General features: G+C 68.5%; 78 protein-coding genes. 37 read left to right on the top strand and 41 right to left on the bottom strand.

The window, feature by feature from the left end; all coding sequences use genetic code 11:
• Window positions 1–159: 159 nt before the first annotated feature.
• The 5 genes from ACI3KS_RS10495 to ACI3KS_RS10475 form a co-directional block, all read right to left on the bottom strand.
• The gene (locus tag ACI3KS_RS10495; RefSeq protein ID WP_404917971.1) at window positions 160–1,674 is read right to left on the bottom strand and encodes a sensor histidine kinase; all 1,515 of its coding nucleotides are present in this window, start codon (window positions 1,672–1,674) and stop codon (window positions 160–162) included.
• Entirely contained in the window at window positions 1,671–2,399 is a 729-nt protein-coding gene (locus ACI3KS_RS10490) for a response regulator transcription factor (protein ID WP_404917969.1), read from the bottom strand. The genes ACI3KS_RS10495 and ACI3KS_RS10490 overlap by 4 nt, the downstream gene beginning before the upstream one ends.
• Before the next feature lie 44 nt (window positions 2,400–2,443).
• Window positions 2,444–3,430 carry an acetylxylan esterase gene (locus ACI3KS_RS10485; RefSeq protein WP_404917967.1) on the bottom strand — a complete coding sequence of 329 codons (987 nt, stop codon included), beginning with the start codon at window positions 3,428–3,430 and terminating at the stop codon, window positions 2,444–2,446.
• Window positions 3,431–3,460: 30 nt separating this feature from the next.
• On the bottom strand, window positions 3,461–4,606 hold the full coding sequence (locus tag ACI3KS_RS10480) for a mandelate racemase/muconate lactonizing enzyme family protein (protein ID WP_404917965.1): 1,146 nt from the start codon (window positions 4,604–4,606) through the stop codon (window positions 3,461–3,463).
• Between the two features lie 106 nt (window positions 4,607–4,712).
• The gene (locus tag ACI3KS_RS10475; protein WP_404917963.1) at window positions 4,713–5,516 is read right to left on the bottom strand and encodes an IclR family transcriptional regulator; all 804 of its coding nucleotides are present in this window, start codon (window positions 5,514–5,516) and stop codon (window positions 4,713–4,715) included.
• A 215-nt stretch (window positions 5,517–5,731) separates the two neighbouring features.
• On the opposite strand from ACI3KS_RS10475, the gene ACI3KS_RS10470 reads away from it, so the two are divergent.
• Genes ACI3KS_RS10470 through ACI3KS_RS10460 form a run of 3 tightly spaced genes read left to right on the top strand, consistent with a single transcriptional unit; the run spans window position 5,732 to window position 8,877 of the window.
• A complete protein-coding gene (locus ACI3KS_RS10470; protein WP_404917961.1) occupies window positions 5,732–6,664 on the top strand; it encodes a carbohydrate ABC transporter permease in 933 nt (310 codons plus the stop codon).
• On the top strand, window positions 6,664–7,521 hold the full coding sequence (locus ACI3KS_RS10465; protein ID WP_404917959.1) for a carbohydrate ABC transporter permease: 858 nt from the start codon (window positions 6,664–6,666) through the stop codon (window positions 7,519–7,521). The genes ACI3KS_RS10470 and ACI3KS_RS10465 overlap by 1 nt, the downstream gene beginning before the upstream one ends.
• 48 nt (window positions 7,522–7,569) lie before the next feature.
• Window positions 7,570–8,877 carry an ABC transporter substrate-binding protein gene (locus tag ACI3KS_RS10460; protein WP_404917957.1) on the top strand — a complete coding sequence of 436 codons (1,308 nt, stop codon included), beginning with the start codon at window positions 7,570–7,572 and terminating at the stop codon, window positions 8,875–8,877.
• A 73-nt stretch (window positions 8,878–8,950) separates the two neighbouring features.
• Here the strand turns inward: ACI3KS_RS10460 and ACI3KS_RS10455 are convergent, their stop codons facing one another.
• Both ACI3KS_RS10455 and ACI3KS_RS10450 read right to left on the bottom strand, forming a co-directional pair.
• Complete coding sequence (locus ACI3KS_RS10455) at window positions 8,951–9,670, bottom strand: SDR family NAD(P)-dependent oxidoreductase (protein WP_404917955.1); 720 nt, start codon at window positions 9,668–9,670, stop codon at window positions 8,951–8,953.
• Entirely contained in the window at window positions 9,667–10,584 is a 918-nt protein-coding gene (locus ACI3KS_RS10450) for a dihydrodipicolinate synthase family protein (RefSeq protein ID WP_404917953.1), read from the bottom strand. The genes ACI3KS_RS10455 and ACI3KS_RS10450 overlap by 4 nt, the downstream gene beginning before the upstream one ends.
• 112 nt (window positions 10,585–10,696) lie before the next feature.
• Here ACI3KS_RS10450 and ACI3KS_RS10445 point away from each other — a divergent pair, with 112 nt between their 5' ends.
• Window positions 10,697–11,584: an SMP-30/gluconolactonase/LRE family protein gene (locus ACI3KS_RS10445; RefSeq protein WP_404917951.1), complete on the top strand. Its 888-nt coding sequence runs from the start codon at window positions 10,697–10,699 to the stop codon at window positions 11,582–11,584.
• 60 nt (window positions 11,585–11,644) lie between these two features.
• Here the strand turns inward: ACI3KS_RS10445 and gndA are convergent, their stop codons facing one another.
• Window positions 11,645–13,093, bottom strand: a complete 1,449-nt coding sequence (gndA, locus tag ACI3KS_RS10440; protein ID WP_404917949.1) for an NADP-dependent phosphogluconate dehydrogenase — start codon at window positions 13,091–13,093, stop codon at window positions 11,645–11,647.
• Window positions 13,094–13,166: 73 nt separating this feature from the next.
• Window positions 13,167–14,057, bottom strand: coding sequence for an NAD(P)-dependent oxidoreductase (locus ACI3KS_RS10435; RefSeq protein ID WP_404917947.1), 891 nt, complete (start codon window positions 14,055–14,057; stop codon window positions 13,167–13,169).
• 102 nt (window positions 14,058–14,159) lie between these two features.
• Between ACI3KS_RS10435 and ACI3KS_RS10430 the strand changes: the two genes are divergently transcribed.
• From ACI3KS_RS10430 to ACI3KS_RS10415, 4 genes are all read left to right on the top strand, one after another.
• Window positions 14,160–15,218 (top strand): D-2-hydroxyacid dehydrogenase, encoded by a 1,059-nt coding sequence (locus tag ACI3KS_RS10430; RefSeq protein ID WP_404917945.1) that lies wholly within the window; start codon window positions 14,160–14,162, stop codon window positions 15,216–15,218.
• Between the two features lie 18 nt (window positions 15,219–15,236).
• On the top strand, window positions 15,237–16,022 hold the full coding sequence (locus ACI3KS_RS10425) for an IclR family transcriptional regulator (protein ID WP_404917943.1): 786 nt from the start codon (window positions 15,237–15,239) through the stop codon (window positions 16,020–16,022).
• 163 nt (window positions 16,023–16,185) lie between these two features.
• The gene (locus ACI3KS_RS10420; RefSeq protein ID WP_404917941.1) at window positions 16,186–17,604 is read left to right on the top strand and encodes an MFS transporter; all 1,419 of its coding nucleotides are present in this window, start codon (window positions 16,186–16,188) and stop codon (window positions 17,602–17,604) included.
• A 37-nt stretch (window positions 17,605–17,641) separates the two neighbouring features.
• On the top strand, window positions 17,642–18,364 hold the full coding sequence (locus ACI3KS_RS10415; protein WP_404917939.1) for a fumarylacetoacetate hydrolase family protein: 723 nt from the start codon (window positions 17,642–17,644) through the stop codon (window positions 18,362–18,364).
• Between the two features lie 50 nt (window positions 18,365–18,414).
• Here ACI3KS_RS10415 and ACI3KS_RS10410 read toward each other — a convergent pair whose 3' ends face one another.
• Window positions 18,415–18,540 carry a hypothetical protein gene (locus ACI3KS_RS10410; protein ID WP_404917937.1) on the bottom strand — a complete coding sequence of 42 codons (126 nt, stop codon included), beginning with the start codon at window positions 18,538–18,540 and terminating at the stop codon, window positions 18,415–18,417.
• Window positions 18,541–18,768: 228 nt separating this feature from the next.
• On the opposite strand from ACI3KS_RS10410, the gene ACI3KS_RS10405 reads away from it, so the two are divergent.
• Both ACI3KS_RS10405 and pth read left to right on the top strand, forming a co-directional pair.
• Window positions 18,769–19,362: a 50S ribosomal protein L25/general stress protein Ctc gene (locus tag ACI3KS_RS10405; RefSeq protein WP_404917935.1), complete on the top strand. Its 594-nt coding sequence runs from the start codon at window positions 18,769–18,771 to the stop codon at window positions 19,360–19,362.
• Between the two features lie 99 nt (window positions 19,363–19,461).
• Window positions 19,462–20,043 carry an aminoacyl-tRNA hydrolase gene (gene pth / locus ACI3KS_RS10400; RefSeq protein ID WP_404917933.1) on the top strand — a complete coding sequence of 194 codons (582 nt, stop codon included), beginning with the start codon at window positions 19,462–19,464 and terminating at the stop codon, window positions 20,041–20,043.
• An 18-nt stretch (window positions 20,044–20,061) separates the two neighbouring features.
• Here pth and ACI3KS_RS10395 read toward each other — a convergent pair whose 3' ends face one another.
• Together ACI3KS_RS10395 and trpS are read right to left on the bottom strand one after the other, a co-directional pair.
• The gene (locus tag ACI3KS_RS10395) at window positions 20,062–20,685 is read right to left on the bottom strand and encodes a hypothetical protein (RefSeq protein WP_404917931.1); all 624 of its coding nucleotides are present in this window, start codon (window positions 20,683–20,685) and stop codon (window positions 20,062–20,064) included.
• Between the two features lie 25 nt (window positions 20,686–20,710).
• Complete coding sequence (gene trpS, locus ACI3KS_RS10390; protein ID WP_404917929.1) at window positions 20,711–21,715, bottom strand: tryptophan--tRNA ligase; 1,005 nt, start codon at window positions 21,713–21,715, stop codon at window positions 20,711–20,713.
• 58 nt (window positions 21,716–21,773) lie between these two features.
• Here trpS and ACI3KS_RS10385 point away from each other — a divergent pair, with 58 nt between their 5' ends.
• Genes ACI3KS_RS10385 through ACI3KS_RS10375 form a run of 3 tightly spaced genes read left to right on the top strand, consistent with a single transcriptional unit; the run spans window position 21,774 to window position 23,727 of the window.
• Window positions 21,774–22,412, top strand: coding sequence for an SRPBCC family protein (locus tag ACI3KS_RS10385; RefSeq protein ID WP_404917926.1), 639 nt, complete (start codon window positions 21,774–21,776; stop codon window positions 22,410–22,412).
• Window positions 22,409–23,092, top strand: coding sequence for a DUF4166 domain-containing protein (locus ACI3KS_RS10380; protein WP_404917925.1), 684 nt, complete (start codon window positions 22,409–22,411; stop codon window positions 23,090–23,092). Before ACI3KS_RS10385 ends, ACI3KS_RS10380 begins: the two co-directional genes overlap by 4 nt.
• Complete coding sequence (locus ACI3KS_RS10375; RefSeq protein ID WP_404917923.1) at window positions 23,089–23,727, top strand: DUF4166 domain-containing protein; 639 nt, start codon at window positions 23,089–23,091, stop codon at window positions 23,725–23,727. The genes ACI3KS_RS10380 and ACI3KS_RS10375 overlap by 4 nt, the downstream gene beginning before the upstream one ends.
• Here ACI3KS_RS10375 and ACI3KS_RS10370 read toward each other — a convergent pair.
• The 6 genes from ACI3KS_RS10370 to sdhC form a co-directional block, all read right to left on the bottom strand.
• A complete protein-coding gene (locus ACI3KS_RS10370) occupies window positions 23,721–24,560 on the bottom strand; it encodes an exodeoxyribonuclease III (protein ID WP_404917921.1) in 840 nt (279 codons plus the stop codon). The two genes, ACI3KS_RS10375 and ACI3KS_RS10370, sit on opposite strands and share 7 nt — an antisense overlap.
• 9 nt (window positions 24,561–24,569) lie before the next feature.
• Window positions 24,570–25,724 carry a YihY/virulence factor BrkB family protein gene (locus tag ACI3KS_RS10365; RefSeq protein WP_404917919.1) on the bottom strand — a complete coding sequence of 385 codons (1,155 nt, stop codon included), beginning with the start codon at window positions 25,722–25,724 and terminating at the stop codon, window positions 24,570–24,572.
• 89 nt (window positions 25,725–25,813) lie between these two features.
• Window positions 25,814–26,581 carry a succinate dehydrogenase iron-sulfur subunit gene (locus ACI3KS_RS10360; protein WP_404917917.1) on the bottom strand — a complete coding sequence of 256 codons (768 nt, stop codon included), beginning with the start codon at window positions 26,579–26,581 and terminating at the stop codon, window positions 25,814–25,816.
• Between the two features lie 2 nt (window positions 26,582–26,583).
• A complete protein-coding gene (sdhA, locus tag ACI3KS_RS10355; protein WP_404917915.1) occupies window positions 26,584–28,410 on the bottom strand; it encodes a succinate dehydrogenase flavoprotein subunit in 1,827 nt (608 codons plus the stop codon).
• A 19-nt stretch (window positions 28,411–28,429) separates the two neighbouring features.
• Entirely contained in the window at window positions 28,430–28,873 is a 444-nt protein-coding gene (locus ACI3KS_RS10350) for a succinate dehydrogenase hydrophobic membrane anchor subunit (RefSeq protein WP_404917913.1), read from the bottom strand.
• Complete coding sequence (gene sdhC / locus ACI3KS_RS10345) at window positions 28,873–29,307, bottom strand: succinate dehydrogenase, cytochrome b556 subunit (RefSeq protein ID WP_404917911.1); 435 nt, start codon at window positions 29,305–29,307, stop codon at window positions 28,873–28,875. The genes ACI3KS_RS10350 and sdhC overlap by 1 nt, the downstream gene beginning before the upstream one ends.
• A gap of 180 nt (window positions 29,308–29,487) precedes the next feature.
• Between sdhC and ACI3KS_RS10340 the strand changes: the two genes are divergently transcribed.
• The 9 genes from ACI3KS_RS10340 to ACI3KS_RS10300 all read left to right on the top strand — a co-directional run bounded on the left by ACI3KS_RS10340 (window position 29,488) and on the right by ACI3KS_RS10300 (window position 40,116).
• Window positions 29,488–30,603 carry a mannose-1-phosphate guanylyltransferase gene (locus tag ACI3KS_RS10340; RefSeq protein ID WP_404917909.1) on the top strand — a complete coding sequence of 372 codons (1,116 nt, stop codon included), beginning with the start codon at window positions 29,488–29,490 and terminating at the stop codon, window positions 30,601–30,603.
• A gap of 149 nt (window positions 30,604–30,752) precedes the next feature.
• Window positions 30,753–31,868 carry a BMP family protein gene (locus tag ACI3KS_RS10335; protein WP_404917907.1) on the top strand — a complete coding sequence of 372 codons (1,116 nt, stop codon included), beginning with the start codon at window positions 30,753–30,755 and terminating at the stop codon, window positions 31,866–31,868.
• 157 nt (window positions 31,869–32,025) lie between these two features.
• Complete coding sequence (locus ACI3KS_RS10330; RefSeq protein ID WP_404917905.1) at window positions 32,026–33,540, top strand: ABC transporter ATP-binding protein; 1,515 nt, start codon at window positions 32,026–32,028, stop codon at window positions 33,538–33,540.
• Window positions 33,537–34,847 carry an ABC transporter permease gene (locus ACI3KS_RS10325; RefSeq protein ID WP_404917903.1) on the top strand — a complete coding sequence of 437 codons (1,311 nt, stop codon included), beginning with the start codon at window positions 33,537–33,539 and terminating at the stop codon, window positions 34,845–34,847. Before ACI3KS_RS10330 ends, ACI3KS_RS10325 begins: the two co-directional genes overlap by 4 nt.
• Window positions 34,847–36,130, top strand: coding sequence for an ABC transporter permease (locus ACI3KS_RS10320; RefSeq protein ID WP_404917973.1), 1,284 nt, complete (start codon window positions 34,847–34,849; stop codon window positions 36,128–36,130). Before ACI3KS_RS10325 ends, ACI3KS_RS10320 begins: the two co-directional genes overlap by 1 nt.
• 10 nt (window positions 36,131–36,140) lie before the next feature.
• Window positions 36,141–36,539: a cytidine deaminase gene (locus ACI3KS_RS10315; protein WP_217183312.1), complete on the top strand. Its 399-nt coding sequence runs from the start codon at window positions 36,141–36,143 to the stop codon at window positions 36,537–36,539.
• Complete coding sequence (locus ACI3KS_RS10310) at window positions 36,536–37,834, top strand: thymidine phosphorylase (protein WP_404917901.1); 1,299 nt, start codon at window positions 36,536–36,538, stop codon at window positions 37,832–37,834. Before ACI3KS_RS10315 ends, ACI3KS_RS10310 begins: the two co-directional genes overlap by 4 nt.
• 53 nt (window positions 37,835–37,887) lie before the next feature.
• Window positions 37,888–39,003: an adenosine deaminase gene (locus ACI3KS_RS10305; protein WP_404917899.1), complete on the top strand. Its 1,116-nt coding sequence runs from the start codon at window positions 37,888–37,890 to the stop codon at window positions 39,001–39,003.
• Between the two features lie 3 nt (window positions 39,004–39,006).
• A complete protein-coding gene (locus ACI3KS_RS10300) occupies window positions 39,007–40,116 on the top strand; it encodes a polysaccharide deacetylase family protein (RefSeq protein WP_404917897.1) in 1,110 nt (369 codons plus the stop codon).
• A 16-nt stretch (window positions 40,117–40,132) separates the two neighbouring features.
• Here the strand turns inward: ACI3KS_RS10300 and ACI3KS_RS10295 are convergent, their stop codons facing one another.
• From ACI3KS_RS10295 to ACI3KS_RS10250, 10 genes are all read right to left on the bottom strand, one after another.
• Window positions 40,133–40,876, bottom strand: a complete 744-nt coding sequence (locus ACI3KS_RS10295; protein ID WP_404917895.1) for an alpha/beta hydrolase — start codon at window positions 40,874–40,876, stop codon at window positions 40,133–40,135.
• 9 nt (window positions 40,877–40,885) lie between these two features.
• A complete protein-coding gene (locus tag ACI3KS_RS10290) occupies window positions 40,886–41,845 on the bottom strand; it encodes an SDR family oxidoreductase (RefSeq protein WP_404917893.1) in 960 nt (319 codons plus the stop codon).
• Window positions 41,842–42,783, bottom strand: coding sequence for a bile acid:sodium symporter family protein (locus tag ACI3KS_RS10285; protein WP_404917891.1), 942 nt, complete (start codon window positions 42,781–42,783; stop codon window positions 41,842–41,844). Before ACI3KS_RS10285 ends, ACI3KS_RS10290 begins: the two co-directional genes overlap by 4 nt.
• Window positions 42,780–44,051 carry a flavin-containing monooxygenase gene (locus ACI3KS_RS10280; protein WP_404917889.1) on the bottom strand — a complete coding sequence of 424 codons (1,272 nt, stop codon included), beginning with the start codon at window positions 44,049–44,051 and terminating at the stop codon, window positions 42,780–42,782. Before ACI3KS_RS10280 ends, ACI3KS_RS10285 begins: the two co-directional genes overlap by 4 nt.
• A 118-nt stretch (window positions 44,052–44,169) precedes the next feature.
• Complete coding sequence (locus ACI3KS_RS10275; RefSeq protein WP_404917887.1) at window positions 44,170–45,327, bottom strand: mannitol-1-phosphate 5-dehydrogenase; 1,158 nt, start codon at window positions 45,325–45,327, stop codon at window positions 44,170–44,172.
• Window positions 45,327–45,758, bottom strand: coding sequence for a PTS sugar transporter subunit IIA (locus ACI3KS_RS10270; RefSeq protein ID WP_404917885.1), 432 nt, complete (start codon window positions 45,756–45,758; stop codon window positions 45,327–45,329). Before ACI3KS_RS10270 ends, ACI3KS_RS10275 begins: the two co-directional genes overlap by 1 nt.
• Window positions 45,759–45,834: 76 nt before the next feature.
• Window positions 45,835–47,352 (bottom strand): PTS mannitol transporter subunit IICB, encoded by a 1,518-nt coding sequence (locus ACI3KS_RS10265; RefSeq protein ID WP_404917883.1) that lies wholly within the window; start codon window positions 47,350–47,352, stop codon window positions 45,835–45,837.
• Between the two features lie 14 nt (window positions 47,353–47,366).
• Window positions 47,367–49,034, bottom strand: coding sequence for a phosphoenolpyruvate--protein phosphotransferase (gene ptsP, locus ACI3KS_RS10260; RefSeq protein ID WP_404917882.1), 1,668 nt, complete (start codon window positions 49,032–49,034; stop codon window positions 47,367–47,369).
• A complete protein-coding gene (locus ACI3KS_RS10255; protein WP_404917880.1) occupies window positions 49,031–49,312 on the bottom strand; it encodes an HPr family phosphocarrier protein in 282 nt (93 codons plus the stop codon). Before ACI3KS_RS10255 ends, ptsP begins: the two co-directional genes overlap by 4 nt.
• Complete coding sequence (locus tag ACI3KS_RS10250) at window positions 49,309–49,626, bottom strand: PTS sugar transporter subunit IIB (protein ID WP_404917878.1); 318 nt, start codon at window positions 49,624–49,626, stop codon at window positions 49,309–49,311. Before ACI3KS_RS10250 ends, ACI3KS_RS10255 begins: the two co-directional genes overlap by 4 nt.
• Before the next feature lie 165 nt (window positions 49,627–49,791).
• Between ACI3KS_RS10250 and ACI3KS_RS10245 the strand changes: the two genes are divergently transcribed.
• Window positions 49,792–51,714 (top strand): BglG family transcription antiterminator, encoded by a 1,923-nt coding sequence (locus ACI3KS_RS10245; RefSeq protein ID WP_404917876.1) that lies wholly within the window; start codon window positions 49,792–49,794, stop codon window positions 51,712–51,714.
• 54 nt (window positions 51,715–51,768) lie between these two features.
• On the opposite strand, the gene ACI3KS_RS10240 is transcribed toward ACI3KS_RS10245, so the two are convergent.
• From ACI3KS_RS10240 to ACI3KS_RS10230, 3 genes are read right to left on the bottom strand one after another with little or no spacing between them, the layout of a single operon-like run.
• Window positions 51,769–52,035 carry an HPr family phosphocarrier protein gene (locus ACI3KS_RS10240; RefSeq protein WP_404917874.1) on the bottom strand — a complete coding sequence of 89 codons (267 nt, stop codon included), beginning with the start codon at window positions 52,033–52,035 and terminating at the stop codon, window positions 51,769–51,771.
• A gap of 11 nt (window positions 52,036–52,046) precedes the next feature.
• Complete coding sequence (locus tag ACI3KS_RS10235) at window positions 52,047–53,717, bottom strand: phospho-sugar mutase (RefSeq protein WP_404917872.1); 1,671 nt, start codon at window positions 53,715–53,717, stop codon at window positions 52,047–52,049.
• Window positions 53,714–54,547, bottom strand: a complete 834-nt coding sequence (locus tag ACI3KS_RS10230; protein WP_404917870.1) for a purine-nucleoside phosphorylase — start codon at window positions 54,545–54,547, stop codon at window positions 53,714–53,716. The genes ACI3KS_RS10235 and ACI3KS_RS10230 overlap by 4 nt, the downstream gene beginning before the upstream one ends.
• 48 nt (window positions 54,548–54,595) lie before the next feature.
• On the opposite strand from ACI3KS_RS10230, the gene ACI3KS_RS10225 reads away from it, so the two are divergent.
• Together ACI3KS_RS10225 and ACI3KS_RS10220 are read left to right on the top strand one after the other, a co-directional pair.
• Window positions 54,596–56,044, top strand: a complete 1,449-nt coding sequence (locus tag ACI3KS_RS10225; RefSeq protein ID WP_404917868.1) for an NAD(P)H-quinone dehydrogenase — start codon at window positions 54,596–54,598, stop codon at window positions 56,042–56,044.
• A gap of 83 nt (window positions 56,045–56,127) precedes the next feature.
• Window positions 56,128–56,928, top strand: coding sequence for a hypothetical protein (locus ACI3KS_RS10220; RefSeq protein ID WP_404917866.1), 801 nt, complete (start codon window positions 56,128–56,130; stop codon window positions 56,926–56,928).
• 62 nt (window positions 56,929–56,990) lie between these two features.
• Here the strand turns inward: ACI3KS_RS10220 and ACI3KS_RS10215 are convergent, their stop codons facing one another.
• Window positions 56,991–58,757: an acetyl/propionyl/methylcrotonyl-CoA carboxylase subunit alpha gene (locus ACI3KS_RS10215; RefSeq protein ID WP_404917864.1), complete on the bottom strand. Its 1,767-nt coding sequence runs from the start codon at window positions 58,755–58,757 to the stop codon at window positions 56,991–56,993.
• A 77-nt stretch (window positions 58,758–58,834) separates the two neighbouring features.
• Window positions 58,835–59,473 carry a Maf family protein gene (locus ACI3KS_RS10210; RefSeq protein ID WP_404917862.1) on the bottom strand — a complete coding sequence of 213 codons (639 nt, stop codon included), beginning with the start codon at window positions 59,471–59,473 and terminating at the stop codon, window positions 58,835–58,837.
• Between the two features lie 23 nt (window positions 59,474–59,496).
• Here ACI3KS_RS10210 and ACI3KS_RS10205 point away from each other — a divergent pair, with 23 nt between their 5' ends.
• From ACI3KS_RS10205 to ACI3KS_RS10190, 4 genes are read left to right on the top strand one after another with little or no spacing between them, the layout of a single operon-like run.
• Complete coding sequence (locus ACI3KS_RS10205) at window positions 59,497–60,726, top strand: class I SAM-dependent RNA methyltransferase (protein WP_404917860.1); 1,230 nt, start codon at window positions 59,497–59,499, stop codon at window positions 60,724–60,726.
• Between the two features lie 42 nt (window positions 60,727–60,768).
• Complete coding sequence (locus ACI3KS_RS10200) at window positions 60,769–61,431, top strand: response regulator transcription factor (protein ID WP_404917858.1); 663 nt, start codon at window positions 60,769–60,771, stop codon at window positions 61,429–61,431.
• A complete protein-coding gene (locus ACI3KS_RS10195) occupies window positions 61,421–62,656 on the top strand; it encodes a sensor histidine kinase (protein ID WP_404917856.1) in 1,236 nt (411 codons plus the stop codon). The genes ACI3KS_RS10200 and ACI3KS_RS10195 overlap by 11 nt, the downstream gene beginning before the upstream one ends.
• The gene (locus tag ACI3KS_RS10190) at window positions 62,653–63,660 is read left to right on the top strand and encodes a hypothetical protein (RefSeq protein ID WP_404917854.1); all 1,008 of its coding nucleotides are present in this window, start codon (window positions 62,653–62,655) and stop codon (window positions 63,658–63,660) included. The genes ACI3KS_RS10195 and ACI3KS_RS10190 overlap by 4 nt, the downstream gene beginning before the upstream one ends.
• Window positions 63,661–63,955: 295 nt before the next feature.
• Here the strand turns inward: ACI3KS_RS10190 and ACI3KS_RS10185 are convergent, their stop codons facing one another.
• The 5 genes from ACI3KS_RS10185 to ACI3KS_RS10165 form a co-directional block, all read right to left on the bottom strand.
• A complete protein-coding gene (locus tag ACI3KS_RS10185) occupies window positions 63,956–64,183 on the bottom strand; it encodes an acyl-CoA carboxylase subunit epsilon (protein WP_404917852.1) in 228 nt (75 codons plus the stop codon).
• On the bottom strand, window positions 64,180–65,769 hold the full coding sequence (locus ACI3KS_RS10180) for an acyl-CoA carboxylase subunit beta (RefSeq protein ID WP_404917850.1): 1,590 nt from the start codon (window positions 65,767–65,769) through the stop codon (window positions 64,180–64,182). The genes ACI3KS_RS10185 and ACI3KS_RS10180 overlap by 4 nt, the downstream gene beginning before the upstream one ends.
• Window positions 65,770–65,879: 110 nt before the next feature.
• Window positions 65,880–66,185: a hypothetical protein gene (locus tag ACI3KS_RS10175; protein WP_404917848.1), complete on the bottom strand. Its 306-nt coding sequence runs from the start codon at window positions 66,183–66,185 to the stop codon at window positions 65,880–65,882.
• 76 nt (window positions 66,186–66,261) lie between these two features.
• Window positions 66,262–67,209, bottom strand: a complete 948-nt coding sequence (locus ACI3KS_RS10170) for a hypothetical protein (protein WP_404917846.1) — start codon at window positions 67,207–67,209, stop codon at window positions 66,262–66,264.
• 84 nt (window positions 67,210–67,293) lie between these two features.
• Window positions 67,294–67,986, bottom strand: coding sequence for an NTP transferase domain-containing protein (locus tag ACI3KS_RS10165; protein ID WP_404917844.1), 693 nt, complete (start codon window positions 67,984–67,986; stop codon window positions 67,294–67,296).
• Between the two features lie 251 nt (window positions 67,987–68,237).
• On the opposite strand from ACI3KS_RS10165, the gene ACI3KS_RS10160 reads away from it, so the two are divergent.
• From ACI3KS_RS10160 to ACI3KS_RS10150, 3 genes are read left to right on the top strand one after another with little or no spacing between them, the layout of a single operon-like run.
• Entirely contained in the window at window positions 68,238–70,115 is a 1,878-nt protein-coding gene (locus tag ACI3KS_RS10160) for an ATP-binding cassette domain-containing protein (protein ID WP_404917842.1), read from the top strand.
• Entirely contained in the window at window positions 70,091–71,656 is a 1,566-nt protein-coding gene (locus ACI3KS_RS10155) for a hypothetical protein (RefSeq protein ID WP_404917840.1), read from the top strand. Before ACI3KS_RS10160 ends, ACI3KS_RS10155 begins: the two co-directional genes overlap by 25 nt.
• Before the next feature lie 39 nt (window positions 71,657–71,695).
• Window positions 71,696–71,962, top strand: a complete 267-nt coding sequence (locus ACI3KS_RS10150) for a DUF3039 domain-containing protein (protein WP_028503536.1) — start codon at window positions 71,696–71,698, stop codon at window positions 71,960–71,962.
• A 30-nt stretch (window positions 71,963–71,992) separates the two neighbouring features.
• On the opposite strand, the gene ACI3KS_RS10145 is transcribed toward ACI3KS_RS10150, so the two are convergent.
• Window positions 71,993–73,318 (bottom strand): nicotinate phosphoribosyltransferase, encoded by a 1,326-nt coding sequence (locus ACI3KS_RS10145; RefSeq protein ID WP_404917837.1) that lies wholly within the window; start codon window positions 73,316–73,318, stop codon window positions 71,993–71,995.
• A 197-nt stretch (window positions 73,319–73,515) separates the two neighbouring features.
• Here ACI3KS_RS10145 and murI point away from each other — a divergent pair, with 197 nt between their 5' ends.
• The 4 genes from murI to ACI3KS_RS10125 all read left to right on the top strand — a co-directional run bounded on the left by murI (window position 73,516) and on the right by ACI3KS_RS10125 (window position 76,770).
• Complete coding sequence (murI, locus tag ACI3KS_RS10140) at window positions 73,516–74,352, top strand: glutamate racemase (protein ID WP_404917835.1); 837 nt, start codon at window positions 73,516–73,518, stop codon at window positions 74,350–74,352.
• A gap of 47 nt (window positions 74,353–74,399) precedes the next feature.
• Entirely contained in the window at window positions 74,400–75,158 is a 759-nt protein-coding gene (gene rph / locus ACI3KS_RS10135) for a ribonuclease PH (RefSeq protein WP_404917833.1), read from the top strand.
• Window positions 75,155–75,748 carry an RdgB/HAM1 family non-canonical purine NTP pyrophosphatase gene (rdgB, locus tag ACI3KS_RS10130; RefSeq protein ID WP_404917831.1) on the top strand — a complete coding sequence of 198 codons (594 nt, stop codon included), beginning with the start codon at window positions 75,155–75,157 and terminating at the stop codon, window positions 75,746–75,748. The genes rph and rdgB overlap by 4 nt, the downstream gene beginning before the upstream one ends.
• 101 nt (window positions 75,749–75,849) lie before the next feature.
• A complete protein-coding gene (locus tag ACI3KS_RS10125; RefSeq protein WP_404917829.1) occupies window positions 75,850–76,770 on the top strand; it encodes a cation diffusion facilitator family transporter in 921 nt (306 codons plus the stop codon).
• Window positions 76,771–76,779: 9 nt separating this feature from the next.
• Here ACI3KS_RS10125 and ACI3KS_RS10120 read toward each other — a convergent pair whose 3' ends face one another.
• Window positions 76,780–79,191, bottom strand: coding sequence for an ATP-dependent DNA ligase (locus ACI3KS_RS10120; RefSeq protein ID WP_404917827.1), 2,412 nt, complete (start codon window positions 79,189–79,191; stop codon window positions 76,780–76,782).
• A 58-nt stretch (window positions 79,192–79,249) separates the two neighbouring features.
• Between ACI3KS_RS10120 and ACI3KS_RS10115 the strand changes: the two genes are divergently transcribed.
• Window positions 79,250–80,059 carry a Ku protein gene (locus ACI3KS_RS10115; protein WP_404917825.1) on the top strand — a complete coding sequence of 270 codons (810 nt, stop codon included), beginning with the start codon at window positions 79,250–79,252 and terminating at the stop codon, window positions 80,057–80,059.
• A gap of 26 nt (window positions 80,060–80,085) precedes the next feature.
• Here the strand turns inward: ACI3KS_RS10115 and ACI3KS_RS10110 are convergent.
• Window positions 80,086–81,158: hypothetical protein (locus tag ACI3KS_RS10110; RefSeq protein WP_404917823.1), on the bottom strand; the 1,073-nt coding region annotated here is incomplete at its 5' end.

Genomic DNA, 81,158 nt, shown 5'->3' with positions numbered 1-81,158 from the left:
TTAGCGTGGGACACGAAGGCCTCCTGTTGTGAGAAGCGGTTCCTAGACAGCTCCACTCCATAACGGGAGGCCTTCACTCATCGACAGATCAACCGCGATTCACGCAACAACGTCCCTGGACATCACACCTAGTCCGGCACCGGTCAGTCCGGCCGTGTGTCAGTCCTGGGCAGGTGCCGCCGGATTCACCGGGATGCGGACGGTGAAGGTCGTGTCTCCGGGCGTGCTCGCGACCTCGATGCGGCCGTGATGGCCCTCCACGATCGCCTTGGCGATCGCGAGGCCGAGCCCGGTGCCTCCGGTCTGACGAGCGCGCGAGCTGTCGCCGCGTGCGAAGCGGGCGAAGAGCTCATCCCGCACGGCGGGATCGATGCCTGGCCCGTCGTCGTGCACCCGAAGTACGGCATCCGACCCTTCCTTGGCGACGCTCAGCGTGATCTGCGTGCCGGCCGGCGTGTGCGTTCGGGCGTTCGCGAGCAGGTTCGTCACGACCTGGTGCATGCGTCCCGCGTCTCCGACGATCACGACGGGCTCATCGGGAACCTCGATGTCCCAGCCGTGTTCCGGCGCCGTGGGACGAGCATCCGACACGCTCTCCAGAGCGAGCTGCGCGAGGTCGATCGTGCCGTACACGAGTTCGCGTCCCTCGTCGAGACGGGCGAGCAGGAGGAGATCCTCGACGAGTCGCGTCATGCGGAGGGATTGGGCCTGGATTCGCTCGAGAGAGGTGGTCGTGCCCTCGATGGCCGCCGGTCCCTGCTGCTGGCTCAACGCGCGCAGTGACAGCTCGGAGTACCCGCGGATCGACGCGAGGGGGGTGCGGAGCTCGTGGCTCGCGTCCGCGACGAACTGCCGCATCCGCTCCTCGTTCTTCTGCCGCGCAGAGAGCGACGTGTTCACGTGGTCGAGCAGCTTGTTCAGCGAGGCGCCGACGAGACCGGTCTCGGTGCGAGGATCCGCCTGCGCATCGGGGATGCGCTCGGTGATCTCCACTTCACCCCGATCGAGGGGCTGGTTCGCGACTCGCATCGCGGTTCCTGCGATCGCCCTGAGCGGTCGCAGACTCACCCTGATCGTGATCGCAGTGGTGAGGGCGAGCAGGATCAGCCCGCCGATGGTGGCGAGCACGATCACCGTGAGGAGCTGGGTGAGCTGATTCTGGATCTCGGTACGGGGGAACCCGGTGATGACATCGACCCCGTTCGGCGTCGTGATCGAGACGAGGCGATACGAGCCGAGGCCGTCGATCGTCACCGTCGCCTGGCCGGCGTCGACCAGGGACTCATCGATCTGGGCGAGTTGTGTCGAGTTCAAACTCAGCTTCGATCCTCCATCGTCGATGCTGGTCTGCGACGTATCGAAGACGACCCCGCTGACGCCTGCTTCGGGACTCGACAGTGCCACGAGAAGCCCGGGGATGCCGATTCCCTTCTGGTTCATGAGAAGGTTCTCCGCCGTTGCCAGATCCGGTCGGGTGAAGCCGACCCACTGCACAGCGATCGGCTTGGCATACTCCATCAACCGCTGCTGGAGCTGGTCCTCGAGAGTGCGGCCCAGCGTCGCAGAGGTGATCACCGCGACGATCACGAGGATGAGCGACACGAACCCGATGACCGCGCCCATCAAACGGGTCTGCAGCGTGACCGGACGTCGCGCCATCCTCGTGGTGCTCACTGAGGCGCCTTGATCATGTAGCCGACACCGCGGACGGTGTGGAGCAGGGGAGTGCGACCGGCATCGATCTTCTTGCGCAGATACGAGATGTACAGCTCGACGACGGAGGACTTGCCGCCGAAGTCGTAACTCCAGACGCGGTCGAGGATCTGCGCCTTCGACAGCACGCGTCGCTCGTTGCGCATCAGGTAGCGCAGCAGTTCGAACTCGGTGGCGGTGAGCTCGATCTCGGTGCCGTCGCGCACGACCTCGTGGCTGTCCTCATTGAGAGACAGGTCCGCGACGCGCAGGATCGACTGCCCGTCGTCGGCCGTCGCGTGTCCGGTGCGGCGGATGATCGCACGCAGACGGGCGATCACCTCCTCGAGGCTGAACGGCTTGGTGACGTAGTCGTCGCCGCCGGCGGTGAGGCCGGCGACGCGGTCGCCGACTGCATCCTTCGCGGTGAGGAACAGCACAGGGACCAGGCTGCCCGATTCGCGGAGTCGCTTGAGCACTGACATTCCATCGAGATCCGGCATCATGATGTCCAGTACGAGGGCGTCGGGCTCGAACTCGCGGGCGACCTGCAGCGCTTCGAGGCCGGATCCGGCGGTGCGGACCTCCCAGCCCTCCATGCGCAGCGCCATCGCGAGCAGGTCGGTGAGCATCTGCTCGTCGTCGACGGCGAGGATGCGGAGGGGCGAGCCGTCTGGACGGCGCAGTTCGGGATGCACGGTGCTCATGACTTCATTCTGCGGAGTCTTCTATGTGATTCCTATGGAAGCACCTATGTGTTCTCTGTGACCTCGCTCTCCAGTCGGTCGTCCGGCAGGGCGAGAAAGTCCATCGCCGCGCGCAGGGCCATGCGATCGGATGCCGCGCCCGTCGCGCCGCCCAGGTGCCCGTTCGCTCGGACGTGAAGGCGGCGCGGGCCGGTGAGGGCGTGGTAGACGGCGAACTGTCCGCGCGGATCGACCGCGGGATCCAGCAGTGCGGCTCCGATGTGTACCGGAAGGGCAAGGCATCGGGCGGCGGTGGCGGCGTCGAACCAGTCGAGCACCGGTCGCACGTCGGGATGCGCCTTGACATGCTGACGGACCGCCTCACCGCTTCCTGTGCACCGTCTGGTCAGGCGGATGGCGTGATGGCCGAAGCTCGGCACGTCCAGGCTCGCCCTGCGGAACCGGGGATCCCAGGGGATCGCCAATGCGCCGATACCCGCGCCGAAGCTGCTCCCACTGAAATCGAGAGCACCTTCCGACTCGGGGGCGATGTCCAGCAGTACCGTCACCGCCCGCCAGATGTCCGCGGCCGCGAAGCGATGCGAGTAGGTCTCCCGATGCGCGATGCCCGCCAGCACATGGTCCGAGGGCTCCGAAGGGAATCTGCTGGATGCGCCCCGGTGCGTGCCCGGCGCGCAGGGAAAGATCGCGGCGGTGTCCGACGGGACGCGATCGTGGTCGGGCCCGGTGCGGCCCCCGTAGCCGTGACCGAGGACGAGTCCTCGGCGAATGGCCGCCCTCGAATGCGGAATCATGACGTAGGCCGCGGCGTCCTCCCCTGCCGAGGAGGAGAACCGGATCTCGAGCGCCCGGTGGGCAGGCGTCGACGGAAGCTCTGCCTGCGTGCGCCAGGGGACGGAACCGGTGCCGAACTCGTCGAACGTCGACTGCCAGAATGCATCGAAGTCCGGTGGCTGGACGGGAGGGTCCAACGGGGTGAGGAGCGAGGAGAGAGGATACTCCGTCAGTTCCTCAGGGTGCTCGGCGCTCACTGCCCGGCTTCGCGCTGTGCGGACACGACGTCAGTGCCGCACATACCGTGCGATGGCGTCTTCGTCCACGCTCACGCCGAGACCCGGACCCGTCGGAACCACGAACCCTCCGTCCGGGCGGACCTCCAGCGGCGCGGCCAGGAGGCGGTTCGCCACGGGAAGGGTGAAGGGCTGGTACTCGAAGGCGAGCAACGACGTCGAGGCAGCCGCGACGTGCACGCCGGCAGCCATGGCGATGCCGAATGCTGCGGAGTGGTGCGGTGCGACCTGGGCGTGGAAGGCATCGGAGATGCCCGCGATCGCGAGTCCCTCTGTGATGCCCGTGCGGCCGATGTCGGGCTGCGTCAGGCCGACCGCGCGTCGGGTGAGCCAGTCGGTGAACTCGAATCGGCTGCGCATGGCCTCGCCGACCGCGATGGGTGTGGCGAGTGCAGCGGCGAGATCTCGGTGTCCCTCCACGTCCTCCGGGGCGAGCGGAGCCTCGAAGAACCAGGCCCGGCGGTCGTCCAGTTCTCGGCCGAGCGCCTTCGCCTCGCCTAGACGATAGGTCCAGTGGGCGTCGAGCGCGACCTCCAGGTCGGGGTGCACGTCGCGGATCGCGTCATAGGTCGCGAGGTCGGTGCGGATGTCGGTGCCGAGATGCAACTTGATGCGCCGCACTCCGGCATCGACCAGAGCAGAGGCCTTGTCGGCTTTGTCGGCATCATCCGATCCGCGGATGCCGGAGACATAGGTGGGAAGCACCTCTGAGAAGCGCCCACCGGCGAGCTCCGAGACGGAGAGACCGGTCGCGTGTCCCCAGAGGTCCCATAGGGCGATGTCGACGGCAGCCATGGCATCGGCCTGGTGGCCGGTGAGGTGGCCGCGCTCGCGCATCGACTCTGTCATGCGATGCCACAGTGTGTGCACCGAACGAGGATCCTCACCGATGATGAGCGGCGTGAGCAGACGGTCGACGATCGCCGCGGCGACCTCGGGGGCGACGGGTGCGAGTGCCTCCCCCCAGCCGACCAGGCCGTCGTCGGTCTCGATCTTCACCAGGAGGGTCTCGTAGCCGGGGGAGTACAGGCTCCGCCACGGCCGACGGACGACATAGCCGCGATGCGCAACGCCCGTGTCGCCCGCGTAGGAGTCATCGGCATCCTCCCTCGAGAGGAAGAGAGGGAAGGTCTGCACGCGCGAGATTTTCACAGGGGTCTCCGAAGACGATCGTGAGGGAGGACGCCGGAGGCGGGCGCCTCGGCGAGAGAATCGGGCGTCGCGGTCGATACCGCGCCGCGGGTCAGAGTGCGGCGAACGCCGTCGCGGAGTGCGACGGGCTGTAACCCAGAGCGACGGAGATCTCGTCGGCGGCTTCGATGAGCTGCAGAGAGAGCTCCTGAGGTGGAGCGTGCAGGTCGAGCACCGACAGCGGCCCGCTCGCCGAGATCGCCGCGACGATCTCGCCCGCGCGGTCCCGGATCGGTGCGGCGATGCAGGCACGGCCGAAAGCGAGCTCTTCGATCTCGGTCGCATAGCCGCGGCTGCGGGTCTCGTCGAGTGCGATCCTCATCGCGTCGCGGTCGACGATCGTGTGCGGGGTGAAACGCTGGGGGGAGCGCTCGAAGTACTCGTCCACGGCGTGGTCCGGCATCCCGGAGAGCAGTGCTTTTCCGAGACCCGTCGCATGCAGTGGGCCCGTGCGCCCGGCCATCGCGAAGGACTTGGGTGCCAGTGCGCCCTCGAAGTTGCAGAGATATGTGAAGGTGAAGCCGCTGAGCTCGGCGACGTTCACGCCGATCTCGATGCGGCGCGCGAGGTTCTGTGCGATCTGGCGGGAGGCGCGGAAGATCGGGGAGCCGTTCAGGGCGATGGTGCCGAGCGACACCGCGGCGGGGCCGAGCCGGTACAGGCCGGTGCGACCATCCTGGACCACGAATCCCAGGCGATCGAGAGCCGACATCATCCGCGACACCGTGGATTGCCCGAGGCCGGTGATCGTGCAGAGTTCCGAGACGCGGAGCTCGCCGGACTCCTCGGTGAAGCAGGCGAGCAGGGACATCGCTCGTTCGACCGTCTGGGTGCCGCCCACCGATTCCGATGCCATCTCGAGTCCTCCTCCATGTCGGCGCCGCATCTGCGACTCCGTTGCCAGTCATCCTAATGAGAGTCCCGACGCCAGGCAAGCAAATGTGGGTGTCTTATGCATTTTATGGATTTCGAATGCGCATTGTGGTTGACTAGCCGAACGTCACCGGTGACGATGGTCACAACGGCGTGCCGGCCCCGAACGGGGTCGCACCTACTCGGAAAGTGAACGCAATGCCACAAGCCACTCTCGAGCGACTTGCGAGTCGTGAGAAGGTCGAGCCGCGCTCCGGGCGCAGGTCGACGCTGGGCGCGAAGGATCGCACGTTCGGCTTCATGATCGCACTTCCCGCGGTCCTGTTGTTCCTCGTGATCGCGATCTTCCCGCTCGTGTCGAGCATCGGGACGAGCCTCTACGACCAGTCGCTGCTGCGACCCGACCGCACCTTCGTCGGGCTCGGCAACTATGCGGCGGTCTGGGATGAGTTCGTGGCCCGACTCGGAACCACGCTCACCTTCGCGTCCCTGGCGACGGTGTTCCCGCTCGTGCTCGGAGTCGCCCTTGCCATGCTGCTCAATTCGCGAATGCGTGGGCGCAACATCCTGCGCGGCGCACTGATGCTGCCCTGGTTGCTTCCCGGCGTCGTCGTGTCGTTCCTCTGGGCGTGGATCTTCAACGACAGCTACGGCGTCGTCAACCACGTGCTCTCCGTGTTCGGGATGCCGGAGATCAGCATGCTCGGCAATCCGATCGGTGCCATGGCCGCCGTCATCATCGCGAAGACCTGGCACTCCTTCCCCTGGATCATGGTCGTCGCGCTCGCCGTGCTGCAGACCTTGCCGAGCGAGCAGATCGAGGCGGCGACGATCGATGGAGCGACGAGGGCTCAGCGGTTCCGCTACATCTCGCTCCCGCACATCACCGGCCCCGTCGCCCTCGTCGCGGTGCTCGAGTTCATCTACAACTTCGGCAACTTCGACACGATCTTCGTCATGACCGGCGGTGGTCCCGGCGACTCGACCACGACCCTCGCCGTCAGCCTCTACCACCTGGCCTTCGGCAGCTACGAGCTCGGCAAGGCCTCTGCGATGGGCGCGCTATGGCTCGTCCTCCTCGCGATCATCTCGAGCGGCTACCTGCTCCTCAATCGACGTCTGGAGAAGTGATGCGTACGAGTCGCGACATCGGAGAGTCGATCATCCGCCCCCGTCTGTCCATTCCCGGGCGCATCGGCCTGCTGCTGCTCGCCCTCTTCGGTCTCCTGCCCGTTTACTGGCTCACGGCGACGGCTTTCACGAGGAAGGAGGACGTCTTCGCACAGGACAGGCCGTTCTTCCCCGTGAATCCGACGATCGAGAACTTCGTCGGGTTCTTCCAGAACGACATGCTCCTGAAGAACCTCGGCAACAGCATCATCGTGTCCAGCGGGACGGCGCTGCTCGCCGTCCTCGTCGGCGGCCTCATGGCCTACTCGCTCTCCAAGTTCCGCTACCGCGGACGCAACGCGATCATGTTCATGTTCCTCATCGGGCAGCTCATCCCCGGCGCGCTCCTGCTGATCTCGCTGTACCTGATGCTGAGCTCCGCCGGTCTGCTCTACACCTACGCGGCACTCATCATCTCGTTCACCACGTTCACGCTGCCGCTCACGGTGTTCCTGCTCAAAGGGATCATGGACAGTCTTCCTGACGACATTCTCGAGGCGGCGAAGGTCGATGGCCTCTCCCGGATGGGCACGATGTTCCGAATCGTGTTTCCCCTCGTCGTGCCCGGCCTCATCACGGCGGCGATGTTCGCCTTCATGCGGGGGTGGAGCGATCTCCTGTTCGCTCTCACGCTCGCCGGCCCGGACAAGCAGACGCTCCCCGCCGGGCTCACGCAGGCCTTCATCCGGGAGGGCACGGCCGACTGGCCTGCTCTCATGGCGGCGTCCCTCATCACGTCCTTGCCGCTCGTCATCATCTTCGTCGTGCTCCAGCGCTACTTCGTCTCCGGCCTCGCCGCCGGCGCCGTCAAGGGGTAGCGACGTGATCCCGAAAGACCCGAACCCTCCAACGAAGGAGCAGTGCACATGAACATCTCCCAGACTCAGCTGAGTCGTCGCGCCTTCCTCGGCGGCAGCACAGCGCTGGCCGCTTTCGGCCTTCTCTCGCTCGCCGGCTGTGCGACGCCGGTCGCCGCCCCGCCGGGTGCGGCGGAGAATGCCGCGACCAAGGCGAAGACCATCAACTTCTACGGCAACTCGCTCGGCGAGGAAGCTCTGAAGCCCGCGTGGCAGGGCATTCTCGACGGCTTCTCGAAGAAGGCCGGAGTGACGGTCGCTCCCGTGGTCTACCCGTACGACCAGGCGGCGACGCAGCTCGCCCTCACCGGGCGCTCAGGCAAGCTCCTCGGTGTCGGCCAGTCCGGCGGCTGGCAGGTGCTGACGCCGATGAACGTGCTCGCCGACCTGACGGAGCTGGCGGAGGGGCTCGGCATCCCTCAGGGCGTGCTGGATTCCTACACGATGGACGGCAGGCTCCTCGTGCTTCCCCTCACCGCGGCCGGGATCGGTCTCATCACCAACGGCGAGATCGCCAAGAGCGTCGGCATCACCTCCGGCATGACGGTCGAGAAGTTCGCGACAGCGCTGGAGAAGATCAAGTCGCAGGACTCGTCGCTCATCCCTTACGCCGCCGTCACGAAGAACCCCGATCTGAAGGATGCCGTGCACTGGATGTGGGGCTTCGGCAGCGACGTCGTGACCGAGGACTTCACCTGCACCATCGGCGACGCCGAGAGCGTCGAGGCGATCACCTGGTACAAGGCCCTGCAGGACGATGGCCTCACCCAGACGAACGTCGCGCGCAGCGATGCGCGTATCCTCTTCGCCAGCGGGCGCGCCGCTCTCTACGATGACGCGCCGCTCGCCTCGACGTTCGTGAAGACGAACGGCGCCGCGCAGAACATCATCGACAACATCGGTGCCATCTCCCGGCCGACCTCGGGAGGGAAGGCATCGTTCAACCGGGCGTGGGGCAGCGGCCTGTTCGCGAGCGCCGGAGAGGGCGAGCTCACGAGCCGCGACTTCATCAGCTACGCGGCGACGAACGTCGAAGCGGCGACGGCCCTGTACGAGCGCTCCGCCGTGGCACCCGCGGCCAAGACCGTGGCCGACCAGATCCCCGCTCTGGCCGCGGACAAGTTCCAGGTCGCCTTCCGCACCGAGGTGTCGGAGCACGCGCGAGGGGCCGCCTGGGACCGCGTCGCGGTGACCGCTCAGATCGACGCTGCGATCGGCGGCGGGGTCGCGACCATCCTCGCGGGTCAAGTGGATGTGCAGTCCGGCCTCAACGCGCTCAAGAAGGAGGTGCAGGGGCTGCTCGACTCGAACGCCTGAGCAGGGTCCGCACAGGAATGCCGCACCGGAGAGATCCGGCGCGGCATTCCTGCGTTCTTTCAGACGGAGGGCGTCAGAGCCAGCGCTCCCGCAGCGAAGGCTTCAACCATGCAGCGGGAGACGACATCGACAGGCCTCCGTCGACGGGGATCGTCGTCCCCGTCACGAAGGATGCGGCATCGGACGCGAGGAAGGCCACGACCGATGCGACCTCGTCGGGACGCCCGATCCGGCCGAGGGGGTAGCCCTCCGTCTCGCCCGTGTCCGTGGCCGAGATGCTCCCCGGCTGCACCGAGTTGACGCGAATCCCCTGGGGACCGTAGTCGAGCGCGAGTTGCCGCATCAGCGACTCGACGCCCGCCTTGGCGGCGGCGTACGCCGGCAGGGCGGGGGCGGCCAGGGTCGCGTTGACCGAGGTCACGGCGACGATGGAGGAGCCCCGCGTGAGGAGCGGCAGCGCGGACCTGGTGACGAAGAACGCGGAGTCGAGGGTCGCCCCCATGGCCGCGCGCCAGTCCTCATCGCTCGTCGCATCCGCGCGTCCCACTGGCATGCGCGCAGCGGCGAGGACCACGACGTCGATCGAGCCGAGCACCGCTGCGGCGTCGGCGACTGCCGCCTCCGCGGCATCCGGGCGGCCGCAGTCCGCCACCAGGAACCTCTCGAACGCCGGGTGGTCGGACGGCTCCAGCCCGACGCCGACGACCCGGTCGCCCTGCGTTGCGAAGGCACCTGCGATCGCGAGTCCGATGTCGGAGCCGCCGCCGATGAGAAGTACTCCGCGGCCGGTCACACGCGCACCGTCTGCGGCAGGGTCGGAAGGCCGAGCTCGTGGACGACGAGGTCCACAGCCGCCCGGCTTCCCGCGTCGAGGCGCGCGGCGGGGTAGCGCACGGTCGCGTGTTCGATGATGCCGCGCGCGACGAGGATCTCTTTGTGCACCGCCCAGGCGATGCCGCCCTGCAGGCCGATCAGCACGAGGGGGAGCATACGACGGAAGCCGGCCCGTGCTTCGTCGACGCGCCCGGCGACGAAATCCGCCAGCACGGGACCGAGCAGGTCGGGGAACTCGCAGGCGGGCATGGTTCCGACGGCGCCACGCGCGTACTCCTCCAGGCAGAACTGCGCGTTCTGTCCGCCGAGCACCGTGAATCCGGCGTCGCCGATCGCGTCGACCACGGCGCCGACCTTGGGGGCGGTCGGTGGAGCCTCGACCTTGACGGAGTCCACGTTCTCGAGGTGTGCCAGCTCCGCGATGAGGGCCGGAGACATGGCCACGCCGGTGACGCCGGGAGCGTCCTGGACCATGACCGACAGAGAGGTGGACGCGGCGACATCACCGTAGAAGTCGATGAGGGTGGCTGCGGGAGGCTTCACCATGAACGGCGGCAGGACCATGAGTGCGTCTGCGCCTCCGGCCTCCGCGAGGCGCGCCTGTTCGATCGAGGTCGCCGTCGACGTGCCGTTGACGCCGGCGATGACCGGTACCTGTCCGCCCACGATCCCGACGACGTCGTCGAGGATCGTTCGGCGCTCGTCGGTCGTGAGGGCGAATCCCTCGCTGGCCATGCCGAACACCGCGACGCCGTCGACACCGGAGGCGAGCTGGAACTCGACGAGGCGGCGGAGGCCGGCCCGATCGAGGGCGCCCGCCTCGTCGAACGGCGTGGCCAGGATGGGCATCAGCCCGTGGAGTGTCGGAGTCATCGGCTTGTTCCCTGTTTCCTCATCGAAGTGTCACATCTTTCGCAAGCGGTATGCATATTGTGAGTTAGTCTGCCACATAACGGTTAATGTCTACCACTGAAGGAAGCTCTCGATGACGACGTCCTCTCGCTCACGAACTGTCGAGGTGCTCTCCGGCACCCGATACGTCCAGGCCGAATCACCGCGCTGGGACGGTCGCGACGGGTGCCTGGCATGGATCGACATGTCGACAGGGCGGTTCCACCGAGGCCGGCTCGACGGCGGCAGCATCGTGCCGGGTCCTTCCGTCGTGGTGGGCGCGCGGATCGGCGCACCCGCACCACTCGCCGAGGCCGGGGCCGGGTGGGCGGTCGCGGTCGATCGCGGCATCGTGCACGTCGGCGACGACGACACCGTCTCACCGATCGTGACCGGCCTCGCAGCACCGGGGGACTACATGAACGACGGCGGTTGCGACCCTGCGGGTCGGTTCTGGGTGGGCAGCCAGGCCATGCCGAGGGATTCGCACTGCTCCTTGTGGAGCATCAGTGCGGGCGGTGCGCCGACGGAGAGGCTCAGCGGGGTCACGGTCTCCAACGGCCTCGCCTTCGATGCCACCGGAGCGACGCTGTACTACATCGACACGCTTCCGCACCGGAGCATCGAGGCGTTCGATGTCGCACCCGACGGACGCCTCTCGGGCCGTCGGACGGTGTGCAGGGTGGACGGCGGAAACCCTGACGGCATGACGATCGACCTGGAGGGCATGCTGTGGGTCGCGGTCTGGGATGCCGGCGAAGTGCGCCGCTACTCGCCGGAGGGTGAGCTCGTCGAGGCGATCCGACTCCCCGCGACGCGGCCGACGGCCGTCGCCCTCGTCGACAGGCTCCTCGTGATCACGACTGCCAGTATCGGTCTGGCGCGGCCGACTGACGCGGACGGCGCTCTGCTGGGGGTCCAGGTGGACGTCGGTGGTGCACCGGCGCTGCCATGGAGAGGGATGCCCGCCTTCCTCAGTTGACCAGGCGACGGGAAAGGGCCCCGGTGCGAACACCGGAGCCCCTTCGTGCGGACGTCGCGATCAGTGCGTGTCCTCGGCCTCGATCTCGGTGCGGTCGCCCGACCACAGCGTGTGGAAGGTGCCCGGCTTGTCGATGCGCTTGTAGGTGTGCGCGCCGAAGAAGTCGCGCTGGCCCTGTACGAGTGCGGCCGGCAGACGGTCGGCACGGATGCCGTCGTAGTAGGACAGCGACGACGAGAACGCGGGCGCGGGGATGCCGGCCTGCGCAGCCGAGACGACGACGCGGCGCCAGGATGCCTGCGCGCGGGTGATGGCCTCCGCGAAGTACGGAGCGGCGAGCAGCACCGGCAGGCCGGGCTCGGCCTGGTAGGCGTCGGCGATGCGGTTGAGGAACTGGGCGCGGATGATGCAGCCGCCGCGCCAGATCTTCGAGATCGCGCCGAGGTCGATCTTCCAGTCGTACTCGGCCGCGCCGGCGCGGATCTCGTCGAAGCCCTGCGAGTAGGCGACGATCTTCGAGGCGTAGAGCGCGAGGCGGACGTCCTCGATGAACGCCTCGGGGTCTTCAACCGTGAAGGCCTCTCCGGGGCCGGGGAGGGATGCCGCGACCTCGCGCTGCTCGGGGTGCGAGGAGAGCGAACGGGCGAAGGTGGCCTCGGCGATGCCGGAGACCGGGACGCCCAGCGAGAGCGCGGTCTGCACGGTCCATGCCCCGGTGCCCTTGGCGCCGGCCTGGTCGACGATGACGTCGACGAGCGGCTTGCCGGTCGTCGCATCGATCTGACGCAGCACCTCTGCGGTGATCTCGATGAGGTAGCTCTCGAGCTCGCCCTTGTTCCACTCGGCGAAGATCTCCGCGATCTCGGCCGGCGACTTGTCGGTGCCGCGGCGGATGAGGTCGTAGGCCTCTGCGATCAGCTGCATGTCGGCGTACTCGATGCCGTTGTGCACCATCTTCACGAAGTGGCCGGCGCCGTCGTGTCCGACGTGCGTGACGCAGGGCTCGCCCTCGGCGACCGCGGCGATGGACTTCAGGATCGGGCCCAGGGTGACCCAGGACTCGTCCGAGCCGCCGGGCATGATCGACGGGCCGAGCAGTGCGCCCTCCTCGCCACCGGAGATGCCGGCGCCGACGAAGTTGATGCCGGTCTCGCGGACGGCCTTCTCGCGGCGGATCGTGTCGGGGAAGTACGCGTTTCCGCCATCGACGATGATGTCGCCGGGCTCGAAGACCTCGACCAGTGCGTCGATCACGGCGTCCGTCGGGCGACCGGCCTTGACCATGATGATCGCGGTGCGCGGCTTCTGCAGCGAGTCGGCGAACTCCTGGTAGGTCGATGCCGGGATGAAGCCGGCCTCGGGGTGAGCGTCGAGGACCGACTGGGTCTTCTCGTAGCTGCGGTTGAAGATCGCCACCGTGTTGCCCTCGCGGCTGGCGAGGTTGCGGGCGAGGTTCGACCCCATGACGGCGAGTCCGACGACTCCGATGTTCGCTGATGCTTCGGGCACAGAAGGCTCCTCGATCGTGAAGGAAGGGATGGATTCAGGGTATCGCGACGCCAGGTGCCGCCGGGCGTCTGTGTCACCGGGCGTCGGCGTCGCGCGAGGCCACGAAGCGGCGGGACACGGAGATGTCACGGTCGCCGAGCCCGGCGTCGACGATCTCGTCGAACGCCGCCCGCAGGGTGGGCAGCAGCACCGGCGCGGTGCCGGTGGCGTCGGCGATGTCCGCGGCGAAGCGCAGGTCCTTGATCATGTAACGGGCCATCCCGCTGGGCTCGTCGTCGCCGGTGACGAGTTTCTCGCGACGGCTCTCGAGCAGGTTGGAGCCTGCGTAACCGCCGCCGAGCAGGCTCCAGAGGGCCTCGAGATCGAGGCCGCTGCGGTCGGCGAGCACGGTCGCCTCTCCGAGGGCGAGGATCGTCGCCGAGACGACCAGCTGATTGCACGCCTTGGCGACCTCCCCGGCGCCGAGCGGGCCGAGCAGGACGGGGGTGCCGCAGGGCGCGAGGACGGATGCCGCGCGGGCGGCGTCCTCAGGGGCGCCGCCGAGCATGATCGACAGGCGGCCGGCCCTCGCGCCGTCCACGCCTCCCGAGACGGGGGAGTCGACCACCCGCACCCGTCCGCCCGAGCGGATGTGCAGGCGCTCTGCGAGTTCACGCACCGCGGGGGCGGACGATGTGGAACCGATGAGGAGGAGCAGGTCGCCCGCTCCTGCCAGCACGCCGTCGTCTCCTTCGAGGATCTCCTCGAGCTGGGGGAGGTCCGGCAGGAAGGTGACGAGCACGTCGACCGCCTCCGCCAGCGCCCGAGGGGAGTCGGCCCAGGTCGCTCCCGCGGCGACGAGATCGGGCTGCGGGCGCCGAGCGTGGATGTGCAGTGTTCCATGGGCTGCGAGCAGCCGTTCGGCAACGGGGTAGCCCATTGCGCCGAGTCCGATGATGCCGACGGTGGCAGAGGGAGCGCTCATCCCGTCACGATAGCAAGAATCCAACAGAGTGAATAGTGTTCATCAAGCTGGAAGTGAATTAGGCTGAGGGCATCGAACGAGACTCCCGAGGAGGGGAACGACATGGCCGAGGTCGTCGAGAGGGTCCGCGCCGTGGTCGCGGTTCCCCTGAAGGAGGAGCACTGCCGGCTCATCGAGGAGCTGGAGCCCCGACTCGAGGTCGTCCGCGATCACACGCTGGAGCGCCCGATGCGGGGTCCCGCCGACTGGTCGGGAGATCCCGACTTCGTGCGCACCCCCGAGCAGCAGGCCGCGTTCGACGAGCTCGTGGACTCCGCCGACGTCCTGTTCGGCATCCCCGACGTCGATCCCGCCGCGCTGGCACGCACGGTCGACGCCAACCCGAAGCTGCGCTGGGTCATGACGACTGCGGCGGGCGGAGGCGCCCAGATCAAGGCGGCCGGACTCGATCGCGAGGCTCTCGATCGCATCCTCTTCACGACGAGCGCGGGAGTGCACGGCGGACCGCTCGCGGAGTTCGCGGTCTTCGGCGTCATCGCCGGTGCCAAAGACCTCACCCGACTGCAGCGCGATCAGCGCGAAAGGGCGTGGCCCGAGCGCTGGGAGATGCGTCAGGTGGACGAGCTCACGGTGCTCGTCGTCGGCCTGGGCGGCATCGGTGCGGAAGTGGCCAGGAGATTCCACGCGCTCGGAGCGCAGGTCTGGGGCACGACCCGTTCGGGGCGGTCCGTCGAGGGCATCGACCGCCTGATCCCCCTCGAGGACCTCGTTCAGGCCGTGGCGCAGGTGGACGCGATCGTCGTGACGCTCCCGGGCACCGAGCAGACGCACCACCTGATCGGCGACGACGTCTTCCGGGCGGTCAGGCCCGGTGTCATCCTCGCCAGTGTCGGACGCGGCACCGTCATCGATGAGGAGGCGCTCCTGCCAGCCCTCGACGACGGCCGCGTCGCGTTCGCCGCTCTCGATGTCTTCGAGGTCGAGCCTCTCGACACCTCGTCGCCGCTGTGGTCGCATCCGCGAGTCCTCGTCAGCCCCCACACCGCCGCACTCAACTCGAAGGAGGAGGAGCGCATCGCTCGCAGGTTCGCCGAGAACGCGGCGCGCCTGCTCGATGGCAGGCCATTGCGAGCGGTGGTCGATACGGTCGAGTTCTACTGACCGGTGAACAGGAGGGGCATGGACGACGTCAAGGAAGCCCGTGATCCCGCCCCCGCGGTGACGCGCAGCATCCGTCTGCTCGGGCTCCTCGCCGACGCCGGCGGTCCTCGAACGCTCACCGAGCTGGCCGGCGGCCTCGGTCTCGCCAAGTCGTCCACTGCGAACCTGTGCCTGGCGCTGGAAGCGGCGGGGATGATCGAGCGCTCGGCCAACGGATACCGGCTCGGGCTCCGCACGGCGGAACTGGGCGGCGCATTCGCCGCGCAGTTCAACCAGGTGCGGGAGTTCTATTCCGTGTGCGACTCGTCCGACGTGCTGCGCCAGGAGCTGGTGCAGGTCGCAATGCTCGACGGCGCCGACGCGCTGTACCTGGCGCGCCACGAGGGTTCCCTGTCCCTGCGGCTCGGCACGCCGCTGGGATCCCGTCTTCCCGCGGCGCTGTCGGCCGCAGGGCGCGCTCTGTTCGCTGCGATGAGCGACGACGACGTCGTCGCAAGACTCGGAGAGGACGCGGTGTTCCCTGCGCTCACCGAGCGCAGCACGACCACGCTCGCCGGGCTTCTCGAGATACTGGCCGCTACCCGCAAGCGGGGATGGGCCCTGGATGCCGAGGAGTCGTTCCGCGGCATCGTGGGCGTCGCGGTTCCGCTTCCGGGGTGGGCGCCAGCGGATCCGCCCCTCTCCCTCGGGGTGGCGATCCGCGCCATCGAGGCGGACTTCGAGCGCATCGAGCGGGTCGCGGCAGCCCTTCAGGAGGCTGCCCGCGCCCTGACGAACCCGTTCAGCGCGGCCGCCCGCCGCTGACCTCCGCTTCCATCCAGCCGCCTCCGGAGCGGCCATTCGGCGTGCCGTCGGCGAGCGCGGGTGTCGGATCCGTCATCCCTCACGCGAATTCACACAGTTGTACTCAATTCAACCCGCTGGTACAGTCGTCCCCATCGCACCGTTGTGAAGCCGATCGAAGGAGATGGCAGTGTCCGATACCCCCCTCACCACCCCTGCGGTGAACGACGATCCGGAGTACGCCGCGAATCTGCGACGTGCGACTCTCGCCTCCAGCTTGGGCAGTGCCCTCGAGTACTTCGACTTCGCGCTGTACGGCCTGTCGACCGCGTTGATCTTCAACGTCCTGTTCTTCCCGCAGGGCGACCCCGGGATGGCGACCGTCCTCGCCTTCGCGACCTTCGGCGTCGGTTTCCTCGCCCGCCCGTTCGGTGGACTCTTCTTCGGTGTCCTCGGTGACAAGCTGGGCCGGAAGTGGGTGCTCGTGGTCACGATCCTCCTCATGGGAGGTGCGTCCACCGCCATCGGTCTGCTGCCGACCTACGAGGCCATCGGGATCTGGGCGCCGGTCCTGCTGGTGCTCATGCGCCTGCTGCAGGGCTTCGGAGCAGGTGCCGAGCAGGCCGGAGCCACGGTTCTCATGGCCGAGTACGCGCCCGTCAAGCGCCGAGGCTTCTTCTCGTCGCTGCCGTTCATCGGCATCCAGGCGGGCACACTGCTCGCCGCAGTGGTGTTCAGCATCATCGCGCTGCTGCCCTCCGACCAGTTGCTCTCCTGGGGATGGCGCGTGCCGTTCCTCGCCTCGTTCGTGCTGATCCTGCTCGCGCTGTTCATCCGCATGCGTCTACGTGAGACCCCCACCTTCGTCGAGCTCGAGAAGCACGACCAGATCGCCGAGCGTCCGATCCGCGACATCTTCACGCACGGCCTGCCCGGCGTCATCGTCGGCGTCGGCCTCCGCATGGCCGAGAACGGCGGCTCGTACATGTTCCAGACGCTGAGCCTCGCCTTCTTCGTCTCGGTCCTGGGCGATGCCGCAGACAAGAGCCTCCTGACGTGGGGTGTCACGATCGGATCCCTGATCGGCGTGTTCTCGGTGCCCTTCAGCGGCTACCTGTCCGATCGGTTCGGGCGTCGCACGATCTACCGGGTCGGATCCGTCTTCATGCTCGTCTACACCTTCCCTGCCTGGTGGCTGCTCTCCCTCGGGAACCACGTCATCGCGATCGCCGTCATCGCGATCGGCATCGGCGTCGCGGTCAACACCATGCTCGGTCCGCAGTGCGCCATGCTCCCCGAGCTCTTCGGCAACCGTCACCGATACCTCGGCGTCGCGATGGCGCGCGAGATCTCGGCCGTCCTGGCCGGCGGCCTCGCCGGTGTCCTCGGCGCGTACATCATCGCCGTCAGCGGTGGCAACTGGATCCTGCTCGCGGTCTACATGGCCACTCTCGCGCTGATCACGACCGCGTGCACGTTCCTCGCTCCCGAGACGCTGCGGCGCGACCTCACGCGCGTCGACGACGCGATCAAGGTCTCGCGCTCGGAGGGCGGAGACGACGTCTTCGCCACCACCGTCTCGATCACGGCGGTGGGGCGATGACGGGCGCCGTCGTCCCGACGAGCCCGAGGGTGCACGGATGCTGATCGGACGCCTCCGCACGAACGACGGCGTGCGCTGGGTGAACGAGGCATTCGAGGTCATCGAGGATCCGTACGCGGCGCTGGCAGAGGGGAGGGTACCCGCGGTGAGAGGGCCGCGGGTCGCGGGCGAGCTGCTCGCCGCATCCGACCCGATCGTGATCCTCGGCATCGCGCAGAACGGTCCCGATTCCCCCTCGCCCGTTCAGGCGTGGCTGAAGAGTCCGCGCACCGTCGTCGCCGGCGGCACCGAGGTCGTGCTCAAGCGTGACGCGGGCCAGACCGTGGCCGAGGGTGAGATCTGCGTCGTCATCGGCAAGGACACCGCGGGTCTCACCGTCGACAACGCGCACGAGTACGTGCTCGGCGTCACCGCCGTGAACGATCTGTCCAGTCCCGATCGCGCGGAACACGACCCTCGCAACTTCGAATCGAAGTCGGGTATCGGATACACCCCGCTCGCGTCGTGGATCGACACGGATGCCGGGATCGATGATGTGGCTCTCACCGTGGACGTCGACGGCGAGACGGTGGTGCGCACGAGCAGCCATGAGCTGCCGATGACGATCAGGCAGTGTCTCGCGTACGTGGCCTCATGGGGGCCGCTCGGGCCCGGAGACCTGATCATGACCGGTGCGCCGCACTCTCAGGCACCCACCGGCCCTGGTCACACGGTGACCATCCGCGTCGCAGGGGTGGAGCTCGTCACGCCGCTGCTCTGAGCCCACGCGGCTGGTGTGAACAGGCGCGTCTCCTCGCGGAGTGCGCGGGATCAGTCCTTGCGGTAGCCCGAGCGACCGAGCGAGAACAGCGCGCCGAGCGTGAAGACAGCAGCGCAGAGCGTCATGCCGCCGATGAGCCAGGCGATCGCGTGAGAGAGGAAGACACCGTCGATCATGGGTTTTTCTCCGTGGGCTGCGAGGGCGGAAGAGGTCGGGTTCAGCCTATCGGGTCGATCGGGTACGATAGTCCGAGTACCTCGGCGAGGGATGTTTCTGCGCGTGCGCAGGCATCCGTTATCGACGCGGCGGAGCAAGCCGGTGGCTTCTTTCACGCGTCTGTGTCCGAATCTCGAAAACCAGACCACCGCGCAGCGCATCCGCTGCGTGTCCCGAAGGAGAACCTCATGTCTGAAGACAACAAGGTCCAGGCCGAGCTGCGCAGCAACTTCGGCAAGGGCTTCGCCCGCCGCCTCCGCGCCGCCGGCAAGATCCCCGCCGTCATCTACGGTCACGGCACCGACCCCGTGCACGTCGCGCTGCCTGGTCACCAGGTCTCGCTGATCATCCGTCGCGCGAACGCTCTGCTCGAGCTCGACGTCGAGGGCACCGAGCACCTCACGCTGGTCAAGGACGTCCAGAAGGACCCCGTGCACCAGATCATCGAGCACATCGACCTGCTCGTCGTGAAGAAGGGCGAGAAGGTCTCGATCGACGTTCCCGTCGTCGTCACCGGCGAGTCCGCAGCCGGCACCATCGCGAACCTCGACGCCACCACGCTGTCGCTCGAGGTCGAGGCGACCCACATCCCCGAGCACGTCGAGGTCTCCGTCGAGGGACTCGAGGACGGCACGCACATCACGGCCGCCGACGTCACGCTGCCCAAGGGCGCGACTCTCGTGACCGAGGGCGACGTCCTCGTCGTCGCGATCTCGATCCCGGCCGTCGAGTCGACGGACGAGGATGCTGCGGGCGAGGCCGAGGAGGCCGCCGCGGAGTGATCTCCGACTGAACCATCGACGGAGGGGGCGCGAGCGTATCGCGTCCCCTCCGTCGTATCCTGACCGGGCGTCGCGCCCGGTACGTGAGAGGACGAGGACATGGCATCGACCTGGCTGGTGATCGGGCTCGGCAACCCCGGACCGCGCTATGAGGCGACCAGGCACAACATCGGTCAGATGGTGGTCGATGAGCTCGCCGCCCGTCGCGGCGAGAGCTTCCGCGAGCACAAGGGAGGCGCACGGGTCGTGGAGACCTGGCTGCGCCCAGGTGCGGACAAGCTCGTGCTGGCGAAGCCGAACACGTTCATGAACGTCTCGGGCACGCCGGCCGCCGCTCTCGCGCGTTTCTACTCGGTGCCGCCGGAGCAGGTCATCGTCGTTCACGACGAGCTCGACATCCCGTTCGACACGATCAAGCTCAAGATCGGCGGAGGGCACGGGGGGCACAACGGCGTTCGCGACATCGCTCGGGCGTTGACGACGCCGGACTTCCCCCGGGTGCGGGTCGGGATCGGTCGTCCGGTCGGTCGGCAGGACCCCGCGGACTGGGTGCTCTCACCCTTCGGCAAGGACGAGAGGCCGAACCTGCCGATCCTCGTCTCAGATGCTGCGGATGCCGTCGAGCAGCTGGTCGGAGAGGGCCTGACCGCCGCGCAGCAGAAGCACCACGCTCCGCGCTGACGGCGGGCCGGCGAGGCGTCAGGCGCCGAGACCGTTCGCGGTTCCCAGGGACAGGGAGATCGTCAGAACGATCCAGTAGACGCCCGCGCCGAGCACCGACAGGATCAACGCGACGACGCCGAGGGCGCGGCGCTGCTTCTTCACGATCGCCATGATGCCGACGACGATGCCGGCGAGCCCCAGAACCGTGCCCGCCCAGAACGCGATCTCCGCCCACAGCACCTGATCACGCGCAGGCGAGAGGACCGAGAGGAAGTTCGGATCGGTCGTGTCGAAGCCGCTCGGGATGCGGGTCCCGATCTCGAATCCGGCGATCCCGGCGACGACCGGGCTCGCGACAGCGGCGAGAAGGGCGAAGACCAGCGCGAGGATGCCGAGCAGCCCCGACTTCTGCGGCGCCGCCGCCGGCGGAAGCGCGTAACCGCCTTCCGGCGCGGCATAGCCGCCGACGGGCACCTGATAGGCCCCGGGGGGAGCCTGCGGGGCTGGCGGGAATGGGGCACCAGCGCCGACAGGCGCGGGGAACGGACTCGCCTGCGCACCGGACGGAGCACCGTACGACGGCGGCTGCGGCGCACCGGGGTATGCGGGCGGCACGGCGGGCGCGGAGCCGTAGGGCGGGGGCAGCTGCGGATCGGTCACGCCCCCATCCTAGGCCCGTGGGGCCTCAGACCCGCCGGAGGAGTCCGACGCGGTCGTACACGTCCGCGAGGGTCGCATCCGCGACGGCATCCGCCCGCTCCGCGTTCGCGGCGAGGATGCGATCGAGCTCCGCGGGGTCGTCGAGCAGGGCGAGCGCGCGTTCGCGCACCGGACCGAACTCGGCGACGACCACCTCGGCGAGACCCTTCTTGAAGTCGCCGTAGCCGCGGCCCGCGTACTCGTCCTCGATCGACCCCACCTGGCGCCCCGTGAGCGCCGCGTAGATCGTGAGCAGGTTCGACACGCCGGGCTTGGACTCGCGATCGAAGCGGACAGAGCCCTCGTTGTCGGTCACGGCGCGCATGATCTTCTTGGCGGACTTCGCCGGGTCGTCGAGCATCCAGAGCACACCGGCATCCGACTCGGACGACTTCGACATCTTCGACGTCGGGTTCTGCAGGTCGTAGATGCGCGCCGTGTCCTTCTGGATCACCGGGCGCGGCACGACGAACGTCTCGCCGAACCGTGAGTTGAACCGCTCGGCGAGGTCGCGCGTGAGTTCGACGTGCTGCTTCTGGTCGTCGCCGACCGGGACGACATCGGTCTGGTACAGCAGGATGTCCGCGGCCATGAGCACCGGGTAGGTGAAGAGCCCGACATTGGTCGCGTCCTGGCCGTAGCGCGCCGACTTGTCCTTGAACTGGGTCATCCGACCCGCTTCTCCGAACCCGGTGATCGTGTTGAGCACCCAGGCGAGCTCGGCGTGCGCCCGCACGTGCGACTGCACGTAGAGGGTCGACTTCGACGGCTCGATGCCCGCCGCGATATACTGGGCCGCGGTGCGCCGGGTCTTCTCACGCAGTTCGGCCGGGTCGTTCGGCTGCGTCAGCGCATGCAGGTCGACGACGGAGAAGTAGGCGTCGTAAGACGATTGCAACTCGCGCCACTGGAGAAGAGCCCCGATGTAGTTGCCGATCTGGAGGGAGTCGGCGGAGGGCTGCATTCCGGAGTAGAGGCGAGGCTTGGTCACTCGACAATCCTAGGCCGCACCGACGACTGTCGAGGCGCACGATGCGTAGGCTGGGGTCATGACGGGGGAGAGGCGGCGTGATCGGGCGCTCTATGTCGAGATCCTCATCGACGCACCGATCGACAGGGTGTGGGAGCTCACCCAGAACCCGGAGAACCACGTCCGCTGGGACGGCCGATTCACGGGCATCCGGCCGACACGGCTCCGCGACGACGGCGCGCAGGAGTTCGACTACGAGCTCGATCTGCGACTCCACACCATTCACGGCACGGGTGTCTCGCTCGGCGAGCGACGCGGACGCAGTGGCGAGCGGACCTCTGCCCTGGTGTTCGACACCGATGACGCGCTGTCGCCGCTGGGCCGCGGCCGCGGGTACTGGCGGTACATCCCCACCGAGCACGGCGTGCGGTTCCTCACCGGGTACGACTATGCACCCGGATGGGGGCCTCTCGGCCGGGTGCTCGACCCGATCGTGACTCGCCGCATCGTCTGGTGGCTGACCGCGTGGAGCTTCGATCGGCTGCGTCTGTGGGCTGAGGACGGCGTGCCGCCGGAGGAGACCGGCTGGTGGCGATCCCTGCTCCCCGGGCGACGCCCGCGCGCGAGAGCCTCGCGCTGCCTCTCACGACCCCGCCGAACGAACGGACGGACGATCATGCAGAACGCTCCCGACTCCCTCGCCGGACTCGACTCATGACGCAGGAGGGAGTGTTCCGACGCGCGATGGGCGCGGACTTCGACCGTCTGCATCCGAAGATGCAGGAGCGGTTCGGCGTAGGTGTGGCCGCAGGATACGGCTGCGTCGGTCGAGGCATGATGAGCGAGGTCCGTCGGGGGCCGTGGTGGACGCTGCCGTTCCTCATGTTCGGGACGCTGCGCAACATCCTCTTCCCCGACAAGGGACGCGGCATCCCGTTCCAGATCGACAACTACGCGTACATCGACGGTATCGGCCGCGAGACCGTCACCTTCGTCCGCACGATGCAGATCAGCAGACTGCGGCGGCGTCGCTTCGACGCCACGATGGTCTACAGCGACGCTCGGGGGCGTGTCGTCGACTACCTCGGCACGCATCAGCATCTCGCGGTCGACCTCGACCTCGCGGTGACGGATGCGGGCGGCCTTCGGCTGACATCCGGAGCCCAGCGCTTCTACGAGGGCCCGCTCGCGTTCCGGTTCCCGATGCTGCTGAGCGGGCGGGCGCACCTGACCGAGCACTACGACGACGAGCGCGAGTGCTACGTGATCGACCTCGAGGTGCGCAATGACGTGCTGGGCTTCCTGTTCGGGTATCGCGGAACGTTCACGTGTGAGCTCGTGCCGGGCACCGATGCGCCGGCGACGGCGAAGCCCTACCGCGAGGAGGCACGGGAGTGATCCGAAACGGCGAGGTCTTCCTGCAGGCGCTCGGAGCCGACGCCGAGCGCCTGCATCCCGAACTGCGGACGCAGATGGGGGAGCGGGCGGAGCGCCGCACGGCATACGGGGCATTCGATGTCGCAGGCAGCCGCTTCCGACTTCTGAACGTGTTCGCTCGTCCGGTGGTCGGGGCGGATGCCGTGGTGACGAGCTACGAACGCGAGGTCCCGTTCTCGATCGTCATGAGCGCGTCGACGAATGATCGGGGGCGCGCGGTGCTCGACACGAGGCGCGAGTTCGGGTTCCGCCGTGGCTCGCAGCGCATCGTCGACCGGCTGACGGTCAGCTCACGGCCGGGCCTGGTTCGCAACCTGCTCGGTGCCTCAGGGCGTATCGAACTCATCGAGGAGTGCGGCGTGACCGAGGACGGGTTCCTCCGCATGACGACGAAGCGCGTGGCCCTCCGCCTCCGGGGACGGCACTTCGCCCTGCGGGGCATCCTGCGCGTCGACGTCCGGGTCGTCGACGGCTGGGACGCCGTCGAACGGCGCCGGACTATCGAGATGCGCGCGACCAATCCGCTCGTCGGCACTGTGCTCGAATACCGCGGGTGGTATCGGCTCGAGCGGACTCAGGGCGAGCGGACTCAGTAGCCGTAGTCCACCACGACGGGAGCATGGTCGCTCCAGCGCTGGTCGTAGGCCACTGCGCGGGCGACGTGGTAGCTCTGGACGCGTTCGGCCAGTGCGGGCGTCGCGAGGTGGTAGTCGATGCGCCACCCCGAGTCGTTGTCGAACGCCTGGCCGCGCATCGACCACCAGGTGTAGGGGCCCTCGACCTCGCCGTGGAAGCGGCGGCCCACGTCGACCCAGCCGAGTCCGGTGCCCACGGTGCCGTCGACGCCGGTGATCTCGGCGCCGGCCTCTCCGAGGAAGCGATCGAAGTACGCCCGCTCCCGGGGGAGGAAGCCCGCCTTCTTGCGGTTGTCGCGCCAGTTCTTGATGTCGAGCTCGCGGTGACCGACGTTGAGGTCTCCGGTGACCAGCGCGAGGGCGTCGTCGGCACCGAGCGCCGACAGGCGCGGCCCGAAGGCGTCGAGGAACTTCCACTTCTCGTCCTGCTTCGGGGTCTCCGCCTCGCCCGAGTGCACGTAGGCGCTGACCACGGTGAGGGGAACGTCGCCCAGCAGGAAGTCGGCTTCGATCCAGCGGCCCTTCGAATCGAAGTCATCGGGTCCGAACTCGGTACGGACCGCGAGGGCGGGCGTACGGCTGGCGATCGCCACGCCCGCTCGTCCCTTTGCCGTCGCCTCGTCGTGGACGATGCTCCAGCCCGGGAGAGCGGCCTCGAGGTGCTCGTCCTGTCCGCGGACCTCCTGGAGGGTCAGGATGTCGACGTCGGCGGCATCGAGCCACGAGCTCATGCCGTTACGCGCGGCGGCGCGGATCCCGTTGACATTGACCGAGGCGATACGCAGATGAGGCATGCATCCAGCCTAGGCGTCGGGGCGGACATTCCCGGATCCGCGGATCCCCGCGGTCTCGGCCTCCGCCTCCGCCTCGGCAAGGACGTCGCGTGCGCGCTGCACCCGACGGCGCGCACGGAGATGCAGGTACCACGGCGCTCCGGCATCCGCCTCCTGGGCCCGGCGCAGTCGGACCCTGGCTGCCAGCACCAGGGCGCGCACCTCTTCGCGGCGCACCTCCTCGGCGTCTTCGCGTTCGAGGGGCTGATCGTGGTCGTCGGCGGCCACAGCGATCCAGGACGACGCGACGAGGACGACGATCGCGAGCCAGCGGCACCACAGCAGGAGCCCCAGGATCACCGCGAACGACGCGAGGAGGGGATTGCTCGGCACGTGCGAGAGCAGCAGGCCCGCGCCGAGCTGCAGGACGACCATCGCTCCGCCGCCGAGGAGCGAACCGGGCCAGATGAACTGCCATCGCAGCTGGGTGCCGGTGAGGAATCGCACGAGAGCGGCGAGGGCGGCAGCGTCGAGGGCGAAGGCGATCGCGATCGACACGATGCGTGCGCCCGCGGTGAAGAGCCACGAGTCCGTGCTCCACTGGAGGAGGAGGAAGAACTGTTCCAGAGCCCAGGCGCTCAGCGCCACGACGATCGCGCCGACCAGCATCGCACCGCCGAACACGATGGCTGCGAAGAAGTCCCTGGCCTTCAGCAGCCAGTAGGCGCGGGAGTCGAAGGGCAGCCCGAACAGGTCGCGCACGGCGCGGCGGGTGAACGTCACCGCGCTCACGGCCGTCCACAGGGCGATGGCGACGGCGATCGCTCCGGTGATGCCGAGCACGCCGATCGCGTTCTTCGCGATCTCGGTGACGTCGTGGACCGTGAAGAGGCCCTCCTCGCCGATCAGCCCGGGGATGTACGTGTTCACCAGACGCACCACCGCCTCGATGGCGACGGCACTGCCACCGAGCCAGAGACCGGCTGCGGCGAAGGCGACGTAGAGCAGGGCGAACAGGGCGAAGAGCACGTAGTAGCTCATGCCCGCCGAGAGCAGGAAGCCGTTGCTGAACGTGAAATTGCGCCACACCCGCACGGGGAACGCCGCGAGCGTGCGGGCCTTCAGTGCCGAGACCTGGTCCATCCGCGCCTCCAGACGCGCGCGGAGGGGAGTCGTGGCTGACACCTCCCCACCCTATCGGCGCGGGGGATCCGGAGACGCCGAAGGGCGGGCTCCGATCGGAGCCCGCCCTTCGGCGTGAGCGGATGCTGCGGTCAGGGGCGACCGCGCAGCACGGCCTGCTTGACCTCGGCGATCGCCTTGGTGACCTCGATGCCACGCGGGCACGCCTCGGAGCAGTTGAAGGTGGTGCGGCAGCGCCACACGCCTTCCTTGTCGTTGAGGATGTCGAGACGCACGGCGGCGTTGTCGTCGCGCGAGTCGAAGATGAAGCGGTGCGCGTTGACGATCGCGGCGGGGCCGAAGTACTGGCCGTCGGTCCAGAACACGGGGCACGACGAGGTGCACGCCGCGCAGAGGATGCACTTGGTCGTGTCGTCGAAGATCTCGCGGTCGGCGATCGACTGGGTGCGCTCCTTGCCTTTCTCGGGCACGGAGTTCGCGACGAGGAACGGCTGCACCTCGCGGTACGAGGCGAAGAACGGCTCCATGTCCACAACGAGATCCTTCTCGAGGGGGAGTCCCTTGATGGCCTCGACGTAGATCGGCTTCGAGATGTCGAGGTCCTTGATGAGCGTCTTGCAGGCGAGCCTGTTGCGACCGTTGATGCGCATGGCGTCCGAGCCGCAGATGCCGTGCGCGCAGGACCGGCGGAAGGTGAGCGAGCCGTCGACCTCCCACTTGATCTTGTGCAGCGCATCGAGCACGCGGTCTGTCGAGTAGAGCTCGACGTCGTAGTCGACCCAGCGTGGCTCGGCGTCGACCTCCGGGTCGAAACGGCGGATGTTGAACGTCACGATGAACGACTGGATGCCGGTGTCCTCGGTGGTCTCCGCGGGTGCTTCGGCGATGGCGGTGGACATGCTCAGTACTTCCTCTCCATCGGCGGGTAGTTGAACTCGCCCTTGTCGTTCTTCGTGAACACGACGGGTTTCCAATCGAGCTTGATGTGGTCGCTCGGATCGGACGAATGGGCGTCACCGGTCAGGTAGGCCATCGTGTGCTTCATGTAGTTCTCGTCGTCGCGCTTCGGGAAGTCGTCGCGCATGTGACCGCCGCGGCTCTCCTCGCGGTTCTGTGCGGCGTACACGACGACCTCGGCGATGTCGAGGAGGAAGCCCAGCTCGACGGCCTCGAGGAGGTCGGTGTTGAAGCGTCGGCCCTTGTCGTCGACATGGATGTTCTTGTACCGCTCGCGGAGCTCGGCGATCACGCCGAGGACGTGCTGCAGGGACTCGTGCGTGCGGAACACCTGCGCACCCTTGTCCATCTCGTCCTGCAGCGTCTTGCGCAGCACGGCGATGCGCTCGGTGCCCTGGTTGTTCCGAAGGCCCTCGAGCATGTCGGAGACGAAGCCGGCGGGGTTCTCGGGCAGCGGCACGAACTCGGCGGTCTTGACGTACTCGACCGCGTTGCGGCCGCTGCGCTTGCCGAAGACGTTGATGTCGAGCAGCGAGTTGGTGCCGAGGCGGTTGGCGCCGTGCACGGAGACGCAGGCGCATTCGCCGGCCGCGTAGAGTCCGGGGACGATCGTGTCGTTGTCGGCTAGGACCTCGCCGTTGTTGTTCGTCGGGATGCCACCCATCGCGTAGTGCGCGGTCGGCATGACCGGCACGGGCTCGACGACGGGGTCGACACCCAGGTAGGTGCGGGCGAACTCGGTGATGTCCGGCAGCTTGGTCTCGAGGACCTCGGCGCCGAGGTGCGTGCAGTCGAGCAGCACGTAGTCCTTGTGCGGGCCGGCTCCTCGGCCCTCGGCCACCTCCTGCACCATGCAGCGCGCGACGATGTCACGCGGTGCGAGGTCTTTGATGGTCGGGGCGTACCGCTCCATGAACCGCTCGCCGGAAGCGTTGCGCAGGATCGCTCCCTCGCCTCGAGCGCCCTCCGTGAGAAGGATGCCGAGGCCGGCGAGGCCGGTGGGGTGGAACTGGAAGAACTCGAGGTCCTCGAGGGGGAGGCCCTTGCGCCACACGATGCCGACGCCGTCCCCGGTGAGGGTGTGCGCGTTCGACGTCGTCTTGAAGATCTTGCCGAAGCCTCCGGTCGCGAAGATCACGGCCTTGGCCTGGAAGACGTGCAGCTCTCCGGTGGAGAGGTCGTAGGCGACCACGCCAGACACCTGGGTCTTGCCGTCGGCATCCTTCACCGTCAGCAGATCCAGCACGTAGAACTCGTTGAAGAAGTTGATGCCGAGCTTGACGCAGTTCTGGAACAGCGTCTGCAGGATCATGTGACCCGTGCGGTCGGCGGCGTAGCACGCGCGACGCACAGGGGTCTTGCCGTGCTCGGCCGTGTGACCGCCGAAGCGACGCTGGTCGATCTTGCCCTCGGGCGTGCGATTGAAGGGGAGACCCATGTTCTCGAGGTCGATGACCGCGTCGATGGCCTCCTTGGCGAGGATCTCCGCCGCGTCCTGGTCGACGAGGTAGTCGCCGCCCTTGACGGTGTCGAAGGTGTGCCACTCCCAGCTGTCCTCCTCGACGTTCGCGAGCGCCGCGGCCATGCCGCCCTGCGCCGCGCCCGTGTGGGAGCGGGTCGGGTACAGCTTGGAGATCACCGCGGTCTTCGCGCCGGGGCCGGCCTCGATCGCCGCGCGCATGCCGGCGCCGCCGGCGCCGACGATGACGATGTCGAACTGGTGGTAGTGCACGCCGTCGCGGACGACGGACTCCTGTGCCTCAGTAGTCACTTCTCGTTTGCCTTCTCTATCAGTTCGCGACGGCCTGGCAGGTGTCCCACAGCGTGCTCGACTCAGTCACACCGAGGCAGGGGTCGAAGGTGAAGACGACCAGGGTGCCGAGGAGGATGAGGAGGCCTGCGGCGAGACCGAGTGCCCAGATGAGCACCCTGCGCGCGGTGGGGTGGGTGACGTAGTCGTTGACGATCGTGCGCATGCCGTTCGCACCGTGGATCAGCGCGAGCCACAGCATGATGACGTCCCACCACTGCCAGAAGGGCGTGGCGAACTTGCCGGCGATGAACGCGAAGTCCAGGGCATGGATGCCGTCGCCCACCATGAGGTTGATGAAGAGGTGGCCGAAGATCAGCACGACGAGGACGATGCCCGAGCCGCGCATGAACAGCCAGCCCCACTTCTCGAGGTTGACGCTGCGGCGGCGGCGCGCCGGAGCGGCGACGGTCTGAGCGGTCATCAGTGACCCCCTCCGAATCCGGCGAACGCGAGCATGAGGTGGCGCGGCACGAAGCCGGCCATGATGATGCCCCACACCAGGAGCACGCCCCAGAAGAGCTGACGCTGGTAACGGGCGCCCTTCGACCAGAAGTCGACTGCGATGATGCGCAGACCGTTCATCGCGTGGAACACGATGCCCGCCACGAGCACGACCTCGCCGATCGCCATGACGGGGTTCTTGTAGGTGCCGATCACGGCGTTGTACGCCTCGGGGGACACCCGGATCAGCGCCGTGTCGAGCACGTGCACCAACAAGAAGAAGAAGATGGCGACTCCGGTGATGCGGTGAAGCACCCACGACCACATGCCCTCTCGACCCCGGTAGAGGGTTCCGCGCGGCGTCTTGGACGTGGTTTCCGAAATCGACGGTGTCAAGCGAGCGCTCGTGGACACGGTCGTCCCTCCCTGGATCGAAGTGACTCGGTCGCGTGCGCTGTGTGGTCCACGTAGCCTGCGGAGAACATCAGGCACGCCCGATCGGGGTCAATCCTATTCCTGTCGGATCGCTGTGAGCGAGGAAGGGTAGCCTAAGTATCTCGACGTCAAGATGTCTGCGCGGGCTACGCTGGCCAGGTGAACAACACGATCCCGAACTTCTACGCCGTGATCCCCGCCGGAGGCATCGGCAGCAGGCTCTGGCCGCTGTCGCGGGCCGACGCCCCGAAGTTCCTGCACGACCTGACGGGGTCTGGTCACTCCCTGCTCCGCGACACCTGGGATCGGCTCGAACCGCTCGCCGGTCCCGACCGGATCGCCGTCGTCACGGGCCGCGCGCACCGCGCCGCAGTGGAGGAGCAGCTGCCGGGCATCGCCGACCTCAACGTGTTCCTCGAGTCCGAGCCCCGTGAATCGGCGGCGGCGATCGGCTTGGCCGCGGCGGTCCTGCACCGGCGGGATCCGGACGTCATCATCGGATCCTTCAGTGCCGACCACGTCATCCGCGGGACCCGGGTGTTCGAGTTCGCGGTCCGCGACGCGGTCGAGGTCGCGCGCGAGGGATACATCTGCACGATCGGAATCACGCCCACCGAGCCCGCCATCGGCTTCGGATACATCAAGAAGGGGCCCGAGCTGGTCGTCGACGGCGCGCGAGAGGCCGCCCTCGTCGAGAGCTTCGTCGAAAAGCCCGATCTCGAGACCGCGAAGGCGTATCTCGCCGAACGCACCTATCTCTGGAATGCGGGCATGTTCATCGCCAAGGCGAGCGTGCTCCTCGATGAGCTCGCGGCCAATGAGCCCGCGCTTCACGCCGGCCTCCTCGAACTCGCCGAGGCCTGGGATGATCGCGAGCGCCGGGGACCCGCCGTGGATCGGATCTGGCCGCGGCTCAAGAAGATCGCGATCGACTACGCCGTCGCGGAGCCCGCGGCGCAGCGCGGCAAGCTCGCCGTGGTGCCGGGGCACTTCGACTGGGATGACGTGGGCGACTTCGCATCGCTCACCAAGCTCATCACCAACGGGCGCAAGAACGACCTCGCGGTGCTCGGCCCGAAGGCGCGGGTGCTGTCCGATGCTGCGAGCGGCATCCTGGTGAGTCAGACCAGCCGGGTGATCAGCCTCGTCGGAGTGCAGGACATCGTGGTGGTGGACACCCCGGATGCGCTGCTCGTGACGACGGTGGAGAACGCTCAGCGGGTCAAGGGCGTCGTGGAGTCGCTCAAGCTCACCGGTCGGGGCGATGTGCTCTGATGAGCACGCTTGCATGCTCATCTGCGGAATAGATTTCAGGTTTGTAAAGATTCCCCACGGCGCGGGTCGGCGGCCTACGCAAACGCTGAAACAGTAGGTAACTTTGAGCGATCCGCGAGGGACGCGGTTCCGTTCAGGGAGGCACTGAGTTGACCATCTCCACCACCAAGAAGCTTCTGGGCGCGACCGTCGCCGCGGGCGTGATCTTCGCTCTCGCCGGCTGCGGCCAGGCTCCCACCGACTCGGGCAGCGGCTCGGGCGGCGGCGAGGCAGCATCCGACTTCCTGCCCTGCCTCGTCTCCGACGCGGGCGGCTGGAACGACAAGTCGTTCAACCAGTCGGCCAAGGAGGGCATGGACCGCGCCGCGGACACCCTCGGCGTCAAGCCCCTCGAGTTCGAGTCGGCGAACGACAACGACTACGCGCCGAACCTCGAGACCGCCGTCTCCGAGGGCTGCTCCCTGATCGTCTCGGTCGGATTCAAGCTCTCGGCGGCCACCGTAGAGTCCGCTCTCGCGAACCCCGACATCGACTACGCGATCATCGACGACTGGGCCGACAACGACTTCGACGGCGAGGTCGACGCTCCCAACATCAAGCCCCTGGTCTTCGACACCGCTCAGGCGGCCTACCTCGGCGGATACGCCTCGGCTGCATGGTCCGCGCAGAGCGGTGTGAACAAGGTCGGCACCTTCGGCGGCATGCAGATCCCGTCGGTCGCCGTGTTCATGGACGGCTTCCAGCTCGGCGTCGAGAAGTACAACGAGGACAAGTCGGCGTCGGTCGCGCTGTTCGGCTGGGACATCGCCACGCAGAAGGGTTCGTTCACGGGCGGCTTCGACGCGAACGACACCGCGAAGCAGACCGCACAGGGTGTGCTCGACCAGGGCGTCGACGTCATCCTCCCCGTCGGCGGTCCGGTCTACCAGAGCGCTGCGGCGGCCATCGCCGACAGCGGCAAGGACACCCTGCTCGTCGGCGTGGACAGCGACCTCGCCGTCGCAGACCCGAGTGTCGCCGACGTGACGCTGTTCTCGATCATGAAGGCCATCGACGTCGCCGTGGAGGATGCGACCATCGCTGCCTCCGAGGGTGACTTCGACCCGGCTCCCTACATCGGCACGCTCGAGAACGAGGGTGTGAAGCTCTCGGGCTTCGGCTCCTTCGAGGGTGACCTCCCGGAGGGCCTGACGGATGAGATCGCGGCTCTGCAGGAGCAGATCATCGCCGGTGACATCACTGTGGAGTCGCCGAACTCCCCGTGAGTCGCTGACATCCATGGCGGGGCGAGTGGTGACGTCGACCACTCGCCCCGTGCCGTGGATGGCGTCCGCACGCACGACCCCCAGCACGACCGGCGCGAGGAATCATCGTCGATACCCGCGTCTGCTCTTCCTCGAACTCTCTGGATAGGGTGCAGATATGAAGCTCGAACTCCGTGGCATCACCAAGCGCTTCGGCAGTCTCGTCGCCAACGACCACATCGATCTGGTGGTCGAACCAGGGCAGATCCACGCCCTCCTCGGCGAGAACGGCGCGGGAAAGTCCACGCTCATGAACGTCCTCTACGGCCTGTACCAGGCCGACGAGGGCGAGATCCTGCTGGACGACGCGGTCCAGCGATTCCGCGGCCCCGGCGACGCGATGAACGCCGGCATCGGAATGGTGCACCAGCACTTCATGCTCGTGCCCGTCTTCACGGTCGCTGAGAACGTCATGCTCGGACACGAGCAGACCAAGGGCCTCGGCACCCTCGACATCGCGAAGGCGCGTGAGCACGTGCGCGCCGTCGCCGCCCGCTTCGGATTCGACATCGACCCCGACGCGATCGTGGGCGACCTGCCCGTCGGCGTCCAGCAGCGCGTCGAGATCATCAAGGCCCTCTCGCGCGATGCGAAGGTCCTCGTGTTCGACGAGCCCACCGCCGTGCTCACGCCGCAGGAGACCGACGAGCTCATGGGCATCATGCGCCAGCTCCGCGAGGAGGGCACGGCGATCGTGTTCATCACGCACAAGCTGCGCGAGGTGCGGGAGGTCGCCGACCGGATCACGATCGTGCGTCTCGGCAAGATCGTCGGCGAGGCATCGCCGACCGCCAGCAATGCGGAGCTCGCCTCGCTCATGGTCGGCCGCGCCGTCGAGCTGACGGTGCACAAGGACCGTCCGAACCTCGGCACCGGCGGCCTGAAGGTCGAGAAGCTGCGCGTCCTCACCCCGACCGGCGCCATCGTCGTCGACGGGGTCGACTTCGAGGTCCGCCCCGGAGAGGTTCTGGCGATCGCCGGAGTCCAGGGCAACGGCCAGACCGAGCTCGTCGAGGCGATCGTCGGACTCGCCCCCCGGGTCGAGGGCACCATCACACTCGACGGCACCGACCTGGTGGGACGAAGCGTCCGCGCGATCCTCGATGCGGGTGTCGGCTTCGTTCCGGAGGATCGCAACGAGGACGGACTCGTCGGAGGGTTCTCCGTCGCGGAGAACCTGATCCTCGACCGCTCGACGGATCCCGCGTTCAGCCGGGTCGGCACGATCCGCCGCGGTGAGCTCGAGGAGTTCGCGAAGGCCCGCATCCACGAGTACGACATCCGCACACAGGGCGCCGACACACCGGCGGGGACACTGTCCGGTGGGAACCAGCAGAAGGTCGTCATCGCACGAGAGATGAGCAGGGAGCTCCGACTGCTCGTCGCCGCGCAGCCGACTCGAGGCGTCGACGTCGGCTCGATCGAGTTCATCCACAAGCGCATCATCGAGACGCGCGATGCGGGCATCCCCGTGATCGTCGTCTCCACGGAGCTCGACGAGGTCGCAGCTCTCGCCGACCGCATCGCGGTCATGTACCGAGGAACCATCGTCGGGATCGTCCCCGGCGACACCCCGCGCGAGACGCTCGGGCTGATGATGGCGGGCGCCGCCGATGGGGAGGTTGCCGCATGAGCGGGACGACACCGGGAGCGGATGACGCGACCACCGGACTGCCGGCGGAGCAGCTCCCGCGCGCGACCGGGCCGCTGACCGGCGAGGTACCGCCGCCACCGCGCGGCAATGTGATCCTCAAGGAGATCCTGCGGGGGAGCGCGGTCACCACCGTGCTCGCCGTGTTCCTCGCCCTCGTCGTCGGCAGTGTGCTCATCGCGTTCACGAACGAGGACGTGCTGACAGCATCCGGATACTTCTTCCAGCGTCCGAGCGACACGTTCGCCGCAGTCTGGAACGCGGTCTACAACGGCTACGAGGCGCTGTTCCGCGGAGCGATCTTCAACGCCCGCGGCGCCGACTTCGCCGCGCAGATCAAGCCGCTGACGAACACGCTGGGCTTCGCGGCCCCGCTGATCGCGGCAGGTCTCGGCGTCGCCCTCGCCTTCCGCGTCGGTCTGTTCAACATCGGTGCCCGCGGACAGATGCTGTTCGGCGTGGGCATCGCGGGGCTTCTGACCTTCGGTCTCGACCTGCCGATCTGGCTGCACATCCCCGTGACGTTGATCGCGGGCATCGCGGGCGGAGCCCTGTGGGGTGCGATCGCCGGTCTCATCAAGGCGCGCACCGGCGCTCACGAGGTGATCCTCACGATCATGCTCAACTACGTCGCGTACTACCTGCTGCTGTGGATGATCCGCACGCCGGGTCTGCTGCAGAAGCCCGGAACGAACCAGGCACTCGGCTACGCGACGCCAGAGTCGGCGCAGTTCCCCGAGCTTCTCGGACCCAAGTTCCCGCTGCTCGACCTGGGCTTCGTGTTCGTCATCATCGCAACCTTGTTCGTCTGGTGGCTCATCGAGCGGTCCAGCCTCGGACTCCGCATGCGCGCGGTCGGCGAGAACCCGCACGCCGCCCGTGCGGCCGGGATCAGTGTGCCGCGCGTGTACGTATACGCCATGCTCTTCGCCGGAGGCCTCGCGGGTCTCGCCGGTATGAATCAGGTGCAGGGTGCCGTGACCACCGGCATCACCGAGACGATCGACGCCGGCATCGGATTCGACGCCATCACGGTCGCCCTGCTCGGCCGCAGCCGGGCGTGGGGCACCTTCGCCGCAGGCATCCTCTTCGGCGCTCTCAAGGCGGGCTCGTTCTCGATGCAGGCACAGGACATCCCGGTGGACATCGTGCTCGTCGTGCAGTCGCTCGTCGTGCTTTTCATCGCGGCTCCGCCGCTGCTGCGCGCTGTGTTCTTCCTGCCCAAGTCCGATGCGGAGAAGGCGGCCAAGGCGAGAGCCAAGTCCGCGAAGAAGGCGGTGGCCGCATGATGTCCCTCGCGCAGACCCAGGCAGCGGACGGGACCGTCCAGCTCGCCACCGTGAAGGAGCGGCACCTGAAGGCGCCCATCGTGCTCGCCGCGGCCACGGCGCTGCTCGCTCTGCTCGTGCTGCTCGTGCCGCGATCGGGAACCAGCACGTTCCGCCTCGGCGACTCCTCGCAGTCGTTCGAGCTCCCCGATGTCGGTCTGCCGACCGGCGCGACCATCTGGGTCTCGATCGCCATCCTCGTCGTCCTGGTGGTCGCCTCGTTCCTGCGGGCGTGGACCTACCGGTCGCCGTCGCTCTGGCTGGTTCTCGCTTTCGGAGTGATCGCGGTCTTCGCCTTCCTCGTGTGGGCCGGAGCGGGGGGCCTGGTGCCCGTCACGAGCCTGCTGTTCGGCGCGGTCTCGCTGTCCGTCCCACTGGTGTTCGGCGCCCTCGGCGGAGTGATCGGCGAGCGGGCGGGTGTCGTGAACGTGGCGATCGAGGGGCAGCTTCTCCTCGGGGCGTTCTCCGCGGCCCTTCTCTCGAGCATCACCGGCAACCCGTTCGTCGGCCTGATCGGAGCGATGCTCGGCGGCGTGCTCGTGGCGAGCGTGCTCGCGGCGTTCGCCATCAAGTACCTCGTCGAGCAGGTCATCGTCGGTGTCGTGCTGAACGTGCTGGTCACCGGACTCACCGGCTTCCTGTACGGCGCGCTGCTGGCGCCGAACGAGCAGACGCTGAACGCGCCAGTGCGATTCGATCGCATCGAGATCCCGCTGCTGAGCGACATCCCGATCATCGGCCCGGTCCTGTTCAATCAGACCTTCATCGTCTATCTCATGTTCATCGCCGTCGGCGTGGTCGCCTGGGGGCTGTACCGCTCCAAGTGGGGACTGCGGCTCCGCGCGGTCGGTGAGCACCCACAGGCCGCCGACACCGTCGGCATCAAGGTCAACGCCACGCGGTTCTGGAACGTCCTGCTCGCCGGTGCGATCGCCGGCGTCGGAGGCGCGTACTTCACGCTGGTCTCGGTTCCGCAGTTCGGTAAGGACATGACCGCCGGCCTCGGCTTCATCGCCCTCGCCGCCGTCATCTTCGGACGTTGGGACCCGATCCGCGCGACCCTCGCGGCGCTGCTCTTCGGCTTCGCGACGAACCTGCAGAACCTGCTGTCGATCCTGAAGACGCCGATCCCCGGCGAGTTCATGCTCATGCTGCCGTACGTGGTCACGCTGCTCGCGGTGGCCGGTTTCGCCGGTCAGATCCGCGGGCCGGCGGCCAGCGGCAAGCCGTACATCAAGTCCTAGGAGACCGAGAATGACAGACATCGACTGGGACGACCTGCGTCAGGTCGCCACGGATGCGATGACCAAGGCGTACGCGCCGTACTCCCGGTATCGCGTGGGGGCTGCTGCTCTCGTGAGCGACGGACGCGTGGTCGCCGGCTGCAACGTCGAGAACGCCTCGTACGGCGTCACGCTGTGCGCGGAGTGCGCGCTCGTCGGCGACCTGCACATGTCGGGCGGCGGCAAGCTCGTCGCCTTCGTCTGCGTGAACAACGATGGCGAGACGATCATGCCGTGCGGGCGCTGCCGCCAGCTGCTCTTCGAGCACGCCATGCCCGGAATGCTGCTGGAGACCGTCTCCGGCATCCGCACGATCGATGAAGTACTGCCGGATGCGTTCGGCCCGAGGGACTTGGAGGACGCCCGATGAGCGTTGAGCCTTTCGACGCCGTGGATGTGATCCGCGCGAAGCGCGACGGCGGAGTCGTCCCCGAGCCGGCGCTGCGCTGGATGGTCGACGCCTACACCCGCGGCTATGTCTCCGACGCGCAGATGGCCTCGTTCGCGATGGCGGTGTTCCAGCGCGGTATGGAGCGTGACGAGATCCGCGTGCTCACCGACGCGATGATCGCCTCGGGCGAGCGGATGAGCTTCGCGAGCCTCGGCAAGAAGACCGTCGACAAGCACTCCACCGGCGGTGTCGGCGACAAGATCACGCTGCCGCTCGCCCCGCTCGTCGCGGCGTTCGGGGTGGCCGTCCCGCAGCTCTCCGGCCGCGGCCTCGGCCACACCGGCGGCACGCTCGACAAGCTCGAGTCCATTCCCGGCTGGCGCGCTGCGCTCAGCAACGAGGAGATGTTCGCGCAGATGCAGTCCGACGTCGGCGCGGTGATCTGCGCGGCGGGTTCTGGCCTCGCCCCGGCGGACAAGAAGCTGTACGCGCTGCGCGATGTCACCGGCACGGTCGAGGCGATCCCGCTCATCGCGTCGAGCATCATGTCGAAGAAGATCGCCGAGGGCACCGACGCGCTCGTGCTCGACGTGAAGTTCGGATCCGGCGCCTTCATGCAGGACATCGACCGCGCCCGGGAGCTCGCACGGACGATGGTCGCGCTCGGCACCGATTCCGGCGTCGCGACCACGGCCCTGCTCACCGACATGAACGTCCCGCTGGGTCTCGCGATCGGCAACGCGAACGAGGTCCGCGAGTCCGTCGAGGTGCTCGCTGGCGGCGGCCCCGCCGACGTCAGAGAGCTCACGATCGCCCTCGCCAGGGAGATGCTCGCCCTGGCCGGTCAGCCGGATGCCGATGTCGAGAAGGCGCTCGACGACGGGCGGGCGATGGACACCTGGAAGGCGATGATCCGCGCGCAAGACGGCGACCCCGACGCCCCGCTGCCGACGGCCCGCGAGACGCACGTCGTCACGGCCCCGGCCGACGGTGTGCTGACGCGCCTGGAGGCGCTGCCCTTCGGCATCTCGGCATGGCGCCTCGGCGCCGGCCGTGCCCGTGCCGAGGACCCGGTGATCTTCGAAGCCGGCATCGACCTGCACGCGAAGCCCGGCGACCAGGTCGTCGCGGGCCAGCCGCTGTTCACGCTCTCGGCTGCCGACGAAGCCCGCTTCCCTCGCGCCCTCGAAGCCCTCGAAGGCGCGTGGGAGATCGGTGACCCGTCGAGCGCCGTCGGGCGCGGCCCGATCGTCCGGGAGCGCATCACGGCGTGAGCCGCTCGGACGATAGCCTGGACTGAGCGATTCCGCGACCGAGAGGATCTCCCATGTCGATCGACAAGAGCGGCGACGCCACCATCCAGGGCGTCTCCGTGCGCAGCCTGCCGAAGGTGTCGCTGCACGACCACCTCGACGGAGCGGTTCGACCGGCGACGATCATCGAGCTGGCGGACGCGATCGGCGTCGACCTGCCGGCGACCGACCCGGCGAAGCTCGGATCCTGGATCGCGAAGAAGAGCGACTCCGGGTCGCTGGTGGAGTACCTGAAGACCTTCGACGTCACTCTCGCCGTCATGCAGACGACCGAGGGACTGACGCGGGTCGCACGCGAGTTCGTGCAGGATCTGGCGGCCGACGGAGTGATCTATGGCGAGGTCCGATGGGCGCCGGAACAGCACCTCCTCCGCGGACTCTCGCTCGAACAGGCCGTCGAGGCCGTCCAGCAGGGCATCGAGGAGGGCGAGGACGCCGCCGACCGCTCGGGCCGCAGCATCCGCGTCGGCCAGCTCCTCACCGCGATGCGGCACACCGACCGTTCCCGTGAGATCGCGGAGCTCGCGATTGATTTCCGCGGCCGCGGCGCCGTCGGGTTCGACATCGCGGGACCCGAAGACGGTTTCCCGGCCTCGGACCATCGCGCAGCCTTCGACTTCCTCGCTGACAACTTCTTCCCGGTGACCGTGCACGCGGGCGAAGCCGCCGGACTCGCGTCGATCCGTTCGGCGCTTCTCGACGGGCGAGCCCTCCGTCTCGGTCACGGAGTGCGCATCGCGGAGGACCTCCAGGTCGTCACCGAGGAGGGCGATGAGGTGCAGGTGCAGTTCGGCGACCTCGCACGCTGGGTGCGCGATCGCGAGATCCCGCTCGAGCTGTCGCCCTCCTCGAACTTGCAGACCGGAGCGATCGCGCGGTGGGGGACCACGCTCGCCGATCACCCGTTCGACCTGCTCTACCAGTTGGGCTTCGCCGTCACCGTGAACGTCGACAACCGCACCATGAGCGCCACCTCGCTCACCCGTGAGCTCGCTCTGCTCGCGGACGCGTTCGAGTACGGGCTGGACGACCTCGAGACATTCCAGTTCAATGCCGCGTCTGCGGCCTTCCTCCCGGTCGAGGAGCGGGAGGAGCTCGTCGAGATGATCGCCGACGGCTTCGACGTCTAGACCATGTCGACCGGGGGGTCGCGCAAGCGCAGAGTCATCGGAGTCATCCTCACCGCCGTCGTGCTCCTCGGAGGGGGAGCAGTCGGCACCTACGCGGCGATGTCGTCCAGAGAACCTGAACCGCAGGAACCGCGGGCCGGCGGCGCGGTCGTCGAGCGTCCGCCGCTGAGTCCGGTGGAGCAGTTGCTGAAGGATGCCGACGATCCGCTGGCGTGTGCGCTGACGTTCTCGGGCGACGGTGCGCCTGCTGAGCCTATGCTGCAGCGACAGGACGACGTGTATCACTCGCTGCCGATCCCGACGGCGGACGGCAGGGTGTTCGGCGGCTGGTATCCGACTCCGACGGATGCGCAGAGTCTGACCGCCGCTGCGCGAGTCAACGGTGCTGATCGGGTCGTCTGCACGGATCAGCGGATCGAGCTGTTCGCCGGTTGGACCACGCCCGAGCAGAACGTGGCGGCCGACACGAACGTCGCGATCCTCATGTACCACCAGTTCACGACGAAGCCGGAGGGCGAGTCGGGCTGGCTCCGAGGCAACTACGCCTACATCGGCGACTTCGATGCGCAGATGGAGCACATCGCGACGACGGGCTTCTACCTGCCCACGTGGGACGAGCTGAGCGCGTTCATCGACGGTCGGCTGTTCCTGCCGGAGCGCTCGGTCATCATCACGGACGATGATGCGGACCAGAGCTGGTTCGATCTCGCGGTGCCCGTGGTCGACCGGCTGCAGCTGCTGTCGACGTCGTTCATGATCACCTCGGCGCGGCAGGACCCCGCGCCCTCGATCTTCGTCCAGCGCCGCTCCCACACGCACGACATGCATCAGGCCGGCGAGAACGGCAAGGGGCGGATGGTGAACTGGACGGCCGATCAGATCGCCGCAGATCTCACCACGTCGGCTGATGTCCTCGGCGTCCGCGAGGTCGTGGCCTATCCCTACGGTCACTACAACGACACCGCGAAGCAGGGGGTCGCGCAGGCCGGATTCGAGATGGCACGCACGATCGAGCCCGGGTACGTGACGATCGGCACCGACAAGCTCGCGCTCCCCGTGGTGCGCATCGACTACGGGATGACCGTGGAGGACCTGATCTCGCGCATCGGCTGAGATGCACCGACGGACGTCAGCGGAGCGTCGCGAAGAATTCGTCGAGCAGCGCGGTGACCTGCTCGTGCATCTCCTCGTCCGAGATCGCTGGCGTCCCGTCGCCGGCCTGAGGTCCGTAGTCGCCGAACGAGGCGTGCGAGGCGCCGTCGATCTGGATCATCTCGGCATCCGCCGGCAAGAGGTCTCGAGCACCGTCGATCTTCTCCGGCGTGGAGAGCCCGTCCTCGCTGCCCGAGATGCTCAGCACCGCGAGGGACGAGTCCGAGACATCGTTCGAGCAGTAGGAGCCGAACAGCACGAGCGCATCGGCGTCGGCCGCGAGCCGGCATGCGCGGACACCGCCGAGGGAGTGGCCGCCGACGGCCCAGGTGTCGATGTCGGGCGCGGCCGAGGTGAAGGAGTCCAGCCCGCGCAGGTCGAAGAACGCGAGGTTGAGCCACGGACGGGTGATGACGACGGTGACGCCGTCCTCGACGACGCCCTGCAGGATCGCCGCATACGCCGACGGGTCGACCTTCGCGCCGGGCACGAAGACGAGACCGATCTCGGAGGCGCCGTCAGCGGGCGCCAGGACGATTCCCTGTTCGGCATCCGTCACGGTGATGGCCGGATTCTCCTCGACGCTCGCCAACGGTCCCGGCTCCGCCCCCATGACGCCGATCTGGCTCCACGCGACGATACCGCCGACCCCGAGCACCATAAGGGCGACGAGACTCCAGAGGAACCATTTCAGGACGCGGCGTCCACGCTTCTTCTGCACGCCTACAGGCTAGGCGATTCCCCTGTGCGCGACCCCCGGGTGGCTCTCCAGGTACGCTTCGAAGGCCTCTGCGCTCGTGCGGCGCGGTCGGTATCCGAACTCCGTGACGAGACGTGTGTTCGAGAGCACCGGGCGGTACCGGAGGAAGCGGACCTTCTCCGGCCCGTGCTCGGTCAGGCGCAGGGTCCGCCCGATGCGCAATGCGATCGACAGCGCCCAGGCGGGTACGGTGAGCAGCGGCTTGCCGAGGCGCTCCGCGATCTGCGGCACCGTGAGCCGCCCGGAACCCGCCACGTTGAAGACGCCGGGCGGTCCGTCCGTCGCGGCCAGCGTCATGGCCGCGGCGACGTCGTCGGCCCATACGAACACGAACGGCGAGTCGGAGCCGGCGATGCGCAGGATGCGCGGGCCGTCCCACAGCGCGGTGATCTGGTTGCGCACGGACGGGCCGAGGATCGTACCGATGCGGAAGACGACCTGCTCCAGCTCCGGGTGCGTGCGCCGGTGTTCGGCGAGCATCTCCTCGACGAGCCTCTTGTGCCTGGAGTAGGGGAACTCGTCGTTGCCGCGCAGCGGCTGCTCCTCGTCGATCCACTCCGGGTTGTCGGCGTGATATCCGTATGCGGCACCGGAGCTGGACACCACGATGCGCCGCACCCCTGTCTCGACGCACGCCCGCAGAACGTCGGCCGTGCCGGTGACGTCGACGCGGAACTCGCGCTCGACATCGCGGCCAGGGTTCACGATGGCCGCGAGATGCACGACGGTGTCGATGCGATGCTCGCGCAGCAGGGGAGCGATCGACGGCGCATCCGTCACGTCGAGTCGCTCGTCGACGATGCCCTCTCGGGGCGAGCCGGAGCGGACATCGGCGGACACCACGAGCTCGACGTCGGGTCGGAGGGCGAGCGCCTGCGCGACGTGCGAGCCCAGGAAGCCCGCACCTCCCGTGATCAGCACACGCGTCATGCGGCTGCCGTCCTGGTCGCGTCTCCGGTCGGGCTGCCGGTGCGCCGTCGCGTGTGCCGAGCCCAGAGCCCAGCCACGACGAGTCCGGCGACGATGTCCCAGATCCCCCACCATCCGGCGACGATCGCCATGCCGCCGAGACCATCGAAGAAGAGGAACACGAGGCCGAGACCCAGGCCCGCATTGCGGATGCCGACCTCGAAGGTCATGGCCTTCCGCTCGCGCGTACCGAGGCCGCCCACGACCGCCGTGCCGTAGCCGAGCGCCAGGGCCACCGCGTCGTGCACGGTGACCACGAGCAGGATCACGCCGAGGACCTGCACGAACACCGACCAGTTGCCGACCAGGGCGGCCAGGATGAAGCCGAGCAGCGCGATGAGGCTGAACCACTTCACGAACGGCTGCACCCGGCGCGTGACCGAGGGCAGTCTGGCGCGGATCAGCAGCCCCAGCGCGAACGGCAGACCGACGATGAGGAGGATCTCGAGCAGCATCCGCCAGGGGTCGAGCTCCACCGATCGCAGCAACGTGCGTGCTGTCGGGTGCAGCGACGCCCAGAACGTGATGCTCAGCGGCATCGCGACGATGTAGACGAGGTTGCCGACCGCCGTCAGCGAGACCGAGAGCGCGACGTTGCCGCCCGCGCGATGCGTCAGCACCTGCGAGATGTTACCGGGTGGGCAGCACGCCACCAGGAGCATCCCCAGCGCCATGGACGGGCTCACCGGGAGCACGAGAGTGAGCAGGAAGGTGGCGATCGGCAGCAGGAGCAGTTGGGCGAGGATCGCGATCACGAACGGCTTCGGGTGCTTCGCCACGACCTTGAAGTCGGCGGGCGAGGTGTCCAGGGCGATCCCGAACATGATCAGTCCGAGGACGACGTTGAGGACCGTGAGGGAACCGGGGGTGAAGCTCAGCACCACGTCGTCGACGTTCATGACGTCTTCTCCAGGGCCGCCTGCTCGCGGCGGATCGCGCCCCGGTAGGCGTCCTTGTTGACGTAGTACGCCATGCGGTCGAGGCCGAGGTAGTGATAACCGCCGGTGACGTCGGGCCAGGGCTCGCGGTTCACCCGCTGCCGGAACCGCTCGGCGCGCGCCGGCTCCTGATCGACAGCGGCCAGATAGGAACCGAGCAGATCCGCCTGCTCGTAGCGCCCCTGCCAGCCGATCCCTGATGCCTCGATCATCCCCATCACGTACAGCCCGTTGAAGGACGCGGGGAACATGTTGAGGAACAGTCGCGGTGCGGCGCCCTGCCAGTGCAGGTGCTCACGCGAGACGAACGGATAGTCGAGCGTGTAGCCGGTCGCCAGGAGGACGAGGTCGTACTCGCCCGATGTGCCGTCTCGGAAGCGCACGATGCTGCCGTCGAATCGCTCGATGTCGGGGCGGATGCGCAGGTCACCCTGACCGAGGTGGCCCAGGACCATGGTGTTGACGATCGGATGCGACTCGTAGATGCGATAGCGGGGCTTCGGAAAGCCGAACCGTACCGGGTCGCCGGTGAACATCTTCAGGACGCGGCTGTCCACCGCCTGCTTCAGCCGCGCGGGCAGCGGCCTTCCTTGGTTGAGCGTGTCGCTCGGGCGGCCGAACAGATACCGCGGGACGAAGTAGTAGCCGCGGCGCACGCTCATGTCCACCGAAGTCGCGTGGTGCACGGCATCGACGGCGATGTCGCACCCGGAGTTGCCCGCGCCGATCAGCAGCACCCGTCTGCCGCGGAGCCCCTCTGCCGACTTGTATGCGCTGGTGTGCTGGATCTCTCCGGAGAACTCCCCGGGGAAAGAGGGGATGTGCGGCTCGGCGAGGGTGCCGTTCGCGAGCACCACCCCCGTGTACCACCGGGTCGACTCGCCGTCGGGACCGATGCTGGTGAGGTCCCAGCCGTCGTCGTGGGGTTCCAGTCGCGTGACCCTCGTGTCGAAGCGGAAGAGGTCTCGGAGCCCGTACTCGTCGGCGTACTGGCGGAAGTACTCCAGGAGCACCCGGTGGCTCGGGTAGTCCACGTCGGAGCGCATCGGGAACTCGGCGAACTGGGTGGTGGTCCGCGAGGAGATGAGGTGCGCTGATTCGTACATCGTGCTGCGCGGATTGGAGATGTCCCAGAGGCCGCCGACGCCGTGCGACGCTTCATATCCTTCGACGCGGATGCCGCGTCTGCTGAGCGCTCTCGCGGCGGCGAGCCCCTGACGGGCCGGCACCGATCACGGCATAGGTGTTCATCTGTCTCCCTGCACAGCGCTGTGCCCCGGTCGGGTCCGGGTGAACCGATCGTAACCGACCGGACCCGTCACCGCCGAGGCACGACGCGTACAGGGGTCAGAGCAGGTCGAGCTCCTCCTGGCGGGCGCTGATCGCATCCCGGACCGCAGGGAACAGCGGATGCTCGGGGTCGAGACCCGTGATCGCCGCGGTCAGCGCGGTGGCGTCCTCGGACCTCAGCCGCTCCTGCAACTCCACCGCCTGCGGGTCTGCGGGATCGACGAATGACAGGGCGGCCGAGACCGCACGAACGAGCGCCGACGTCGAGAGGCCGCGCTCGGCGGCCATCGCCGCCGGTCCGATGAAGCGCTCGTGGCGGGAGAGCTTGCGCAGCGGCTGTCGCCCCACCCGCTCGACTCCGTCCTCGAGCGCGGGATTGCGGAAGCGCTCGAGGATCTTCGCCCGGTAAGCGGCGAGGTCCGCAGGGTCGAGGCCGTGCTCCGCCGCGAGGACGGCCGAGGTCTCCTCGAGGGCGGCGGCGACGCCTTCGGCGACCTCGGGGATCGCGAGCGCCTGGGCGATCGTCGCGGCTCCCGCCTGCGCGCCGAGGTAGGCGGTGGCAGCATGGCCGGTGTTGACCGTGTAGAGCTTGCGCTCGATGTACGGCGCGAGCGCGTCGACGAAATGCGCCCCGGGGATCGACGGGCGGGCGTCACCGAACGGCGGTGCCTCGATCGCCCACTCGACGTAGGGCTCCACGGTGACGTCGACGCCCTGGCCGGGGGCCTGGGCGGGCACGATCCGGTCCACGGCGGTGTTCGCGAACACCGCGCGGGAGAGGAGCTCGACGGCGTCGGGGCCGGCCACCTTCTCGATCTCGCCGCGGAGCTGATCGGTCGCGCCGATCGCGTTCTCGCACGCCATGACCTGCAGTCTCGCGGCGTCCGGGCTCCGCCGACGCAGGCCCTCGACGATCGTCGGGGCGACGAATCGCAGCACGGTCGGGCCCACGGCCGTGGTCACGACATCGGCTGAGGCGACCTCGTCGGCAGCGGCATCCGGCTCCTCCGCGCTGTTCACGGCGCGGAATCCGGTGACGGTGCGATCGACGCCGCCGGGCCCCGCCTCATGGACGGTGTACTCGGAGACCGCGTTGATCGCGTCGACGAGCGCGGGGGCGACGTCGGAGAAGACGACCTCGTAGCCGCCCTCGTGCAGCAGCAGTCCGACGAATCCGCGGCCGATGTTGCCCGCGCCGAAGTGGACGGCCTTCATCAGTCGTTCACCGCGGCGAGCAGGTCGTAGAGCTCATCGGGCGTCTGCGCCGCGGCGAGCCTGGCGACGTCGTCCTCGTCGGAGAAGAGGATCGCGATCTGCGACAGGATCTCGAGGTGCTCGTCACCACGACCCGCGATGCCGATCACGAAGGTGGCCGGCTCACCCGCCCAGTCCACGCCGCCGTCGTAGCGGACCACCGACAGTGCGGAGGCGAGGATCTCGTCCTTCGCGTCGTTGGTGCCGTGCGGGATCGCCAGGCCGTTGCCCATGAACGTCGACACGGTCTCCTCGCGCTGACGCATGGCGTCGACGTAGGCGGGGGTCACGGCGCCGACCGACACGAGGATGTCGGTGGCCTCCTGCAGGGCGGCCGCCTGGGTGACGGAGCCGGAATGGATGCGGATCTGCTCGCGGGTGAGAACGCTCATGATGATTCCTTTCTGGATTCTCTTCTGAGAGTGTGGCGGCAGGGCGGATGCTGTGGCACCCGCCCTGCCGGTTCGATCAGGCCTCGGACTCGCGCTGTTCGCGCACCAGCTCGACGACCTCTTCGTACTTCGGAGAGTTCATGAAGTTGTCCACCGAGACGTGCAGCGAGTTCGGCGACTGCGCCTTTGCCCGGTCGGTGAGCTGCTGCTGAGTGATGACGAGGTCGGCCGTGCCGTCGAGGTTCGCGATCGCCTGGTTGGTGACCGTGACACCGTCGATGCCCGCCTTCTTGAACTTGTTGCGCAGGACGCTGGCGCCCATGGCGGACGAGCCCATGCCGGCGTCGCAGGCGAACACGATGTTGCTGATCGGGGTCGTGGCGACGGCGGTCGTCGCCGAGTTCTTGACGAGGCCGCTCAGCGCTTCGGAGGACTTGCCCTTGTTGGCCTCGGTCTGCGCGACAGCGGCAGCGAATGCGTCCTCCTTCTCGAGATCCTTCTTCCGGCTCGCGCGCAGGATCAGCATCGAGATGATGAACGTCACCGCGGCCGAGAGGATCACCGAGAGGATCACTCCGAGGTAGTCGGTGCGGTAGGTCTGCCCGAGCACCGCGATGATGCTTCCCGGTGCGGCAGGCGCGACGAGCCCGGTTCCGAACAGCATGTTGGTGGTGACCCCGGTCATGCCACCTGCGATCAGGGCGACGATGAGGATCGGCTTCATGAGCGCGTAGGGGAAGTACACCTCGTGGATTCCGCCGAAGAACTGGATGACCGCAGCGCCGGGCGCGGAGGCGCGTGCCGCGCCGATGCCGAAGATCGTGAACGCGAGCAGCAGACCGACACCGGGGCCGGGGTTGGCCTCCAGGAGGAACAGGATCGACTTGCCGCTGTCCGTCGCCTGTTGGGTACCGAGCGGGGTGAGCACACCGTGGTTGATGGCGTTGTTGAGGAAGAACACCTTCGCCGGCTCGATGATGATGCTGGTCAGCGGCAGGAGGTTCGTGTCCACCAGCCAGTTCACTGCGGTCGACAGCACGTTCATGATGCCGTTCACCAGCCAGGCCACCGGGTAGAAGCCGATCACGACCATCACGAAGCCCCAGATGCCGGCCGAGAACATGTTCACGAGCATCTCGAAGCCGGCCTTGATCTTGCCCTCCCAGAGCGAGTCGAGCCACTTCATCGTGTAGGCCGCGAGCGGAGCCATGATCATCGCACCGATGAACATGTGGATCTGGCCCAGCTGGTTGTCCTCGGGAAGAGTCGCGTTGACCTGGGCGATCAGATAGTCCGAGCCGGCGATCGCTCCCATGACCGCGATAGCCGCGACCACGCCGCCGCGGGTCTTGTAGACCAGTGTTCCGCCCGTGTAGGCGATGATGATCGGCAGCAGGTAGTGGATGAACGGGCCGACGACACTTGCAAGCTGCTCGTTCGGCGTCCAGCCGACAGGGATGAAGAACGCGGTGATGATGCCCCACGCGATCAGCGCGGGAATGTTCGGCATGATCATGCCGGAGAGGAACGTGCCGAACCGCTGCACGCCTACGCGGAGGCCACCTGGCTGGGTGGCGGGTGACGTCGTCGTCATGGTCTCTTCTCTTTTCAGTGGTGAGGGAACGTCGCCGCGAGCGTCGCCACGGCCTGTCGAGCGGATGCCGCATCGTCTGCGGCGAGGGCGGCCTCGGCGAGGCTGCGGGCCTCATCGAGGGTTCGGGTGGAGAGGGTGTGCCGCACGTCGGCGAGTGCCGAGGGGGCCATCGAGAGGCTCGTCGCTCCGAGTCCGACGAGCACGACCGCCAGCTGCGGATCCGCGGCGGCCTCGCCGCAGATGCCGACGGGCTTGCCGAGCCGGGCGCCGGCGGCGCCGACCTCGCGGACGAGCCGCAGCACCGCAGGGTGCCACGGATCCTGGAAGCCGGCCACGGAACCCAGCAGGCGGTCGGCGGCCATCGTGTACTGGGTGAGGTCGTTCGTCCCGATCGACGCGAAGTCCGCGTGGGCGAGCACCCGGTCCGCGAGCAGCGCGCTCGAGGGCACTTCGACCATGACGCCCGCGGTCTTCAGCCCGTACTCGCGGGCGAGATCGGTGAAGTACACCGTCTCCTCGACCGTGGCGACCATGGGAGCCATGACCCACAGATCGGCCTCGGTCTCGGCATCCGCCTCGGCGAGCGCCGTCAGCTGCTCACGCAGGATGTCCTCGCTGGCCCGCAGCGCCCGCAGACCGCGGAGACCGAGCGCGGGATTCTCCTCGTGCGCGTCGTTGAGGAACGCCAGTGGCTTGTCTGCCCCCGCGTCGAGCATCCGGACGACGACCTTCTTGCCGGGGAACGCCGACAGGAGCTCGCGGTACTGCTCGCGTTGCTGCGCCACGGTCGGCGCCTGCGCCGAGGAGAGGAACAGGAACTCGGTGCGGAAGAGCCCGACGCCCTCGGCCCCGCGCGCGACGGCATCGGCCGCATCCGCAGGTTTCCCCAGATTCGCCAGCAGTGCGATGGACGTGCCGTCGGCGAGGGCGCCGGGAGTCAGGGGAGCGGTGTCCGCGGACAGCCGCTCGGCGGCGCGCTGTGCCGCACGCTGTTTCTCGTCGTCGGACGGCGACGTGATCACGGTGCCCGCTGCGGCGTCGACGATCACGGTCTCGCCATCGACCAGATCCGCCGCCCGCACGGTGCCGACCACCGCGACGATGCCCTTCTCGCGGGCGAGGATCGCCGTGTGCGAGGTCGGTCCTCCGTCGATGGTGACGAGTGCGAGCACCTGATCGAGGTTCAGCAGAGCCGTGTCGGCGGGTGCGAGGTCGCGCGCCACCAGGATGTAGGGGTGACCGGGATCCGGTACGCCGGGCGCGGCCACGCCGCGCAGGTGCGCGAGCACGCGCTGTGCGATGTCGTCGAGGTCGGCTGCTCGCTCGCCGAGATAGCCGCCGACCGCCTCGAGGGTCGCACGGAATCCGGCGAAGGCGTCGTGCACGGCCCATTCGGCGGTGCTGCCCGCATCGATGCGCGCGTCCACTTCGTCCTGCAGCGTGGGGTCCTCGGCGATCATGGCCTGGGCCTCGAGCACCTCCTGGGCAGACCCGCCTGCGGCCTCGCCGCGCGCATTCAGCTCCGCGGCGACAGCGCCGACAGCGTCACGGGCGCGGGCGCGCTCGGCGTCGACGCCGACGGTGCTGGGCGTGTTCTCGGGCGCGGGCAGGGCCTCAGTCATGCGCACGACCGGTCCCTGGGCGACGCCCAGTCCGATACCGACTCCGCGGAGCTCGCTCATCCGGCGCTCTCCTGATCGTGGTCGGTGGTCAGCAGCTCGGTGAGCGTGTCGAGCACGGCGTCGGCACCGTCGCCGTCGGCGGTGATCGTGACGTAGTCGCCGAACTCGATCGCGAGCGCGATCACCCCGAGGATGCTCGCCGCGTTCACGGGCTTACCGGAGTCCTTGGCGATCGTGACGGGGATTCCGGCGTCTTTCGCGGCTTGCGCGAAGAGCTTGGCGGGGCGGGCGTGCAGCCCGTGCGATGAGCCGATCCGGACGGTGCGGGTGGCGGTCATGATCTTCCTTCCGAAGTGGTGCGGTGGTCAGCGAGGAGCGTGCGGACGATCGCGAGCGTGCGCTCGCCGTCGCGGTCGTCGAAGATGTCGTCGGGCAGCGCGGTCACCGGCGCCTCCGTGACGGAGCGGATGCCGTCGAGGCGGTCGCGCAGATGCGGGCCGATCAGGACCGCATCGTGGTCGATCGCGCCGACCGCCGACTCGGTTCCGGCCGCTGCGCTCCAGAACAGTCCGTGTGCTGTCGCCGCACGGGTCAGTCGCTGAGCGACGAAGGTGCTGGACGCACCGGCGCCGCACACCACGAGGATCTTCATCGATTCCGCCTTTCTGAGAACAGTCTGTGAGCCCGGGCACCGCCCTCGCCAACACGATCGTTTCCGCCCCTGCGGAACATGGGCTTCCGCCCCTGCCCGCGCGGATGCTGACATCATGGGAGTCGGACAGGGCAGTCGCCCGCGCCGCGGAGGAATCGGAGACAGATGTCGCGTCAGCGCCAGGACCAGATCCTCTCGATCCTGCTGCGCCAGGACGCGTGGGTCACGGCCGCGGGCCTCGCAGATCTCGTCGGCGTGACGCCGCGCAGCATCCGCTCCTACGTCGTCGCGCTCAATGCGCGCGTCCCCGAGGGCGACGCCGTCGAATCCGGCTCGGCCGGCTATCGGTCCGGCCCTGGCGCACGGGCGGCGCTGCGCACCCGTGCCGGTTCGGAGAGCTCGCCGCGGCAGCGCCTGCACGAAGTGGTCCGTATGCTGCTGGACGCGCCGGGCGGGATCGATGTCTACGAGACCGCCGAGCGCCTGCATGTCAGCGAGGCGACGCTCGAGGCGGATCTCGGACGCGTTCGCGCGGTCCTCGAGGGCACGGGTCTCGTGCTCGATCGCGACCGCGAGGTGGTCGGCCTCAGCGGAGGAGAAGAGGCGCGGCGGCGACTGATCAGCCGCCTGGCGCACGACGAGTCGGACGCGGCGACGTTCCATCCCGAAGCCTTCCGCACCGCGCTCGTGGGCAACGCGGTCGACGCGAGCGCCGTGGCCCCGTTCAAGTCCGCGCTCGTGCAGGAGCTCGGAACGCTCGGCTATTTCGTCAATGAGCTCGCGATCTCGGACGTGCTGCTGCACATCGCGATCGCCGCCGACCGGGTGGCTGCCGGGCACTCCCTGACCGCGGCGCACCCCGGAGCGCGCGAGGAGATCCCGCGGGTCGGCGGCGTGATCGCCCGTCTCGCCGAGGAGCACTTCGCCGTGCGGCTGGGCGAGGGGGACAGCGCCCATCTCGCGTCGCTCGTGCTGACCCGCGTTGTCGCCCCCGGCGACACGGCGACCCAGGACGTCGCGCGCAGCGGCGTCGAGCCGCGCGTCGAGCAGGCCGTGCGCGACGAGCTGCAGCGCGCCGCGACCGAGTACCGTCTCGATCTCGTCGACGACACCTTCGTGCTGCGCCTCGCGCTGCACATCCAGAACCTGCTCCGACGGGCCGAGACGCGGGCGCTGTCGCGCAATCCCCTGACCAAGTCGCTGAAGACCTCGTATCCGATGATCTTCGAGGTGGCCGTCTCGATCGCGAGCGGGCTGCACGACCGCGTCGGCTCACCGATCCACGACGACGAGATCGCCTACATCGCGATGCACGTGGGCGGCCGACTCGAACGCAGTCGCAAGGCCGCGTCGATCCTCACCGCGACGATCGTCTGCCCCGGGTACTACGAACTCCACGAGCTGCTGCGTTCCAGCGTCGACCGGTCGCTGGGCTCGTCGATCGAGGTCACGAGCGTGATCACGAGCGTGGATCCGGACTGGTCGTCGTTCGACACCGACCTCGTGCTCAGCACGATCGAGCCCGCAGCGGCGGGGGAGCGTTTCGTGCGCATCCATCCGTTCTTCTCCGACACGGATGCCGAACGCGTGCAGCAGGCGGCGAGCAGGCTGCGTCGCAGCCGTCGGCTCAACCGGCTCCGCGAGGAGCTCTCGCGCTACTTCGGTGCGGATGCCTTCGTCCACCCGCTGCCCGATGAAGGCGAGGACGCGATCATCCGTCGCCTGGGCGGTGCGCTCGTGCGACGCGGACTGATCGGCCACGACTACGTCGAGAACACGATCGCGAGGGAGCGGATGTCCTCGACCGCGTTCACGGATGCACTCGCGGTGCCGCACGCGCTGCAGATGTCCGCCGTACGGACGGCCATCGCGATCGGGGTCGCCGACGGCTCCGTGGCCTGGGGAGACGGACGTGTGCAGGTCGTCGCGCTCGCCGCGTTCAGCGAGAGCGACCGCGCAGCCTTTCAGACCGTGTTCGAGCAGCTCGTCGAGGTCTTCAGCGAACACGACAGCGTGCAGCGAATCGTGCGACGGGGCACGACGTTCGAGGCCTTCCTCGACGAACTCGTCGCCGTCATCGACGGCTGACCGCCGGATCGGACGGGAGCACCGGAACGGACCGGCGTCAGAACAGAGTCGGCGTCAGAACGGTCGCGGAGCGAGCACCTCTGCCATCGATTCCAGCAGAGCTTCGGCGCCCGGTGCGTCCGCCGTCTCCAGCACGACCGTCTCGCCCTCGCCGAGGCCGAGGTCCATCACCGCGAGCACGCTGCCGACGTCTGCCACGGCTCCGGTCTCGGTGCGCACCGAGACCGGACGGCCGAAGTCGAGGGCGAGGCGGGCGAGCTCGGCCACAGGGCGCGCATGGGCGCCGTTGTGGGCAGTGATCCTCACCCGCCTCGTCGTCATGTCCTCAGCGCTCAGGAGCGCTCCTCCAGCAGCGCGCGGACCGCGGCCTCGAGTCGGTCGACGCTCTGCGCAGCCGCCTCGGCGGACTCGGCCTTCGCGTCGATGTAGACCTTGAGCTTCGGCTCCGTGCCGCTGGGCCGCACGATCACGCGCGATCCGTCGTCGAGTCGATAGCGCAGCACGTCACCGGAGGGGGTGCCCTCGGGTGCATGCAGCAGGTCTTCGGCGGAGGCGATCGGAACCTCGCCGATCGTGCTCGGCGGGGTGGCGCGCAGCGACTGCATCACGGTGCCGATGATCGAGAGGTCCTCGACGCGGATCGACACCTGACCGCTCGCGAAGTGGCCGTAGACCTCGCCGAGCTCTGCGAGCAGCTGCGCGATCGTGAGATCGCGCTCGCGGGCCTCGGCGGCGAGACCGAGGATCGCGACGGCGGCCGAGATCCCGTCCTTGTCGCGTACCGTGCCGGGGTTCACGAGGTAGCCCAGGGCCTCCTCGAAGCCGAAGACCATGCCGGGTGCCCGCGAGATCCACTTGAACCCGGTGAGCGTCTCGTGGAAGGCGAGACCGTGCCGCGCGGCGATCGCACCGAGACCGGGCGAGGAGACCAGCGAGCATGCCAGCGACGCGTCCGGTGTCCCCTCCGCTGCTCGTGCCGCACGCGCGCCGAGCAGAAGTCCCACCTCGTTGCCGGTGAGTCGACGCCACCCGCCGATGGCGGACTCGTCGGGGATCGCGACCGCGAGTCGGTCGGCATCCGGATCGTTGGCGAGGATGAAGTCCGCCCGCACCTGTCGTGCCCGCGCGAACGCGAGATCCATCGCCCCCGGCTCCTCCGGGTTCGGGAACGACACCGTGCGGAACGTCGCATCCGGATGCAGCTGATCCCGGACCGTCGACGGATGCGGGTAGCCGGCGACCGTCAGGATGCGCGAGAACGTCTCCCACCCGACGCCGTGCATGGCCGTGTAGACCCACCGGAGGCCGGATGCCGACGCAGGAGCGGGCGCCACGGCCGCGGTCGCGCGGATATATTCCTCGACGACGTCCTCTCCAGCCGTCTCGTAGCCGGTGTCCCTCGGTAACGCGCCGGCATCGCCGGCATCGGCGACGCGCTGGATGTGCGCCGCGATCTCGGCATCCGCCGGAGCGACGATCTGCGAGCCGTCGTCCGCTCCTCCGAGATACACCTTGTAGCCGTTGTCGTTCGGCGGGTTGTGGCTCGCCGTCACCATCACGCCCGCGTCGGCGCCGAGGTGCCGCACGGCGAAGGCGAGCACGGGGGTGGGCAGTAGACGGGGGAGGAGGATCGCGCGCAGACCCGCACCGGCGAAGATCTCCGCCGAGTCGGTCGCGAACACCCGCGAGTTGCGTCGACCGTCGTAGCCGATCACGACGGTGGGTCGATCACTCCGCACCCGCTCGCGCAGGTACGCGGCGAAGCCCGCCGCCGCCTGGGCGACGAGTACGCGGTTCATCCGATTGCTGCCGGCGCCCAGCGCACCGCGCAGACCGGCGGTGCCGAAGGCGAGTCGGGTTCCGAAGCGGTCGGCGAGCTCGGCGGCGGCGCTCTCATCTCCGCTCGCCGCTCCGGTGATCAGCCCGGCGAGCTCGTCCCGCGTCTGCGGGTCGGGGTCCTGTCGCAGCCATGCCCGCGCCGTCGCGAGCAGTTCCTCGCTCACAGCGCCTCGACGACCTTGGCCAGGAGCTTCGTGATCACGGGCTCCGCCAACTGCCCGGCCTCGATCACCTCGGCATGGCTCAGCGGAGTCTTCTGGATGCCGGCGGCCAGGTTCGTGATGAGCGAGAAGCCGAGCACCTCCATCCCCGCCTCACGGGCTGCGATCGCCTCGAGAGCGGTCGACATGCCGACGATGTGACCGCCGATGATCTTCGCCATCTGCACCTCGGCCGGGGTCTCGTAGTGCGGACCGCGGAACTGCGTGTACACGCCCTCGTCGAGCGTCGGGTCGACGGTGCGAGCGATGTCTCGCAGGCGCTGCGAGTAGAGGTCGGTGAGGTCGACGAAGTTCGCGCCCTCCAGCGGCGAGTCGGCCGTGAGGTTGATGTGGTCGCTGATGAGTACCGGCTGGCCGGGCTTCCAGGTCTCGCGGACGCCGCCGGCGCCGTTCGTGAGGACCATGATCTTCGCCCCCGTGGCCGCGGCGGTGCGGACGGAGTGGACGACGCGGCGGACGCCGTGGTCCTCGTAGTAGTGGGTCCGCGCGCCGATGACGAGGACGTTCTTGCCGTCGGCGGTGCGGATGCTGCGGAGCGTGCCGACGTGCCCCTCGAGCGCGGGCTTGGAGAAGCCGGTGACCTCGGTGGCGGGGATCGTGGCGACGGTCTCTCCGATGATGTCGGCGGCCTTGCCCCAGCCGCTGCCGAGGGTGAGGGCGATATCGTGCTTCTCGACGCCGGACAGCCGTGCGATGTCGGCGGCCGCGGTGGCGGCGACGTCGAACGGGTTCACGGAGGGGTCATCGAGCGGATTGCTGTGTGTGACGGGCATGCGTCCACTCTATGAACGTGACGGCTCGCTCGCCAGGATTGCGGAAGAATGGAACTCATGTCTTTCACCCCTTTTGAGCGCACCCAGCGAGTCGCCGTCCTCGGCGGCGGTCCCGGCGGATACGAGGCGGCTCTCGCGGCCGCTCAGCTCGGCGCAGAGGTGACCCTGGTCGAGCGCGTCGGCATCGGCGGTTCCGCCGTGCTCACCGACGTGGTCCCCTCGAAGAGCCTCATCGCGACCGCCGACGCGGCGGTCGCGATCGCCGAGGCCAGCGACCTGGGGGTGCACTTCTACGCGAAGGGCGAGAACGGCACGCCGCTCAAGCCCGAGGTGGCGATCAACCTCGCCGCTGTCAACAAGCGCCTCATCGCGCTCGCCGGGCAGCAGTCCGAGGACATGCGGTCCGTGCTCCTCGAGGCGGGGGTCCGGATCCTGTCCGGGCACGGACGTCTCGAGGGATCCGGCGCGATCATCGTGGCGACCGGTGTCGACGGCACGGACTTCGATCGGATCGAGGCCGACACCATCGTCGTCGCGGTGGGGGCGTCTCCCCGCGAGCTCGACTCGGCCAAGCCTGACGGCAAGCGGATCCTCACCTGGACCCAGTTGTACGACATGAAGTCGCTTCCGGAGCACCTCATCGTCGTCGGATCGGGTGTCACGGGCGCCGAGTTCGCCTCGGCCTACATGAACCTCGGCGCGAAGGTCACGCTGATCTCCAGCCGCGACCAGGTGCTCCCCGGCTCCGATCAGGACGCGGCACGGGTGCTCGAGAAGGTCTTCAAGCGGGGCGGGATGGAGGTTCTCTCCAAGTCTCGCGCCGACAAGGTCGAGGTGACGAAGGACGGGGTGGTCGCGACGCTGTCCGACGGCACCACCGTCACGGGTTCGCACTGCCTCATGGCGGTCGGATCGATCCCGAACACCGCCGACATCGGCCTGCAGGATGCCGGCGTCGAGCTCACCGACTCGGGGCACATCCGCGTCAACAAGGTCGCCCGTACCTCGGTGCCCAACATCTACGCCGTGGGGGACTGCACGAACTTCTTCCCGCTGGCATCCGTCGCCTCGATGCAGGGGCGCACCGCGGTGTTCCACGCTCTGGGCGACATCGTGATCCCGCTCGAGTTGCGCAAGATCACCTCGAACATCTTCACCGCCCCCGAGATCGCGACGGTCGGCTTCAGCGAACAGGATGTGGAGGACGGCACGGCCGACGGCCTCATCTACAAGCTGCCGCTCGCCGCGAACCCGCGCGCGAAGATGATGGGCATCAAGGACGGCTTCGTCAAGCTCATCGCCCGCAAGGGCTCGGGCACCGTGATCGGCGGCGTGATCGTGGCGCCGAAGGCCTCAGAGCTCATCTACCCGATCGCGGTCGCCGTCGAGCGCCGCCTCACGGTCGATCAGGTGTCGCGCGTGTTCGCCGCCTACCCCTCGCTGTCGTCGAGCATCACCGACGCATCCCGTGCGATGCACAAGGTGGTCTCGGGCTGAATCCGCAGGAGACGCCTTCAGAGGTGCCGCAGGAGAGGTGGCCTGAGGAATGGGGTGATCCCCATCCGCCGCGCAACAGTGCCATGCTGTGGATCGGCATCACGATCTCCCTCGTGGCCGCCGCGATCATCGCCTTCTCCGGAGGAGCCGCCGGGCCGCTGTGGTCGGGGGCGACACTCGCGCTGTTCGCGCTCTCCGCGCTGCTCGTCGCGGTTCGTCGACCGTTCGGCGGTGGGCGGCCCCGGCTGGTCGACACGAACGAGCTTCTGAACGGCAGAAGGCTCGCCCCCGACACGCGCGCGCACCTCATTCCGGAGCGCCGCGTCGGACTGACCATGACCGCACTGTCCATCGTGTGGGCGCTCGTGCTCGCCGGCGGGACGGTCGTAGCCGTGACGATCGGCGCGAGTGGGAGACCTCAGGCCTATCTCGGCGCGGCGGTCCTGGCCGTCCTCAGCGTGCTCTTCGGATACGCAGCCGTCCGTGGCATTCGCGCCGGTGCGCACGATGGGGCACGGGGACGACGGACGGCAGGGCTGGCCATCGGCCGCGACGGGGTCACGATCCTCCGCCCCGAGATGACCGTTCACCTGCCCTGGTCGTCGGTCCGCGCGGTGGAAGCCGACATCACAGATCAGCGACGCGGCATTCGACGGATGCCGTTGATCCGGCTGCGCATCGATCCGACCGGTGCCGTCTCGGCAGGTTTCGACCGAGTCCCCGCGACGATCACCGTGCAAGCCGCGCAGCTCCGCGCGCATCCGCAGGTCGTGTGGTCGTCTCTGCGCACCTTCCACCGCACGCCGTCGGCTCGCGCGATCCTCGGCACCGACGAGGGGCAGACGCTTCTCGACGCGTGGTCCGCCGAGCTGTCGCCGCGCTGAGCCGCGCACACGCAGAAGGGCCCCGCCGTGCGGCGGGGCCCTTCTGCGTGTGCGTCCTGCGATCAGCTGATCGTCAGCAGCTGGTGTCCCGCAGACACCGTCGCTCCGGCCTGAGCGTTGATGTTGCCGATGACGCCGTCCTTGTGCGCCTGCAGCGGCTGCTCCATCTTCATCGCCTCGAGCACGACGACGAGGTCGCCCTTGACGACCTGCTGCCCCTCTTCGACGGCGACCTTGACGACCGTGGCCTGCATCGGCGACTTCACGGCATCGCCCGACGCGCCGGCGCTGACCGACGTCGCATGGCTGCGACGCGACGGCGGCACGGCTGCCGGGCGTCCAGCCGTGCTCACGGCTGCGGCGACGCGGTCGGGCAGGCTGACCTCGAGGCGCTTGCCCGAGACCTCGACGACGACCGTGTGGCGGCCGGCGGTCTCGGCCTGCGGCTCGATCTCGCCGTCCCAGGCGGGGATGTCGTTCACGAACTCGGTCTCGATCCAGCGGGTGTACACGCCGAACTCTCCGCTCTCGGCGGTGAACGCGGGGTCGCGGACGACCTTGCGGTGGAACGGGAGGACGGTCGGCAGGCCCGAGACCTCGAACTCGTCGAGGGCACGACGCGAGCGCTCGAGCGCCTCGTCGCGGCTCTTGCCGGTCACGATGATCTTCGCGAGGAGCGAGTCGAATGCGCCCGAGACCGAGTCGCCGGCGGTCACGCCGGAATCCAGACGGATGCCGGGGCCACCGAACGTCTTGAAGACATGCACGGGTCCGGGCTGCGGGAGGAAGCCCCGACCGGGGTCCTCGCCGTTGATACGGAACTCGAAGGAGTGTCCCTGCGGCTCGGGGTCGTCGTAGTCGATCGTGCCACCGGCCGCGATGCGGAACTGCTCGCGGACCAGGTCGATGCCGGTGACCTCTTCCGAGACGGGGTGCTCGACCTGGAGGCGGGTGTTCACCTCGAGGAAGGAGACGGTGCCGTCGGCGCCGATGAGGAACTCGCAGGTTCCGGCCCCGACGTAGCCGACCTCCTTGAGGATGGCCTTCGAGGCTGCGTAGAGCTGACGGTTCTGCTCCTCGGTGAGGAACGGCGCCGGCGCCTCCTCCACGAGCTTCTGATGACGGCGCTGCAGCGAGCAGTCGCGCGTGGAGATGACGACGACGTTGCCGGCGGCATCCGCGAGGCACTGGGTCTCGACGTGGCGCGGTTTGTCGAGGTACTTCTCGACGAAGCACTCGCCGCGGCCGAAGGCTGCGACCGCCTCGCGCGTCGCCGACTCGAACAGCTCGGCGACCTCGTCGAGTTCACGGGCGACCTTGAGGCCGCGCCCGCCGCCGCCGTAGGCGGCCTTGATGGCGATGGGCAGACCGAACTCCTGCGCGAAAGCGATGACCTCGTCGGCACCGGACACCGGCCCGGGGGTGCCGGGGGCCAGCGGTGCGCCGACCTTCTCGGCGACGTGACGGGCGGTGACCTTGTCGCCGAGCGCCTCGATGGCCTCGGGCGACGGACCGATCCAGACGAGTCCTGCGCCGATGACGGCACGGGCGAACTCGGCATTCTCGGCGAGGAAGCCGTACCCGGGGTGCACGGCGTCCGCGCCGGCGCGGCGCGCGATCGAGAGGATCTTCTCGATCTGCAGGTAGGTGTCCGCGCTGGTCGAACCGTCGAGTGCATAGGCCTCGTCGGCGAGCCGGCTGTGCAGCGCGTCGCGGTCCTGGTCGGCGTAGACGGCGACGGAGGAGATCCCGGAGTCGCGAGCGGCGCGGATGATGCGTACGGCGATCTCGCCGCGGTTGGCGATGAGAACCTTGGCGATATCAGGCATGAATGTCAGCCTATCGAGAAGCCCGACGATCTATTTGACGACTCTCCACAAGAAAGTCGTGAGAACGTGTCGGGACCCTACGACCACAGATCGGTCCACGTGACGCCGAGCTCGGCGGCGAGCCGGCGGATCGTCGACAGCGACATGCCCACCACGGTCGAGGGATCGCCCTCGACACGGGTGATGAAGGCGCCGCCGAGGCTGTCGACCGTGAACGCTCCGGCGACGTGCAGCGGTTCGCCGGAGGCGACGTATGCGGAGATCTCGACGTCGGTGACGTCGTCGGCGAACGTGACGGATGCCTCGGCGACGGCGGTCGCCTCTTGCGGCGCGGCGTCTGGCGACACCCGGTACACGGAGTGACCGGAGTGCAGGACGCCCGTGGCACCGCGCATCTCGATCCAGCGCCGGGTGGCCTCCTCTGCGGTGTGCGGCTTGCCGTATACGCGGCCGCCGAGGGCGAACATCGAGTCTCCGCCGATCACCAGCCCGTCGAACTCGCTCTCCGCGGCCAGGCGGTGGGCCACATCTGCGGCCTTCACCCGCGCCAGGAGGAGCACGAGTTCCTCCGGGGGCAGCTCGCTGCCGCGTTCGGCCGCCGCGGCGGCGGCGATCGCTTCCTCGTCGGTCGAGGGCGACAGCGTGAGCGGTTCGATGCCGGCCTGGCGCAGCAGCATGAGACGTGCGGGCGAGGTGGAGGCGAGACAGACGCGCATGATGACCACCGTATCCTCGAAGGATGACTTCTTCGGCTGGGCGGACGCTCGATCTGGACATCACGGGCATCGCCCACGGCGGCACCTTCGTCGCCCGGCACGAGGGGCGTGTCGTCTTCGTCTCGGACGCGATCCCCGGCGAGCGGGTGCGTGCCCGCCTCGACCCGTCGTCGACGGACGACTCGAAGAGCTTCTGGCGCGCCGAGACCGTCGAGGTGCTCGAACCCTCCGAGCATCGCCGCGCGCACGTCTGGGCCGAGGCGGACGTCTCGCGCGACCCCGATGATCGCGCTGGCGGAGGGGATCTCGGTCACATCGACCTCGGGCACCAGCGCACGCTGAAGAGGCAGGTGCTGCAGGAGGCGCTCGACAGGTTCGGAGGCGGAGGGCTCGAGGCGCCGACGATCGACGCCGTCGAATCCGGTGACGGTACGCGCTGGCGCACCCGAGTGACGCTGCACGTGGACGAGCACGGTGCCGTCGGCCCGTACGCCGCCCGCAGTCATCGGGTCATCCCGGTCGAGTCCTACGCGCTCGCCCGTCCGCTCATCGAGCAGGCGGCGCTCGGTCTCACATCCGGCGCGCGGGGACGCATCGACCTCGTCGAACCCGGCGACGGTCGCGTCCGGATCATCCGCCACGAGGATGCTGACCGGGCGCGGCGCGACCGTCGCCCGCGCCGCGTGCCGGAGGTCGTGCACGAGACGGTCGGCGATCGCACCTTCCAGCTGGACTCCGGCGGGTTCTGGCAGGTGCATCCGAGGGCGGCATCCGTGCTGGACGGCGCGGTCTACGGTCTGCTCGACGGACACGTGGACGAGGCCAAGACCCATTACGACCTGTACGGCGGTGTCGGACTGTTCGCGGCGACGCTCGGCGACCTCGGCGGAACGGACGTGGTCACGGTGGAGTCCAGCAGACGAGCCACCGAGCACGCGGCCGTGAACCTCGCACACCTCGACGCGACCGCGGTGACGGCACGTGTCGACCGGTTCCTCGCCGGTACCGCGACATCGGGGCGTGCCGGAGCGGTCGTGCTCGATCCGCCCCGGGCCGGTGCGGGTCGCGCCGTCGTCGAGGCGCTGCACGGGCTCTCGCCCGATGCGATCGCCTACGTCGCGTGCGATCCCGTGGCTCTGGCGCGCGACCTCGGAACGTTCCGTGAGCTCGGCTGGTCGGTCGACGCGATGCGAGGGTTCGATCTCTTCCCGCACTCGCACCACTTCGAGGTCGTCGCGCGTCTGGTCCACTGAGATCCCGGGCGCGGCGGATGCCGGACTCAGTAGGCTGAGTGGATGAGCAGGGTCGCACTCATCGATGATCACGAGTCCGTCCGCCTCGGGCTCGAGGCGGCATGCGCACGAACGGGCGAGCAGGACGTGGTGTTCTCCGGCAGCACCGTCGCGTCGTATCTGTGCTGGCGGACGTCGACTGGCGAGGCTCCGGCCGATGTGGTCGTTCTCGATCTCACCCTCGGCGACGGGACCACCGTGACGGAGAACGTCACATCGATCGTGGCGGACGGCTCCAGCGTGGTGATCCACAGCGTCGCCGATCGTGCGGCCGCCGTCCGCGAAGCGCTCGCCGCAGGCGCGGCTGGCGTGGTGAGCAAGTCGTCGGCTCTCGACGACGTGCTCGACGCGATCCGCACGGTCGCCCAGGGCGACGCGTTGAACAATGTGGAGTGGGCGAGTGCGGTCGACGGCGATCGCGCGTTCGCCGACGCTCAGCTCTCCACCCGTGAGCGCGAGGTCTTGCGTCTGTACGCCACCGGGCTTCCGCTCAAGGCGGTCGCGGAGCGCCTCGGCGTCGCGTATTCCACGGCGAAGGAGAACATCTCCCGCATCCGTGTGAAGTACGTGAGCGTCGGCCGCCCCGCATCCACCAAGGTCGATCTGCTCCGCCGCGCGATGGAGGACGGCATCGTCGTGGTCGGCGGAGGGCCGAGTGCAGGCTGAGCCGCTCAGCATCCGCGACGCCTGGAGCAAGATCCCGTCTCCAGGCAGCGTGGAGACGGGCTTCGAACGCTTCACGGGACGCCGCATGGAGCGCATCCTCGCGACGGTCGTCGCGATCGGCTCCGCGGTGCTCGGAACCCAGGCGCTGATCGCCGCGCTGACGACGGTGAGCACGCTGGACACCCCGCGGATCGTGATTCTCCTCGTCGTGTTCGTCCCGCTCGTGGCGATGCTGGTGGCGTGCGTGACCGGACGTGGCGTGCGGGTGGCCTCCGGAGCGTTCGCGGTGCTCTACACGCTCGCTCTCGCCGCCTGGCCATTCGTCATCGATCCCGCGCGGGCATCCGCCGACCGGCAGCCCTGGATCTTCTTCCTCGTCAACGTCGGAGTCGTGGCGGCGATGCTCGCGTTCCCGCTCTGGCTGCAGTTCGTCTGCGCAGTGATCCTTCCCTTCGTCTACGGCTACGTGCGGCTCGTGCAGGGCGGTTTCGCCGGCGACTTCTGGATGACGACCGCCTTCGACGTGTCGTTCACGTTGATCCTGGGCGTGATTATCATCTCGCTGGGCTGGATGTTCCGCTCGGTCGCGGCCGGGGTCGACGATGTCCGTGGACGCGCCGTCTCGGCCTACGCGGCCGCGGCAGCCGCTGCCGCCGCGGAGGAGGAGCGGGTGGCGATGTCGGCGCTCATGCACGACAGCGTGCTCGCCGCGCTGATCGCCGCCGAGAGAGCGGAAGGAGAGAGGGCTCGTCATCTCGCGGTCGGCATGGCCCGTGAAGCCCTGACGCGACTCGCGAACACCGAAGCCGCGGTGGCTCAGGAGGGCTCGGACGCACCCGTCGCGACGGCGCAGATCGTCATGGAGCTGCGCCGCGCGCTCTCGGAGGTCGGGGCGGATGCCGTCGTGGAGGAGCGCGGCGGCGTCGGGCTCGTCCCCGGGCGTGTGGCTCGTGCGCTCGTGCTGGCAGCCCGCCAGGCGCTCGGCAACGCGATGACGCACGCGGGAGGCCGCGGCCTCCACATCGTGGCCGAGGGGCGAGGCGATGACGGCATCTCGGTGACCATCAGCGACACCGGCCCCGGCTTCGACCTCGACGACATCGGAGAAGATCGTCTCGGCATCCGGGCGTCGATCATCGCGCGCATGGCGGCGGTCGCGGGCACGGCGGAGATCTCCTCGGACGAGCAGGGCACGGAGATCGTGCTCGGATGGGAGAAGTCGTGAACCGCACAGTGCGCAGTGTCGCCACCTCGCTCGCGATCGGCTTCGCGATGTACTTCGCCGCTCGGGCTCTGGCCTGGACCCGACCGCTCGATGCGCCGTTGCTGATGATCGCGGCGATCGTGCTGTACCTGCTGGTGGTGAACATCGCGATCCTCTGGCAGTCCGACACGACGGTGCGGATGCCGATGTGGGTCGCTGTGGCCTGCGCCGGGACGAGCGTCGCGGTGCCCAGCCTGGCGTCGCACTCGCTTGCGGACGGATCGCGGACGGCCCCGTTCGCGACCTGGTACATCGGCGCGATCGGTGCGCTGGCGATCGTGTGCGTGGTGCGTCGCAGGCTCGCCGTCGCCGCGATCTCGCTCGTGGGGCTGACGACGGTGTCGTCCCTGCATCTCGGCTTCCTGCCCGCGTTGTCGCTGGGACTCGTCGGTTCCTACATGTGGGTTCTGGTCGCCTGGCTGCTCGTGCTCTTCTGGGACCGTGCGATCCGTGACACCGAGCGGCTCGCCGACATCCAGCAGGCGGTGTCCGCGTGGCATGCGACGCAGCAGGTCCGTCAGCGCGAGCGCCGCCTGCGAACCCAGTTCGCGCTCGCCGTCGCCGGCCCCGTGCTGGGACGTGTCGTGGCCGCGCACGGAGCGCTCACGGAGGACGAGCGGCTGGAGGCCCGGCTGGCGGAGGGACGACTGCGCGACGAGCTGCGCGGTGCCAGCCTGCTCAACGATGCCGTGCGCGACGCCATCGCCGATGCACGACGACGGGGCGTCGCGGTGACGGTGTTCGATGAAGGCGGCCTCGACGACGTCGGTGAACGCCGGCGCGTCCGCATCCGCGACGAGCTCGCCGAGGTGATCACCACGACGCACGCGGATCGCCTGATCATCCGCGCCGCCCGCGATGAGACCACCGCTGTCACGGTGGTCGGTCGTGCGAGCGGTGGCCCGGCCACCGACGATGACGACGTCGACCTCTACCGCGAGATCCCCCGCATCGGCGAGGACTGACAAGGGTCTGCCAGCCTGACCGGGGTCGGCACGCGCGGCCTCGCCCTTCTCGGCTCTGATCGGGGGAGGGGACCAGAGCCGAGGACGAAAGAGAGGGCGAGGGGTGGCGAATCCGCCTACCCCTCGCCAGTGCGAAACGGTTACCCGAAAACCGTCCGCTGGTGGCTGATCACCGTCTGCCTACCCTGGGACAGAGAGACCAGCCGAACGCGAAGCGTTGGAACAAGTCTCCCGGTTCGCAAGAGCCGTGTCTGTAGGTATTTTGGGGGACATTTCGGGACCGTCTTTGCGGACCTCAGCCCGAGAAACGACCCCAGGGGATGTCACGGCGCAGCGGGCTCCGCAGTCCGCGCTGCGTGCGGGTCCATGCGGAGACCCGGCGGTCCGGCTGAACCGCCGATTCCTCCTCCGCGGCGTACGCCTCGCTCACCACAGCGATGAGTGCGGCGAGTTCTTCCTCCGTGGCAGCGCCCCTCGTGATCTCCACCGTGGGCGGCTGCGTCTGCTCTGCAGCGGCGGTCACAGCGGGATGTTCCCGTGCTTCTTGGGCGGCAGCTCCGCGCGCTTGCTGCGGAGGGCGCGCAGCGCCTTCGCGATCGAGACGCGGGTGTTCGCCGGCTCGATGATGCCGTCGATCTCGCCGCGCTCGGCGGCGAGGAACGGACTCGTGACGCTGTAGGTGTACTCGTTGGCGAGGCGGGTGCGTACGGCAGCCACGTCTTCACCGGCTTCCTCCGCACGCTTGATCTCGCCGCGGTAGAGGATGTTGACGGCGCCCTGACCACCCATGACGGCGATCTCGGCGGTCGGCCAGGCGAGATTGACGTCGGCACCCAGTTGCTTCGATCCCATGACGATGTAGGCACCGCCGTAGGCCTTGCGCAGGATCACGGTCACCATCGGCACGGTCGCCTCGGCGTACGCGTAGATCAGCTTGGCGCCGCGTCGGATGACTCCCGTCCACTCCTGGTCGGTGCCGGGCAGGTAGCCGGGCACGTCGACGAGCGTGACGATCGGGATGGAGAACGCGTCGCAGAAGCGCACGAATCGGCTGGCCTTCTCACCTGCCTCGATGTTGAGGGTCCCCGCCATCTGCGACGGCTGGTTCGCGATGATCCCGACCGAACGGCCCTCCACACGACCGAACCCGATCACGATGTTGGGGGCGAACAGCGGCTGCACCTCGATGAAGTCGCCGTTGTCGACCACGTGCTCGATCACGGTGTGGATGTCGTAGGGCTGGTTGGGGGAGTCGGGGATGATCGCGTTCAGCGTGCGGTCGGCATCCGTCGTCTCCCACTCGAAGCCGCCCTCGTAGCTCGGCAGCTCCGCCATGTTGTTGTCGGGGAGGAAGCCGAGAAGCGTGCGCGCGTAGTCGAGCGCGTCGTCCTCGTCCTGGGCGAGGTAGTGCGCGACACCCGAGCGGGTGTTGTGAGTGAGCGCACCGCCGAGCTCCTCCATGCCGACGTCTTCGCCGGTGACGGTCTTGATCACGTCGGGGCCGGTCACGAACATCTGGCTGGTCTTGTCGACCATGATCACGAAGTCCGTCAGCGCCGGGCCGTACACGGCACCACCCGCAGCCGGGCCCATGATGATCGAGATCTGCGGGATGACTCCGGACGATCGTGTGTTCAGACGGAAGATCTCGCCGTACTTGCTGAGGGCGAGCACGCCCTCCTGGATGCGAGCACCTCCGGAGTCGAGGATGCCGATGATCGGCATCCCTCCGGTGAGGGCGAACTCCATGATCTTGATGATCTTGTCACCGGACACCTCGCCCAGCGAGCCGCCGAACGTGGTGAAGTCCTGCGAGTAGACCGCGACGGTCCGTCCGTGGATGGTGCCGACGCCGGTCACGACGGAATCGCCGTAGGGGCGGTTCCGGTCCATGCCGAAGGCGGTGGTGCGGTGGCGGACGTACTCGTCGAACTCGACGAAGCTGCCAGGGTCGACGAGGAGCTCGATGCGCTCGCGCGCGGTCATCTTCCCCTTGGCGTGCTGCTTCTCGCGTGCGACCTTCTCGGCGTCGATGACGGCTTCGTCGTAGCGAGCGCGAAGGTCTGCGATGCGGCCGGCGGTGGTCAAGAGTTCGGGCTGTTCCGTCACGCATTCCACCCTAGCGTCGGCTCGGGCGGTGCCGTTGGATGCTCGCCACAACGGGTTGCGCGATCCTTTGGCGACTCGCCTGCACCCGTGTGCGACCACGCGTGCCGCGCTCACACGACGAACCGCCACACGTACTCCTGTCCGTCGCGCTCTCGGAACCAGGCGATCGTCACGACGACCTCGTCGAGATCGGCCGAGCAGAGGCACAACTCGATGCGCTCTCCTGGACGGACCCGGCCCCACAGCTGCGTGCTGTCGCGGGCCACGAGATCATCCCGGAACACGCGGACGAAGTCCGCTCCTTCGTCGCTCTGATTGACGACGATCGGGTGGGCGGAGTCGTCTCGGATCACGTGCCAGGGGACGCGATACGCAGGATCGGGAGAAGGGGTGCGAGGTCCGACAGGAGTGAGCATGGCGCGACGCTAGAAGCGGGTTCCGACGTCGACGCCGTCGCGGGAGGGGATCGTGGCGCGTGCTGTGGAGCGGTGACTACTCGGGTGACTCTGTGGACGAGTGGTCGGAATCGATCGCCCCGGGGCGTCGGCGTCGGGTGGCTGCGACGGCGGTGCGCCCGATTCGCGTGACGCCGCGTGCGGCGGTTCCTGCGGCCGCGGTCACCGTGCCCGCCACGTAGCGTGCGCCGTGCAGCATCCGGATCTCGGTCCGCTCCGCTCCGGGCGTCGGTTCCAGGTCGATCGGGAGCCCGATGGGCGGTGCACCGAAGGCACGTCGCGACGTGGTCAGTACCCGCCGCCCGAGCAAATGGTTGCCCGCTCCGCCGATGGCCGCCCCGATGCCGAAGGGCAGTGCCTTCCCGATGAAGGACGCGCCACCGCGAGCGGCGAACTGCTTCACGAACACGCTCTTCAGCTGATCGACGAGCGGTCCGACCGCCGCCCGCGGCAGCGACTTCGTCACCAGCTCACCCCAGTACGACGACCGGCTCCCCGCGCGGCCCGTCGCCTGACCTGCGAGCTGACTCACCAGAGCGACGCCCTCGGATCCCAGCATCAGCGTCATCACCAGTGCCCGCGCCCGCTCCGGGTCGGCGACCGCGATACCGTGCACCTCGGCGACCGACTGCGCGAAAAGCGCCGTCGACTCGAGGAATCCGACCGTCTCGACGCCGGACAGTGCAAGCGTCACGCCCGTGCCGATACCGGGGATCACCGCGGTCGCACCGACTGCCGCGCCTCCCGTGGTGACGGCGGCGAGGTACCGGCTCTCGAGGATCCGGATGATCTCCGCCGGCGTCGATCGAGGGTGGCGCAGCCGAATGCTGCGGATGTGCGCGAGCACGAGCGGTCTCTGGATCGACAGCACCCGATCGAGACCGCGGACGGCGAACGGATGCTCTCCGGAACCGACGGGCGGGACACCGCGGTCCCAGGGAGCGTCCTCGGGAAGGGAGTGGATCTTCTGCACCTTCTTGGCCATGCGTCAGATCCTAGGCAGACAGCCCGCGAGAACGCCGAATGCCCGGTGCCGTACGGGCACCGGGCATTCGTTCGTGAACCGGGTTCAGACGAAGAGGTTCGCCCGCTCGAGGTCTTCGGCGAAGTCCACCTCGACCGCATACAGGTCGGAGACGTCCATCGGCTCGAGAAGAAGGCCGTCCTCGGCGATCGCGAGCTCGAGGCCGCGCTCGAAGTAGTCCTGGTCCTCGACGCGCTGCAGCTGGCGCATGAACGCCTTCTTGTGCGTGGACGAGATGTAGTTGATGCCGACGGCTTCGCCAAGGCCGCCCTTGACGGTCTTCGACAGTTCGTTGATGAAGCCCTCCGCGGTGACGGTGTACTTCACCTCTTCGTCACTGACCTTGGAGGTGTTCACCGTGACGAACGACTGGTCGCGCTCGATGTACGCGGCTGCGCGGCCGAGGATCATCGGGTCGAAGACGACGTCGCCGTTCATCCAGAGAACCCCCGACTTGCCGGTCGCGCCGAGCGCGCGGAGGAGGCTCTTGGACGTGTTGGTCTCGTCGTAGCGCTCGTTGTGCACGTAGTTGACGCTCGGGAACGCCTCGATGATCGTCTCGGCGCGGTAGCCGACGACGGTGGTGATGCGGGCGTCGGTTCCGAACGCGGCGCGGATGTTGTCGTGCTGCTGGCCCATGATCGTGCGGCCGTCGCTGAGCTCGGTGAGCGGCTTCGGCAGTGCGCGGCCCAGTCGCGAGCCCATGCCGGCGGCGAGGATGACAGTCTGAAGAGTCACGAGAGCTCCTAAAGTGAATGGTGTTCACGGCCGGTTCACCGGCCGGACACTCCTTCGTGCCGATGTCATGGTAGCGATCGAGGCTGGGAAGGCTTCGGGCTTTCCGGCCCCGTTGTCATTTCGTGATCGAGTACACACGCAACGTCCAGTTTCATGCGACGCTCGATGCGACCCACGGTACACCGGTGCACAGGCGAACGAAATGTTGCCGCGGACCCGCGATCGCTCGAGGCCGTTGATACCCTCTAACAGTGACTGCTTCCCCCGACGACCGCACCGAAGAGGTGGGCGACGCCGCGAGCACGCCTGCGAAGAAGACGCCGGCGCGAAAGCCCGCGGTGAAGAGGCCGGCGGCGAAGCGTGCTCCAGCCCGTTCCGCGACGGAACGCGGCGCGGCTGCGGCCGAGGGAGAAGGAGCGGGGGCCGATGCGCCGAAGACCCCGCGTTCGACATCCGCCGCGAGGTCGGCCGCGGCGCGGAACACCGCGGCACGTGCGTCGGGCACCACCGCACGGTCGTCGACGGCCAAGGCCGCAGGGACGAAGGCGACTGCGTCGAAGACCTCGGCGTCCAAGACCGCAGCGGCATCCAAGACCGCAGCGACGAAGGCGGGCACGGCAGCGGGGGCGACCAAGGCGACGGCTCCGCGCACGACGGCGGCTCGGCCGACGGCGGCTCGCGCCACCTCAGCGAAGACGTCGAAGACCGCCGCAGACACGAGCGCAGCGGAGAAGAAGAGCACCGCCGCAACCCGGTCGGCGAAGACGGCCGCGGCGAAGACCGCCGCCGAGCGCTCCGCTGCCGCGAAGTCGTCGGCTCGCACCGCTGCCGCGAGGACCGCGTCCGCGCGGACCTCGGCTGCGGCGAAGGCGGCTGCGGCGAAGCGCACCGCAGAACGCAAGGCCGCGGCAGAACGTGCGGCCGAGGGCACAGCGGCCGAGCAGGTCCTGGAGCCGGTCGCCCCGGCGTCCGTCGCGACCGTCGACAGGTTGGAACCGGAAGCACCCGCCTCCGATGCGGCCGCGCCCGCCGGCTCGACTCCGGAGGCGTCGGCCTCCGAGGTCCCGGCCGTCGACGTTCCAGCGGTCGAGCCCGAGGAGACGCTGGACACGGACTCTGCCGTCGAGACGGAGCCCGAGGCTGAGCCCGTCGTGGAGGCTGAACTCGTCGTGGAGGCTGAACCCGCTGTGGAGGCTGAGCCCGAGCCCGAGCCTCTCGTCGACACGGAACCCGAGCCCGTCGTCGAAGACGGCGCCGTCGACAGTCCGGCGTCCGACGAAGCAGCGGAGGCGACGGCATCCGATGGATCCGCAACCGAGGATGCCGCCACGCAGGAGTCCCCGAGCGACCAGGCCTCCGCGGAGATCGCGAGCGAGGCCATCAGCATCCGCGGGCTGGTGAAGTCGTTCGGAGATCACACCGCGGTCGCCGGTATTGACCTCACCGTGCCCGCCGGCTCCTTCTACGGCATCGTCGGCCCCAACGGTGCCGGCAAGACGACCACGCTCTCGATCGTCGCCGGTCTGCTCCGTGCGGACAGCGGCAGTGTGGTGATCTGCGGTGTCGACCAGGCGAAGAAGCCGCTGGCGGCGAAGCGCATGATGGGCGTGCTCCCCGATCGTCTGCGCACGTTCGATCGGCTGACGGGGCGGCAGCTGCTGTACTACTACGGCCTGCTCCGGGGGCTCGCCTCGGACGTCATCGAGAAGCGCGTCGGCGACCTCGCTCGCGCCTTCGACCTCGCCGACGCGCTCGGACGCGTGGTGTCGGACTACTCGGCCGGTATGACGAAGAAGATCATGCTCGCCGGTGCGATGATCCATTCGCCGCGCGTGCTGGTCCTCGACGAGCCCTTCGAAGCGGTCGACCCCGTGTCCTCCGCCGTGATCCTCGACATCCTGCGCGCCTATGTCGCGCACGGGGGAACCGTCATCCTCTCGAGCCACGGCATGGACCTCGTCGAGCGGGTGTGCTCGCGCGTCGCCATCATCGTCGGGGGAGAGGTGCTCGCCGAGGGCACCATCGATGAGGTCCGAGCCGGTCAGACCCTGGAGGCGCGATTCGTCGAGCTCTCCGGCGGCATCGGCGAGGTGGAGGGGCTCGAGTGGCTGCACACGTTCTCCGACTGAGGGCTGCGCTCCTGATCGGAGCCCTGCGCGGCCACCGTCGGGGCCGCACGCTGTTCTCTCTCGTCGTCGTCATCGCATTGACCGTCGCGGTGTGCACCGCCGTGCTGAGTCTCGTCGATGCACCCGTCGCGGTCGCCCGCACCGTGATCGTCCTCGGGTCCGCGGCGATCTTGCTGGGATTCCTCCTCGGGCCGATCCTCGTCGGCTCCGTCGACCAGCTCGATCCGCGGCGCTTCGCGGTGTTCGGAGTGGATGAGCGGCAGATGCCGTGGATCCTCGTGCTGGCCGGGTTCATCAGCGTGCCGAGCCTCGCGCTCGTCGCGGTCAACGTCTGCATGGCGATCGTGGCCGTCCACCTCGGGACGCCTTGGTTCGCCGCCGTGCTGATGACCCTCGTCAGCGTCGTGACCGCGATCCTCGCGGCCCGCATCGGGATGGCGGTGAACAGCATCCTGCTGCCCGAGCGCCGCTCCCGTGAGCTCACGGCGCTCTTCGCCCTCGCGATCATCGTCATCGCGTTCCCCGTCGCGGTCTTCCTCGGCTCGATGCGCTGGGAGGGACAGGTGCCCGCCGCCGTCGCGTCGATCACGGGCACCATCGGACTCACGCCGCTCTCGGCGTCCTCCGGCTTCCTGTTCGCGGTCGCCGCCGGCGACAGCCAGGGCGCGTGGACCAGCGCGATCATCGCCGTGGTGTTCCTCGGCGTCCTGTGGGGCGTGTGGACCTGGCTGGTTCGTCACATGCTCACCACCACCGAGCGCCCGGTGTCCTCGCGCGAGCGCATCGGACTCGGCTGGTTCGCGCTGCTGCCGTCGAACGCGTTCGGTGCGATCGCGGCTCGCAGCCTCGTGTACTGGTTCCGGGACCGCCGCTACATCATGAACCTCATCGTGGTGCCCGTCGCGGGTGTGCTGACCGTGCTGCCGCTGCTCGTTGCCGGTGTGCCGCTCGAGATCGCAGCCCTCGTCCCGGTGCCCGTGATGGCGCTGTTCTTCGGCTGGCTTCCGCACAACGATGTCGCCTACGACTCCACGGCCCTGTGGACGCACGTCGCGAGCGGTGTACGCGGCGTGTCCGACCGTCTCGGACGACTGGTCCCGGTGCTGCTGGTGGCTGTGCCCGTACTCGCTGTGGCGGTGCCGCTCACGATGCTGTGGATCTCGGACTGGCGCCTGCTCCTGCCGCTCACGGGCCTCGCCGCGAGCCTGCTGCTGTCGGCGCTCGGCATTTCCAGCATCGTCTCTGTGACCGCGCCGTACGCCGTGTCGCGGCCCGGGGACAGCCCCTTCCAGCAGCCGCAACGGCCCACTTCGCGCGGCGCCTTCGGCCCGGCATCCGCCTTCATCGGGGCGATCGTCGTCAGCATCCCGACCATCTGGCTGTTCGTCCGCACCCTCGCGGAGGGGGCGGAGTTCGCGACCGGCACGCTGTGGTCGGGAGCGATCACCGGCGTGGTGGTCCTCGCTGCGGGCGTGACCATCGGCGGTCTGGTGTTCGAGCGCAGCGGTGCGCGGCTCATGGAGTTCGTCGAGACCGCATGACCCGCCCCATGGCGGTCATCCCGCGGATAGAATCACGGGATGAGTACTCCGCTGGACAGCCCCGATCAGGGCGGCGTGGCAACGCTTGATCGCGAACTCGAAGAACTCCTCCGCGAGGAGAACCTCGAGCCCGGCGACCATGAGCGCTTCTCCCATTACGTGAAGAAGGACAAGATCCTCGAGTCCGCGATCACCGGCAAGCCGGTGCGCGCGCTGTGCGGCAAGAAGTGGACACCGGGGCGCGACCCCGAGAAGTTCCCGATCTGCCCCACCTGCAAGGAGATCTACGAGTCGATGGTGGGCTGATCCCGCCGACCGCCTCGCGACGGCTCGTGGTCAGATGCTGTCGACGAACTCCGTGGGGATCGCCGGGTCGGACTTGCTGAGCGCGAGCGCCCGGACCGGAAGCTCCTCGCGAACCCGGAGGTGGTGAGCGCGAGCGGCAGCGGTGCCCTCGACGCCTTCGTAGGTCGCGTCGATGTCGCCGTTATCGACGAACGTCACCTGCAGCGGGCGCCCGTCCGGATGCTCCGAGGGAGTGTCGAGTGCGGCGAAACCGTTCGAGACCACGACCGTCTCGACATGGGCGACACCGTCGACCAGCGTGCGGAACGCGGCCTTGCGTCCACCGTGCGAGGCCTTGTCCGCCGAAGCCTTGGCGACCCCGATCCAGGCGCCGCTCGCGTCCTGGCGGGCGACGAGCTTGTAGACCATGCTCGCGGTGGGATACCCCGAGCCCGTGACCACAGACGTGCCGACGCCGTAGGCGTCGACGGGAGAGGCGGCGAGGGCGGCGATCGCGTACTCGTCGAGGTCGCTCGTCACCGTGATGCGGGTGCCGGTCGCTCCGAGCTCGTCCAGCTGTGCGCGGACCTCTGCCGCGACGAGAGGCAGGTCGCCGGAATCGATGCGCACACCGCCGAGTGAGGTCCCGCCGACGCGGATCGCGGTCTCGACGCCGGTGCGGATGTCGTAGGTGTCCACGAGCAGCGTGGTCGCGGTTCCGAGGCTGCCGATCTGCGCGCGGAAGGCCTCCTCCTCGCTCTCGTGCAGGAGCGTCCACGAGTGGGCGGCCGTGCCCATCGTCGGGATGCCCCAGGTGCGCCCGGCCTCGAGGTTGCTCGTCGCTCCGAACCCGGCGATGTACGCCGCGCGGGCCGCGGCCACGGCGGAGCGCTCCGCCGCGCGACGGGAACCCATCTCCGCGAGAGGACGCTCGCCGGCCGCGATGCTCATCCGGGAGGCAGCGGTGGCGACGGCGGAATCGTGGTTCAGGATGCTGAGCGCGAGGGTCTCGAGCACCACCGCATCGGCGAAGCTGCCTTCGACGGTGAGGATGGGGGAGCCAGGGAAGTACAGCTCGCCCTCGCGATAGCCGCGGATCGATCCGGTGAAGCGGTAGTTCTCCAGGTATGTCAGCGACGCGGCATCGACGATGTTCTCATCGCGGAGGAAGCGGAGCTCGTCTTCGCCGAACCGGAAGTCGCGCAGCAGGGACAGCAGACGTCCTGTGCCGGCGACCACGCCGAAGCGGCGGCCGCCGGAGAGCCGCCTCGAGAACAGTTCGAACACACTCGGGCGGGCAGCGGTTCCGTCGCGGAGTGCGGCGGCGAGCATGGTCAGTTCGTAGCGGTCGGTGAGAAGCGCCGTCGACGTCGTCATGCGATCAGCTTAGTGAGCGCTCTTCGTCTCGCTGCGCGGATTCCTGGTCCCTGCGTTCGGTCGCGTGAGATGACGAATGTCGGCTGAGAAAGCGTGTTCTCGCCCGGCATTCGTCAGATCACCCGACAAAGCGCACGCTCAGGAACGGCACGACGCTCGGAGCGTCCCGGCTGTCGGCGCGGGTAGGCTGGGGAGTCATGAACGACGCCCCGATCGGAATCTTCGACTCCGGTGTCGGCGGGCTCACGGTGGCGAGGGCCATCCGAGCCCAGCTGCCCCGAGAATCGTTCGTGTACATCGGCGACTCGGCCCACTCGCCCTACGGTCCGAAGCCCATCGCGGACGTGCGCAGGTACTCCCTCGACGTACTCGACACCCTCGTCGAGCAGGGTGTCAAGATGCTCGTGATCGCCTGCAACACCGCCTCCGCGGCGATGCTCCGGGATGCTCGTGAGCGCTACGATGTGCCCGTGGTCGAGGTCATCGGCCCTGCGGTCCGGCGCGCCATCTCGACGACCCGCAATGGGCGGGTCGGCGTGATCGGCACGGTCGGGACGATCGGTTCGCGTGCCTATCAGGACATGCTCGAGGTCGATGAGCGGCTGCAGGTGTTCACCGCCGCCTGCCCCCGCTTCGTCGAGTTCGTCGAGGCGGGCATCACCGGAACACCCGAGGTGCTGCGGGTCGCGGAGGAGTACCTCGCACCCCTGCGCGAGGCCGAGGTCGACACCCTCGTGCTCGGCTGCACGCACTATCCGTTCCTGCGCGGAGCGATCAGCTACGTGATGGGCGAAGGCGTGACCCTGGTATCCAGCGACGACGAGACCGCCGGCGACGTCTACCGCCACCTGGTGCGCGACGACCTGCTCGCTCCTCCCGACGCGACCGCCACCTATGTGTACGAGTCCACCGGAGACTCCACGACCGAGTTCACGGCACTCGCGAACCGCCTGATGGGGCGCGAGGTGCGCGACGTGCAACTCGTGCAGACGGGCGTCATCGATCTGCCGGCATCCGTCCTCGACTCCCTCTGAACTTCCCACCGAACATCCCACCTCGACCCTCCGACCGAAGGAAGTCCATGTCCTCCATCGTCCGCGCCGACGGCCGTTCCACCGATCAGCTCCGAGAGATCACCATCGAGCGCGGGTGGAGCGCCCAGGCCGAGGGATCCGCGCTCATCAGCTTCGGCGGCACCAAGGTGCTGTGCACCGCGTCGTTCACGAACGGCGTGCCGCGCTGGCTCACCGGCAAGGGCAAGGGCTGGGTGACCGCGGAGTACGCGATGCTGCCTCGCGCGACGAACAGCCGCAACGACCGTGAGAGCGTCAAGGGACGCATCGGCGGCCGCACCCACGAGATCTCGCGCCTCATCGGACGTGCGCTCCGTGCCGTGGTCGACACCAAGGCGCTGGGCGAGAACACGATCGTGATCGACTGCGACGTGCTGCAGGCCGACGGCGGCACCCGTACCGCCGCCATCACCGGCGCCTACGTGGCGCTGGCGGATGCGATCGAGTGGGGCCGGGAGAAGAAGTTCATCGGCAGGAACTCCACGCCGCTGCTCGATTCCGTCGCGGCCGTGTCGGTGGGGATCATCGACGGCGAGCCCATGCTCGATCTGGCATACGTCGAGGATGTGCGTGCAGAGACCGACATGAACGTCGTGGTCACCGGGCGTGGACTGTTCGTCGAGGTGCAGGGCACGGCCGAGGGCGCCCCCTTCGACAAGCGCGAACTCGATGCACTGCTCGATCTCGGCGTGGCAGGCTGCGCCGACCTGAGGGACCTGCAGCTGAAGGCGCTCGCCCCTTCGACGAGCTCAGGGACCCAGCGATGAGAGTGGTCCTCGCCACGCACAACCCGCACAAGGTTGCGGAGTTCCAGCAGATCGTCGCCCGCACGCGTCCCGATCTCGAGGTCGTCGGGTACGACGGGCCCGAACCCGTCGAGGACGGTGTGACGTTCGCGGAGAACGCGTTGATCAAGGCGCGGGCGGCGGCAGCGCACACGGGCCTGGCGGCGCTGGCCGACGATTCGGGCATCTGTGTCGACGTCCTCGGCGGATCACCCGGCGTGTTCTCCGCCTACTGGGCGGGACAGAAGAAGGATGCCGTCGCCAACCTCGAGCTGCTCCTCGACCAGCTGCGCGACATCGCCGATCCGCACCGCACGGCGCACTTCACCTCGACGATCGCCCTGGTCACCGCTGACGGCGAGGAGCACGTCGTGGTCGGGGAGTGGCCGGGACGTCTCGCGCACGCCCCCTCGGGCAGCGGCGGATTCGGCTACGACCCGATCTTCATCCCGGACGGTCAGGATGCCGGTGCCGAGCGATCCGTCGGGGACTTCTCGGATGAGGAGAAGCAGGCCCAATCCCATCGGGCGCGCGCCTTCGAGGCGCTCATCCCGCTGCTCGCAGAGCTCTGAGAAGCCGGACCGACGGGACCCAGCGGGAACTGAGAATCATCCCCATTCCCGACTGGGGAGAACCGCCCCTGAGGGGTGCGCGCCCGGTCTAGCCTGGGGGCATGCACGATCACGCACCTTCGCCCGGCGGCATCCGTTCCGCCGGTCACCGACGACTGCTGACGATCTCGCTGTGCCTCACGGCGACGATCATGGTGGTACAGGTGGTCGGCGCGCTGCTCACCGGCTCTCTGGCTCTGCTCGCCGACGCCGCGCACATGTTCACCGATGCGTCGGCGCTCGTGATCGCTCTGATCGCCGCCGCCGTCTCCGCCCGCCCGGCCGATGACCGGCGCACCTTCGGCTACCAGCGAGCCGAGGTGTTCGGGGCGCTCATCAACGCGATCATCCTCATCGTTCTCGCGACCACGGTCGGCATCGAAGCGGTGGGGCGGCTCGTCGATCCGGGCGAGACCGAAGTCGCCGGCCCGCTCATGCTCGTCGTCGCCGCGGTCGGGCTCATCGCGAACGCGATCTCGATGTGGCTGCTGAGCCGGGCGCAGCAGACGAGCATCAACGTGCGCGGTGCATATCTCGAGGTGATGGGCGATCTGATCGGCTCGGCCATGGTGATCGTCGCCGCCGTGGTGATCGTCACCACCGGCTGGATACCGGCCGATGCGATCGCCTCGCTCATGATCGCCGTGCTCATAATCCCCCGCGCGATCGCCCTGCTGCGCGAGGTGTTCTCGGTGCTCGCGGAGTCCGCCCCGAAGGGCACGGCCGTCGCCGACATCCGCACGCACCTGCTCGGCTACGACGGCGTCGTGAGCGTCCACGACGTGCACGTCTGGCAGCTCACCCGCGGGGCACCCGTCTTCACGGCGCACGTCGCCGTCGCGCCAGAGCTGTTCGCGGACGGACGTTCGGCCGCGCTGCTGTCGAAGATGCAGTCCTGCCTCGCCGAGCACTTCGACGTCGAGCACTCGACCTTCCAACTGGAACCGGCCGAGCAGAGCGACTGCGAACCGCACCACGCCTGAGTCCGGTCGTCAGACAGCGTCGGGATCGATCGTCACCTCGTCCGGCGCCTTGTCCGGGCGTAGACCCCGCCAGCGCGAGTGCCGGAGGATGCCGTCCGGCGTCCAGTTCGCGAACTCCACCTCGCCGACGAGTTCGGGTCGCACCCACTGCGCGTCCGAGGCATCCGCCGCCGGCACGCCCTCGAGAGGAGCATCCGTGATCCGCAACGGCGTGAGGGTCGCGAGCAGATCGCGCAGCATCCGGTCGGTGAACCCGGTGCCGACCCTGCCGACGTAGCGCAGACCACCACCGGAGGACGGAACGGCCAGCAGGAGCGACCCGATCGAGCCTGCTCTGTCGCCTTTGCCGGGGCGGATGCCGACGATCACCGCCTCCTGCATGCGGGTGTGCTTGAGCTTGAGCCAGGACGGCGACCGCTGCCCGGGGCGGTAGCGAGAATCGGCGTCCTTCGCCACGACGCCTTCGAGCCCGAACTCGCGACTCGCGTCGAGCGCCGCATCGACGTCGTCGAACACCGGCGGCACGGCGATCGGTGCGTCGAGTCCGGTGACGACGTCCTCGAGCAGTGTCCGGCGCTGATGCAGGGGCATCGACGTCAGGTCGTGGCCGTCGAGGCGCAGGAGATCGAATGCGAGATAGCGGATGGGTGTGCTCACCACCTCCCGTTCGATCTCGCGGGCACGCGTCAGATGCATGCGGTTCTGCAGGCGAGTGAAGCTGGGCCGTCCCTTGACGTCGAAGGCGACGATCTCGCCGTCGATCACCGCGTCGGTGACGGGGAGGGACGGCGCTCCGTCTGCCGTGAGCTCGGGGTAGCGGGCAGTGACGTCCGTACCGCTGCGGGCATGCAGCCGCATGCGGCCGTCGGTCCAGGTGCCGAGAGCACGGATGCCGTCCCACTTGACCTCGACCCAGGGGCGCGCACCGAGCGCGCGGGCGAGCGCTGGTGTGCCGTTCTCGGCCAGCATCGGGGAGAAATCCGCCGGGGTGGCCTCAGGATCCGCGGGGAGCGGGGCGGAGGGTCTCGTCCGATGCGGGCGCGCTCGGCCCGGCTCCTTCATCCGATGCAACAGCCAGGTCGACTTCTCTCCCTGCCCGTCGGTGCGGATGAGCGCGAGCCGTGCGGCGCCGAGAGGACCGTCGTCGCGGCCGGTGAACGTGCCGATCACCTCGTCGTCGCGCCACTTCTCGAGATCGACGGTGCCGGTGTCCCAGATGGTCATGCGCCCCGCGCCGTATTCGCCCTCGGGGATGTCGCCCGCGAAATCGAGGTACTCCATCGGGTGCGGCTCGGTCATGACCGCCAGATGGTTGCGGTCGGGTGCGTCGGGCACGCCTTTGGGCACCGCCCAGCTGACGAGCACGCCACGGTCCTCGATGCGCAGGTCATAGTGCAGTCGACGGGCGCGGTGCTCCTGGATCACGAAGCGTCGGGCGGAGCCCGGCGCACCGGTGGCGATGCGCTGCGGCATCGGCTCCGGAGTGCGTTCGGCGTCGCGTTTGGCCAGGTACGGTGCGAGGAGCCCGCCCGCCTTGCTGTGAAGAGGCGCAGCGGGGTCGAGGCCGTCGGCCGCACGGGCGAGCACCTCGTGCATCTCGAGCTGGCGAAGATCGGGGTCGTCGAGCTCGTCCCAGGTACGGGGAGCCGCCACCCAGGGGCGGGCCCGCCCGCGCAGCGAGTACGGCGAGACGGTCGTCTTCTTGCCGTTGTTCTGGCTCCAGTCGAGGAAGACCTTCCCCGTACGCTGTGCCTTCGCCATGACGCTCGTCGCGAGATCGGGATGGTCGTTCTCGATCAGCCGGGCGATCTCCTTGACGACGGCGGAGATCTCGTCGCTGGTCTGTGTGCCCGGCAGCGCGGCGTAGAGGTGGATGCCCTTGCTCCCGCTCGTGACGGGGATCGGATCCAGTCCGATGCCGGTGAGGATGCCACGTGCGAGGCGGGCGATCTGGGCGCACTGTGCGAGCTCGACACCCGGTCCGGGGTCGAGGTCGAGCACGAGACGGTCGGGATTCCCGGGGAGGCCGTCAGGACCGAAGCGCCACTGCGGCACGTGCAGCTCGATCGCCGCGAGCTGGGCGAGCCACACGAGCGTCGCGACCTCATCTACGAGGGGATAGTCCTTCGGGCCGTCGGAGTGCCGGATAGCGTGCCGGGGGACCCAGTCCGGCGCCCCGCGTTCGAGCTGTTTCGTGAAGAACGCATCGGCGGGAGCATACGTCGTTCCGACGCCCTCGACCCAGCGCTTGCGGGTCACGGGGCGGCCATCGAGCAGTGGCAGCAGCAGCGGGGCGATCTGCGAGTAGTAGGCGAAGATCTCGCCCTTGGTCGTGCCCGTCTCGGGGTAGACGATCTTGTCGAGGTTCGTCACGCGAAGGCGTCGCTCGCCCACCTGCACGATCTGTCCGTCCGCGATCATGACGACAGCGTAGTCAAGGGTCTGGCCGGGGGAGTGCGTGCGGGTGTCTACTGGTGGCATGAGGACGATCTGGAAGGGCGCGCTGACCTTCGGTCTCGTGAACGTGCCCGTCAAGGTGTATTCGGCGACCGAGGACCACGACGTGCCGTTGCACCAGGTGCACGAGAAGGACGGTGGTCGCATCCGCTACCAGCGCACCTGCGAGGTCTGCGGCGAGACCGTGGCCTACGCCGACATCGACCGTGCCTATGTCGACGACGAGCAGACCGTCGTGCTGACGAAGGAGGATCTCGCCGCGCTCCCCGCCGAGAAGAGCCGCGAGATCGATGTCGTCGAGTTCGTGCCCTCCGAGCAGGTCGATCTGCTGACCCTCGACAAGCCGTACTACCTCGAACCCGACTCGAAGTCCCCGAAGGCCTATGTGCTGCTGCGCAAGACGCTGGAGCAGACCGATCGCACGGCGATCGTGCGCTTCACGCTGCGGCAGAAGACGCGGCTCGCGGCGCTCCGCGTGCGCGGGGATGTGCTCGTGCTGCAGACGCTCCTGTGGTCCGACGAGGTGCGGGAGGCCGACTTCCCCGTTCTCCAGGAGGAGGTCACGATCTCCGACAAGGAGCTCGAGCTGTCGGCGTCGCTCGTGGAGAGCTACTCCGCCGACTTCGACCCTGACGCCTTCGTCGACGAGTACCAGAAGGAACTGCGTACGCTCATCGACGCGAAGATCGAAGCGGGCGACACGTTCGATGTGGCCGAGACGTTCACCGAGTCGGATGCCGCCGGCACGGGCGGCGAGGTCATCGACCTCATGGAGGCGCTGCGGGCCAGTGTGGCGCGGTCGAAGGAGCAGCGGGCCAAGAACGTCGGCTGAGCGCTGCCCGGACGCGGCGGCGACGCTCAGAGCGCGCTGTAGTCGAAGCTCAGCGACGACGTCGCATCGATCGTGAACGGCACTGTCGTGCCGCTGCCGGAGGAACTGCCGAACACGTCGGTGAGCACCAGGTCATCCGGCGTCCACGGGTCGCCCTCGGCATAGCGCCAGCCGTAGTCGATGCGCATCGTGCCTCCGGTGACGACCACGGCATAGCCGCCCTGAGCCGTCTCGACGACGTCGTACTGGGGAGTCTCGCGCCAGGAGCGGGTCAGATCCGTGACGGCGTAGGTGCCAGGATCCTCCATCTCGAGCACGTTCGGGCAGTCGCGCGGACGGAACTGATCCGACAGCATGCAGCTCTCCACGCGGCTGCGCACGGCGTCGATGGCCGCGGTGCGGCCGGCGGACGACAACGTGCCGGTGAAGTCGACCGCGGCTTCACCGGACGAGGAATCCGCGCTCGCCGTCGCCGTCTGCGCGTCGCCGAACGTGAGGAGCTGGTTCCCCACGGGCGCGGCGAACTCGTATCTGCCGAGGAGCGCCGGAAGAGCACTGCCTGGCGATACCGCCGACAGATCGACCGGGACCGAGTTGATCGACGGGACCAGACGCACGTCGCCGACGCGGATCGCCGCGACAGGACCCTCGACGAGAGACCAGGCGCTTGCGTCGGCGTTCGGCGCGGCGACGAAGTCCACGGTGAGCGAGGAACCGTCGATGTCGATGCTCGCGGAGACCGTCGTCGAGTCGGCTCGGGCGTTCTCGGACGTGATCGTGTATCCCGCGGGATGCACGGCCTGTGCGTAGACCTCGGGGTTTAGGAGCACCTCGGATGCTCCGTTCGCGGCGACCGGCAGCAGACCCAAGGCGGTGGTCGCATCGCCCGCGACGAGCGCATCGAGATAAGCCTCGACGGCGGCGGTCGCGCCGGATTCGGAGGGAACGGTGCCGGCAGGGTTGTCGGCGGTCGTGGGCGCGGAGGTCGCGAGCACGTTCGCCACCACGACGCCCGTGCCGACTGCGATCGCCACGACGGCGACGGCGGCTCCGATGAGGAGGGGGATACGACGGCGACGTCGGTCGGACGGGGCACTCG

It is taken from the genome of Microbacterium sp. ZW T5_45, from assembly GCF_044987415.1.
Taxonomy (GTDB): Bacteria; Actinomycetota; Actinomycetes; order Actinomycetales; family Microbacteriaceae; genus Microbacterium.
Note: the sequence above shows the minus strand (reverse complement) of the source record. Positions and strands in the feature narration are given on the sequence as shown.

Bases quoted from the DNA above. Each gene is read 5' to 3' on its own strand.
- ACI3KS_RS10405 (WP_404917935.1), top strand. From the start codon at position 18,769: ATGTCTGAAGACAACAAGGTCCAGGCCGAGCTGCGCAGCAACTTCGGC.
- ACI3KS_RS10275 (WP_404917887.1), bottom strand. From the start codon at position 45,327: ATGAAGGCCGTCCACTTCGGCGCGGGCAACATCGGCCGCGGATTCGTC.
- ACI3KS_RS10145 (WP_404917837.1), bottom strand. From the start codon at position 73,318: ATGACGACGTCGACGGCGCTTCTCACCGACCGCTACGAACTGACCATG.
- ACI3KS_RS10200 (WP_404917858.1), top strand. From the start codon at position 60,769: ATGAGCAGGGTCGCACTCATCGATGATCACGAGTCCGTCCGCCTCGGG.
- ACI3KS_RS10250 (WP_404917878.1), bottom strand. From the start codon at position 49,626: ATGAAGATCCTCGTGGTGTGCGGCGCCGGTGCGTCCAGCACCTTCGTC.
- ACI3KS_RS10380 (WP_404917925.1), top strand. From the start codon at position 22,409: ATGACGCAGGAGGGAGTGTTCCGACGCGCGATGGGCGCGGACTTCGAC.
- pth (WP_404917933.1), top strand. From the start codon at position 19,462: ATGGCATCGACCTGGCTGGTGATCGGGCTCGGCAACCCCGGACCGCGC.
- murI (WP_404917835.1), top strand. From the start codon at position 73,516: ATGAACGACGCCCCGATCGGAATCTTCGACTCCGGTGTCGGCGGGCTC.
- ACI3KS_RS10305 (WP_404917899.1), top strand. From the start codon at position 37,888: ATGTCGATCGACAAGAGCGGCGACGCCACCATCCAGGGCGTCTCCGTG.
- ACI3KS_RS10245 (WP_404917876.1), top strand. From the start codon at position 49,792: ATGTCGCGTCAGCGCCAGGACCAGATCCTCTCGATCCTGCTGCGCCAG.
- ACI3KS_RS10465 (WP_404917959.1), top strand. From the start codon at position 6,664: ATGCGTACGAGTCGCGACATCGGAGAGTCGATCATCCGCCCCCGTCTG.
- ACI3KS_RS10435 (WP_404917947.1), bottom strand. From the start codon at position 14,057: ATGAGCGCTCCCTCTGCCACCGTCGGCATCATCGGACTCGGCGCAATG.
- ACI3KS_RS10300 (WP_404917897.1), top strand. From the start codon at position 39,007: ATGTCGACCGGGGGGTCGCGCAAGCGCAGAGTCATCGGAGTCATCCTC.
- ptsP (WP_404917882.1), bottom strand. From the start codon at position 49,034: ATGAGCGAGCTCCGCGGAGTCGGTATCGGACTGGGCGTCGCCCAGGGA.
- ACI3KS_RS10220 (WP_404917866.1), top strand. From the start codon at position 56,128: ATGCTGTGGATCGGCATCACGATCTCCCTCGTGGCCGCCGCGATCATC.
- ACI3KS_RS10325 (WP_404917903.1), top strand. From the start codon at position 33,537: ATGAGCGGGACGACACCGGGAGCGGATGACGCGACCACCGGACTGCCG.
- ACI3KS_RS10270 (WP_404917885.1), bottom strand. From the start codon at position 45,758: ATGAGCGTTCTCACCCGCGAGCAGATCCGCATCCATTCCGGCTCCGTC.
- ACI3KS_RS10115 (WP_404917825.1), top strand. From the start codon at position 79,250: ATGAGGACGATCTGGAAGGGCGCGCTGACCTTCGGTCTCGTGAACGTG.
- ACI3KS_RS10175 (WP_404917848.1), bottom strand. From the start codon at position 66,185: ATGCTCACTCCTGTCGGACCTCGCACCCCTTCTCCCGATCCTGCGTAT.
- ACI3KS_RS10450 (WP_404917953.1), bottom strand. From the start codon at position 10,584: ATGACTCCGACACTCCACGGGCTGATGCCCATCCTGGCCACGCCGTTC.
- ACI3KS_RS10150 (WP_028503536.1), top strand. From the start codon at position 71,696: ATGAGTACTCCGCTGGACAGCCCCGATCAGGGCGGCGTGGCAACGCTT.
- ACI3KS_RS10330 (WP_404917905.1), top strand. From the start codon at position 32,026: ATGAAGCTCGAACTCCGTGGCATCACCAAGCGCTTCGGCAGTCTCGTC.
- ACI3KS_RS10425 (WP_404917943.1), top strand. From the start codon at position 15,237: ATGGACGACGTCAAGGAAGCCCGTGATCCCGCCCCCGCGGTGACGCGC.
- ACI3KS_RS10225 (WP_404917868.1), top strand. From the start codon at position 54,596: ATGGAACTCATGTCTTTCACCCCTTTTGAGCGCACCCAGCGAGTCGCC.
- ACI3KS_RS10475 (WP_404917963.1), bottom strand. From the start codon at position 5,516: ATGGCATCGGAATCGGTGGGCGGCACCCAGACGGTCGAACGAGCGATG.
- ACI3KS_RS10310 (WP_404917901.1), top strand. From the start codon at position 36,536: ATGAGCGTTGAGCCTTTCGACGCCGTGGATGTGATCCGCGCGAAGCGC.
- ACI3KS_RS10445 (WP_404917951.1), top strand. From the start codon at position 10,697: ATGACGACGTCCTCTCGCTCACGAACTGTCGAGGTGCTCTCCGGCACC.
- ACI3KS_RS10460 (WP_404917957.1), top strand. From the start codon at position 7,570: ATGAACATCTCCCAGACTCAGCTGAGTCGTCGCGCCTTCCTCGGCGGC.
- ACI3KS_RS10265 (WP_404917883.1), bottom strand. From the start codon at position 47,352: ATGACGACGACGTCACCCGCCACCCAGCCAGGTGGCCTCCGCGTAGGC.
- ACI3KS_RS10410 (WP_404917937.1), bottom strand. From the start codon at position 18,540: ATGATCGACGGTGTCTTCCTCTCTCACGCGATCGCCTGGCTCATCGGC.
- ACI3KS_RS10120 (WP_404917827.1), bottom strand. From the start codon at position 79,191: ATGATCGCGGACGGACAGATCGTGCAGGTGGGCGAGCGACGCCTTCGC.
- rph (WP_404917833.1), top strand. From the start codon at position 74,400: ATGTCCTCCATCGTCCGCGCCGACGGCCGTTCCACCGATCAGCTCCGA.
- ACI3KS_RS10350 (WP_404917913.1), bottom strand. From the start codon at position 28,873: ATGACCGCTCAGACCGTCGCCGCTCCGGCGCGCCGCCGCCGCAGCGTC.
- ACI3KS_RS10370 (WP_404917921.1), bottom strand. From the start codon at position 24,560: ATGCCTCATCTGCGTATCGCCTCGGTCAATGTCAACGGGATCCGCGCC.
- rdgB (WP_404917831.1), top strand. From the start codon at position 75,155: ATGAGAGTGGTCCTCGCCACGCACAACCCGCACAAGGTTGCGGAGTTC.
- ACI3KS_RS10240 (WP_404917874.1), bottom strand. From the start codon at position 52,035: ATGACGACGAGGCGGGTGAGGATCACTGCCCACAACGGCGCCCATGCG.
- ACI3KS_RS10205 (WP_404917860.1), top strand. From the start codon at position 59,497: ATGACTTCTTCGGCTGGGCGGACGCTCGATCTGGACATCACGGGCATC.
- ACI3KS_RS10415 (WP_404917939.1), top strand. From the start codon at position 17,642: ATGCTGATCGGACGCCTCCGCACGAACGACGGCGTGCGCTGGGTGAAC.
- ACI3KS_RS10210 (WP_404917862.1), bottom strand. From the start codon at position 59,473: ATGCGCGTCTGTCTCGCCTCCACCTCGCCCGCACGTCTCATGCTGCTG.
- ACI3KS_RS10490 (WP_404917969.1), bottom strand. From the start codon at position 2,399: ATGAGCACCGTGCATCCCGAACTGCGCCGTCCAGACGGCTCGCCCCTC.
- ACI3KS_RS10170 (WP_404917846.1), bottom strand. From the start codon at position 67,209: ATGGCCAAGAAGGTGCAGAAGATCCACTCCCTTCCCGAGGACGCTCCC.
- ACI3KS_RS10290 (WP_404917893.1), bottom strand. From the start codon at position 41,845: ATGACGCGTGTGCTGATCACGGGAGGTGCGGGCTTCCTGGGCTCGCAC.
- ACI3KS_RS10320 (WP_404917973.1), top strand. From the start codon at position 34,847: ATGTCCCTCGCGCAGACCCAGGCAGCGGACGGGACCGTCCAGCTCGCC.
- ACI3KS_RS10315 (WP_217183312.1), top strand. From the start codon at position 36,141: ATGACAGACATCGACTGGGACGACCTGCGTCAGGTCGCCACGGATGCG.
- ACI3KS_RS10430 (WP_404917945.1), top strand. From the start codon at position 14,160: ATGGCCGAGGTCGTCGAGAGGGTCCGCGCCGTGGTCGCGGTTCCCCTG.
- ACI3KS_RS10385 (WP_404917926.1), top strand. From the start codon at position 21,774: ATGACGGGGGAGAGGCGGCGTGATCGGGCGCTCTATGTCGAGATCCTC.
- ACI3KS_RS10360 (WP_404917917.1), bottom strand. From the start codon at position 26,581: ATGTCCACCGCCATCGCCGAAGCACCCGCGGAGACCACCGAGGACACC.
- ACI3KS_RS10470 (WP_404917961.1), top strand. From the start codon at position 5,732: ATGCCACAAGCCACTCTCGAGCGACTTGCGAGTCGTGAGAAGGTCGAG.
- ACI3KS_RS10285 (WP_404917891.1), bottom strand. From the start codon at position 42,783: ATGAACGTCGACGACGTGGTGCTGAGCTTCACCCCCGGTTCCCTCACG.
- ACI3KS_RS10230 (WP_404917870.1), bottom strand. From the start codon at position 54,547: ATGCCCGTCACACACAGCAATCCGCTCGATGACCCCTCCGTGAACCCG.
- ACI3KS_RS10420 (WP_404917941.1), top strand. From the start codon at position 16,186: ATGGCAGTGTCCGATACCCCCCTCACCACCCCTGCGGTGAACGACGAT.
- ACI3KS_RS10215 (WP_404917864.1), bottom strand. From the start codon at position 58,757: ATGCCTGATATCGCCAAGGTTCTCATCGCCAACCGCGGCGAGATCGCC.
- ACI3KS_RS10255 (WP_404917880.1), bottom strand. From the start codon at position 49,312: ATGACCGCCACCCGCACCGTCCGGATCGGCTCATCGCACGGGCTGCAC.
- ACI3KS_RS10125 (WP_404917829.1), top strand. From the start codon at position 75,850: ATGCACGATCACGCACCTTCGCCCGGCGGCATCCGTTCCGCCGGTCAC.